Annotated in this window: 91 protein-coding genes, 2 tRNA genes and 1 riboswitch (2 of these 94 cut by a window edge); of the genes, 34 read left to right on the forward strand and 59 right to left on the reverse strand. The window is 40.3% G+C overall.

Annotation, left to right across the window (positions count from 1 at the left end; genetic code table 11):
* The 5 genes in view from BV902_RS26320 to BV902_RS26340 are tightly spaced (at most 54 nt apart) and all read right to left on the reverse strand, a layout consistent with a single transcriptional unit that may run on beyond the window.
* On the reverse strand, positions 1-83 hold the start of the coding sequence (locus BV902_RS26320; RefSeq protein WP_075994425.1) for an acyl-CoA dehydrogenase family protein. 1,696 nt of this gene lie to the left of the window's left edge; the window shows 83 of its 1,779 coding nt (coding positions 1-83); the start codon lies at positions 81-83; its stop codon lies beyond the left edge, outside the window.
* 54 nt (positions 84-137) lie between these two features.
* Positions 138-497 (reverse strand): four helix bundle protein, encoded by a 360-nt coding sequence (locus BV902_RS26325; protein ID WP_075994426.1) that lies wholly within the window; start codon positions 495-497, stop codon positions 138-140.
* A 35-nt stretch (positions 498-532) separates the two neighbouring features.
* Positions 533-1,705 carry an acetyl-CoA C-acyltransferase gene (locus tag BV902_RS26330; RefSeq protein ID WP_075994427.1) on the reverse strand — a complete coding sequence of 391 codons (1,173 nt, stop codon included), beginning with the start codon at positions 1,703-1,705 and terminating at the stop codon, positions 533-535.
* A 31-nt stretch (positions 1,706-1,736) separates the two neighbouring features.
* Positions 1,737-4,166, reverse strand: a complete 2,430-nt coding sequence (locus BV902_RS26335) for a 3-hydroxyacyl-CoA dehydrogenase/enoyl-CoA hydratase family protein (protein WP_075994428.1) — start codon at positions 4,164-4,166, stop codon at positions 1,737-1,739.
* Between the two features lie 40 nt (positions 4,167-4,206).
* Positions 4,207-4,647, reverse strand: a complete 441-nt coding sequence (locus tag BV902_RS26340) for a MarR family winged helix-turn-helix transcriptional regulator (RefSeq protein ID WP_075995002.1) — start codon at positions 4,645-4,647, stop codon at positions 4,207-4,209.
* Positions 4,648-4,923: 276 nt separating this feature from the next.
* On the opposite strand from BV902_RS26340, the gene BV902_RS26345 reads away from it, so the two are divergent.
* Positions 4,924-5,886: an isopenicillin N synthase family dioxygenase gene (locus BV902_RS26345; protein WP_075994429.1), complete on the forward strand. Its 963-nt coding sequence runs from the start codon at positions 4,924-4,926 to the stop codon at positions 5,884-5,886.
* Positions 5,887-5,975: 89 nt separating this feature from the next.
* Here BV902_RS26345 and BV902_RS26350 read toward each other — a convergent pair whose 3' ends face one another.
* The 6 genes from BV902_RS26350 to BV902_RS26370 all read right to left on the reverse strand — a co-directional run bounded on the left by BV902_RS26350 (position 5,976) and on the right by BV902_RS26370 (position 10,750).
* Positions 5,976-6,731 carry a porin family protein gene (locus tag BV902_RS26350; RefSeq protein WP_237241871.1) on the reverse strand — a complete coding sequence of 252 codons (756 nt, stop codon included), beginning with the start codon at positions 6,729-6,731 and terminating at the stop codon, positions 5,976-5,978.
* A 5-nt stretch (positions 6,732-6,736) separates the two neighbouring features.
* Positions 6,737-7,933: a PCMD domain-containing protein gene (locus BV902_RS26355; protein ID WP_075995003.1), complete on the reverse strand. Its 1,197-nt coding sequence runs from the start codon at positions 7,931-7,933 to the stop codon at positions 6,737-6,739.
* Between the two features lie 144 nt (positions 7,934-8,077).
* Positions 8,078-8,440, reverse strand: a complete 363-nt coding sequence (locus BV902_RS26360; RefSeq protein WP_075994431.1) for an MmcQ/YjbR family DNA-binding protein — start codon at positions 8,438-8,440, stop codon at positions 8,078-8,080.
* A gap of 495 nt (positions 8,441-8,935) precedes the next feature.
* Entirely contained in the window at positions 8,936-9,847 is a 912-nt protein-coding gene (locus BV902_RS26365; RefSeq protein WP_075993756.1) for an IS3 family transposase, read from the reverse strand.
* Entirely contained in the window at positions 9,844-9,987 is a 144-nt protein-coding gene (locus BV902_RS27505) for a hypothetical protein (RefSeq protein ID WP_157626251.1), read from the reverse strand. The genes BV902_RS26365 and BV902_RS27505 overlap by 4 nt, the downstream gene beginning before the upstream one ends.
* A 208-nt stretch (positions 9,988-10,195) precedes the next feature.
* Positions 10,196-10,750: a thioredoxin family protein gene (locus tag BV902_RS26370; RefSeq protein WP_075994432.1), complete on the reverse strand. Its 555-nt coding sequence runs from the start codon at positions 10,748-10,750 to the stop codon at positions 10,196-10,198.
* Between the two features lie 228 nt (positions 10,751-10,978).
* Here BV902_RS26370 and BV902_RS26380 point away from each other — a divergent pair, with 228 nt between their 5' ends.
* From BV902_RS26380 to dnaK, 3 genes are all read left to right on the forward strand, one after another.
* Positions 10,979-13,666: a TonB-dependent receptor gene (locus tag BV902_RS26380; RefSeq protein WP_075994434.1), complete on the forward strand. Its 2,688-nt coding sequence runs from the start codon at positions 10,979-10,981 to the stop codon at positions 13,664-13,666.
* The gene (locus tag BV902_RS26385; RefSeq protein WP_075994435.1) at positions 13,659-14,543 is read left to right on the forward strand and encodes a GLPGLI family protein; all 885 of its coding nucleotides are present in this window, start codon (positions 13,659-13,661) and stop codon (positions 14,541-14,543) included. Before BV902_RS26380 ends, BV902_RS26385 begins: the two co-directional genes overlap by 8 nt.
* A 132-nt stretch (positions 14,544-14,675) precedes the next feature.
* Positions 14,676-16,580, forward strand: a complete 1,905-nt coding sequence (gene dnaK / locus BV902_RS26390) for a molecular chaperone DnaK (RefSeq protein WP_075994436.1) — start codon at positions 14,676-14,678, stop codon at positions 16,578-16,580.
* Between the two features lie 112 nt (positions 16,581-16,692).
* Here dnaK and BV902_RS26395 read toward each other — a convergent pair whose 3' ends face one another.
* The 3 genes from BV902_RS26395 to BV902_RS26405 all read right to left on the reverse strand — a co-directional run bounded on the left by BV902_RS26395 (position 16,693) and on the right by BV902_RS26405 (position 20,062).
* Positions 16,693-17,376 (reverse strand): TIGR02117 family protein, encoded by a 684-nt coding sequence (locus BV902_RS26395; protein ID WP_075994437.1) that lies wholly within the window; start codon positions 17,374-17,376, stop codon positions 16,693-16,695.
* 98 nt (positions 17,377-17,474) lie between these two features.
* Positions 17,475-18,386, reverse strand: a complete 912-nt coding sequence (locus BV902_RS26400; protein ID WP_075994438.1) for a sugar phosphate nucleotidyltransferase — start codon at positions 18,384-18,386, stop codon at positions 17,475-17,477.
* Between the two features lie 134 nt (positions 18,387-18,520).
* Positions 18,521-20,062, reverse strand: coding sequence for a helicase HerA-like domain-containing protein (locus tag BV902_RS26405; RefSeq protein ID WP_075994439.1), 1,542 nt, complete (start codon positions 20,060-20,062; stop codon positions 18,521-18,523).
* Between the two features lie 168 nt (positions 20,063-20,230).
* On the opposite strand from BV902_RS26405, the gene BV902_RS26410 reads away from it, so the two are divergent.
* From BV902_RS26410 to BV902_RS26430, 5 genes are all read left to right on the forward strand, one after another.
* Positions 20,231-20,566 (forward strand): hypothetical protein, encoded by a 336-nt coding sequence (locus tag BV902_RS26410; protein WP_232475633.1) that lies wholly within the window; start codon positions 20,231-20,233, stop codon positions 20,564-20,566.
* Positions 20,567-20,806: 240 nt separating this feature from the next.
* Positions 20,807-22,351 (forward strand): SulP family inorganic anion transporter, encoded by a 1,545-nt coding sequence (locus BV902_RS26415; RefSeq protein ID WP_075994441.1) that lies wholly within the window; start codon positions 20,807-20,809, stop codon positions 22,349-22,351.
* Between the two features lie 208 nt (positions 22,352-22,559).
* Positions 22,560-23,207, forward strand: coding sequence for a carbonic anhydrase (locus BV902_RS26420; RefSeq protein ID WP_075994442.1), 648 nt, complete (start codon positions 22,560-22,562; stop codon positions 23,205-23,207).
* Positions 23,208-23,385: 178 nt separating this feature from the next.
* Positions 23,386-25,056 carry a glutamine--tRNA ligase/YqeY domain fusion protein gene (locus BV902_RS26425; protein WP_172840742.1) on the forward strand — a complete coding sequence of 557 codons (1,671 nt, stop codon included), beginning with the start codon at positions 23,386-23,388 and terminating at the stop codon, positions 25,054-25,056.
* 458 nt (positions 25,057-25,514) lie between these two features.
* The gene (locus BV902_RS26430; protein ID WP_075994444.1) at positions 25,515-26,180 is read left to right on the forward strand and encodes an OmpW/AlkL family protein; all 666 of its coding nucleotides are present in this window, start codon (positions 25,515-25,517) and stop codon (positions 26,178-26,180) included.
* A gap of 146 nt (positions 26,181-26,326) precedes the next feature.
* On the opposite strand, the gene BV902_RS26435 is transcribed toward BV902_RS26430, so the two are convergent.
* The 5 genes from BV902_RS26435 to BV902_RS26455 form a co-directional block, all read right to left on the reverse strand.
* On the reverse strand, positions 26,327-29,356 hold the full coding sequence (locus BV902_RS26435; RefSeq protein ID WP_075994445.1) for a glycosyltransferase family 117 protein: 3,030 nt from the start codon (positions 29,354-29,356) through the stop codon (positions 26,327-26,329).
* A 247-nt stretch (positions 29,357-29,603) separates the two neighbouring features.
* Positions 29,604-30,560: a methylenetetrahydrofolate reductase [NAD(P)H] gene (gene metF, locus BV902_RS26440; protein ID WP_075994446.1), complete on the reverse strand. Its 957-nt coding sequence runs from the start codon at positions 30,558-30,560 to the stop codon at positions 29,604-29,606.
* A 70-nt stretch (positions 30,561-30,630) separates the two neighbouring features.
* Positions 30,631-30,733, reverse strand: a riboswitch (SAM riboswitch).
* A gap of 219 nt (positions 30,734-30,952) precedes the next feature.
* Positions 30,953-31,804, reverse strand: coding sequence for a hypothetical protein (locus tag BV902_RS26445; protein WP_075994447.1), 852 nt, complete (start codon positions 31,802-31,804; stop codon positions 30,953-30,955).
* Between the two features lie 103 nt (positions 31,805-31,907).
* A complete protein-coding gene (gene rimM / locus BV902_RS26450) occupies positions 31,908-32,432 on the reverse strand; it encodes a ribosome maturation factor RimM (RefSeq protein WP_075994448.1) in 525 nt (174 codons plus the stop codon).
* A gap of 119 nt (positions 32,433-32,551) precedes the next feature.
* The gene (locus BV902_RS26455; protein ID WP_075994449.1) at positions 32,552-33,073 is read right to left on the reverse strand and encodes a 30S ribosomal protein S16; all 522 of its coding nucleotides are present in this window, start codon (positions 33,071-33,073) and stop codon (positions 32,552-32,554) included.
* Positions 33,074-33,433: 360 nt separating this feature from the next.
* Here BV902_RS26455 and BV902_RS26460 point away from each other — a divergent pair, with 360 nt between their 5' ends.
* Complete coding sequence (locus BV902_RS26460; protein ID WP_157626253.1) at positions 33,434-36,784, forward strand: UvrD-helicase domain-containing protein; 3,351 nt, start codon at positions 33,434-33,436, stop codon at positions 36,782-36,784.
* 7 nt (positions 36,785-36,791) lie between these two features.
* Positions 36,792-39,671 (forward strand): PD-(D/E)XK nuclease family protein, encoded by a 2,880-nt coding sequence (locus BV902_RS26465; RefSeq protein ID WP_075994451.1) that lies wholly within the window; start codon positions 36,792-36,794, stop codon positions 39,669-39,671.
* Between the two features lie 92 nt (positions 39,672-39,763).
* On the opposite strand, the gene BV902_RS26470 is transcribed toward BV902_RS26465, so the two are convergent.
* The 4 genes from BV902_RS26470 to BV902_RS26485 form a co-directional block, all read right to left on the reverse strand.
* Complete coding sequence (locus BV902_RS26470; protein ID WP_075994452.1) at positions 39,764-40,633, reverse strand: cupin-like domain-containing protein; 870 nt, start codon at positions 40,631-40,633, stop codon at positions 39,764-39,766.
* A gap of 431 nt (positions 40,634-41,064) precedes the next feature.
* A complete protein-coding gene (locus BV902_RS26475) occupies positions 41,065-41,835 on the reverse strand; it encodes a uroporphyrinogen-III synthase (RefSeq protein ID WP_075994453.1) in 771 nt (256 codons plus the stop codon).
* An 11-nt stretch (positions 41,836-41,846) separates the two neighbouring features.
* Entirely contained in the window at positions 41,847-42,038 is a 192-nt protein-coding gene (locus tag BV902_RS28810) for a DUF4271 domain-containing protein (RefSeq protein ID WP_443019248.1), read from the reverse strand.
* Positions 41,959-42,822, reverse strand: coding sequence for a DUF4271 domain-containing protein (locus tag BV902_RS26485; RefSeq protein ID WP_075994455.1), 864 nt, complete (start codon positions 42,820-42,822; stop codon positions 41,959-41,961). Before BV902_RS26485 ends, BV902_RS28810 begins: the two co-directional genes overlap by 80 nt.
* A 123-nt stretch (positions 42,823-42,945) precedes the next feature.
* On the opposite strand from BV902_RS26485, the gene BV902_RS26490 reads away from it, so the two are divergent.
* On the forward strand, positions 42,946-43,509 hold the full coding sequence (locus BV902_RS26490; RefSeq protein WP_075995004.1) for a DNA-3-methyladenine glycosylase I: 564 nt from the start codon (positions 42,946-42,948) through the stop codon (positions 43,507-43,509).
* A gap of 105 nt (positions 43,510-43,614) precedes the next feature.
* A complete protein-coding gene (locus BV902_RS26495; protein WP_075994456.1) occupies positions 43,615-44,112 on the forward strand; it encodes a hypothetical protein in 498 nt (165 codons plus the stop codon).
* 44 nt (positions 44,113-44,156) lie between these two features.
* On the opposite strand, the gene hpt is transcribed toward BV902_RS26495, so the two are convergent.
* Positions 44,157-44,696, reverse strand: a complete 540-nt coding sequence (gene hpt / locus BV902_RS26500; RefSeq protein ID WP_075994457.1) for a hypoxanthine phosphoribosyltransferase — start codon at positions 44,694-44,696, stop codon at positions 44,157-44,159.
* Positions 44,697-44,723: 27 nt separating this feature from the next.
* A complete protein-coding gene (locus tag BV902_RS26505; RefSeq protein ID WP_075994458.1) occupies positions 44,724-46,898 on the reverse strand; it encodes a transglycosylase domain-containing protein in 2,175 nt (724 codons plus the stop codon).
* 294 nt (positions 46,899-47,192) lie between these two features.
* Here BV902_RS26505 and BV902_RS26510 point away from each other — a divergent pair, with 294 nt between their 5' ends.
* The gene (locus BV902_RS26510) at positions 47,193-48,257 is read left to right on the forward strand and encodes an Mrp/NBP35 family ATP-binding protein (protein WP_075994459.1); all 1,065 of its coding nucleotides are present in this window, start codon (positions 47,193-47,195) and stop codon (positions 48,255-48,257) included.
* Positions 48,258-48,342: 85 nt separating this feature from the next.
* On the opposite strand, the gene BV902_RS26515 is transcribed toward BV902_RS26510, so the two are convergent.
* From BV902_RS26515 to BV902_RS26535, 5 genes are all read right to left on the reverse strand, one after another.
* Positions 48,343-49,110: an exodeoxyribonuclease III gene (locus BV902_RS26515; protein ID WP_075994460.1), complete on the reverse strand. Its 768-nt coding sequence runs from the start codon at positions 49,108-49,110 to the stop codon at positions 48,343-48,345.
* A gap of 73 nt (positions 49,111-49,183) precedes the next feature.
* Positions 49,184-49,942 (reverse strand): peptidylprolyl isomerase, encoded by a 759-nt coding sequence (locus BV902_RS26520; RefSeq protein ID WP_075994461.1) that lies wholly within the window; start codon positions 49,940-49,942, stop codon positions 49,184-49,186.
* A 58-nt stretch (positions 49,943-50,000) separates the two neighbouring features.
* Positions 50,001-50,348, reverse strand: a complete 348-nt coding sequence (locus BV902_RS26525; RefSeq protein WP_075994462.1) for a hypothetical protein — start codon at positions 50,346-50,348, stop codon at positions 50,001-50,003.
* Between the two features lie 71 nt (positions 50,349-50,419).
* On the reverse strand, positions 50,420-50,866 hold the full coding sequence (locus BV902_RS26530) for a low molecular weight protein-tyrosine-phosphatase (protein ID WP_075994463.1): 447 nt from the start codon (positions 50,864-50,866) through the stop codon (positions 50,420-50,422).
* Positions 50,867-51,377: 511 nt separating this feature from the next.
* Complete coding sequence (locus BV902_RS26535; protein ID WP_075994464.1) at positions 51,378-52,931, reverse strand: Do family serine endopeptidase; 1,554 nt, start codon at positions 52,929-52,931, stop codon at positions 51,378-51,380.
* Between the two features lie 230 nt (positions 52,932-53,161).
* On the opposite strand from BV902_RS26535, the gene dapF reads away from it, so the two are divergent.
* Both dapF and BV902_RS26545 read left to right on the forward strand, forming a co-directional pair.
* Positions 53,162-53,941 carry a diaminopimelate epimerase gene (gene dapF / locus BV902_RS26540; protein WP_075994465.1) on the forward strand — a complete coding sequence of 260 codons (780 nt, stop codon included), beginning with the start codon at positions 53,162-53,164 and terminating at the stop codon, positions 53,939-53,941.
* A gap of 252 nt (positions 53,942-54,193) precedes the next feature.
* Complete coding sequence (locus tag BV902_RS26545; protein ID WP_075994466.1) at positions 54,194-57,079, forward strand: DEAD/DEAH box helicase; 2,886 nt, start codon at positions 54,194-54,196, stop codon at positions 57,077-57,079.
* A gap of 9 nt (positions 57,080-57,088) precedes the next feature.
* On the opposite strand, the gene BV902_RS26550 is transcribed toward BV902_RS26545, so the two are convergent.
* Positions 57,089-57,898, reverse strand: a complete 810-nt coding sequence (locus BV902_RS26550; RefSeq protein ID WP_075994467.1) for an AraC family transcriptional regulator — start codon at positions 57,896-57,898, stop codon at positions 57,089-57,091.
* Positions 57,899-58,279: 381 nt separating this feature from the next.
* Between BV902_RS26550 and BV902_RS26555 the strand changes: the two genes are divergently transcribed.
* A complete protein-coding gene (locus BV902_RS26555) occupies positions 58,280-59,329 on the forward strand; it encodes an HlyD family secretion protein (RefSeq protein ID WP_075994468.1) in 1,050 nt (349 codons plus the stop codon).
* Between the two features lie 6 nt (positions 59,330-59,335).
* Positions 59,336-60,913 carry an MFS transporter gene (locus tag BV902_RS26560; protein WP_075994469.1) on the forward strand — a complete coding sequence of 526 codons (1,578 nt, stop codon included), beginning with the start codon at positions 59,336-59,338 and terminating at the stop codon, positions 60,911-60,913.
* Between the two features lie 223 nt (positions 60,914-61,136).
* On the opposite strand, the gene gltX is transcribed toward BV902_RS26560, so the two are convergent.
* A complete protein-coding gene (gene gltX, locus BV902_RS26565) occupies positions 61,137-62,657 on the reverse strand; it encodes a glutamate--tRNA ligase (protein WP_075994470.1) in 1,521 nt (506 codons plus the stop codon).
* A 121-nt stretch (positions 62,658-62,778) separates the two neighbouring features.
* On the opposite strand from gltX, the gene BV902_RS26570 reads away from it, so the two are divergent.
* From BV902_RS26570 to BV902_RS26590, 5 genes are all read left to right on the forward strand, one after another.
* Entirely contained in the window at positions 62,779-64,008 is a 1,230-nt protein-coding gene (locus tag BV902_RS26570) for a sensor histidine kinase (protein ID WP_075994471.1), read from the forward strand.
* A complete protein-coding gene (locus tag BV902_RS26575; RefSeq protein WP_075994472.1) occupies positions 63,989-64,537 on the forward strand; it encodes a DinB family protein in 549 nt (182 codons plus the stop codon). Before BV902_RS26570 ends, BV902_RS26575 begins: the two co-directional genes overlap by 20 nt.
* Positions 64,503-64,928, forward strand: coding sequence for a hotdog fold thioesterase (locus BV902_RS26580; RefSeq protein WP_075994473.1), 426 nt, complete (start codon positions 64,503-64,505; stop codon positions 64,926-64,928). The genes BV902_RS26575 and BV902_RS26580 overlap by 35 nt, the downstream gene beginning before the upstream one ends.
* A gap of 302 nt (positions 64,929-65,230) precedes the next feature.
* On the forward strand, positions 65,231-66,523 hold the full coding sequence (gene gluP, locus BV902_RS26585) for a glucose/galactose MFS transporter (RefSeq protein WP_075994474.1): 1,293 nt from the start codon (positions 65,231-65,233) through the stop codon (positions 66,521-66,523).
* A 238-nt stretch (positions 66,524-66,761) separates the two neighbouring features.
* A complete protein-coding gene (locus BV902_RS26590; RefSeq protein WP_075994475.1) occupies positions 66,762-67,607 on the forward strand; it encodes a DUF2911 domain-containing protein in 846 nt (281 codons plus the stop codon).
* A gap of 89 nt (positions 67,608-67,696) precedes the next feature.
* On the opposite strand, the gene cdaA is transcribed toward BV902_RS26590, so the two are convergent.
* Entirely contained in the window at positions 67,697-68,491 is a 795-nt protein-coding gene (cdaA, locus tag BV902_RS26595; RefSeq protein WP_046672648.1) for a diadenylate cyclase CdaA, read from the reverse strand.
* Positions 68,492-68,552: 61 nt separating this feature from the next.
* On the opposite strand from cdaA, the gene BV902_RS26600 reads away from it, so the two are divergent.
* Entirely contained in the window at positions 68,553-69,269 is a 717-nt protein-coding gene (locus tag BV902_RS26600; protein WP_075994476.1) for a pyridoxine 5'-phosphate synthase, read from the forward strand.
* A 152-nt stretch (positions 69,270-69,421) separates the two neighbouring features.
* Here BV902_RS26600 and lepB read toward each other — a convergent pair whose 3' ends face one another.
* From lepB to BV902_RS26625, 5 genes are all read right to left on the reverse strand, one after another.
* Complete coding sequence (gene lepB, locus BV902_RS26605) at positions 69,422-70,990, reverse strand: signal peptidase I (RefSeq protein ID WP_075994477.1); 1,569 nt, start codon at positions 70,988-70,990, stop codon at positions 69,422-69,424.
* 16 nt (positions 70,991-71,006) lie between these two features.
* Complete coding sequence (gene dapB / locus BV902_RS26610) at positions 71,007-71,750, reverse strand: 4-hydroxy-tetrahydrodipicolinate reductase (RefSeq protein WP_075994478.1); 744 nt, start codon at positions 71,748-71,750, stop codon at positions 71,007-71,009.
* A 186-nt stretch (positions 71,751-71,936) separates the two neighbouring features.
* Complete coding sequence (locus BV902_RS26615) at positions 71,937-72,659, reverse strand: DUF5683 domain-containing protein (protein ID WP_075994479.1); 723 nt, start codon at positions 72,657-72,659, stop codon at positions 71,937-71,939.
* Position 72,660: 1 nt separating this feature from the next.
* Positions 72,661-73,596 (reverse strand): ParB/RepB/Spo0J family partition protein, encoded by a 936-nt coding sequence (locus BV902_RS26620; RefSeq protein WP_075994480.1) that lies wholly within the window; start codon positions 73,594-73,596, stop codon positions 72,661-72,663.
* A gap of 1 nt (position 73,597) precedes the next feature.
* Positions 73,598-74,395, reverse strand: coding sequence for a ParA family protein (locus BV902_RS26625; RefSeq protein ID WP_070561294.1), 798 nt, complete (start codon positions 74,393-74,395; stop codon positions 73,598-73,600).
* 227 nt (positions 74,396-74,622) lie between these two features.
* Here BV902_RS26625 and BV902_RS26630 point away from each other — a divergent pair, with 227 nt between their 5' ends.
* Positions 74,623-75,144, forward strand: a complete 522-nt coding sequence (locus tag BV902_RS26630) for an NADPH-dependent FMN reductase (protein ID WP_075994481.1) — start codon at positions 74,623-74,625, stop codon at positions 75,142-75,144.
* A 205-nt stretch (positions 75,145-75,349) separates the two neighbouring features.
* Here BV902_RS26630 and BV902_RS26635 read toward each other — a convergent pair whose 3' ends face one another.
* Positions 75,350-78,295 carry a M16 family metallopeptidase gene (locus BV902_RS26635; RefSeq protein WP_075994482.1) on the reverse strand — a complete coding sequence of 982 codons (2,946 nt, stop codon included), beginning with the start codon at positions 78,293-78,295 and terminating at the stop codon, positions 75,350-75,352.
* Positions 78,296-78,553: 258 nt separating this feature from the next.
* Here BV902_RS26635 and BV902_RS26640 point away from each other — a divergent pair, with 258 nt between their 5' ends.
* The gene (locus tag BV902_RS26640) at positions 78,554-79,735 is read left to right on the forward strand and encodes an acyloxyacyl hydrolase (RefSeq protein WP_083663773.1); all 1,182 of its coding nucleotides are present in this window, start codon (positions 78,554-78,556) and stop codon (positions 79,733-79,735) included.
* A gap of 119 nt (positions 79,736-79,854) precedes the next feature.
* Here BV902_RS26640 and BV902_RS26645 read toward each other — a convergent pair.
* From BV902_RS26645 to BV902_RS26715, 17 genes are all read right to left on the reverse strand, one after another.
* Positions 79,855-79,929 (reverse strand) — tRNA-Val (locus BV902_RS26645).
* Positions 79,930-79,963: 34 nt separating this feature from the next.
* Positions 79,964-80,038: transfer RNA gene (locus BV902_RS26650), tRNA-Val, on the reverse strand.
* 130 nt (positions 80,039-80,168) lie between these two features.
* Complete coding sequence (locus tag BV902_RS26655) at positions 80,169-81,419, reverse strand: putative porin (protein WP_250637952.1); 1,251 nt, start codon at positions 81,417-81,419, stop codon at positions 80,169-80,171.
* Between the two features lie 23 nt (positions 81,420-81,442).
* The gene (locus tag BV902_RS28430; protein ID WP_250637953.1) at positions 81,443-82,237 is read right to left on the reverse strand and encodes a putative porin; all 795 of its coding nucleotides are present in this window, start codon (positions 82,235-82,237) and stop codon (positions 81,443-81,445) included.
* Positions 82,238-82,350: 113 nt separating this feature from the next.
* On the reverse strand, positions 82,351-83,166 hold the full coding sequence (locus BV902_RS26660) for a purine-nucleoside phosphorylase (RefSeq protein WP_075994483.1): 816 nt from the start codon (positions 83,164-83,166) through the stop codon (positions 82,351-82,353).
* A 119-nt stretch (positions 83,167-83,285) separates the two neighbouring features.
* Positions 83,286-84,776, reverse strand: a complete 1,491-nt coding sequence (locus BV902_RS26665; protein WP_075994484.1) for a sodium:solute symporter — start codon at positions 84,774-84,776, stop codon at positions 83,286-83,288.
* A gap of 39 nt (positions 84,777-84,815) precedes the next feature.
* Positions 84,816-85,628, reverse strand: coding sequence for an N-acetylmuramic acid 6-phosphate etherase (gene murQ / locus BV902_RS26670; protein WP_075994485.1), 813 nt, complete (start codon positions 85,626-85,628; stop codon positions 84,816-84,818).
* Positions 85,629-85,650: 22 nt separating this feature from the next.
* Positions 85,651-86,286, reverse strand: coding sequence for a polysaccharide deacetylase family protein (locus tag BV902_RS28325; RefSeq protein WP_075994486.1), 636 nt, complete (start codon positions 86,284-86,286; stop codon positions 85,651-85,653).
* A 59-nt stretch (positions 86,287-86,345) separates the two neighbouring features.
* A complete protein-coding gene (locus BV902_RS26680; protein WP_237241873.1) occupies positions 86,346-88,172 on the reverse strand; it encodes a glycoside hydrolase family 9 protein in 1,827 nt (608 codons plus the stop codon).
* A 42-nt stretch (positions 88,173-88,214) separates the two neighbouring features.
* The gene (locus tag BV902_RS26685) at positions 88,215-90,074 is read right to left on the reverse strand and encodes an outer membrane protein assembly factor BamB family protein (protein ID WP_075995007.1); all 1,860 of its coding nucleotides are present in this window, start codon (positions 90,072-90,074) and stop codon (positions 88,215-88,217) included.
* 175 nt (positions 90,075-90,249) lie between these two features.
* Entirely contained in the window at positions 90,250-92,094 is a 1,845-nt protein-coding gene (locus tag BV902_RS26690; RefSeq protein ID WP_075994487.1) for a RagB/SusD family nutrient uptake outer membrane protein, read from the reverse strand.
* Positions 92,095-92,105: 11 nt separating this feature from the next.
* Positions 92,106-95,561: a SusC/RagA family TonB-linked outer membrane protein gene (locus BV902_RS26695; protein ID WP_075994488.1), complete on the reverse strand. Its 3,456-nt coding sequence runs from the start codon at positions 95,559-95,561 to the stop codon at positions 92,106-92,108.
* Positions 95,562-95,612: 51 nt separating this feature from the next.
* Entirely contained in the window at positions 95,613-96,857 is a 1,245-nt protein-coding gene (locus BV902_RS26700; RefSeq protein ID WP_216640416.1) for an exo-beta-N-acetylmuramidase NamZ family protein, read from the reverse strand.
* Between the two features lie 445 nt (positions 96,858-97,302).
* Positions 97,303-97,959: an N-acetylmuramoyl-L-alanine amidase gene (locus BV902_RS26705; protein ID WP_075994489.1), complete on the reverse strand. Its 657-nt coding sequence runs from the start codon at positions 97,957-97,959 to the stop codon at positions 97,303-97,305.
* 60 nt (positions 97,960-98,019) lie between these two features.
* Positions 98,020-99,792 (reverse strand): SusD/RagB family nutrient-binding outer membrane lipoprotein, encoded by a 1,773-nt coding sequence (locus BV902_RS26710; protein ID WP_075994490.1) that lies wholly within the window; start codon positions 99,790-99,792, stop codon positions 98,020-98,022.
* Positions 99,793-99,799: 7 nt separating this feature from the next.
* The gene (locus BV902_RS28330) at positions 99,800-100,453 is read right to left on the reverse strand and encodes a hypothetical protein (RefSeq protein WP_237241875.1); all 654 of its coding nucleotides are present in this window, start codon (positions 100,451-100,453) and stop codon (positions 99,800-99,802) included.
* Entirely contained in the window at positions 100,396-102,921 is a 2,526-nt protein-coding gene (locus BV902_RS26715; protein WP_237241877.1) for a SusC/RagA family TonB-linked outer membrane protein, read from the reverse strand. Before BV902_RS26715 ends, BV902_RS28330 begins: the two co-directional genes overlap by 58 nt.
* A gap of 498 nt (positions 102,922-103,419) precedes the next feature.
* Here BV902_RS26715 and BV902_RS26720 point away from each other — a divergent pair, with 498 nt between their 5' ends.
* From BV902_RS26720 to BV902_RS26730, 3 genes are all read left to right on the forward strand, one after another.
* A complete protein-coding gene (locus tag BV902_RS26720; protein WP_075993755.1) occupies positions 103,420-103,797 on the forward strand; it encodes a hypothetical protein in 378 nt (125 codons plus the stop codon).
* On the forward strand, positions 103,794-104,705 hold the full coding sequence (locus tag BV902_RS26725; protein WP_075993756.1) for an IS3 family transposase: 912 nt from the start codon (positions 103,794-103,796) through the stop codon (positions 104,703-104,705). Before BV902_RS26720 ends, BV902_RS26725 begins: the two co-directional genes overlap by 4 nt.
* A 365-nt stretch (positions 104,706-105,070) precedes the next feature.
* Positions 105,071-105,718, forward strand: a complete 648-nt coding sequence (locus BV902_RS26730) for a DUF6266 family protein (RefSeq protein WP_075994491.1) — start codon at positions 105,071-105,073, stop codon at positions 105,716-105,718.
* Positions 105,719-105,733: 15 nt separating this feature from the next.
* Here BV902_RS26730 and BV902_RS26735 read toward each other — a convergent pair whose 3' ends face one another.
* The 3 genes from BV902_RS26735 to nagA all read right to left on the reverse strand — a co-directional run bounded on the left by BV902_RS26735 (position 105,734) and on the right by nagA (position 109,215).
* Positions 105,734-106,309 (reverse strand): acyl-CoA thioesterase, encoded by a 576-nt coding sequence (locus tag BV902_RS26735; RefSeq protein WP_237241879.1) that lies wholly within the window; start codon positions 106,307-106,309, stop codon positions 105,734-105,736.
* A gap of 78 nt (positions 106,310-106,387) precedes the next feature.
* The gene (locus tag BV902_RS26740; protein ID WP_075994492.1) at positions 106,388-108,013 is read right to left on the reverse strand and encodes a glycoside hydrolase family 10 protein; all 1,626 of its coding nucleotides are present in this window, start codon (positions 108,011-108,013) and stop codon (positions 106,388-106,390) included.
* Between the two features lie 95 nt (positions 108,014-108,108).
* A complete protein-coding gene (gene nagA / locus BV902_RS26745; RefSeq protein ID WP_075994493.1) occupies positions 108,109-109,215 on the reverse strand; it encodes an N-acetylglucosamine-6-phosphate deacetylase in 1,107 nt (368 codons plus the stop codon).
* Positions 109,216-109,362: 147 nt separating this feature from the next.
* Here nagA and BV902_RS28630 point away from each other — a divergent pair, with 147 nt between their 5' ends.
* The 5 genes from BV902_RS28630 to BV902_RS26765 all read left to right on the forward strand — a co-directional run.
* Entirely contained in the window at positions 109,363-109,494 is a 132-nt protein-coding gene (locus BV902_RS28630; RefSeq protein ID WP_312459393.1) for a DUF6728 family protein, read from the forward strand.
* 12 nt (positions 109,495-109,506) lie between these two features.
* A complete protein-coding gene (locus tag BV902_RS26750; RefSeq protein WP_075994494.1) occupies positions 109,507-109,893 on the forward strand; it encodes a RidA family protein in 387 nt (128 codons plus the stop codon).
* Between the two features lie 3 nt (positions 109,894-109,896).
* On the forward strand, positions 109,897-110,829 hold the full coding sequence (locus BV902_RS26755; protein ID WP_075994495.1) for an EamA family transporter: 933 nt from the start codon (positions 109,897-109,899) through the stop codon (positions 110,827-110,829).
* 433 nt (positions 110,830-111,262) lie between these two features.
* Positions 111,263-114,322, forward strand: coding sequence for a SusC/RagA family TonB-linked outer membrane protein (locus BV902_RS26760; protein ID WP_083663774.1), 3,060 nt, complete (start codon positions 111,263-111,265; stop codon positions 114,320-114,322).
* A gap of 10 nt (positions 114,323-114,332) precedes the next feature.
* Positions 114,333-115,343: the 5' portion of a RagB/SusD family nutrient uptake outer membrane protein gene (locus BV902_RS26765; protein ID WP_075995010.1), read on the forward strand. 660 nt of this gene lie beyond the right edge of the window; only the first 1,011 of its 1,671 coding nucleotides appear in the window; its start codon is at positions 114,333-114,335; its stop codon lies off the right edge, out of view.

A 115,343-nucleotide genomic window follows, 5' to 3' on the forward strand; every position in this document is an offset into this window, starting at 1 on the left:
TCAAATTCTTCCGGAATAAAAACGGCTGTATAGGGAGTCTCTCTAATCACGAACTCTCCGCCTTTAATTGCTTTATTGTCCATTTTGTTTAAGATTAAGGAGCAAGGAATAAAGAGTAAAGATTGACTCTCAATACCCTATTGCTTTGCTTCTATTGTTTTTAAAAATGTTGTTATTCGTTTTTGCAGTGTAACCACTTGTTCAATTATTTTGACATTATGATCTGATGGAATGTATTCGAATCTCTCTGCAAGAACCAGTTGCGTTTCTATTTCAAAGCAGGATCCCAAAGATATTTTTAAGAAATGAGCAAATTCCTTATTTGAACTACGAGAAGATCCTTCCGCAATATTTGATGGAACGGAAACCGCACAACGTCGCAATTGACTGGTTAAACCAAATTTTTCATCAACAGGGAATAATCTGGTTGTTTCTAAAAGAATTTGAGCCAAATCCATTGCTCCTTTCCAAATTTCTAAATTCCTAAAATTATGCATCTTTTATCTTTGCTCCTTGTTCTTTACTCCTAAGATCAAAGTAACTCAAAAATACCAGCAGCTCCTTGACCAGTTCCGACACACATCGTCACCATGCCGTATTTTTTGCCTCTGCGTTTCAACTCGTTTAAGACTTGGACCGTCAATTTAGCTCCTGTACATCCAAGTGGATGCCCTAAAGCTATGGCACCGCCATTGACATTTACTTTCTCTTCGTCTAATCCAAGTTCACGAATTACGGCTAGCGATTGAGAGGCGAAAGCTTCATTCAGCTCAAAGAGATCAATATCTTCCTTTTTAAGACCGGCTCTTGCCAAAGCCTTGGGTATGGCATAGATAGGTCCGATACCCATAATGCGGGGTGGAACACCTGCTACAGCAAAACTAACGAGCTTTGCTATAGGTTTTACACCAAGCTCTTTCACTTTTGCTTCAGACATCACCAAGACAAATGCTGCCCCATCAGAAGTTTGTGAGGAATTCCCTGCTGTCACGGAACCATTCGCTGCAAAAACTGGTTTTAATTTCCCTAAAGCCTCCAGGGAAGTATCAGCTCGAGGACCTTCATCCGTATCAACGACATATTCACGCGTTGCAATCTTGCCGTCCTTCAAATAATTTTCTTTTACGGTGATAGGTACGATACCATCTTTCAAATGACCATTTTGAATAGCTGCAACTGCCTTTTGATTTGATTTAAGTGCAAAAGCATCCTGATCTTCACGTGAGACATTGTAATCTTTGGCTACAGCTTCGGCAGTCAATCCCATACCCCAATACCAATCGGGATGCTCTTTTGCTACGACAGGATTAGGCACAATTTTCCAACCTCCAAAGGGCATTCCGGACATCACCTCTACCCCACCGGCGATAATAACATCTGCCATGCCAGTCTTGATCTTTGCGACCGCTGTTGCAATAGTCTCCAAACCTGAAGCGCAGTACCGATTAACGGTTACTCCCGGGACCTTATCCGTATCCAATCCCATCAGTGAAATGAAACGAGCCATATTGAGTCCCTGCTCCGCTTCCGGCATCGCATTCCCAACGATGACATCGTCTATATCTTCTTTATTTAAATTTGGCACAGTGGATACAAGATGTTTAATAACATCCGTGGCTAAATCATCCGCCCGCATGAAGCGAAATACTCCCCGCGGCGCTTTGCCTACTGCTGTACGAAATCCTGCTACTATGTATGCTTCCATTATTTTTATTTTTTTTCGTGAGTAGTGATTTTTAGTTCCGTAAAGGCTTACCCTTGGTCAGCATAAATTGAATCCTTTCAAGCGTTTTGCGTTCGGCACAAAGCTCGAGGAAAGTTTTACGTTCAAGATCCAGTAGATACTGTTCCGACACTTCGGTCGGTGACGATAAATTTCCACCACACATCACCCAGCCCAGTTTTTCTGAGATCTTTCGATCATAATCAGAAATATAATTACCTTCACGCATTGATGAAGCCCCCACATACACGATCCCTAATCCTTGGTTTCCTAAAACCTTGATATCATTGCGTGGAGCAGGCTGAACATAACCCTCATCAGCCAATTCCAGTGCCTTTGCTTTGGCATCTGCCAAAAGGCGGGCACGGTTCATTGTAATTGCAAATTTATCTTTCTGCAAATAGCCGAGTTCATAGGCTTCATAAGCAGAAGTCGAAACTTTCGCCTGCCCAATGGTCAGGAATTTATCTTTCAAGGTGTTCTGAACAATCTGATCCTCCTTAAATTCCTCCGAGGCACGTAGTGTAAACTCTTTGGTTCCACCGCCGCCGGGAATAACACCGACGCCAAGTTCAACCAAGCCCATATAGGTTTCGGCGTGAGCCTGCACAAAATCAGCATGCATGGAGAATTCACAGCCCCCACCGAGGGTCATTTGAAATGGCGCAACGACTACAGGTATTGACGAATAGCGTAAGCGCATGGATGTATTTTGAAAGGCACGGACTGCCATATTCAATTCATCAAAATCCTGTTCTACGGCCATCATGAAAATCATTCCAATGTTGGCTCCAGCAGAAAAGTTTTTCCCATCATTGGACACCACTAAACCGCGATATTCCTTTTCAGCGAGATCAATAGCTTTATTCAAGCCCTGGATAACATCTCCGCCGATGGTATTCATCTTGGTATGAAATTCACAGTTAATGATACCATCACCAAGATCAATAATAGAAACCCCCGTATTTTTCCAGATTGTTTTACTTTCCCGAATATGATCCAATACGATCAGATCTTCCGTTCCGGGAATAGCTTTATAAGATTTGGTCGCAATATCATAATAGTGACGTACACCATTTTCAATTTTATAGAATGATTCACATCCCGCTTCCAACATCTCGTGTACCCAGGAAGCAACCTCCCCATCCTGACCTGGAAGTCGTTTTTCTTCGGCCTTAATTTTAGCTAAGGTCTCTCGGACACCTAGCGCATCCCACACTTCAAATGGTCCTAACTCCCAACCAAATCCAGCACGCATGGCATCATCAATGCGGAAGAAATCATCTGTAATTTCGGGAACACGACGGGACACATATTCAAACAACGGATAATGCATGGCACGGAAAAGTTCAGCGGCTTTATCGCTCCCTTGTTCATATACTTTCATCCGCTTGCGGATATCCTCCACAGGCTTGGTGGCTTCCAAAGTTGCTGATTTCACTTTTTGCTGTGAACCAAATTCCAGTGTTTTTAGATTTAGAGACAAAATCTCCGAATTACCATCGGCAGCTTTTACTTTTTCATAAAACCCTTTCTTGGTTTTCTCACCCAACCATTTATTCTCTACCATCTTACTGATGAATGTTGGAAGTTGAAAGACACCCTTGGCTTCATCTTCAGGCGCATTCTGTGCCAGCCCATTGGCAACATTCACCAGGGTATCAAGCCCTACAACATCAGCCGTACGAAAAGTTGCCGATTTGGGATGCCCCATTGCGGGACCGGTATATTTGTCGACCTCTTCCACTGTCAACCCAAGAGGTTCCACCAAATGAGTAACCGCCAACATCGAATAAACACCGATACGATTACCAATAAATGCAGGTGTATCTTTACATAATACAACCGATTTTCCAAGCATCTTATCGCCAAAATGAAGAATAAAGTCAACGACCTCGGGCTTCGTGTGCGGTGTAGGAATAACCTCCAATAAAGGAAGATAGCGTGGCGGATTGAAGAAGTGTGTACCGCAGAAATGATCTTTAAAATCTTCACTTCTGTCCGCTGTCATTAAATGAATAGGAATACCAGAAGTATTGGAAGTAATCAATGTTCCAGGTTTACGAAATTGCTCAACACGCTCAAAAACAGACTTTTTAACATCAAGTCGCTCAACAACAACCTCTATGATCCAGTCCACATGAGCAATGTCTTTTAGATTATCATCAAAATTACCTGTTTTGATACGTCTGACAAATGACTTGCTATAAATTGGCGAAGGGTTTGTTTTTAAAGCCGTTTCTAGGGAGCTGTTGACAATTCGGTCCCGAACAACCTTACTCTCCAGCGTGAGACCTTTGGCTTGTTCCGCCGGCAGCAGTTCACGTGGAACGATATCCAACAATAAAACCTCAACACCAATGTTAGCAAAATGACAAGCAATTCGCGAGCCCATAACACCCGAACCGAGAACCGCCACTTTTCTAATATTTCTGTTCATCATAACATATTTATTATGCACTTCTGTACATTTGGTTTAACTTCTAAACGATTACTTCTTCCTTGTAACTGGTTGCAAGCTCATTGAGTTTCGCTAAAGAAGCAATCAATTGATCACGTTCATTTTCTGAAAAATTATCCGCTAAGTATTGATTGAAATTACGCACCACATCCTTGGCAATTCTTCTTTTCTCCCGACCCAATTCAGTCAAGTATACTTTTACAGATCTCTTGTCGGTCTCACTCGTCTCACGGTATATAAATCCCAATGACTCCAAATTATTCAACACCCGAGACAAACTAGTTGTTTTAACTCCTGTCAAATTTGCAATCTGAGAAACAGGTGTACCCTCTTTATGAATGTTAATCAAAATATAACCTGCGGCCTGGGTAAAACCGTACTGCGAAGCAATTTGATTATATTTATTGGCAATTGTCTGCCAGCCTGTTTTTAAAAAATAGTCGATTGTCTGATTTTGGTTCATAAGCGTACTCACAAGCTATTTATTATGCTTGCATAACAAATATACCAGTTAGTAATCAGAATAACAAGATCCAAAATATAAATTTTGTCATATATTCGTCAGCATGACTGCGCTTCATATTTCTTAGCTGAATTTGCCAATAATAGAAAATGTGGAAAACTTTTAAGCACTGAAATACAACTAAATAAAACAAAACATAAAACTTTTATTAACAGCCCCTGTTTAATAATCAAAATTAATTCCGTTAACTTTGTCCTGAACAAACATCAACACCGTATGGCTTTAGTAAACATACCTCGCTTGGACTTGCTACATTATACTCAAGGAACCCAAGAACAACGAAATCAATTCATCCAAGATATTGGCAAGGCTTTTAACGAAACGGGCTTTGTAACGATTGCAAATCATGGCTTATCAAAAGAGCTGATTGAAGAATTATATCAGGTAGTTCCTGAGTTTTTTGGTTTGCCGACCGAGACGAAGGAAAAATATGAATTTCCAGAACTTGCAGGTCAACGTGGCTATACAGCAAAAGGAAGAGAAAAAGCGAAAGATGCGAAGACTCCTGATTTAAAGGAATTTTGGCAACGCGGTCAAACGATCGTTGGTGAAGAATACTCCAAAGCTGATTTTCCGGACAATCCTGAAGTGGCTGAAATACCTCGTTTTAATGGTGTGACAGCGGAGGTCTATAAAAAATTGGAAGATACAGGCCGGGACTTATTAAAAGCGATTGCTACCTACCTTGATCTGGAAGAAGATTACTTTGAAAAATATGTTATCAATGGTAATTCTATTCTACGTGCAATACACTATTTTCCAATCAGCGATCCTGACGCTTTAGCTCCTGATGCAGTACGTGCAGGAGCACACGAAGATATTAACCTCATCACCTTATTGATTGGTGCCAGTGCAGATGGACTTGAAGTATTGACAAAAGACGGAGAATGGTTCCCTATCAAAGCCAAAGGTGAAGATATTGTCATCAATGTGGGGGATATGCTGCAACGGTTAACAAACAATAAGTTGAAATCGACTACGCATCGTGTTGTAAACCCGCCGCGTGAAAAAATGGGCACTTCCCGTTTTTCTATTCCATTCTTTTTACATCCAAAATCCACCATGAGTCTGGCTTCATTGGATTCCTGCATCGATGCGGAACACCCAAAGGTCTACGAAGATTATACCGCTGGTCAGTACCTGGATGAACGTTTGAGAGAAATCGGATTAAAAATGTAAAACTCCGCATCATTTAAATGAACATAACAACATATAAAAAAGAAATGGCCGATCCTGAGATCGGCCATTTCTTTTTATAGCTCGCTAAACTATTTCAATTTATATCCTATACCGACATTCATAAAGATATTATGCAGTCCAAAACTAATACTTTCAAATCCGGTTTTCATAATATTATTGAAGCCATAATCCAACTGTGCCAACGCAAAAAATCTTTTGTCGATAGCATAATGGGCTCCCAAACTCATACCAACATCAATACTCCTAACACTTTCCGAGAAATCATAATCGGCATTATCCACAACAATTTTATTTCCAGTAGGTTCTTCATGTCTAAGATAGCCATTGTAAGCCTCGCCATAGAATTCCTTTTTTACCGCAAAAGAAATATAAGGTCCTGCCTGCACATTCCAACGATTTGAAAGCTGATAAGTCGCTTGAATCGGCACAGACAGATACAGATTATGCACTTTGGTTGTAATATCACCCGTATAATAACCTCTCAGCTCCTCTTTTGCATCATTCACAGCATTGAATGTCGTCTTGTATCCTTTAACAGTCGCTTTCGTATCCATTCCCTTTCCTTCGAAGACGAGACCCAAAGATACTCCCCATTTGGGATCAATACGATAGTTTGCCCTTGCTCCGACAAAAAAGGGAACATTCGGATTATAGCTTTTAATTTTTCGGATTTCACGTGGCAGTGAAAGCGGTGCGGCTCCGCCGATCTTACCGCCAACCATCACATCAAAACCTAATTTACTTTCACCCGATGTATTTTCCTGCGCATTTGCAACAGACCCTATCAAAACCATCGCAGCCACTGCGATTGTATATTTTATCATTTTCATTATTTCTTCGTTACAATTTTGAGATCATCCACCGTTAACTTACTACCGACAGCACCAATAAAATTATCACCATATTTACTCGAAGACATCACAATAGCAATGCTATAATCCAAATTGGCAACGTCAGCATCATTTACTTTCGCCGTGTACTTAAATGGCAATGTAAACTTGACAAAACCATTGGTCGCTGTTGCGCCACCATTTTCCAGCCTGGCTATAGCCACTATACTTGGATCTTTCAAAATATTATGTCCGGTCAAATAGGAAACTTTCTTCTTCGGATCAGGCTCCGAATCCATCAGCTGCTTGCGATTATAAAAAACCGCATAGATATCACAGGAATCTTTGGTATTGACCGGCTTCATGTTTTCGTCCGTCACCGTCGCGCCAGGACTATATTTATAGTAACCTTCCAAAACCAACGGTATCTGATTGAAAGGAAGACCAAACTGCGTTGCCGAAAGTGGATCTGTCAATACAGGTCCCGTATCAAACGCTCCTATAAAAAGATTTCCCGCAGCAATAGGTTTCTTGAACATCGCCCCAAAAGCACCGGTCAACTTCGTTTCCAATAAAGCCGCTTTCGATCCTGAATGTGCATCCGAACTCGTTTTAGTAGGATATGACTCGGGCTCCTTTGTACCTCCTCCCAAGCTCAATGTCAAGGAGAAACTTGGATTTCCGGAAGCCCAATTATAGAAATCCTGGCCATCAATTTTATTGTAAAATATGGTGTATTTATCATCTTTATCGATCGCCGTATCTTCAAAGCCATATTCTGTTGGAACAAATCCACCATCTGTTTTCACAATTTTAATCAGGTAGTTCTTTGTAAACTGATGATCTTCGGACGTAACTTTATAATATACGCCGTTTTTTAGCAATTCATCAACAATTACTTTATTCATATCCTGAGTTCCGACCGGCATTTTCAAAGAATCCTTCAAAAGCTCAATCGAGGCACCAGGAGTCAGGTCAAAAGTCATATTCAACTTGGTAAGATCATGAATATTGGGCTGAAGATAAAGTGTAACTTGCGTATTTGAGATGACCGGGTTCAGCAAGAAGACATCTTCATCGGCATGAACACCGACAATATCCGCTTCCATATTTAGCGCTTCTTCCTTTATACAACTTCCCAAACTGAAAAGAAGCATAAAACAGATTACCCACGAGTAATTTCGTGTTCGTTTCATAAAAATAATATTTAGTGTAAATTTAATGATCGATGTTATTGAGCGATACATCGAGTTAGCAAAGCTACCATTCCTCGCTCCAAAAACAGCCCTTTTAATACCTTTTATGCACCAAGCAACTAATTCTTTACACGTAAACCACACTTAGCGCCCACTTATTTCTTGTCTAATCTTCACAGGCAGGCTTTCGACAATAAGTTGATAGCTATGCAAAATTAACTCTTCAAGCTTTCTATCATCAAGTTCCCGATTAGCAATAATGGTATTCCAATGCTTTTTATTCATATGATACCCCGGAAGCACTGTGTGTTCATGCCTTTCACGCAGTTCGATTGCCCACTCCGGATTACACTTCACATTAAACCGAAGCTCATCAACCTGATCCAGTCCCACCAATAAAAAAATCTTGCCACCTACCTTAAATACCAGTGTATCCGGACCAAATGGCGTCTCCTCCATAACTGGCCCAATAGACAAACAATATTCTCTCAGATCTTCAATGTTCATATTTTTTTGTTTTAGTTATCCTTTAAGTTAATCTGAATGCCCTTCATAAAATGGACAATAATTCATATAAAGCTAACAAAAACAGCGGATCGTTTTCCTTAAAATCTTTTAATCTTTAGCAAAGACGATATTAAACCTATTGGCAATAAAGCGATATGGATACTGAGAAAAACAAATGCGGAACAAACTGGACTTAGACAATGAAAAGTATAGGACAACTTCGGTCTTTATAGGAATTATCGACGGATATGAAGCGGTACTCATTCGGAGCTTCTTCGGTTACAAGCCGAAGAAGCTCCGAATGAGTACCGAACAAGTACCGAGGAAGCACCGAACAAACAGCGTTAAAAGGCAGAATGTCTTATACTGAAATAGGTTTACATTTACCGAACAGATTACTATATAGATTTTACATCCTATTTTTTCTACTGGATTTGGTTGTCATTGTCCGTTTTCTGACTGTTATCGGTTGTCCTTTCCCTAACCACAGTTTCCCTAGTTTTGCTGCGGAACTTTTTTTGACTCAGCGTTACGTCTTTGAAACATTTTGGGAACTTTTTGGTTCTGCAATTGCTGATGTGCCTGCTGGGGAGACATCATATTGCAGGACATATGTGGCCTAAAATGATTGTATATATTGACTGCCTTGACCAGCTGTGCAAGTGCCGTTTTGTAGTCTGGAAAGGTCTCAGCCATGCGATATTCGCTTTTTAGGATGCCATTTAGCCTTTCTGCCACGGCATTGTCGTACGGGCTTCCGGATTGTGTCATGCTTATTGTAATCCTATTTTCCTGCAATATAGTGACATAATTTGTACTGCAATACTGGATGCCGCGATCGGAGTGGTGGGTCAGATCGCTCTGTGGATACATTCTATGTGATATTGCCATCCTGAGCGCTGATATACAGGCCTGTGCTGTTGGCCTGTGCGTAAGTTTGTAGCCCACGATCTTTCGGGAATAGGCATCTGTGACCAGGCACAGGTAGATCCATTTGTCCCGGATGCGGATGTAGGTGATGTCACTTACCCATATCTGCTCGGGACGCAGGGCCTGCCTGCGCTGCACAAGGTCGGGCCACTTTTTGAAACGGTGGTCGGACTGGGTGGTGATGGCATACCTGCGTTTGCATTTGACCAAAAGGTCATTTTCGCGCAACAGTCTGAAGAAAGCGTCCCTTCCCAGTCCAACCATCGCACTACCCATTTCTTTGACCAATATGCTGCGGAGTTTAAGGGTACCCATGCGATGGGAGTCCTTCCGAATTTCACGTACCCGCGCCAGCACAAGCCCGCTGCGAACGGAGTATTCCTGTTCTCTGCCCATATATTTATAGTAGGATTGCCTTGTTCTGCCAAATAGTCCACAAAGTCTGGAGACCGAAACATTCTGGTAACACGACTTCATTTCTTGGACGATTTGGCCCCAGACTTTTTTACAAAATCAGCCCCATGGAGCTCCTCCGCTTTTTTGATCAACATCTCCAGGGCAGTAATTTTGAGGTTCGCCTGGAAGAGTTCATCCCTGAGATCCTGCTCATTTTTCACCCCAGTGTCTTCTGGCTCAACAGTCTGGGAAACTTCCAGCTCTATATTATACTGAAATAGGCTTACATATACCGAAGTTAAACGCGGATTGTTACAGCGAATTCTTTCACTTTTTCAAACCATGCTCAGGAAAGACCAGGTCTACACCTGAGATGATTATCCGGTTAAACTTAAAAATTGCCAGTCTTTTATAAAGATGAATTTTTTCTTATTTGTCTAGCAAGGCCTGGATTTCCTTTTGGATTTCGGTTCCTTTATCGGCATTGTACCACTTTTGAATCTCCTCTTTGATTTCGGAGAAATCTGCCCCTTGCGCTTTCATATTCAAAAACAGCTCCTGGCAGGCTTGAGGTCTTGGGCCCCAGACAACCAAATCCTGCCCCTGTTCATTACGTATCACTAGAATTGGAATAGATTTACCTCCGTTGGTTAAATAAGAATCGATCAGAAACGGAGCGCTGTCACGCAGTTGGATATCCACCGTGATATTGGAATTTTTTGAGGCCATCTTCGCCAACATAGGCACCGAATGCGCTGCATCCCCGCACCAAGGTTCAGTAATAATGATCCATTGTTGCTTTTCAGTAATTGACTCCACAAATTGTTCAAAAGTCGACGTTGGTTCAAAGCGTTTTAACCAACGGCCCATTCTTGTCCAGTTCATTTTTGTGTACTGATAATATTCATCATCTTGATAGGTAGGGTGATTCTCAGGATGATTTAAGATATCTTCGAATTGTTGTAAGTAATTTTCAAACGTCATAATACCAATTTTGTGCAAAGGTAAATTTTACTTCCAACTTTCTCAAACAACCTTCCGCCAACAATCTGTATTGAATGCAATAAAAAAAAATGATGCTCAAAAAGTACATGTATAGCAAGAAAAAATATGATTTCCTCTACATTATATACCAAAGATTTTACATTCAGAAGAGATGTTTTACATTTATTAACGATTAAGTAAATTATCTTTGAAAGATACAACCCGTACATGAAAAGATTAGTTCAATTAATACTTTTACTATTTATCGTCATCAACAGTGCTTACTCCCAAATAAACATCAAGGGGAGGATTCTAGACAAGGCGGATGACAAGCCCCTGACCAATGCTTCCATTATTTTACTGAACCGAGATTCAGTCCTCCGTTATTTTAACCGAGCCAATGAAGAGGGAAAATTCCAGGTCAAAAATATCAAACCCGGGAGCTATATTATTTTGGCCACGTACCCCAAGTTTGAACTATATAGTGATACGATCCAAATTGCAGACAAAGATCTCGATCTGCATGATATCAAAATAAATTCCCAAAGAAATGTTTTGCAGGAGGTGATTGTCACCCGACGTCTTCCAATTACACTGAAAGGCGACACCATCGAATATGATGCGGCGAGTTTTGCAACAGAAAAAAATGCGAAATTAGAAGATTTACTACGCCGTCTACCCGGTTTTACGGTTACGGGAGATGGAAGTATCACTGCTCAAGGGAAATCAGTACAGAAGGTTTTTATTGATGGGGAAGAATTTTTTGGTTATGATCCTAAAATAGCCATTCGAAATGTACGGGCAGATGCCGTTGACAAGGTACAGCTCTATGAGAAAAAATCGGAGGAGGCGGAGCTGTCGGGCATCGATGACGGAGTAAGGATCCAAACTGTTAACGTAGTACTGAAGGAAAAAGCAAGAAAGGGTGTCTTTGGAAACATGGAAGCATTGGCTGGATCAAAAGAATTGTATGCGGGAAATCTCTTTGCGGCCAAATTTAATAAGACCGAGCGGATTGGCATCACCGCGAGTCACAACAACATGGGCAGTTCAAGCGGTCGTGAAGGCTCTCTACGCATGAACAACCAAATTACGGGCGCACCACTGAACACCAACCTTGGTGCCAATTATGAAAATCAGTTCTTCAAAAAAGCCCTAAAAGTCAATGCCAACTATGGTTACGACAACAACAGCAACAGGAATCACTCGGAGACTTACAATAAGAATGTACTGCCAGACGAGTCCATTCAGGAAAAAAACAGCAAAAACGATAATGAAAGGCATAGTCGAAGCCATGGTTTAAGGTCAAACCTTAACATGCGACTGGATTCCACGCAAACTATGGAACTTCAATCCAATGCCAATTGGGCCAACAACGCTAATCTAACCTATACAGACAGCAAAACGGGCGACGGATCAGGTAATCCGATCAGCGACTTTAGGGAGAACAATCAATCCAATTCTTCAAGCTCCAGCAATAATTTTCGGTTAAATTATAGAAAACGGTTAAAAGCGGGTCGTTCTGTCAACCTGATGGTCGGGAATAACCACAAAGAGTCAAATTCAGACAGCAAAGTCTATTCGCGAACCTATTTCTACAAAACAGGAGATAGCACAATTATTGACCAAGACCGGCACGGACGGAATAGCGGAAATGACTTCAACTCGTCAATTAACTTCAATAACCGAATCAGTGACTATATCAATCTAGCTTTAGGTTATAGCTTCAATCATTCGAAGAATACAAATACCCAAAATTCGATAGACAATATTACCCAAAAGTTTGATTCCCTTTATTCCCAAAACCAGATTGACAATAACACCAATCAGGGCGTTAATGTGAATTTTTCCTATCGCAGGGAAAAGTTGGAGATCAATTTTTCAAACCGTACGTTCTATAAGAATCAGAAGTTAAATGATAGTTATAGGTCAATCGATCTCGCCCGGAATTTTTGGGACAACAATTTAAATGTTGATGCGAATTATCGTCTTTCAAATAGCAAAAATATACGTTTAGCTTATCAAAGTTCGAATATCATTCCATCCTTTGATCAGTTACAACCGCTGCAACCTCAGACCAACCCTTTGTTTCAACAAGTTGGTAATCCTGACCTAAAACGTGCGGTGAACAATAATATTTCGGCCAATTATAATGCTTTCAGTTTATTGAAAGGAACCAATATTAATATCAACGGAAACTTATCTTTCGTAAATAATCCGATTGTCAACAAAACAACCATACTGGACAACTCTGCCCAGATCAGTACTTATGAAAATCTATCTGGCAAATCCAACTGGAATGGCGGTCTGAATATCAACCATATGCAACCTTTGGCCAATCGACGTATCAATTTTAACAAAAGTGCAAATGTTAGATTTAACAACAGCTATAGCTACACCAAATTTGAAGGCGGACAATCCGGCGGCGAGTTTCTGCTGAACAATGCAAAGAATACCAACTTTAGCCTAGGTTCAAGCTTAAATGAACAAGACTCAGAAGGGTTCGATTTCGACCTATCTGCAAACGCCGGCTTTAATATCCAGCAAAACTCGATCAACACACAATACAACGCAACAAGTTTTCAAGGTGGGACCTCGGCCTATGTCAAATACTTTCTACCGAAGAAGTTTAATATCATGGCCAACATTTTCTATAGCTACACAGGACCTACGAAACTCTATAAGAAATCAATCAATCAATTTTATACCAATATCGAATTGGAGAAAAAAGTACTGAAAGATGAGAGCATGACACTCAGCGTAAAGGCCTTTGACCTTTTCAACACCTTCAACAACACACGCCGTAATGCGAGTGACACCAACTATTCCGAATCTGTTCAACAGGTATTGACGCAGTATTTTTTGGTCGGTGTAAAATGGGATTTCAACAAATATCTGGGGAAAGGAAATGATTAAAAAGATATATTTAACACTAATCATCTGCTGCTTGTATGGTTTAACCCTTCAGGCACAATACGCCTATTTTGGAAGTAGGGGTACCATTAGTTTTGACAAAGTTACCTACACAAAAGCACGCATACGGCAGATGTCCAACGACATGAACTCGAAAGGAATGGACAGGGGTATGGGAATGATGGAATATCTCGACAAGGTACCGGATTCACATACAGAAAAATTAAACTTCTACTTTGATGAGAATTCTACCCTGTTGATGCCCGAGGAAAGCGAGGGTACCGAAAAGCAACGTGCTGAAGTAAAAATGGCTGCACCTACGATAAGTTCGGCAAATGGCAGAAGGGGCAGATCTCAGGGTGCGGCCCGAAGCGGAGGAAACCAAAGGGGGCAGTTTAGAGCTGGCGCCAACAAGAATGGCAAGGTCCTCTACCAGGATCTGAAAGCTGGTACAGCAGACATCCAGCTTGATATCGACGAAAAATACATTCTTTCGGAAACATTGGACAGCATTACTTGGCGTTTCACCGAAGAGTTCCGCAATATTGCCGGTGTAAATTGCCGCAGAGTCAACGGTGCCACCAAAGACTCACTTTATCTGATTGCCTACTATTCGGAAGAAATCCCAGTATCGGCAGGACCAGCCTTGAGCCATGGCCTTCCGGGAATGATATTGGGTCTTGTCATCCCAGAAATGCACATTCAATATTGGGCTACAAATATCGCCTATACCAATAAACTTGTTCCTCCTGATTGGCGGGATAAGAAATCAAAAAAAATGAAACTTGCCGAATTCTCGGAAATCTTTGGCAGATATATGCCACGTAATCGTCAAAACGAGTCAGCAAAAAAAAGGATATTAGAGCAACTGGTGTATTGAAAATGTCAGTTTGGCAGTGCCTAAAGACAAATTGATGACAAATAGTGTTTTTTTTACAAAACTTTTGGATTGGCATAAGGGTTGATAATAGACTGATAGAATTTATTTAAGTAAAAAATTAAAACACAAGATATGTCTAAAATTATAGGAATTGACTTAGGTACTACAAACTCATGTGTTGCCGTAATGGAAGGTAACGAGCCTGTAGTAATTACGAACAACGAAGGTAAACGTACAACTCCTTCGATCGTAGCTTTCGTAGAAGGTGGCGAGCGCAAAGTTGGGGATCCAGCAAAGCGTCAAGCAATTACTAACCCGCATAAAACTATTTATTCCATCAAACGTTTTATGGGTCTTTCATACGATGAAGCTGTGAAAGAAGCTGAACACGTACCTTATAAAATCGTTAAAGGTGACAACAATACACCTCGTGTAGAAATTGATGACCGCAAATATACACCACAAGAGATCTCTGCCATGATTCTTCAAAAAATGAAGAAAACAGCTGAGGATTTCTTAGGTCAAGAAGTAACTGAAGCTGTTATTACAGTTCCTGCATATTTCAACGACGCACAACGTCAAGCAACAAAAGAAGCTGGTGAAATCGCTGGTTTATCTGTAAAACGTATCATCAACGAACCTACAGCTGCAGCTTTAGCTTACGGTTTAGACAAAGCACACAAAGACATGAAAATTGTTGTGTTTGACTGTGGTGGTGGTACACATGACGTTTCGGTATTAGAATTAGGTGACGGAGTATTTGAAGTTAAATCTACTGACGGTGATACACACTTAGGTGGTGATGACTTTGATAACGTAATCATCAACTGGTTGAACGAAGAATTCAAAAGTGAAAACAATGGCTTTGACTTGAAAAAAGACCCAATGGCATTGCAACGTTTGAAAGAAGCAGCTGAGAAAGCGAAAATTGAATTATCAAGCGCAACTTCTACTGAAATCAACTTGCCATATATCACTGCTGATGCAACTGGTCCAAAACACTTAGTTCGTTCATTATCACGCGCTAAATTTGAAGCTTTGGCTGCTGACTTGATCAAGAGAACAATTGCTCCTTGTGAGTCTGCATTGAAAAATGCTGGTTTCAGCAAATCTGATATTGATGAAATTATCTTAGTAGGTGGTTCTACTCGTATCCCTGCAATCGTTGATGCTGTAAAAGCATTCTTCGGAAAAGAGCCTTCTAAAGGTGTAAACCCGGATGAAGTTGTAGCTTTAGGTGCTGCTATCCAAGGTGGTGTATTGACAGGTGAAGTAAAAGACGTTTTATTATTGGATGTTACTCCACTTTCATTAGGTATTGAGACAATGGGTGGTGTGATGACTAAATTGATCGAAGCAAATACAACAATTCCAACTAAAAAATCGGAAACATTCTCTACTGCTTCAGACAATCAGCCATCTGTAGAAATTCACATCTTACAAGGTGAACGTCCTATGGCAAACCAAAACCGTACAATCGGCCGTTTCCATTTGAATGACATTCCACCAGCTCCTCGTGGCGTTCCTCAAATCGAAGTTACTTTTGATATTGATGCGAATGGTATCATCAAAGTATCTGCAAAAGATAAAGCTACTGGAAAAGAACAAAATATCCGTATCGAAGCATCTTCAGGTTTGTCTGACGACGAAATCAAACGCATGAAAGAAGAAGCTGAAGCAAATGCTGATGCTGACAAAAAAATGAAAGAAGAAGCTGACAAAGTAAATGCAGCTGACGCTTTAATCTTCTCAACTGAAAAACAATTGAAAGAATATGGCGATAAAATTTCAGCAGATAAAAAAGCGCCAATTGAAGCTGGCTTAACAAAATTAAAAGCTGCTTACGAAGCGAAAAACTTTGCTGATATCGACGCTGCTTCTGAAGAATTGCAAAATGCTTGGAATGCTGCCTCTGAAGAAATGTATGCTGCTTCTCAAGGTGGTGCACAACAACCTCAAGGTGATGCAGGTCAAGCTCAAGGTGGAAACCAAGGTGGTGATGATGTAACTGACGTAGATTACGAAGAAGTGAAGTAATCACTCCTCCTCATAAAAAAAGCTCCGGGATTAATCCTGGAGCTTTTTTTTATGGCTATCATTTTCACTATCTCACTTCACATTCAACGAGATCCTGCTTATGTATTTCTAACTACTTCTTATTTTTATAGTGACTTAATATTCCTTTGTCCAATGTCGCCCATATACCTGCTGGCATAGCTGCCTTCTTTAAGGCATTATTTGTCCAGGTATTGCAGGAGTAAAACATGCTATAGGCTCCCTTTGCTTCATAAAAAGCGTCTGAGTCACCATACTGTGCATCTGTTTTCACCAAAATAGTTTCCGCTTGATTTCGATCCAACGAATCTTCTATATATTTTATCAGATCCCGGTATTGGGATCTACTGATCTGATAAGCAAAACATAACTCATCCTGCTGAACCGAATTGTAATAGGTCACATGCATGGCAGACTCCCCCAATCCAAAGGCAGCAACAAAGGCCGTCGATGCTTTTAAATCCTTCCATTCTGGTGTGTCCAAATAGAATCCTTTATCACCCCAACCGATACCCACATACCGATATCCGCTATGTTTCCCAACTGTATTCCCATAGGGAAATAGTTGCGACCAATCCATCTCTTCGTTAACGACAGGCAATACAATATCGGTATGAATACCATTGGACTGAACAAAAACCTGAATCGTCTTCTCTTCGTCTATATTCTTCTTTGGAGCCGAAATTCTTGACAGACTGTATTCAGCAACAATATAGAGCACACAAAAAGACAACAATCCTAAAATAATATAACCAAACACCTTAAGAATTTTTTTCATCTAAGATCTATTTCCGCTCAATTAATCTAGCGCACAGGTAAAAAAAAACCTGTATTGCTTGACAATACAGGTGAAAGATAAGCTATTTCTTTTAGCTCTTAAAATAACTTTTCAGGATATATTCCATCAGCTACTAATTTCGAAATCGATTCTTGTACGATAGGTTTATCTTCTTTATAAGTTACGCCAAACCATTTCGAAGAAGTTGGGATCACTTTAAAATCAGCCAACTTATGTTTCACCATATAATCCGGTACGGAAGGAATGAAAAATTCTGCTTTTAAATTCGCCTTATTTTCCTCAACAAATGCAGGGAACATCGCCTGCGCCACTTCGAAAATCTTTGGTGTAAAGCCCCAAAAGTTCATCGAAACGCGGGTTTTTGGATCTAGGTCTGTTTCAACACCATTCTCTTCATAAACGATTTTGCGATCGTCACCTTCACCTTTGTAGTATATATTTGTACGTTCAGTTACACTTTCCATGTGTCCAGAAGGGGTAACCTCACATACTCCGCGTGAAACATAACCATAATCAGACATGGTATTTCCAACCTGGAAGCCCATCAATGACATTTGCTCATCAGAAACTTCGGTTGTTAAGAATTCGGCCATTTTTTGAAAAGAATCCGAGCCATAGAAATCGTCTGCATTGATTACACAAAAAGGTTCATGCACTTTATCCTTAGCGCTCATCACCGCATGGGCAGTACCCCAAGGTTTAGTTCTTTCGATAACGTGGTTAACGCCAAATTTCGTTAGGTCAAAATCTTGAAAAGCGTAATCTACTTCTATTTTACCTTTCAATTTTTCATCAAAAACTTCTTTCATTTTATCTAGGAACTCCTCCCTAATAATGAATACAACTTTTCCAAATCCTGCGCAAATGGCATCGTAAATTGAATAGTCAATAATTGTCTCGCCGTGTGGGCCAAAACTGTCGACTTGTTTTAAAGAACCATACCGGCTAGCCATTCCTGCTGCCAAAATCAAAAGGGTTGGTTTACTCATATTTAAATTGCGTTAATAGAATTTTCTTTTCGTCCGCAAACTTAGCTAAATTTGCCCTTAAAAGCAAATTTAGCTAAGTTCAGCTCCACCTTCAAAGGTATAGTATTGAAACGAAAAGAATCAAAAAATTATTGTTATTTCTTTTTTAAAAATGCGTTTAATAAACCCGTCGCTAATTTGCCCAACAACTTAACTCCTTCCCGTGCTAGCGTCGTTGTCGCAGTTCGTTGTGCAGCCTCCAAAGGCGTCTGTCTCCTGGAAGAAGGCCGACTTGCCTTCTCTGCTTCTTTTTCCTGCGCCGCACGTTGTTGTTCCTGCTCAGCGGCCTGCATTCGCTCATCTATGATTTCAGCTGCAGAACGATTTTCTTGTCGCTCCTGGTATTTAGCTTTCAAATCAGACTGATTGATAATCTGGTTGATTGTTGCATCAGCTGCAGGCCCCATCACGGCACGTGCTGGTACCAAATGCGTAGCAACAACCTCTGTAGGAATACCTTTGTCGTTCAATACGGTAATCAATGCCTGTCCCGTCCCCAAAGCGGTCAACATCTGATCAATTTCATAAAAATCAGATTTTGGATACGTTTTGACTGTCTTCTTTAAGTTTTCAGCATCGTTGGGTGTAAAGGCACGCAATGCATGCTGCACCCGATTTCCCAATTGCGCCAATACGGACTCCGGTACATCGGTTGGAGACTGTGTACAGAAGAAAACACCTATCCCCTTCGAACGGATAAGACGAATAATCTGATCCACCTGTGTCAAAAAGGCTTTAGGAGCTCCGTTGAACAGCAGATGGGCTTCATCAAAGAAAAAGACCAGCTTCGGTTTATCCAGGTCGCCAACTTCGGGCATATTTTTAAACAATTGTGCCAATAAACTCAATAAGAATGTAGAATACAGTACGGGTTGATCTTGCACATCGGAAATATTCAACAGGCTAATCACCCCCCTACCATCTACTTTTTGAAACAAATCGTTGATATCAAACTCTTTCTCGCCAAAGATATGAGCCAAACCTTGCTGCTCCAAGGCGACGATCTTACGCAGGATAGTTCCCGAGCTGGCGGAACTAATCTTACCATAATCGCTTTTGATTTCTTCGCTACCAGGTCCTTCTGAAAGGTAGCTTAGCAGTTTTTTGGTATCTGAAAAATCGATCAATGGCATTTGATGATCTTGCGCATATTTAAACATTGCGGCCAATACCCCTGTTTGTGTTTCATTGAGCTCCAGGATCCGGCCCAGCAAGACCGGTCCGAAATCTTCTACTGTAATCCGCATGGGAATCCCCTTATTGCCAGAAAGTGAATACAGTTCAACGGGAAATGACGACGGCTCAAACGGCACGCCCACAGCGTTTCCCCGATCAATAAGGGCCTGATTGGTGACACCTGGTTCTGCTAAGCCCGATAAATCGCCTTTGACATCCAGCATAAATACAGGTACAGAGGCATCCGACAACTGTTCGGCGATCAATTGTAGCGTACGCGTTTTACCGGTTCCGGTCGCCCCGGCAATAAGTCCGTGACGGTTCATCATTTTCAAGGCCAAATCCACTTTTGCCTCTGCCAAAATTTCACCATTGAGCATTCCCGCTCCCAGATAGATAAATGCTCCTTTGGGATTATAGGAGGCCTGGACCTTCTCAATAAATTGTTCTTTATTTGCCATATGAAAGGCTTAATATTTATAAATCAAAAAAAATTGAAAACTTTTCAAAAAATAATCTCTTCGTCACAATTTCGTGCCAAATTTTATTTTTAGTGCACTATTCATTTGAATTTAACATAGAATTACTATTTTTACGATGTAAAACAGTAAGATTAAAGGTAATAAAAAATGTTAAATAAGCGGTTTAGATTTGTGGCAGCATTCCTTTGCGCTATCATCTTTTTCACAAAGATGGCCATCTCTATTTCGCCTATTTTTTCCAACAGCTTAGATCAAAGCACCATCTTACAGGTCGTTTTACAACTTGAAATCGAAAACAATAACGGTGCAAGTAACGATACACTTGAAACCGCCTCAAAATTTTTCAATACAAAAACAGAAGAACCTATTGTATTTGAAACCATTATCGTTGAGAACCAAGGAAAACAGAAGAATTATCTTAAAAATGAGAAAAGCATTTTAGCTTTCCATCCTACGGTTCCAACACCGCCTCCTAACTGTTAATAAAGGCATCCCTCGGGGATGTAATTCCATCGACCCGCATGCAAAAGATAATGCATGTGCGGTATCCTTGATTTTTCTGAAGTAATCGATCTGCTTTAGTTCGGTTGAATATTATCGTTGAGCTTTCTCAGCAAGACACTTTGTCAATGCTATTGAAGGACATACGATATAACGATACAAAGCTACAGCTCACTAAAGGTTGCCTGATGAAAACTTTATTTATAGATAAACACAAATTTTATGTTTGGAACTCGTACGTCGGCTTTTCTGAAACTATCGAAAAGAGACTTAAAATATGACTTCCCTGCTAGTGTTGTGGTGTTTTTGGTGGCACTTCCATTATGTTTGGGAATTGCAATGGCCTCTGGTGCGCCATTGTTTGCAGGATTATTGACTGGTGTAATTGGTGGAATCGTTGTCGCTTCAATCAGTAAATCACCACTCAGTGTAAGTGGGCCAGCTGCTGGTCTTACCGTTATTGTCCTAGGTGCTATTCAGAGCCTGGGCGCATATGAAACCTTCCTACTTGCCGTCGTGATCGCAGGTGTAGTGCAGGTCATTCTTGGTATATTAAAAGCCGGGATGATCGGCAATTATTTCCCCTCAGCGGTCATTGTAGGTATGCTTGCCGCGATCGGCATCACAATTATCATGAAGCAGATTCCTTTGGCATTGGGCTTAGTGGAAACACATGCCTTCGAAATGGACAATGGACATGGTATTGGCGCCTATTTTGATACGATCGCCTCCGCGATCAACTTCGGTGCATTGATCATCTGTGCACTATCATTGGCAATCCTCATCTTCTGGCCATCTATTCCAAAGCTTAATAAGGTTCCGGCCCCATTGGTTGTCGTGATTCTGGGCGTAAGCTTAGCTTATTTTTTCAACGGCTCAGCGCTTCAATTGTATGATAAACAATTTGTTTTGGTCCCTATTGTCGGTTCTTTTGCTGAATTCACAGGATTATTTACCCAACCGGACTTCACACAGATTGTCAACAAAGATGTATGGATAGCTGCATTTACGATTGCAATTATTGCAAGCCTAGAAACCTTATTGAGCATCGAGGCGGTCGATAAAATAGACCCTTACAAAAGAAATACGCCAACCAACCGTGAACTCGTTGCACAAGGAATCGGTAATATGACCAGTGGACTTCTAGGCGGTCTACCCTTAACATCCGTTATCGTACGCTCATCAGCAAACGTCAATGCAGGTGGAAAAACGAGACAGTCTGCTATCATGCATGGTATGTGGCTATTGGTTGCTATGCTCGCTATCCCAACAATGCTGAATATGATTCCTTTGGCCTGCCTAGCGGCTATTCTTCTCCATACAGGGTATAAATTGGCTAAACCAAGTCTATTCACCTCAATGTACAAAAAAGGCTTAGATCAATTTATTCCATTTTTTGTCACCATTGTAGCGATCGTGTTTACCGACCTTCTTATGGGTGTAGGAATAGGCATTGTCGTGGCGACATTCTATATTTTGAGAGCAAATATGAAAAATGCTTTCAAATATAATATTGAAAAAGACAATGAAGAAGATAAGGCTGTCATTACATTAGCGGAGGAAGTATCCTTTTTGAACAAGGTTCCTATCCAACAGAAATTATACAGCTTACCAAAATCGATCAGTAAGATCCGCATCGATGGAACATTCAGTAAATTTATAGACAAGGATGTCATCGAAGTCATAAAAGATTTTGAGCAGAACGCGAGAAGTAAGGGAAAAGATATCGAGCTTTTGCAGGTTGTCTATAAAAAACCCTCCTCATAAGGGAAAGGCTTTCGACGTATCGCGTAAGCCATTACCTTCCATCGTTCTACCAGCAATCCTTGGTTGAAACAAGAGGAAGGATTATTGAACATCAAGAACAGATTTCAATAAAAAATAAGTTGTTTGAAGTAAACAATGAATTTAGACATTTGTATTATTATAATAAAATCGAAACGATGCCTTTGGGCAAGAGTGAAATAAGAAGAATATGGAAAATAAAGATTTAAAAATAGGATTTGACAATATCATAAAAGGAAATAAAGAGTGGATGGAATTCGTAAAGAATGACGCTACGGGACGCTTCCAACAACTTGCTAAAGGTCAAAATCCGGAAATTCTTTGGATCGGTTGTGCAGATAGCCGTGTGCCCGCAAATGAATTGACAGGTACAAAGCCGGGGGAGGTTTTCGTTCACCGTAATATTGCCAACATGGTCATTCACTCGGATATGAGTATGCTTTCCGTATTAGACTATGCCGTGAATGTGCTGAAAGTAAAACATGTGATTATCGCTGGTCACTATGGCTGCGGTGGTGTTGCGGCATCTTTAAGCCGTAAGCAGTATGGTATTATCGACAACTGGTTGGGCCATATCAAGGATGTCTATCGCTTACATAGCGCAGAGATCGATGCGATCCAAGAACATGATAAAAAAGTAAATCGCTTAATCGAGCTCAACGTACAAGAACAGGTTTTCAATCTTTGTGCGACGTCGATTATCCAAAACGCATGGAAAGAGCGTAATGATCTTGCGGTACATGGAATGATTATCAATATCGGCACGGGAGAATTGATCGATCAACACTGTACCTTTACCAATAATGATGAGCTAGGTGAAGTCTTCGCTTATAAATAGAGTAGTAACAAAAATCGGTAAAAAGGGACGAAATTTCGTCCCTTTTTTATTTCATATCCCAACGTTATTAAGTCTCTCCATTCCAACAGATACAGCTGCAATATTCAACCGCTCATGCTAAGCCGAATATCTACGATCTCCTAGCTAATATTTCACGGCGAATAATTAACTTTGTATTATGAGTGAAGAAAAATCATTAAATTTTATCGAGGAAATTGTCGAAGAGGATCTTCGTACAGGGAAGCATGGCGGACGTGTATTGACACGTTTTCCTCCTGAGCCAAATGGTTACCTCCACATTGGTCACGCCAAATCCATCTGCTTGAATTTTGGATTAGCACAGCAGTATAATGGCAAGACTAATCTACGTTTTGATGACACTAACCCTGTCACTGAGGACACTGAGTATGTTGAAAGTATCAAGAAAGATATTCAATGGCTTGGATTCCAGTGGGCAGCGGAATTATATACTTCAGATTATTTCGAGACACTATATAGTTATGCCGTTGATCTAATTAAAAAAGGTCTAGCTTATGTCGACGACAGTACTGCTGAAGAAATTGCAGCAGCAAAAGGTACCCCAACAGAACCGGGTGTTCCCACTCCCTATCGCGATAGGTCTATTGAGGAAAATCTAACCTTATTCGCGGCTATGCGTGCCGGTAAATACCAAGATGGTGAAAAAGTGCTACGTGCAAAGATTGATTTAGCTAGCCCCAATATGCATTTGCGTGATCCTTTGTTATACCGCATCAAACATGCGCATCACCACAGAACAGGGGATCAATGGTGTATCTACCCAATGTATGATTTTGCGCATGGACAATCAGATTCCATTGAGAAAATTACACATTCGATCTGTACGCTGGAATTTATTCCACACCGTCCACTTTATGATTGGTGTATTGATAAATTGGAGATTTTCCCTTCCAAACAATACGAATTTGCACGTTTGAATATGACTTATACCGTCATGAGTAAACGTAAATTGCTGCAGTTGGTCAATGAGAAGTTTGTTGAAAGCTGGGACGACCCGCGTATGCCTACGATCTCAGGATTGCGCAGAAGAGGGTACACACCTGCGAGTATCCGCAACTTCTGTGAAAAAATCGGCGTTCAAAAACGTGAAAACATGATCGATGTCAGTCTTTTGGAATTTTGTATCCGTGAGGATCTCAACAAAACGGCATGGCGCAGAATGGCTGTTCTTGATCCGATCAAATTGGTGATCACCAACTATCCTGATGGTCAGGTAGAGGATCTTGTTGGCGAGAACAATCCAGAAGTCGAAGGTGGTGAAGGTTCACGCTCCATTCCATTTTCAAAGGAGCTCTGGATAGAGCGCGATGATTTTATGGAAGATGCACCAAAAAAATTCTTCCGTTTAGGCCCTGGACTTTCTGTACGTTTGAAACATGCTTACATTGTCACCTGTCATGATTTTGTGAAAGATGAAAATGGCCATGTAACGGAAGTTCATTGTACGTATGTTCCAAACTCAAAATCGGGAGAAGACACTTCGGGATTAAAAGTAAAAGGAACAATCCACTGGATCTCTGTTCCACATGCAAAAGAAGCCGAAGTGAGACTGTACGACAGATTGTTCAATGATGAAAATCCTGCCGCTGCAGAAGATTTTAAAGCATCGATAAATCCTGAAAGCCTACATATCATTGAACGTGCTTACATTGAACCGGATCTTGCAAATGCAACCCCGGGGAAAGGATATCAATTTATACGATTGGGGTATTTTACCTTAGATACACATTCAACTCCAGCTCATTTAGTCTTTAACCGTACGGTTACATTAAAAGATTCTTGGGGTAAGGAAGTAAAGAAAAACGCGTAAAATCGTAACCTATAAAAAGAAGAGGTTGGAAGTGATTCCAACCTCTTCTTTTTATAGTGTATTCTTATCCCCAATATTCTCCAACATGCCGGATTTATATCCCCATTAATCTGGCTAAACTACAGCTCTGTCAACCTCTTGGAACATCAGCTCTCATAGATAAAGCTTCCCAAAGAATCCACTCCTGCTCGAAAATGACCACCTTTTATCAGGTTAGCTCGTTCTCAATCCAGATAACTGCTTGAAAACTGCCTGCCCGTTTACTTTCTTCGAACTGAAAAACTACAAGAGAAGATTTATGCTTTCCCGTACTTCTCTTTTTTTACAGCAGTAATTTATAAAGGTACATCATCTGCAATAAGAAAAACATTGTATCATTCATTTTTCAACCTGATTATCGTCACTCTTTTGCCGTGATTTTAGCAATAGTTTTACAGCAAACAAATACCCTTAATGATATGAAAAAGCTACTTTTAATTGCACTGACCTTCACCCTAGGCGCACTAAGTTTACAGGCACAAACAATCCCTAATCAACGCTGGCAAATGAGACTCAGAGGTGTGACAGTCATGCCAAACGAATCGGCCAATATTAATACCATAGGCGGAGACGTCGACATCAATACGAAATTTATCCCTGAACTGGACTTCACCTATTTCTTCACAAAAAACATTGCTGCGGAATTGATCCTTGGGACTACAAAACATAAAGTTAATACAACCGGTTCAAATTTAACTGCCATTGGTGGCAGTTCATCCAGCAATGTCGATCTTGGCAGTGTATGGCTCCTTCCACCTACACTGACAGCTCAGTATCATTTCTTCCCCGATGGTGCCATTAAACCTTATGTAGGTGCAGGAATAAATTATACCATATTCTATAGCGTCAACGCGGGAAAAACGGTAAAAAATGTAAAATACGATAATGCTTTCGGTTTTGCGACTCAGCTGGGAATTGATTTTAAGCTATCTGAAAAATATTTCGTGAATTTGGATGCGAAGTACATTCTTTTAAAAACAGATGTCAATGTTGATGCATCAAATCTTGCACCTAACTTATCCATACCGGCAAAAGTTGACATCAATCCCTTCTTGCTCGGCTTTGGAGTCGGCATGAAATTCTAATCATTTGGCTCATTCCCTATCCTATATGTATCGAGGCCTCTTCCAATATTTTAGAAGAGGCCTCATCTGTTTTTTTTACCTCAAGTATAGCAGTCAATTTACCGTTTAGGCAGACCGCGTAAATTTGGTTCAGTGTGTCATCAAAATTATTCTACTCCGTACCAATTTTGATATTGCTGTCTCAAGCGCTCAACACGTGCCAATCGCTTGGTATCTTTTGCTTCCAATAAAATAGCCTGGTACCGGTCTACAGAATCCAAACCGGTCTGAATATCATTCCACTCGAAGCTCAGGTTTTTCTTATCCGTCACCAACTGATGTAGATACTCCATATTTTCAGCCACATAATCAAGGTTTCGGTCCATCATCCTGTTGGCTAGCTGCGGTTGTCCCGAACGATATAGACTATCGATAATATCGGCATAATTGATGGCATCTGACATCGCATATACGCGATCGGGTAATTGATCGTATGCTTTTTTCGCTACTTCCCCAGCTTGTTTGACCTGACCATTGGCCAAGAGCATCCGGGCGGCTTTTCCAAATATATCACGGGCGTACATACTTGTAAAGCGAAACGAATCGGTATCCAAATACTGTGCATTTTTAACATTGCCCCATTGATACGTATGCATAATATTGTTATATAATGCTTCCATATTAACTAGGCCGGCCTGCTCATTTCGTTTTCCTGTCGACTGATCTGTAGCAGCGACAGGCATCAATCGGGAAGTAAAGCCCTCATTGACCAGGTATTTATCCAGGCCCAATTTAATGTCACTTGGCAGCATGTTCGAAAAATATATCGGTCTGTCCCAATGGTTATTTTCAAGCACCGATAACAGGGTTAAATCCGCCCTGGTCAGATGATCATTCGGAATTTCCCATTCCATTGCAGAAACAATAGCATCCTGAAAATAAGCCGGAACCGCATTTTTCTTAACCACCTCCTCTTTATCAACGCGCAATTGGACTTTCTTGGAAGGGAAATAGTTTTCCATATCACCTGAATTCAGCTGAACTTTATACTCCGGATCATCCGATGTGACAAACTGCAATAATTGCTGTATATCCACCGCATTATCAAGCTGTCTATCCACAAAAGGGATATAATCACGAACGCCTTTTTTTGTCTTTTCAGCTGGGATCGTCACGGGAAGACCTGCCGCTTGATACGTCGGCTGCTTCGCCTGCTGCATATACCAATCGCCAGTCAGATAACTTAATACCACAACCCGAACATCCGGGCGTACTCCTTCCACTTCTTGCAAATACCATACAGGAAATGTATCATGATCTCCATAGGTAAATAGAATAGCATTTGGAGCGCAGGATTCTAAATAATTACGTGCCATATCCCTTGCCAGCGATTTTTCAGAACGATTATGATCATCCCAATTTTGATGGGCCAAAATAATGGGACCGCCCAATAAAGCGAAAGAAATACCTGTCGCTAACGCATACCGTGTTTGTACAAAACGATTGAGAAACCGAACAAATGCTATTGCTCCCAGTCCGATCCAGATCGCAAACGCATAAAAAGATCCTACGTAAGCATAATCTCGTTCCCGAGGTTGCATAGGAGTTTGGTTAAGATAAACAACGATCGCTATTCCCGTAAACACAAACAGTAAGGTCAAGACCAAGGTATAAGGTTTATTGTTTCGATACAACCAGATCGCTCCGGCTATTCCCAGTAGCAATGGAAGGAAAAAATAGGTATTCCGGCTCGGGTCATGCTCCTGTGATTGGGATATTTTATCTTGCCCTCCCAAACGCCAATTATCCAATGGTTTAATCCCCGACAACCAGTTGCCGTCACTATAGGTCCCATACCCCTGCCTGTCATTCTGTCTACCGACAAAATTCCACAAGAAATATCGGGTGTACATATCACCCAGTTGAAAATTAAAAAAGAACTTAAAATTATCCGAGAACTGTGGCTGCTGCCCCTCCTTCAAATTGAGGTAACTCCTATAATAAGCCTGATGGGCTCCATCTTGACTATATATGCGGGGAAAGAAAGTTTCCTTATCAAACTTATACTTATCGACCTGACTAAAAGGAATATACCCTGATTCATCTTTGCGATAACCGGTTTTACTCTCTACACCAACGACTTGTGAATCATAATTGGGCCCTTTGAGTAAAGGTTCCCGGATATATTGCTCCCGGCTCAGATAACCCAAAAAAGAAAACACATTGTCCGGCGCATTATTGTTTAACGACGGATTGGCTTTTCCACGGATTAAAACCATAGTATAGGAGCTATAACCAAATAGAATAAAACAAAAGACCAGTAACCCGGTATGCAGTGTGTATTGCCGCTTTTTATAAGAATAATATAGCCCATAAATGAGGAAGCACCCCAACAGCAGACAAAAGAAGAAGATACCTGAGCCAAAGGCTAAACCTAATGAATTTACAAATAAGAGGTCTACCTTAGCTGCGAGAACGACCAACCATTGAATAATTCCCCACAAAACAGCCCCCAAGATCAGCACTCCTACCAAGAAAGCTTTTATTGTACCTTTCGCATTAACCTGTCCTGCTCTTCTGAAATAGACAACCATCGCTATAGCCGGAATTGCCAACAGATTTAATAGGTGCACTCCGATCGAAAGGCCCATAACAAAAGCAATAAAAACCAGCCAACGATCGCTACCTTCCTCATCTGCACGGACTTCCCACTTTAAAATTGCCCAAAAAACAATCGCAGTACACAATGAAGACATCGCATATACCTCGGATTCAACAGCCGAATACCAAAATGAATCACTGAAGCAGAAAGCCATTGCACCAACTAAGCCCGCAGCAAAAATTTGGAAATAATTCGATAATTGAACTTTCTCTTGCCTGTTGAGTATCTTTTTGGCAATTGCTGTTATTGTCCAGAATAAAAATGTAACAGTAAGCCCACTGCAGATTGCGGATCCAATATTCATCCAATAGGCGATTTTACCTGCATTACCCAAAGCCAGGTTGGAAAATATATTCTGAATAAGAAGAAATAATGGTGCTCCCGGTTGGTGTGCCACTTCCAGCTTGTAGGCACAGGCAATAAATTCACCACAATCCCACCAGCTTACCGTCTTTTCAACGGTGGAGATATATACACATGTAGCAATTAGTCCGCAAGCAAAGCCGAGTAGAGAATTTAATCTAGTGTACGTCATAAGGTCAATTTGGTCTATTGTTAAAATCTTTTTTAGCACTTTAAGTTAAAAAGTTATCCTGACTCCAATAAGTTAATTAACACTATTTAACACAAGTATCTGACTATAAACAGGCTATTAAACCCTAAATATAGCGATCGACCTAAACCACACGATCAAAATTCTGGACATATTTTAGGCTTTCACAACGAATACTACCATAAAAAAAGGGAGCTTATGCGCTCCCTTTTCGTTTTATTTTTATGAGTTAGGCTAGTTTTTCAACAATCTTCTTTGTTGGACCAGGATTACTCATCGTATAGAAATGTAAAACCGGAGCGCCAAATTTAATTAGCTCCTGACATTGCTGCACCAACCACTCTTCACCTACTTGTCTGACGTCGGCATTCGTTTTACATGCTGAAACAGCATCGCTCAGTTCCTCCGGAATATCTAAATGAAATATCCTTGGTAAGGTCACCAACTGTTTTTTCGTTGTCAGTGGTTTTAACCCTGGAATAATAGGGACATGGATTCCGTTGTCCCTACATTTTGTTACAAACTCCTTGTATTTTTCAACATTAAAGAACATCTGAGTCACAATAAACTCTGCTCCCATATCGACTTTTTGTTTCAGGTATTTAAAATCAGTATTGAAATTTGGCGATTCAAAATGCTTTTCGGGATAACCCGCTACACCGATGCAAAAATCAGTCTTTTCCGATGTGATAATGTCTTCATGCAGATACTTTCCTTTATTCATATCAGTTACCTGTTCCAATAGATCTGTTGCAAAGGCATGTCCACCTTCGGTCGGTATAAAATCGGCATCGCCCTTACGTGCATCGCCCCGTAATACCAAGACGTTATCTATCCCCAGGAAGTTCAAATCGATCAATGCATTTTCAGTTTCCTCTTTTGTAAAACCACCACATATCAAATGGGGCACCGCATCTACTTTATATTTATTCATGATTGCAGCACATATCGCCACTGTCCCAGGACGTTTACGATAGGAAACGCGTTCCAGTAATCCACTCGCATGCTCTTTATAGATATAATCTTCCCGATGGTAGGTTACGTCGATAAAAGGAGGTTTAAACTCCATCAGTTCATCCATGGTTTTAAAAATACTTTGGATGCCCTGCCCTTTCGCCGGTGGCAATAGCTCAAAAGAAAACAATGTTTTTCCTTTGGCATTCTGGATATGATCGATAATCTTCATTAAAAAACTGTTTTTAGTTTGGTTGGCTTACATCGAAACGCACACGTCGAGGAATCGTTTATCTACATGTAACTTATCTTTCCCACATGGAGTAGGGTAGAATTTAGCACCTTGAACAATACAGGTTGCTAAGGCTTCAACGGGTCTAGTCCCTCGGCCTTTCTCTATAAGCGTTGCTAATATCGTTTTAAAAAATCAAACGACAAAAATATTTTTTCGAAAAGGCAAAAATAGCGACAAAAAGACTGCAATAAATACGGCTTCGGATTCATTCCCAGGCAACAACAGGAATTTAGGCTCCACCAAATATAAAAGGCTCTAAAAAAACAGATAAAATTAACGATCGAGGATCATCGACCGCGAAGAGACTGACTACGCCACAACAGGATTGGCTAAAGATTCGTTGCTAGGGAATTCCGCAGATTTTTGAGATAAAACGTGATCAATAAGAGTCCCCTAACATGGTACTCCTCTTTCGATCCATATTTAAAACCATCAAATAAATATTGGTAGGCGACTAATGCATTTTTTTCGTTGTAAAATAATTCCTTCCAAGAATCGGGTACATCTGCCCATGCCTTGAGCACAATGCCATTCTCAGCATACATAATGGGTGATTCAACACCATCCATTCGATAATCGTGATGTGTGCCTGAACTTGATATGTGTTGGAAATAAGCGATAGAATAATCTACAAAATTCAATGCCCTGGCTTTTATCTCCTCTTCACTTTCTGATTTTACAGGGGCATTTCGCCATAGATTTACCTGGCTATCAAATTTGCTCGGAGTCTCCCGGATAGGGGTTTTATCTAACACAAAGTTGATATAAAGTTTTTCGCTAGTGGGTACACGTGCTGAGCTAAACTGTGAAAAATCACCTCTCAGCTGAACAAAATCGTTTTTTACCTTAACAATATCCAAAGCGAGACTACCCTTTTTCTCATCGGTCAATTCTAATCGATCGCCGTTAAATCTATACTTACCGTAGAGTAAGATATCATCGATCGCCATCACAAACTTATCTTTATCACGGAGGGAGAGAAAGGACCGATATATCGTCGGGTCATTACCATAGACATCTGCCTCCACATTTTGGGGTGATTCTCTTTTTACTTTATGATACTCCTCATTTGAATAGCCCAATATCATTTGGTAATTGCCTTCAGGAAAGTCCTTTTTCTTCCCAAAGAAAGCACAAGAAGACAACGAGAATAGGAATAGCAGCAGTAATAACGGTTTCAAAATAAATCAATAATTATGGCCAGTAATAATATACAGACCAAGATAAGAAATTACTGCAATAGTTCGTATACCGCTATTTATTTGAATAAGCTTGGGGATATGCTTATTCTTTATAAAGATCCACCAAGCCCTCTGGCAATTCAACTTCAATGATCTCCTCTTCGCCATCGATTCCTAAGATTAAATCATCGGACAATGGGAACATCAGTTCTTTACCGTCCATATTTACCGAAGCGACAAATTGCTGTGGGAATTCCTGAACATCTGTTATTTGCCCCAATTCACCATGGTTTTCATCAATCACTAAAAAACCGATTAAATCAGTATATCTAAAATCATCTGGATCGCGCTCGGGCATCTTATCATTGGAAAGATATAGCTTTTTACGTACAAGTACTTGAGCCTTATCGATATGATCCACATCCTCAAATGTCACATACGCTGTACTATTTTTTTGAAATTTAATGGTATCAACAAAATAAGGAACAAGCTTTTTGTTCACTTCCACAAAGACAACATCGATATTCAAACTCTCGTATTCCTCGAATTCAAAAAATAGTTGTACTTCTCCTTTAAGACCTCTTGTTTTACTGATGTAACCGATGTAAAAGCTTTGATCAATAGTCATATATTTCGTATTTAGCGATTAGCTGTGAGACATGATTTGGCAAACCATTAGCCTATTGGCTGTTTCAAAAAAAGCCGGCTCAAGATTGAGTCGGCTTTCTCGAATACTTTATGAAAGAATTAACCTTCAGTTTCTTCTGATGCAGGAGCTTCAGTCTCTTCAGCAGCAGTTTCTTCCGCTACAGGAGCATTTTTAGCAGCTACAGCAGCAGCTTTTTCTTCTTTTTTCTTAGCTTCAGCCACTAAAGCAGCTTTTTTAGCTTCAGCTTTAGTTTGTGCTAAACCATCTTTTTTACCAGAGATTCTTGCATCATTAGCTTCAGTCCAAGCTGTAAATTTAGCTTCAGCAGCAGCTTCATCAAAAGCACCTTTTTTCACACCACCTTGCAAGTGTTTTTTGTAAAGAACACCTTTGTAAGAAAGGATAGCGCGAGCAGTGTCAGTTGGTTGAGCACCTTTATTCATCCAATCCAAAGCTTTTTCAAAATCCAAAACGATAGTTGCTGGATTTGTGTTTGGGTTGTAAGAACCAATACGTTCGATGAATTTACCGTCACGTGGAGCGCGAGAATCCGCTACGACTACGTGGTAAAAAGGACGTCCTTTTTTACCGTGTCTTTGCAATCTGATTTTAGTTGCCATTTTTTAATTTTATTTTATGTATTCAACATATCCCCCGAGCTTCATACTAGAGGGGATGCAAAGATAGTTATTTTTTTCTAATCATCATTATAATTTAATAAAACTTCACTGAAAACGACAGGGTTAGCTCTTTCAACAAGCTCTTTCAACCGTAATACCTGCCCCTTAGACCTTCATCTTTTCTTGCTTCCATACGGAAGCTACAACAAACTTTTCAAAAATCAAGACAAAAAACAGTTCCTTCCTTCAAAAGGACATCTTTACCAAATCGGTAAGCAGGATGAACCGTTTGGGTACAGTACCTTCGAAATAGTCATCGACATTTTTGCCAATTCACTTTTTACTTTCTACCTTCATTCTATGAAATCTGTTGCGCCATTAAAAATACTAAAAGCTTCGGCCGGTTCGGGAAAAACCTTTAGCTTGACTTTACACTATCTCACACTCCTACTCTCCAACGAGAATAGCTATAAGGAGATTTTGGCGGTGACATTCACCAATAAGGCAACCGCCGAGATGAAAGAACGTATCCTCTCGGTACTCCATGGCTTGGCAACAGGCGATCCTAACCCTAAAATTGAAGATTTCAGAAAGCTTTTACTCCAGCAGCAGCCAGACTGGAATCCGCATCTGGTACAAGAGAAAGCTTTTCGGGTGTATCGACGTATCCTACATGACTACAGTCATTTTACCATAAGTACAATTGATGGATTTTCCCAAAAAGTTATTCGCGCATTTACGTATGAACTCAATCTTGATGCTGCTTATAAGATTGAAATGAATGTCAATAAAGTGAAAAATGACCTGACAGTCATGCTTAATCAATTGCTGGATGAACGACCCGACCTACTGGATTGGATTATCGCTTATGCGGAAAAGAAAATAGCAAAAAATGAAAATTGGAACTACCGTCAACAACTAATGGGTTTGGCAAGTCTTATTTTCTCTGAAAATTTTCAGGAATTTGATGGCTACATCAATTCTGCCAATCCAAAGGAGGTTTTTAATCTCCTCAATCAGGAAGTTGAACAGAAGATAAACTCCTTCACGGAAGCACTCTCCATGACAATTGAAGCCTTTAGTGAAACATTCAGGAATTTTAATATCTCCGAAAGTGACCTGAAAGGTAAATCGCGCAATAAAATAATCTCCGCTAGCAAAACCAATAAAAAAACGGAAAAGCTGAGCGCTTCCGAAATTGCCAAGGTACTGGAAAAGTATCTCCAGTTGATCGACAATGAAGATGCTTTTACAGATAGTGACAAAAATATACGGCATGATCTTATCGCCGCACTCAGCCCCATTCTGGCATCGTTCCAAAAGCTACACGATAATCTATCGGCTTACATTGCTTATCAAGCGGTACAAAGTAATCTCTATTACCTACGCCTGCTTAAGGAAATGAGCGACTTACTGACGCAATGGCGGCGGGACAATGGCGCTCAATTAATTTCCGACTCGCAGATTTTATTAAACAAACTCGGACTTGATGAAAATAGCGACCCAACATTTATCTGGGAGAAAATCGGCAATCGTTTTAACTACTTTTTGTTTGACGAATTTCAGGATACCTCGCGTATTCAGTGGAAAAATTATAGCCCACTACTGATCAATGCATTGGCAGATGCCAAAGGCACAATCAGCGAACACCTGATCGTTGGGGACGTCAAACAGAGTATTTATCGCTGGCGAAATGGGGATTGGCGTATACTCCTGCAACAGGTAGAACAACAGGTTGGTCACACCTTTCACTTAGACGAGGATAGCAAAACCACCTTTATCGAAAACGGAAGCCTTGACACCAATTTTAGAAGTCTTCCAAATATCATCCATTTAAACAATTACCTCTTTAGCAGTATTCCCCAGCATCTGCAACAGGTATTGAATGAAAAAGTATTCGAAAGCCTTGATGAAGAAGGTAAACAGTGGTGGATTTCTACTGGCAATGACACGATGCTGGTCAAAGCTTATGAAAACAGCCAACAGGAAATACCTGAACATAAAAAAGGGAAACTTGAGCAATTAGGATCTATCGAAATCTCCTACATTCCTGTCACTGATGGACGCTACAGAAGAAATCAGGTTATTGAAGAATCGCTACTACAACTATGTCAAAAAATAGGCGACTGGCTCGGTAGTGGACGATATCAGGCGCAGCAGATCGGTATCCTGGTACGGAGTAATGTGCAGGCTAAATTGGTCATCCAAAAGCTCATGGACTTCAAAAAAGAGCAGCAGCTTACATTTGAAGTGATATCTGGTGATGCATTATCCTTAGCAAGCAATGATTCTGTACTATTGTTGATCGAAACGTTGAAGGCTTTAGTCTATAATTCGGATAAACATACCATCCATAAAGCAAAGATGGTCTATCTATACCAGCATATTCAAAACAAGACAATCGATCAGAATGCATGGTTAAAATTTGCCGGCAATGACATCCGCGCACTTAAAGATTATCTCCCCGAGGCGCTGATTGACTCCTGGGAAATGGCGCAGAAACAGCCTTTAGTTCATTTAATTGAAAAACTCATTGAAATCTACGGTTTCACAACCACAGACAATATCCACCTCCCTTACCTCCTGGCGTTCAAAGATATGATCTCAGCTTTCTCCACCAATGGCGAACGTGGCATTATACAGTTCCTGGAGTTTTGGGAAGAAGATGGCAACCGGGCGGTGCTCCCTTCCAACGGAGAAATTAATGCGATCGAGGTAACAACAATCCACAAATCAAAAGGTCTGGCCTATGACGTTGTGATGATTCCATTCTGTTCCTGGGATCTCGATGGCATGATCAATGGCGATTTTTGGATAGAGACCTCGGATACTCCTTTTGCCCAATTGGGAAAAATTCCAATAAAATATACATCTACAGTCGGCAAATCTGTATTTTTCAAGCAATATTTTGAAGAGATGCTGTTCAACTACATGGACGCCCTCAACACATTCTATGTAGCAACAACACGTGCTGTTGAACACCTCTATATTACGGCTCCTTCCTTTAAAGAATCTGTTGACAAAAAAACGGGTGAAATTACAGGATATGATATTAAAGACGAATATATCAGCGATGTGCTCTATCAAGTCTTGGATAGCCCCATAGCTCCGTTTGCACTGGAAGAAAAAGGTGTACACATCGATCAAACGATCGAACAAAAAAAACATCAGGCTCAGAAAGACAATATTATTTCCCTTCGCCATTACCCCATTTCCAAAGAATTGGAAATGGCCTTAGAAAAATCGAGTACGCGTAACATCAATGATATTATGATGCTGGAAAAAGCCGCGCAGTACGGCATATTGGCCCACGATATTATGGCTCAAATTTCAAAGGAAGAAGACATCCATAAACTGGTACGCCAACTGATCCAGGAAGGAATCCTTTCCAAAGAGGAAGAGCCTTTTCTCATGCAGGAGATCAATCAGATCTGGAAGCACCCCCTAATCAATAAATGGCTCACCGGGAACTATAAAATCTGGAATGAAGCAAGCATTATTACCGCCAAGGGTGAGACCATTCGTCCAGATAAGGTCTTCACCTCCGTGGAAGAAACAATCGTTCTGGATTTTAAATTCACACAGACAGACTATATTGGGCACAAGTACCAAGTCGACAACTATAAAAAGAATTTGGAGAACCTTGGTTATAACAACGTTAAAGCCTATCTCTATTATGCGAAATCAAATCAATTAACTGAAGTAAAATAATAGCACGATGCAGACAGCCTTTCTAAAATTAGTAGCAGCAGACATTCAAAAACGTTTTGGAAACGATCTGAGTGAAATTGCCATCGTGTTTAATAATAAACGGCCGATTACCTACCTCAAAAAACATCTCTCTGAAGTGTATGGCCAGGCGATCTGGTCGCCGCAGTTTTTTACGATTCAGGAATTTTTCAGACTTTCGACCGATGATACCGAAGCCAGTCCTTTAACCCAATTTTTTCATCTGTTTAATATTCATAATGAGTTATTGGTAGCTGAGGGCAGGCAACCAGAAACGCTGGAAGAGTTCTATCCCATTGCCGAAATTATATTGAGTGACTTCGGTCAACTGGATTATGATCTCGTTCCCATCGAGCAGATCTATTTAGAACTTTATGACAATACCAAAATCGACATTGCTTTCCAACATCTCACGCAAGAACAGCAAGGGTTTATCCGTCAATTTTGGCAGTCTTTTTCTATTGCGGGGCATAGTGGAGTACAAGAGCGCTTTCTTCAACTTTGGAAAAGACTGCCGGTATTATATGATCGATTCAAAGAAAAGCTTAAAACAGAAGGCCAAACCAACTATCCAACAATCTACCGTGATCTGGTTGAAGGCAAGGCTACAAATCAGCAGTTTGCATCTTCCTTTCAGCATATCCTTTTTGTCGGTTTCAATGCTTTAAATAAAGTTGAGGCAAAATTATTTAGACAATGGCAGGACAAAGGCAGCGCACTATTCTATTTTGATGCCGATGCCTATTACCTGGAGGACACTATGCAGGAGGCGGGACTTTTTATCCGTCGAAATATTTTTCAAACAGGTTTGGTCAATGCGCTTGGCGATAGCCCGAACATTATAGGCAATAGAACCTCAACCGTAAATCTATATGCCAGCACCGGAAAAATCAGCCAAACAAAATTGCTCTATGATATCCTCGAACAGCACCATAAAGCGGAACAGACCTCTGCCATTCTTCTAGCAGATGAAAACCTACTGGTTCCTTTGCTACAGAGTCTACCCGATGTCAACCCCAACATCACAACGGGATATCCACTGACGCAGTCTCCCATTTTCGGTATCCTGGACCTATGGATGGATGTACATTTGGAGATATCACAGTTCAAGAGGCGGAAGATTCCTTATCAGGTCATAGAGACCTTTATCAACCATCCGCTCAGCATGGTTTCTTTAGCAGATAAACTTCAGATCCAAAAAGAGATTGCCGACAAACAGCTCTTTGAGATCGCATTGGAGGAACTTCATCTCAAAAGCTCCCTGCCTCAGTTTTTTGTGCCAATCGAAAATTCGGCACATTTGATCCCTGCGCTCATTCTGATCGTCGATGACCTATTGCATAGCATCTCTTCTCAGGAGCGCATCCGCCAAATTGACAACAACCTTTTGATCGAAACAAAGAAAACGTTAAATCAGCTGCTACTGGGCTTTGAAACAGTTGCGCCCTTAAGCATCAGCTTCCAGATTGGCCTGATTAAAAAAGCAATCGCTCCAATAAATTCAGCGATAGAAGGAGATCCGCTAGAAGGAATTCAGATTATGGGACTCTTGGAGAGCCGTTGTTTAAATTTTGACAACGTATATATTTTAGGCGCAAATGAAGGCATTCTACCCAAAACGTCCAATTCACCGACCTTTATACCTAATAGCCTGAGAAGCGCTTATGGCCTTCCCATATTGGAGAATCAGGATGCACTGTCAGCTTATTTATTCTATCGCCATTTTCAATACAGTGAAGGAATACATATTTTCTACAATGGCTTAGTAGACGAAAGCTCTACCGGCGAAGAAAGTCGCTTTATCAAACAGCTGGAGTTTGAAAGTAAATTTCAGTTTGACCGAAAAATTCAACAACAGACCATCCAATTTGCGGATAAGGCGCAAGAGATTGTCATCGAGAAACGTGGTCAAGTCTGGGAAAAGATATATCAGGATTTTATCGTCAACCAGAAAAGGATATCTGCAACGGCACTAACAACTTACCTGCAATCCCCGCTACAGTTTTTTTTAAAACATATTGCCGGTATCAAAGAACCACCTTCAATCTCTCAGGAATTTGAGATGAATAAACTGGGAACTGTCATCCATAATGTCATGGAGAAGATATTCCTACCTTTCAAGGGGCAGCAGGACTTTACACCGACAACTGTCTTACGGCACGAGATCGACAAAATAGAAGCACAGGTGATTCGTGAAATAGGCCTGCAATATCAGATCGAATTAAAGACAACACATGACTTAAACAGCCTGCAGCGGATCATGCTGAAGATTGCCTGCGAGTATGTCAAGATGTATCTTGAATATGACATCAACAACTACAAAGCATTTCGGATTATTGAACTCGAGAATGACAACGATTATGTACTGCCCTTTCCTATTGAGATCAATGGAGAAGAACAACAGGTCACACTTTACGGCATCATTGACCGTGTAGATGAGGTCGTAACACACGACGATCGTATTATCAGTAGAATTGTTGATTACAAGACTGGTGGAGACTCGATCATATTCAAAGAAATCGACCAGGTATTTGCGCCAAATACCGAAAATAAAGCCATGGTGCAGACGCTATTCTATGCCTATGTATTCGAACAAAAGACAGGAAGGAAACAACTCGAACCTCATCTCTATGTCGCCCGTAAAATGCGGGAAGAAGGGACATTATTCAGTGGTAAATCGGGAATATTGACTGATGAATTCCTTGCTTTCCAGAAAGAAAATTTTGTCAGATTCCTGCGAGATATTCTTCAGGAAATCTTTAACCCAGATGTTCCATTTCGGCATAACCCGGACGCAATGATTTACCCAAGCGACCCTTATACACTATTCTACCGGGAAGCTAGCAAATGGGACGATACAGAAGAATAAAAAAGCCTTATTGCAGTGTGAGGGTAAGCTAGGTTTGATACATAAAATACGCTAAAAAACAAAAGGGGACATTTTACTGTCCCCTTTCTATATTAACGTTTGTTTCTTTTAATTGCTTTATTGGCTCGACGCTTTGCTGTATTAATTTTATAATGGAACCAATGGTCTTTGAAGATCTTTCGCATCGTATTGTCAAAATGCCTTGTGATAAACAGATTACGCGCCCCCTGCAATTTCTCACTGATCGAATTTGCTAACGCCCTAACAGAAATCGAATAGCCCTCTGTCTCATACTGAATATAGTGCCACCAGCCTGCTGGCATATATAAGGTCTCTCCAGGATGAATGACAGCTTCATAACCATCTAGGTACTTTATCCCGGGATATTCCTCTTCACTACTATATTTGGGGTTTGCAATACTATGAAAATTGTATGGCAATTTGTACATCAAATCAGATTGATCATTTGGAAAAAGCCAAATACGTTTTAATCCTTGGAATTGAGAAATAAACACGTGTGACATATCAATATCGAAATGATTACGGGTACTTGACCCCTCTCCACCAAAGAACATAAACGGCAACCATTGCAATACCTTACCGCCTGTAACATCGTTATAAATAACATCGTGTTTCAGTTCAGGACGTATCTTGAGTAGATTGAACAAAAACAACCGTAACTCTGTAGGCTCTTTTGTGATCAGATCCAAATATTCTGCAAATGTCATATGGCCAACAGGAGCACTGGCAGCACGGTCCATTGATTCTTCCTCTTTTCCATAGACATCTATCTTTATATCTCCTGCGATTTCCTTAAAGTAATCATAACTCCATTTCTTCCACGCTGGACTTTCTGCACTGATAAAATCTGATATGATTACAGGAAAACCTGGTTTCAGATAATTCTTTAAAAAGTCCTCTGATTGAATGCCCGAAATTTTATCAACTTGCTTTAACTTCACGACTGACTAATTTTGCTTAATTACAAACATAAAAAAAATATTTCTATCAAATTTTAAAAATACTGCCTATGCTTTATTTTTAATTGGAATAAATTACTCCAAGCAATTTAATAGAAATATACTTAAAATCTCAATGACCATCGTCACTTTTATTACATTTTAACATCATCGATTCGACTCGCCACCATTTCTATACCCCTACAGATAAAAATACGATTCATCTATCTTTCATACAAGATGAACATACCCCACAAATTGATCATCCGGCCAATTCGTAAAATTGTCATCGTACCATTCCCGATTCGGAATGATAAAACTCAACAGCAACGCCCGTAAAAGTCTTTACAGATCCTTGCCGATCTTAAACTGCACACATAACAAAAAAAGGGTCTTAAGAACCCTTTTTTTGTTATTTACCTTATGTTAGGCTATTACTTATTTACCTTTTTGATATATTCTTCAACAGCCATCGTCATACTAGGCGCTTTTGGTGTTGGAGCAGGGATATCTAAAATCAATCCGTGATCTAAAAGAGCCTGTTGAGTAGAAGCACCAAATGCTGCAATCCTTGTATTATTCTGCTTAAAGTCAGGGAAGTTATCATATAAGGACTGTACACTTGAAGGACTAAAGAACACGATAACATCGTAGAAAACATCTTTCAAATCAGTCAAATCGCTTACAACAGTTCTAAAAAGCACAGCCGGTGTAAATTTATAGCCGTTTTGTTGTAACCAATTACTTGTTTCCTCATTGGCCACATCCGAACAAGGGAACAAGAAATTCTCCCCTTTGTGTTTTTTCAATACCTCTTCAAGGTCTTTCGCGGTCTGTTTACCAAAGAAAATCTTCCGTTTTCTATATTGGATATACTTTTGAAGATAGAGGGCAATCGTCTCTGAAATACAGAAATATTTCATTTCTGCAGACACTTCAAATCGCATCTCTTCACAAATTCTAAAATAATGATCTACAGCATTTCTGCTCGTAAATATTACGGCAGAATAATCTGCTAAATTAACCTTATCCCTACGCACATCTTTGGCAGGAACTCCTTCTACGTGTATAAAACCTCGAAAGTCTAATTTTAACCCGTATTTCTTTGCTAAATCATAATAAGGGGACTTATCGTTTTCAGGTTTTGGTAAAGTCACCAGTACACTTTTTACCTTCTTTGCTCTTTCTACGTCTGAAGTTTGCATATTAACCAGTTTTAGCTCAATAATCTTAACAGTATTAATATTGGTGCTATTTCTAGGCAACAAAGGTACAAAATTAAATAGGAAATTGAAAATTTATACATAGACATAATATGAGTCGCTGTCTTAAGAAACCGATAGAAAAAGAGTAAGGCCACTCCAACAATAGCCAAATGCAGTACAACTCCTACCGATGTCAAAGGCACAAGACTCAAAATTAATAGTACAGGAAGCATTAAAAAAAAGTGTATTGAAATAAATCAGATACAGCACGGTCACATATTCCTTTACCAACTTTCTAATTTGAAAAACAAAGGATAGGAATCGGATAAATCCGATTTTTAACGCAAACAAAGCACCAACCATTCCCGCAGTCTTCATATAATTGGGAAAAGTAATAAAATCGAATCTATTTAATTCATATGCATAAAATAGACTTACAAATAAGCCTATTGCCCCAGAAAATAATATAAATAGAAAAATAAATGGCCAAGATGTCAGGATCGTATCCTCTTTGCTTACAGACAATAAGACCCTATCATCCCAGTACCCCTGAAAAACCAATTTAATATCAGAAGGGAAAAATACCCGAATCAACCCAACACCAAAAATTAATGCGAGAACTGTAAATAAAATCCAGTTTTCACGATGAGCCTTGAGCGTTCCATATTGCCGATCCAAATTGCTACTTCTTAATTTGCTCTGAAAATACTGCTGAACATCAAAATTATAAATGTTATGAATCCTTAAACCTTCCCCGTTCACTGTTACGATCCGATATTGATTCTGTAACGCAGGATTCAAGGATGCCAAAACTTTCTGGTTTGGCGATTCAACAGAATCCTTTACGATATTTAGACTATCAGTACTAACTGTACTGCTGTCCTGTACAACCGTCCGAAAAGTCCGCCGCTGCGCATTCAATCCCGTAATTGAAAACAGCAGTAGTACTACAAATAGAATATGATATTTGAAGATAGTTACGCTCATTAAAATGAATTGTCTCTTAACGGTAATGAAATGCTCATGAACCGTCTATATTCGAAACTCTTTAATTGTGGTCGTAAAGTTAGGATAAAAAGTTATATTGCATTCAAAAAATCTTCAGAGAACATGTACAAAGAAATCATACGTTGTCAATGGTGCGGATCTGATCCGCAATATGTCGATTATCACGATAAAGAATGGGGACGACAAGTCCACGATGACAAAACTTTATTTGAATTTTTGATCTTAGAGTCTGCACAAGCCGGCTTAAGCTGGATTACGATTCTTCGGCGAAGAAAGGCATACCAAGAAGCTTTTGCCAATTTTGATGTTGATCAAGTCGCTGCTTATACCAACGAACATGTTGCTAGACTTTTGGTCGATTCGGGAATTATCAAACACAGGAATAAAATTGAATCCACCATTACCAATGCACAGCATTTTAAGAAAATCCAAGCAGAATATGGTAGCTTCTACGACTATTTATACACCTTTTTGCCTGAAAAAAAACCAATTGTCAACCACTGGACCAGTCTGCAACAGGTACCTGCAACTACAGCGATTTCTGATAAAATAGCAAAAGACATGAAGAAAAGGGGATTCAAATTTTTCGGTTCTACCATCTGTTATGCTTATATGCAGGCCGTTGGAATGGTGAACGACCATATCGAAACCTGTTCGTTTAAATAAGTTAACCATTAAAATGCGCATAGGTTTCGCAAACACCAATTTATAGGAATCAAAACCGGTTCTCTACACCATAAAAACAGACCGATAAGAACAGCAATACAACATATGAATCAAATCGACCTAAAACAAAACCAATTGGTATTAAAAGAAAAAAGGGGGCCTCTAATTGCCAGACTATTCATCTATTTACTTACCATATTTTCTATAATTCTACCCCTTGGTGGCGTCACTGTCAATGTATCCAATAGCGGGCTGACAATTGTGAGTGTTATCATGCTTGGCTTATTTGGATTAATAGCATACTATATGCTCCGTGTTTCATTATGGAATACCTATGGCGCTGAAATTATTGAATTTCAAAAAAACAAAATCAACTACACCGCCGACTACCAATGGTTTAAAGGGGGTCAAAAAGAATTTGATTTTGAAAAGATAGACTTTACAATACAAAAATCGGGCTATGAGGAAGATAACAAAGGTGTTTTAGTCATTAAATTTGATGAAAAGGAAATACTTGAAACTGTCTCCAAACTACCGTTATCAGATTTAGAAATTTTACGCATAAATCTGAAAGAATTATACAACGATCAAACACCTGAATAGATCAAAATTCTATAGTTAAAATCTAATGATCACTTGTTAGTACATTAGACTGCTACGTTTTTATAAATATCAGGGAGATTCCGACAAAGACCATTAAAATCCATACCATACCCAACTACAAATTCTTTACTTATTTCAAAGCCAACATAGGTCAATTCCTCGAAATGATACTGCAGCGCCTCAGGTTTCACCAAAAGTGCACAGGCAATCACACTCGCTGGATTTAATTTTTTTACGGCATCCAAGGTATACTTCAGGGAATGCCCGGAGTCGACAATATCTTCTACAATAATCACATCACGGCCTTCAAGATCGATACCAAGTCCTAAAAGCTCGTTTAATTCAGATTGCCCGGTTCCAATATAAGAAGCCAACTTAATAAACGACATCTCACAAGGAACATCAATTTGCTTAAGCAAATCTGCCATAAACATAAAACATCCATTCAAGACGCCTATAAAAACAGGCTGTTTGTGTTCATAACGCAGGCTTATATCAATCCCCATCAAGCGCACTCGTTTCTGAATTTGCTCCTCTTCAAATAAAGGTTCGAAAAGCAGTCCGTCAATTTCTATCTTTTTCATGCTAATATTCTTCTTTCAGCACAGGCACTATTTGTGTGTGTCGTTTTCTTTTTCCTCTTTTTTACGCCCTAATATCTTGTCAAATAGCGATCGTTTTGGTTTCTCCTGCTCACTAGCCTCCTCCTCTTTCTTTTCTGTTAGATCCATTTGTTTTAGCTTCTTCGGAACAGATACATGCTCAAGATTGTCGGTAGGAGAACTACTTTCGAGACGATCGAACAACAATGGATCATCCCCCATATCTAATACATCAACAGAATCTACCACAGCTGGTCTTGCTGCCCGCAGATGCGGCTGCAGAACAACTTCATAAAAACCATAATTTGAAGTTGTTGAATCCACACTAATCTGCCCTGTTTTGGTCATAATATGACCATAGGTATTAAAATAGCGCAACATATTCCCTTTCAGGTGCCCTGTCCAGTCAAAAAAGTTGAGTCCCTTTTTAGGACGCGGAACAATGCTCGACAAAAATATACTTTCTCCAAGCCCTAATTGCGCTGGTGTTTTCCCAAAATAATAGCGTGCAGCTTCGGTAATACCATATACATTATTTCCCCACTCGATGACATTCAGGTAAACCTCGTACATGCGTTTTTTACTCACTTGCTGCGAGCGTTCCATCAGCCATACCAGCAAAATTTCCTCCAGCTTCCGTACAACCGTCTTATTGCGATTTAGAAAAACATTTTTCACCAGTTGCATTGATATCGTACTCGCCCCGCGCTTAAATCCTTTTTCCTTAATGTTTGTAGCAATAGAGAGTTTAAAAGCTTTCTCCTCAAAGCCCTTGTGCTTAAAGAAAAATGGATCTTCGGTATTGATCAAACTAATCTGCATATAACGGGATATTTGATCTATAGGTGTAAAATTAGGATTTTGAGGTCCGACAACAATTTCCCGCATCGGCTTACCATCTTCATAGGCTGTATACGTGAATGGTGTATTTAACATCGCAATATCGGCCTCCCCCCATTTGACAACTTTTAAATCCCTATCATCCATTTTGGAAGAGAAAAGAAGCTTTTCGGGCTTTTTGATTTCGAGAGCAAAGTTCAGATCGTATTGAATATGCCCCTCCACCTGAATACCGTCTAAGCCAGGAAATAATCCAACTGGCATGGCATCAAAAAAGTGCTGAGCCTCTATCCTATCGGTATGAATGGCGAGGAAGAGTTCTTTTTCCGGCTTGTGCACATATTTGATATAAGGAGAAAACACGAAATCTTTGACCTGAACGGTACTTTCTTTGCTCACTTCAATCGATGATGCTCCAATATTCAATGCCCCCTGCATGATGGCCTCAGGAAAAATAACATCTTTACTAGAAATACGCCAGTGATTTACTTTCAGATTTTTAAATCCCCATTGCCCATGCAACTCCAGCAACTCCTTATTTCTTCGATGAGCCTTGTCCAATCGGAAGGATATTTCATCAAAACTTACCGCGAGACCAAATTTGCGCTGTAATAGTGGAAGATTTACCTCTTTTTTATCGGAAAAAAGACGAAGGTCACATTCTTGATTATCTGAATCAATCGTTCCGGTCAGATTCCAGGCTGCCTCATGGTCATTTAACAGAAACTTGGTTTCCATATCTCCGCCGTCTATCACAGCAGAAGGAATTGCAATGCGTTGTGAAGTACTGTCGTCACGATAGGAAAACTCAAGGTTCTTGAGATCGAGGTCATTTGGAATCTTAAAAAATACATTTTTCAACAATCGATCTGCCAAGGCCGCCAGATTCTGCTTTGGGTTATCATTTTCAATAGTATCCTTTTTCTGCTTCTTGAACAGGAAATCGTAGTTACTGATCGAATCCTTTTTAACAAGAGAAACCTTCCCATTATCTAAAAGAACTTGTCCTAACTTCACATCCCCAAATAACAAAGGCCACAATTTTACAGACACTGTCAAATCATTGATTTGAGCCAGTTGATCCCTATTTTTGGGCAATAGCTGTATATTCTTAAACTGTACGGCATTAATCCCCTGGAAAGCATAATATTGAATCTTCAATTCCATATCATACTTTTCAAGCAACTTCGCTTTCGCTTTGTTGATTGCTCCCATGAGCATGGCATCTCTTTTCTGATAAGCATAGGTGCCTACTGCGATCGCCAAAACCAAAATAGCAGCTAAAGCAATATAAAGCCATCGCCATTTGCGGGACTTAAAAGATGTTATAAATCGATTGGACATAATTATTACTTAATGCAAATTCGTGCATATCAACAGTCAAACTTAGATAAATTTGGCTGCATATACAATTATAATTCACTGAAACCAGGATGGCCTTTATCCCTTTCTACAGTCCGACAAAATTATTTAGAAAACAGGTTGGTTACCCGAAAACGAAAATGGACTGGATAACGGATCTTTCCTAAAGATTAGGAGTACGATACAGTAATCTTAATCCCATTAAAAACAAAGAAATGACATGAAATTGATCCGCAATGAGTAGTTTTGTAATCCATGATTACAAATGAATATTAGATGGTTACCAAAGAACAAATATTAAATGCATTATCCTATGTTGAAGAGCCTGATTTAAAAAAGGATCTTGTAACATTGAATATGATTCAAAATATCGAGATCGAAGGTGAAAAAATTTCTTTCGATGTCATTTTAACTACACCAGCTTGCCCGCTTAAGGACCATATTGAGCATGCCTGCCGAAACGCCATAGCCCATTTCATAGACAAAAACCTAGAAGTCAACATCAATATGACTTCCAATGTGATCGGGAAACAAGGCGCGCAAGTATCAGGTATTAAAAACATCATCCTGGTATCTTCAGGCAAAGGTGGAGTTGGTAAATCTACTGTCGCTGCAAATCTTGCACTTGCACTCCATGCTAAAGGAGCTAAAACAGGTCTTTTAGACGCCGACATCTATGGGCCATCGCTTCCGATTATGTTTGGCCTAGAAGGTGCCAAACCGGGTTCGATAGAAATGCCAAACGGCCAGGTTAAAATTGAACCGCTTGAAAAATTTGGACTGAAGCTACTTTCAATAGGATTTTTCACTGATCCAAACCAGCCTATTCCATGGCGTGGACCGATGACAACCTCGGCCATCAAGCAGCTTTTTAACGATGCACATTGGGGTGAACTGGATTATTTGGTTGTTGATATGCCTCCGGGCACTGGTGACATCCATATCACCGTATCACAGACATTCCCGATTGCCGGTGCTGTGATTGTCACAACCCCACAGCACGTTGCCCTGGCTGACGCTGTCAAAGGAATTGGAATGTTCTTAATGGATAGCATCAATATTCCATTATTGGGTGTCGTGGAAAATATGGCCTATTTTACACCAGCTGAACTGCCAGAGAATAAATATTATATTTTTGGTAAAGATGGTGGAAAACGTCTTGCAGAAGAATATAAAGTTCCTTTCCTTGGTGAAATCCCTTTGTTAAAAGGCATTTCTGACGCAGGAGATAATGGTTTCCCTGTTGCCATAGATACCGAAGATCCTGTAACGAAATCATTTTTAACGATCGCAGAGAAAGTTGCCCAGCAACTTTCCATTATCCATAGCCAAGGGAGATAGTTAGTTAATAGTACGCTCTTGCGCTTCACCATAAAAAAGGGCTTTCATACGTATGAAAGCTTTTTTATGAAATGTCATCTAATGATTAGATAGCAAGCTCCAGCAATACCGGGCAATGATCGGAATGTACCGCATCCGGCATTATACTGGACGATTTGATTTGTTCCGCCAAAGGTTTTGAAACCATATTATAATCAATACGCCAGCCCAAATTCTTTGCACGAGCCCCTGCGCGATAGCTCCACCAACTGTAGTGGTGTGGATCAGGATTTAAATGGCGGAAAGAGTCAATATAACCCGAATTAATAAAATTCTCCATCCATTCGCGCTCTTCCGGAAGAAATCCCGAAGAATTTGCATTTGATTTTGGATTGTGAATATCGATGGCACGGTGACAAATATTATAATCACCACAAACGACCAAATTCGGTTTTTCGATCAAAAGCTTATCGCTATATGACTGAAAATCCTCCAAAAAACGGTATTTAAAATCCTGTCTCACATCTCCTGTTGTACCTGATGGGAAATAGGTACTCATCACGGAGACCTGATCAAAATCAGCACGGATAATACGTCCTTCAAAATCATAATCTTCATGGCCGCAACCATACTCAATATGCTTAGGTGTGATCCGCGTAAACAAGGCGACTCCGCTATAGCCCTTTTTTTGAGCTGGATACCAGTAATGCTCATAGCCCATCTGCTCCAACAAAGCAATTTCGGGAATCTGATCCGGTGTAGCTTTAATCTCCTGAAGACATATGACATCCGCATTTACAGTTTTCAACCAGCCTAACCAATCTTTCTTCAAGGCTGCACGTAAACCATTCACATTATAGGTTACTATTTTCATTTTTTGAGTATTGAGATTCTAAATAATAGGAAAAAAAGCGCTTCAATCCCTGATTTGCGACTTCATAAAAACATTAATAATCCTTAGAAGAGAACAGATCACCGATTTTAGAAAAGATACCAGTCTGAGGTTTTAGACCTTTCAGTTCCCGCTCTAAGTTTAACGCTTCTCGCCTCGTTAGCACATGCATGTTCATCTTTTGGCCGACTTCTGGTCTATCGTGCTTATCTGTTTTCACAGCTGCAATCTGATCGATAACATCCACTCCCTTGACCAACTCACCAAATACAGTATAATTCCAATCCAAATGAGGTGCGCCACCAATAGTTGTATAAGCCTGACGCTGTGCTTCCGAAAATTTCTTACCATTCATCCGTGTTTGCTCCAAACGATTAAGATCTTCAGGTGTGAATACCTTTCCCTGAACAAGATAAAACTGAGAGCCCGAAGAAGCTTTTGCAGGGTTGTTATCCCTAGCCGCTCCAATGGTCCCTTTTTTATGGAATAAACCGTCCTGAATCTCTGCAGGAATGGTATACCCTGGTCCTCCATTACCCAGCTGTGCTCCTCCAACAGCATTTCTTGAGTCAGGATCGCCTCCCTGGATCATAAAATTCTGGATGACGCGATGGAACAAGGTTCCGTCGTAGTATTTACTTTTTGCTAATTTCACGAAGTTATCCCGATGTTTTGGTGTCTCATTATACAACCGCAGCACACAGGTCCCCTTGTCAGTAACGATCTGTACGTATTTAAACTCGGGTTTAGCCGCAAATGCTAAAACCTGCAAAAAGCAGAATACTGCTATTAAACTAGCCTTTAAAAATCTCATCTGTTAATAATTATATGTTCCCATTTAGAACTTCCTCTTTTTTCAATTGTGTTATCTTTTAGATAACGTTTAACTCTTCAAAATAATTTATGATCAAGGACTTCATAATCAGTTCTTGCTCCAAAAGAGTATAGTTAGGAATAGGTTTTACCAATTCCCAATGTGGCCACCCTTCTTCATCCAGACCTTTCAGATTATAAAATCCCATAGCACTGAAAAGACGACACGTCGCAATGTGCATCAACTCTTCTTTTTCTCGTTTTGAGAATTTTTGGGCACCTTTGCCCAATTCCTGAACACCAATAAGGAATAAACAGACCTTGATGTCAGGCTTTTCCATATCGAATAGCGAAGCAATTTCATCCTGTAGGATGTTCCACTTCTTATTTACTTCTGCTGCCTTCATTTTTTTGTTTTAAACAAACTAAGATAAATTTACGATGATTTGCAAGCATATTAACGCACAGATAAATATAGTTATGCTGTTGGATTCCCTCCTTTGGCAATAACCTCTGCACAACGTTGATCAATCATCTGAAACACGGGATCGAACAAATTATCATCAAAATACGGATCAGGAACAACATCATCTCCCAAAAACAATTTAACTTTGTGCAGATCTTCCTTATCAATCACCTGAGCGCATACATCTGCATAGTTTTGTCTATCCATTACAAATATAAGATCGTATTCGGAAAAAAATTGCGGTTTGAAATGCCGAGCCCGCTGACCGGAAATATCGACACCATATTTCTTTGCAATTGCTATAGCTCTACGATCGGGGGCTTCACCAATATGCCAGTCGCCTGTACCCGCCGATTCAACGACCCAGTTTAATTGATTATCTGCTGCTTTTTGTTTCAATATACCATGTGCAAGGGGAGAACGACAGATATTTCCCAAACAAACCATTAAAATCTTCATCTCTATAATTTTTAAAAGCTATCAAAGAGTAGCAATACCACGCTATGATCCAACTAAACGGTGCAAAGAACGCGATTAGCCGACATAATCAGGTTTTCATGCTTGTCAATAGCAAAATATGTAATAAATCACAAGGCCATAAAGGCCCAGCATAAAAAGTGCTGGAGCTCTATCGGCACTTCATTCCGCAAAATAGCTAAACTAAAATGATTAAGGAAACAACCGGCTTAAAATTGACTTACTTCTTACCAAGTGTCCTAGCTTTCCCATAAAGTCCTTCTGATTCCGGATCCACCGCCAGCAATGAAAACAGACTGGAGAACTTTGCTGTCCAATACCCCAATTCAATGAAGCCAATGAGACTAAACACTTTTCATTAAACCAAGTGTAGCGAGCTGAATGATATCGTCATAAAAAATACGATCAATAACACAAAGCATAAAAAAGGTGGCCTAACCTTACGGTTAGAACCACCTAAACTATATTAATCAACCAATTCTTAATTCAATGCTTAATATTCTACAGGGAAGCTCAATTGAACAGCGCCACCTTGCGGAGATACACCTTTCAATCGTACAATATTGCGTTGTGTTGCGCCGAGAGCAGCTTCAACATCATCTACTGTATTTACAGCTTTTCCATTCACCTCTGTAATGACCAGTCCACGCTCTACACCGAAATAATCAAAGATACCACCACGGTTCACTTGGGTTACAACAACTCCAGAGTTTACACCCAGTTCCTTTTTCTTCTGAGCAGAAGCAGGAATAAAGCTTGCTCCTAATTTATTGTAAATCTCCGTTGCACTTTTAGAAGCTTTTCCGCTAGCGCTTGCAGTCTTTAAGGATTCTTCGCCTTTTAACGTCAACGACACTTGTTTTTCCTTACCATCACGTTTGTAGGTGATATTCACTTTATCACCAGGACGCAGACGACCTATTGTCTCTCCTAAAACTGGCGATCCTGTAATTACTTTGCCATTAATTTTAGTCAAGATATCTCCTTTTTTGATACCGGCAGCTTCTGCTGCACCACCAGCTACAACATCTTCGACAAATAACCCGTTCACGTCCGTAATACCTCTTTCTTTAGCTAACTCAGACGTGACTGGTTGGTAATTAATACCAATATAACCTCGTTTTACATTCCCAAATTCCACAAAGTCATCAGCAATTTTTTTCACTAAGTTCACAGGAATTGCAAAACCATACCCCGCATACACACCTGTTGGAGAAGCAATAGCAGAGTTAATACCAATCAATTCACCAGCAGCATTTGTCAATGCTCCACCGCTATTCCCCTTATTAATAACTGCATCAGTTTGGATAAAGGATTCAATAGCCGAACTTGCTAGAGGCTGATTCGTATTTCCTCCAAAAGGATTACCGCGTTGTTGCTGACCTTCTCTTAAGATACCAATATCACGGCCAGTAGCACTAACGATACCTGCTGTTACAGTAGATTGCAATCCAAGTGGATAACCAAAAGCCAATACCCATTCACCAACATTAACATTATCTGAATTACCTAATTTAACAACAGGAAGGCCTTTTCCAGCAACCTTTAACAGAGCAATATCTGTATTTGGATCCCGGCCAATTAATTTAGCTTCAAACGTACGCTTGTCTGTTAGTACCACTTCAATTTTATCTGCATCTTCCACCACGTGATTGTTGGTTACAATATAACCATCATCTGAAATAATTACACCTGATCCGGATGCTTGTATAGGCTGGGACTGCATCTGACGACGTCCGCCACCCTGTGGCATGCCAAAAAACTCCTCAAACATATCGAATGGAGAACCCTGTGATTCCTGAGATCCCTTACGCGTGTACGTTGTTTTGATATGTACTACGCCCGGAGAAACGGCAGCAGCAGCCTGGGTAAAATCAGGATTACCTGTCGAAGACATGGCTCCTACTGGGTTGTTCGCAAAATAAACTTTTTGTTTGTCTTCGAAAGACTTACCATCAAACTTCTTATTCTCAATAAGCTTGTAACCACCTAATGCTACCGCTCCACCGAAAACAGCCGTTAATAGCGTTAAACCGACCTTATTCATAAACTTATTTTTATTTTAAAATGTCTTAATATAAGCTGATAATTTTTGCTCTTAAAATTACCGATTTTATTCGGATATGTTCAAATGTAATACCATTTCGAAGCCTTCGGAAAATCCGACACGTTAAAAAATGTTAATTACTAGACAAATGCAACCATTTTAACAAATCTTAACTTTTCTCCGTTTTTTTGTAACAAAAAAACGTACTTTTGTTACTACAAATCAACGTAATGGCATCAAAAGTAAGATTTTCAAAATATCAGGGAGCAGGCAATGACTTCATTTTAGTAGACAATCGCAACAAAGCATTTGACCGCGCAGATGAAGCATTGGTAGAAAAGCTCTGTAACCGCCGGTTTGGCATTGGTGCCGATGGTCTAATGCTCTTACAAACCACAGAAAATTACGATTTTGAGATGATTTATTATAATGCCGACGGTAGAGAAGGCAGCATGTGTGGTAATGGGGGGCGTTGTATCGTCGCTTTTGCACGCGACTTAGGCATTATTACTGACAAAACTGTCTTTTTGGCAGTAGACGGCATACACCATGCCTCTTTATCAGCAGACCTTGTCAATCTCCAGATGATCGATGTAACCGATTTTACCCGTGATGGAGAAGCCTATCTGTTACAAACAGGTTCTCCACATTATGTTGAGTTTGTAAAAAATCTGCAAGATAAGAATGTCTTTCAAGATGGCTACGCCATTCGCAATAACGCTACTTATGGAAAAGAAGGCATCAATGTAAATTTCATTGAAGCTGAAGGAGATGGTTATTTCCTCCGTACATTTGAGCGCGGTGTTGAAGATGAAACCTATGCCTGCGGCACTGGAGCAACTGCCGCGGCCATGGCTGTCGCCTTGCAGCAAAATTTAGAAGGTGATATCAATATTCCTATCCGAGTATTAGGAGGACAGCTGTATATCTCCTTCCATAAGAAAGGCTCCCATTTCTCAGAGGTGTTCTTAAAAGGGCCGGCACAGTTTGTCTTTGAAGGGAACTATTAGATTTTTACTCCTATAGCGATCAAGGCTAATTGCAACCCAAATTTTCAATCCAAGCAAATCAAGCCGTGAAATAGGGCCTACGCCCCTTGATATTTAACGGCACCCGTGCACAACCTCATAATGAAGGTTAGTACGAGATCTTAACTAGCTATTCCTTAGAATCGATTTTTAAAATTTCAACGCGCAAATTGCGATTAATGGTATATTTTATTGTATATTAGAAACCTTTATTTATAAGGTCCGCTATTTTTAATGCAACAGTCAAAGTCATTTCCAGTATATAAAATCGTTTATTCTATATGTGAGCACCCCTATCTTGGCTATCTCATTGAGCCACACATGGTCAAACTCAATCCCAATGGGACTTACTCACTACGCTATCAACGTATATTTAGCAATACTGTAGATGCTTACGCCGCTGAATTGGATGAATTAGATTATAAACTAATTCGATTGCTCGATGAAATCGAACAAACGCATCTCATCAAAAAATACTACAAAAAAGCAATTAGACCTGTCGATTTCTTTTCCAAAGTTTTCGATAAAAAGCTACATGAGCTTCTTCGTCCTAAAATTGATGAAAAAATGATCCAATTTTTTGAAGCTGTTGGAGACAAACCGCTTTTCATGATGAGCAAAGATGGTTATCCAGCAGATCAAGAAATTAAATTGGCAACCTCCGCGGCATCAATTTTATTTCATTTTCGACGAAACGAAGAAGAAACACGTTATTTCCCAACAATCAAATACGAAAATCAGCGTCTGGAGTTTATGTTCAAAAATGCCATTGTCTTGACCAATGTACAAGCATGGTTGCTTCTAAACAATACCCTATATTATTTCGATCAGGCACTTGAGGGCAAGAAACTCAGCCCTTTCCTAAATAAACGTTACATTTCTGTCGGTAGAAGTACCGAAAAAAAATATTTCGAAACCTTTGTATGTGGACTGATTGAACGCTATCATGTCTATGCCGAAGGATTTGAAATTCAAACCCACCAACACCAAGCAATTCCACTCCTCCATTTGATTTATATTGAAGACGGGGCATCGCAATTACAACTGCAATTCAAGTACGGGCCGCACACCTTTACCGCAGGAGCCGAGAATAAAGTTACTGTTCGTATGGAATATAATGAGAAAGATGATCAGTATATATTCCACCGTGTAAAACGATCTTTGCAATGGGAAGAACAACAACATGAAAGCTTAAAAAAATTGGGGCTACAGGATGTCGACCTCCAACTCGGTTTATTAACGCCAACTACCCATAATGGAAAACGGCTTTCAGTATTTGACTGGATGAACAACCATCAAGAACAACTTGAGACTCTAGGATTCCACATTATACAAAATAGTGAAGAAAAACGCTTCTTCATAGGGCACACCTCCTTAGATATCTCCATTGATGAAGACAATGATTGGTTTGATATCAGCGCTATCGCAAAATTTGGTCCCTATGAGATCCCATTTATCCAGCTGCGCAATCATATTCTTAATAACATTAAGGAATTTACCTTACCGAATGGAGAAATTGCCATGATTCCGGAAGAATGGTTTGCAAAATACAATCATCTCTTCCAGTTTTCTGCAGATCGGCATGAGCTCAAACTAAATAAGGTACATATTGGTCTACTCTTTGAAATTAGTGAGCATACACAGCTGGTATTTACACGAAAACTACAGAATCTAGCCAATTTTGAAGAGATTGCTGATATTCCCGAACCAAAACATTTCAAGGGAAATCTTCGCCCATACCAAAAAGCAGGATATAATTGGTTTAATTTTTTGAAGCAGTATAAATTTGGCGGCTGTCTTGCAGATGATATGGGTTTGGGTAAAACCATACAGACTTTAGCCCTATTGCAACAGCAGAAAGAACAACTCCAAGACGAACAGGATATCCGTACCTCACTTTTGGTGTTGCCAACATCATTGGTATACAACTGGCAGAAAGAAGCACAGCAATTTGCCCCACAGCTTAATATCCACCTTCATACCGGAAACAACCGCATCAAAGATGCTACTCTTTTCGCCAAATATGATTTGGTAATTACCACCTACGGAATTGCGCGTATTGACGAAGAAACCTTGAGTGGCTTTTATTTTAATTACATTATCCTCGATGAGAGCCAGAATATCAAAAACCCAACTTCCAAATCGTTTAAAGCCATCAAAAGCCTAAAAAGCAAAAACAAATTGGCTTTGAGTGGAACTCCTGTAGAAAATTCCGTTTCGGATCTTTGGGCACAGATGCACTTCACCAATCCAGGACTACTAGGCAGCTATACTTATTTTCAAAAGGAATTTGTACAGCCCATAGAAAAGAAAAAAGATGAAGAAAAAGCACAGCGTCTTCAAGCGATTGTCAAACCATTTATATTAAGACGTACAAAAGATCAGGTGGCAACAGAATTACCGCCAAAAACTGAACAGATCCTTTATTGTGAAATGACTGAAAAACAATCCGAGTTGTACGAAAAAGTCAAATCTGAATATCGCAATGCAATTCTTGACGGACAATTGGACAGCAAGCCTAAATCTACGCAAATTGCGCTGCTGCAAGGCCTGACAAAGCTCCGACAATTAGCCAACCATCCCAGAATGGTGGATGAGAAATTCTCGGGTGATTCCGGCAAGTTTGAAGCTGTCATTGAAACGCTTGAGATGGTCATGCGAAGAGGCAACAAAGTGCTGATTTTCTCCCAATTCGTAAAACAGCTCAATATTTTCCGTCAGTATTTCGATCATAAAGGAACAAATTATGCCTACCTGGATGGCGGCACAAAGAATCGGGATGAAGCCGTCAGCCAATTTCGTAAAAACAACGATACCAAGTTATTCCTTATATCGATAAAAGCAGGTGGGGTGGGACTCAATCTGATTGAAGCTGACTATGTTTTTATTCTGGATCCGTGGTGGAATCCAGCTGTGGAACAACAGGCTGTAGACCGTTCACACCGCATCGGTCAAACGCGCAACGTGTTTATCTATAAATTTATCAGTAAAGATACCGTCGAAGAAAAGATATTAGCTTTACAGAATAAAAAGAAGTCGATTGCACAAAGCCTGATCACGACAGAAGAAAGCTTCATCAAGTCACTATCACAGGAAGATCTGCAGGAACTTTTGGCCTAAATAAAAACATTACTGTTTATATTCATTAATCTTCGCCATATATATCGATGGACGGATACCCGTTACACGTGTAAAGATATTGCTAAAAGAAGACAGTTCATTGTACCCTACGCGCATCGCTATTTCTAGAATGGAGTAGCTATTCTCAGACATCAGTTCCAGGGCTTTCGCAATTCGTATGGCTCTTAAAAAACGGATATAACTAATCCCCATATCTTCTTTAAACAACCGTGACAACGAGCGGCTGCTCATACCAAAGCGCACAGCAACCTGTTCAATGGTAAATGCTTGATCAATATTGCTATTCAGATATCTCGCTACGCTCCTGAGTTTTTCACTTTTAGGATAAGGATGCTGCATCGGAAAAGCATCTATTGGTGAACTCGTATCCGGAATAATCGCCATCATCGCACGCAAGAGACAGTACTTTGAATAATCAGCCGTTTTGCTGATCCCTCCGCTCCAATCCTGAGCAAATAAAAACATTTCACGCACCAGATCATTGCTTAGAAATATATTTGGCGTTGAAAGTACGGACGGCATATGCTGCTTCTCCTTGAAATAAAAACTATATAGCGGAATACGAGAGCTTGTACTTTCCAGATGATAAGTTGTATTTGCCGGAATCCACATATAAAACCTTGCTGGCAAATACCAGTGCTTTGTTGTTGTAAACACATGAATAATACCACCGTCAGCATAGAGCAGCCGCGCCTTTTTATGTTTGTACTCACGAGAATCGATACGATCGACATACATATGGTCTACATAAAAATCATATTGGTCAGCATCAATAGCTACAAGTTTTTCCTCTTCCATAACTTAAAATTACACTTTTCCTACAACATGGCGCAAATGAACATATATCCGTCCGACTATACAAAACAAAACGTTTCTATTCCACAGTATCTTTGTACAGCCATATGCTCATGCTCTCAGAGGAAGTTTGCTCGTATTCCGGGTAACCCTGATTAAGTAACATACAAAAACAGAAAAATTGCTACTCCGAGTACATCATAAGCGGAACTGAATACTGGCACAACGGACTTTAATTAAATTTTTAAAAGTCTCCTACAACATCGGATCAAATAAAAAGGCTCAACTGTAAATTTAGATGATGCTAAAAGTACACAGTTCGCCTGTGTTGACACACTATAAACACATAAAGCAGACTATTAAAATTACGCAATCAAAATAACAATGAATAAAGAAGATAAAGAAGACAAAACAAAAGGATTTAATAAAATGCTCGTCATATTTGCCAGCCTATTATTATTGACCGGTATCGGCGTCTTAGTCAGACACCTTATTTTTACCAATCAATATGTAACAACAAATGACGCACAAATTGATCAATACTTGACACCTATTGCCAGTAGGGTTTCTGGTTTTATCAAGGAAGTACGATTTGAGGAAAACCAATATGTACATCGGGGCGATACCTTATTAATTATAGATGCCAGTGAGTATCAAACAAAGGTTGATATGGCGAATGCCGAGCTCCAAAGTAGCCAGAGCAATGCTGAGGTAATCAGCAAAACAGCCAATGCAACAGCCAATAGCATTTCTGTTCAAAAGGCAAGATTAGAAGCTGCAAAAGTAAGTGTATGGCAGACCGAACAGGATTACAAGCGATTCAAGAATTTATTTGAAGCAGAGGCTGCGACCAAACAACAGTACGATAATGCCAAAGCAGCATATGATATAGCATTGGCACAACTGCACACTATAATCGAAGAATATAATTCAGCTCAACTAAACACCAATAAAGAAAAAGCAAGCGAACTACCGGCAAGAGCCAATATCAATATTAAAAAGGCCGCAAAAACAAATGCACAGCTTTTTCTTTCGTATACCGTAGTTACAGCACCTTATGATGGCTTTGTTGGAAAACGAACCATCCAAGCAGGACAATATGTAAAGGAAGGTCAGACACTTGCCAATGTCATTAGTGAAGAGAAATGGATCAACGCTAACTTTAGGGAAACTCAACTCGAAAATCTTGCAGAAGGCACTATCGTTACTATACAGGTCGACGCTTTTCCCAAACTCAGTTTTAAAGGAAGAATCCACTCATTTTCTCCGGCATCAGGTTCCAAATTTGCCCTGATACCACAAGACAATGCAACCGGAAATTTCGTAAAGATTGAGCAACGGATTCCCATTAAAATTGTATTTGATCCAAAACAGGACCTCAAGAAATTACGCGCAGGTATGAATGTCGTTGTCCATGCCGCCCATCAATCCTAATCGCCCATGAGTACAAACAAATCTTTATACTACAGCTGGGTACCCGAATGGATAAAACTCCCGCTAATGATCGTAGCGATGTTCCCACACCTCATGCTAATGTCGCTCTTCCATTCCAATACGGCATTTACCGCTTCGGCACTGGATATTGAAGCTGAGGATATTCAGTATTTTCTATCCTTGATGTATGGCGCCATTGTCGTTACCTTACTCATATTTCAACGGCTGTTTTCGTTTTTTAGAGTAAGGACATACATACTCTTGACTTGTAGCCTCTCCATCCTGATTCTACTCGGTATTTCACTTACAAGAGACCCCTTCCTTATTGGCATTCTCCGCGTAATCGAAGGTATTTTCTGTGTACTGGAAGGTGCATGCTTTCTTCCACTGCTTATGATGCAGATTAAGCATACCAAAAGCCGAACGATCGCCTATTTTTTCCTATATACCTTTATGCTTACAGGATCAACTTTGACGACATCCTTACTCAAAGAAAGCATAATGGACTATGGATGGCAAGATATGATCCATGTCGTACTCTATTGGCATTTGATAGTGATTGCAATAGCCTTGCTGTTACTCAACAATAATCGCTTGGGTAAAAAGTTCCCACTCTATCAACTGGATCTGGCCAGCTGTCTATTTTTATTGATATCATTGAGCTGCGGGGCCTACGTTTTAATTTATGGTCGCAAATACTATTGGTTTGCATGCTCCACGATCACCATCAACTTCGCACTTTTCCTTATTTTCGGAGCATTTTTCATCATTAAACAGCGGATTGTCAAAAGACCGCTGTTTCATTTTGAGATCCTCAGATACAAAAATGTGATCTTTGGTGTTATCCTATTTTTTCTCTTTTATATTATTCGCAGCTGTCTCAATAATGTATACACAGTGATGGCTACCGTATGGAAGTGGCCCTGGCATTATATTGTTGATGTACAGTACATCAATGTCCTTGGTACAATACTGGGTGTTGGCAGTTCAGGATTCTTACTCCTCCGCGATGTATCTCCTAAATATATCTTTGGTTTTGGCTTTTTGATATTGGCGACTTCATGTTTTTTATTTGTACCTATATTTTACCCTGATACCACAATCTGGGCAATCGGTCTTCCTTTGTTTATTCAAGGAATCGGACAAGGATGGCTTTTTACACCACTGGTTATTTATATTTTGACAGGTGTAGAATCCCATCATGCTGGCAATGCAGGCCTCATGGGCACAACCGTTCGGTTTTGGGGTACGAATGTCGGATTTGCACTTATTCAAAATGCTAGCTATACACTAAATCAAAAGCATTATATTCAACTCGAACAGACACTGAATACAAGCAACCCACTGACAATAAACTATTGGAATACATTAATGGACAAATATACCGGAATATATGGCGATCACATAGCAGGGCGTATTGCAAGCAAAAGTATTTCGGGAACCCTAAGTCAGCAAGCATCTCTAATCAGTAACATGGAGATATTTACTTATCTGGGAATCCTGGGAATGCTGGTAACAGGGCTAATATTTTTATTCGGCCCAGCCAAAACACTTTTCATGCGCCTAAGGATGCCATACTTGTAAATGAGGCAGCTAAATCTCCTATATACAACTTTCATGCTTTCGCAAGCAGCAACAGCAATGAAAGCGAACCGGAGATTCCTTCTGCCTAATAAACCGAGTATCACGAGCTCATTGATGCCTTAATAAAAACAATATGAATCAACTAAACAGGTTCTTTCAAAAAAAGGGGCTGTTTGCAAATCAATGCAGACAACCCCTTTTTGGTATCTCATACTTAATCTATTTAAGCATCAAATTCTTTAAGTGCTTTTTTCACACGTGCTATTACCTCGTTTTTGCCGAGCAGTTCAACAATCTGAAAGACATCTGGTCCAAATTTACCGCCTACCAACATAATCCGGAATGGCATCATCAGCTCGCCCATTTTCATTCCCGATGCCTGAATCGCATCTTTAAAGAAAGGCTCCAATTCAGCAGCTTTCCACGTATCAAATCCTTCGAATGACTGGTTTATATCCTCAAAAAATGCTGTTTTCTCAGCAGACCACTTAGGCTTCACAGCATTCAAATCATATTCCGCAGGTTGCAAAAAGAAGAAAGACGCCTGACTCCAAAAGTCCTCAACAAAAGTTAAACGCTCTTTCACAGCATCCAATACCCTGCTCACGTAAGCTTCATCGGCATCTACTTGATGATGTTCCAATACCGTTTTGATCTTTGGCAACAGGGATTCTGTCGACGTGCGTTTAATCCATTCATGGTTGAACCATTTTGCTTTTTCAAAATCAAATTTCGCACCGGCTTTACTGATACGGTCAACACCAAATTTCTGAATCAATTCATCTAAGGAGAAAAGTTCCTGTTCAGTACCATCATTCCAACCTAACACGCCAAGCATATTGACAAAAGCCTCGGGTAAGAAGCCCATCTCACGGAATCCTTTTGTTGTATCGCCAGATTTAGCATCGGTCCAGTTCATAGCATAAACAGGGAATCCCAAACGATCACCGTCACGCTTGCTTAGTTTACCGTTTCCATCCGGTTTAAGGATCAATGGAAGGTGCGCCCAGCCTGGCATACTATCCCCCCAACCAAGGTATTCCCACAATAAGATGTGGATAGGTGCCGAAGGCAACCACTCTTCACCACGGAATACATGTGATATTTCCATGGCCTTATCATCTACAACAACAGCGAGGTGATAAGTCGGCATGCCATCTGCCTTAAGCAATACCTTATCATCGACAAGATTTGTATCAAAAGCAACCTTTCCACGGATCATATCAGTGAACGATACCGTTTCATCTGTCGGAATCTTTATACGGATGGTGTGCGGCGTGCCCGCATCCAATAATTGTTGAGTTTCAGCGGCAGACAAACTCAATGAATTACGTAATTGAAGTCTGTTCTCGTGGCTATATCGAAAATTAGGCTGCAACTTACGCTGCTCATCCAGCTCCTCTGCTGTGTCAAAAGCATAGTAAGCATAACCATTCTCGATCAGCTGTTCAGCATATTTCCGGTAAGATGGTTTTCGCTCACTTTGACGGTAAGGTCCGTACTCGCCTCCTTTTAATGGGCTTTCATCTGGAGTCAAACCACACCATGCTAAGCATTCGTTGATATATTCCTCAGCACCTGGGACAAAACGAGTTTGGTCCGTATCCTCGACACGTAAAATAAAATCTCCCTGATGCTGACGCGCATAGAGAAAATTAAACAAAGCTGTACGTACCCCACCAAGGTGAAGACCACCTGTCGGGCTTGGTGCAAAACGCACTCTTACTTTTCTTTCTGAACTCATGTCGCAAAATTACCACAAAATTTTTGATTTGGGCGGTACGATAACTTCTTCAATGAAATAAAAGTGCAGAAAACAGACATTTATTCAGTAATTTGCAAATGAAGGACACGAATACGGAATCATGAAACCCTATCAGATTAGCCAGCAACGCTGGAAATTTATCTTGCTTATCTTTGCAGCAGTCATTGCTGTCGCCTCCCTGGTTTATACCAATTACCTCGTTCGAAATCTTGCACATGCCGAGCGTTCGAAGGCTGAGGTATGGGCCATGAGCACCAAAAATATTATGACCATGCCCGACGTTGATGATGAATTCATTACATTTATTTACGCCGTAAGAGACAGTCTAAATTTACCCGCAATTATTACTGACGACAAAGAAGACATTATTTTTTGGCGTAACCTCGATTCAACAAAGACAAATATTAAACCCGGACACAACGACAGTGTTACAAAGCATCTCGATTATGATCCCGTTTATTTTCAAAAACAGCTTGCGTTTATGAAGAAAAGCCATCCGCCTATTACGTTGGAATTGGAAAATGGGCAAAAATGGCATGTGTATTATAAAGATTCATGGTTTTTGCAACAGTTAAGGGTGTTTCCTTATGTACAATTATCGCTGATTGCCCTCTTTCTCATTATTGCTTATACCGTTTTCAATTCTATCCGGAAATCCGAACAAAATCTCGTTTGGGTAGGACTAACAAAAGAAGCCGCACATCAATTGGGTACCCCTATTTCGTCGTTGATGGGTTGGTTAGAATTGATTCGCATAAAATTTGATGCCGAAGAAGATGACACCCTAAATGAAATGGAAAATGACATTAAGCGACTTGAAATCGTTGCTGATCGCTTTTCGAAAATAGGATCTACTCCCGTGCTGACTAACCATAACCTGTATGATGTCATCAAAAATTACATGGATTATTTTCGCATACGAACCAGTAATAAAATTGCTTTCGAATTAAAAGGGGACACACATCTTGAAGCACAGCTTAATATTCCACTCTTTGATTGGATTATCGAAAATTTATTGAAAAACGGAGTAAATGCCATTGGTACAGAAGGAAAGATAACTGTTAATATTTCAGAAAATATTGCGAAAGAAGAAATTTTTATAGACATTAGTGATACGGGCAAAGGAATTCCGAGATCTAATTTTGAATCTGTTTTCCAGCCGGGGTTCACAACGCGGAAAAGAGGTTGGGGGCTTGGCCTTAGTCTGACAAAAAGAATGGTGCGGTACCACCAGGGGCAAATTTTTGTAAAAGAATCTGAAGTAGGTAAAGGAACAACATTTCGAATAATCTTAAAAAGCAACTTAAAATATGAAGCCACTCAAATCTGACGAATATCCAGCGGTCTACGCGCCTTATATTGAGACTGTCGTCGATAACGTGTTCGATGCACTAGAAGAACAAACGCTCTCCTTTCCAGCATTTCTGGACACGATACCAGAGGAAAGAGGTAATTTTAAATACGCTGAAGATAAGTGGACAATCAAAGAAGTTGTTGGCCACGTCATCGATAACGAGCGTATCATGGCTTATCGGGCATTGCGTTTTTCACGTAATGACCTTAAAGAGCTCGCTGGATACGACCAAGACTACTTCATTCAGTATTCCCGTTACAACGATCGCACTTTAGAAAGCCTGAGTAAAGAATTTACTTTTCTTCGCAAAGCGAACATGATGCTTTTCAATAGTTTTAATGAGGTTGAATTGGAACGTAAAGGGATGGCATCTGAACGGCTAATAAGTGTAAAAGCACTCTTGTATGTCATTGCTGGTCACCTCAATCATCATCGCATCATTATCCAAGAACGTTATTTAAACTCAGACGATGTCAAAAATTTGGTTTCAGCATTACAGCATTGAGGAAATAAACGTATTTTTCAACAAATACCTATCGGGTCTACTCGAGATTCAAGCGACAGAAATTGATGGCAACTCCATCACGGCGACCATGCCGGTGACAGATAAAGTCAAACAACCACATGGTATTTTACATGGCGGCGCTTCTGTCGTTCTAGCGGAGTCTTTGGGAAGTATCGCATCTAATCTCGTGGTTGATCCAGAAAAATACCGCGGAGTTGGACTTGAAGTAAATGCCAATCATATACGCCCGGTAAGTAGCGGCGTAATAACAGCAAAATGTAGCCCAATACACATTGGTCGATCCACACATATTTGGGAAATAAAAATGTACGATCGCTTCAACAAATTAAATTGTATCTCAAGACTTACAGTAGCTATCGTTCCAAAATAACGATAACTATACGACTCTTGCTAACTCGATTTATCACCTCGCTCCAATTACAATTCGACAATATTTATACGCAAAGAAGGATAAATTTCACAATTTATCCTTCTTTTTTTTGTCAATTAATTATCAAAATCCCCCAAAAATATGCCTTTATTTATTTCCGATATTCAAGAAATTTAAGTAGTCTTGTAGGATGGATACTTTAAAAATCAGTAATTATGAAGCGCAATCGTTTGTTCATTCCTTATTCCTACTGATTTACCAATCCTCGAACGATAACTTAACTAAATATAATAAAACAAAACATGACCACTAATCCTAACGTTGGTAAAACAGCTTTTCGCCCTATGGCCATCTGCTGTGGTTTATTTTTTATCCTCGGTTTTATTACCTGGGCAAACGGAACTCTAATTCCATTCTTAAAAATTGCTTGTAACCTCGAAACAGATTTGCAAGCTTTCTTCGTAACCTTTGCTTCCTATATTGCTTATTTTTTCCTAGCACTTCCCAGCTCAGTCATCATTAAAAAAATTGGTTTCCAAAATGGTTTAGTTGTCAGTCTTATTATATTAGGTTTAGGATCTTTGATCTTTATTCCTGCGGCAGATAATAGAAGCTACGGCCTATTTTTAACAGGAATCTTCATCCAAGGTTCAGGAATGGCATTATTACAAACAGCCGTTAACCCTTACTTAAGTATTATTGGTCCCATTGATAGCGCTGCACAACGTATTTCAATAGCTGGATTTTTCAATAAATCGGCTGGTATCATTGTACCTATCCTTTTTGGAACACTCTTTTTAAAAGATGCTCAAAAAGTAACAGCAAAATTAGAAGCAACAACGGATCTTGTCCAAAAGAATGCGATATTAGATGATCTTCTTCAACGCGTGCACACTCCATACATCTCTCTTGCAATTATATTCGTTGCCTTCGCAATATTCTTAAAGTTCACACACCTGCCTGAGGTCGATGTGGATGCCGAAGAAGAAACCAGCGCAGAAAGCGGAACTGTGGCAGCAAAGAAAACATCGATATTTCAATATCCACATTTGTTCTTGGGGGCTTTGGCAATTTTCTTCTGTGTGGCCGTCGAAGTTATGGCAGGCGATATCATTGGCGTCTATGCACGCGAACTGAAAGTTGATCCCTTCTTTACAACCTATGCAACAGCATTTACACTCGCTTGTATGTTGATCGGTTATATTATTGGTATTATTTCTATTCCAAGATTTGTATCACAACAAATGGCCCTGCGTATTTGCACAATCATTGGCATCACATTCACCATTATTTCTGTTTTTACGACTGGTACAACTTCATTTATATTCGTTGCCTTGTTAGGAATCGCTAACTCCCTCATGTGGCCAGCTATCTTCCCGCTAGGAATTAAAGGTCTGGGAAAATTCACAAAAACAGGATCAGCAATCATGATTATGGGGATTGCTGGTGGTGCTATATGGCCTTTGATCTACGGGCTGTTAAAAGATCATTTGCATATTGATTTTCAACACGCCTTCTTATATGCAATGATTCCGGGCTATCTATACATTATGTTTTTCTCTATAGTAGGTCATAAAGTTGGCAAAACGAATTGATGTAAATCCATCTTATATTTTAAGAAAAAAAGGCATCTAAAAATAGATGCCTTTTTTTCTTAAAATTCTTCCTATTTTTAGGAGATAGATGCTGTAAGAGCCATTAAATATTACAGCCATACTATAATTAGATTTTCTGTTTTTTCAACAGGAGAAATGGAAAGCATGATCAAATGCATATCAAGAGCATATTGAGCCACAAGATTAAGCATACAACAACAAACAAACAATAATACAGATGAAAAAGAATCTTTTTGCAATTGCCATTGCCGCAACAATGATGTTTACGGCCAACGAATCTTTTGCGCAGTTAAAACTACCTGCAGCAAGTAGCTCACAGACAGTTACACAAGGATTAGGTATTGAAAACGTAACCCTTAACTACAGCAGACCTAGCATGAACGGTCGTAAGATTTTTGGTGATCTTGTCCCTTACAACGAAGTATGGCGCACAGGTGCAAATACAAATACCACATTAACCTTTGAAGGGGATGTTGAGCTGAATGGACATAAGCTCTCCGCCGGAACCTATGCTCTTTTCACGATCCCGAACAAATCAGAGTGGACCATCATCATCAGTAAAAACACAAAACAATGGGGCGCCTATGCCTATAAACAAAGTGAAGATGCTTTACGCTTCAATGTGAAACCTCATACCCTGGCAAATCCAGTAGAAACTTTCAGCATTTCTTTCGACAATGTTACGCCTACAGGTGCTGTATTGAGTTTGGCTTGGGAAAAAACGTCAGTAAAGGTTGATCTCAAAGTCAATCAACAGGCTAAAATATTAGCTTCCATCGACGAAGCTATGAAGGGCGAGAAAAAACCTTATTTTGCCGCAGCCCAATATTACTTCAGTAATAACTTAGATCTAAATAAAGCGCTAAACTGGTATGACGAAGCCGCCAAAGCTCAACCCAAAGCTGCCCACGTCCTTTATTGGAAAGCAAAAGCTCAATTAAAAGCTGGAGATAAAAAAGGTGCAATAGAAACTGCAACGAAAGGTCTTGAAGTTGCCACAGCAGATAAAAATAGTGAATACATCAAATTGAACACACAAGTTATCAACGCTGCAAAGAAATAGGTATTTATAGCTAAAAAATGCCCCCAGAAAGTATCTCACTTTTTGGGGGCATTGCATTTAAAGCCTTTTTTATAAATCGGCCTTTAGTTTTATAGCTCGTCTTTTAGCAATTGCTCAAGTTCTTCTGGTGAAACGTTCATATTGACATTTCCGTCTTTCGCAAAAGAGATCTCTCCGGTCTCTTCAGAGACAATAACAGCAATCGCATCCGAGATTTCCGTCACCCCAATAGCAGCGCGATGGCGTAGTCCGAATTGCAGCGGCAAATCCTCACTATCCGACAATGGTAGCACACAAGATGCTGTCATAATCTTAAAATCAACAATAACGACTGCTCCATCATGCAAAGGACTATTTTTATGAAAGATACTTTCAATCAGGCGCTTCGATATATGGGCATCGATATACTCACCACTGCTCTGATAATACTCCTCATCAAAATATTTTGAAAAAACCAATAAAGCACCTGTCCGTGTACGCGACATGCTTCTACAAGCTTCAATAACCGGTTTTAAGTCTTCCGTCAAATCCTTTTGTATAGCTTTCTTATTCCCGATAAATGACCAAAAAACTTTTTTCCGTTTCATGGATATGTTCTTCCCAACGTGCAGTAAGAACCGTCTGATTTCCTGTTGGAACACGACAATCAATGCAATGGACCCTACAGATATAAAACCGCCGAATATCTCGGTCAGTAAACGCATGTGCATCTGCTTAACGACTATATAAACACCATAAAACAGTGCTACACCAATCAGGATATTAACAGCAATGGTCCCTCTAATCAAACTATAGATATAGTAGATAATAATCGCTACCAATATGATATCAATAACGTCCAATAGGCGAAAGCCGCTAAACAGGCTATAGTCGATTCCATCCATATATGCAAGTTAAAAAAAAAATAGATATTATTTGTATTTTTACAACATAACATACAGGAAAATGACTAGACTTTCAGTAAATATCAATAAAATCGCAACGCTCAGAAATTCCAGAGGTGGCAATAATCCTAATCTAGTATCTGCAGCATTAGCCTGTGAACGTTTTGGAGCACAGGGTATCACTGTCCACCCGAGGCCTGATGAAAGACATATTCGCTATCAGGATGTCTTTGACTTAAAAGCAGCAATCCAGACCGAACTCAATATTGAAGGAAATTGCCAGGAACAGAAATTTATTGACCTTGTATTGGCCAATAAACCAGCACAAGTAACCTTAGTGCCAGATACCGAAGGACAATTGACCTCGAATCATGGCTGGGATACCATTAAGAACAAAGCCTACCTACAAGATATGTGCAAATTGTTCAAAGATGCAGGTATACGTGTTTCTATTTTTGTTGATCCGGTTGAAGAAATGGTAGAGGCTGCGGCAGAAACAGGAACAGATCGCATTGAACTTTACACAGAAGGTTTTGCCACGGAATATGGCTTTGACAAGGAACTCGCTATAAAACCGTATTTCAAAGCTGCATTAAAAGCACGTGAAGTCGGTTTAGGTCTAAATGCGGGCCATGACTTAGATCTCAACAATTTGCAATATTTCAACCAACATATCCCCGAACTCCTGGAAGTAAGTATTGGCCATGCCCTCATCTCTGATGCATTATACCTAGGACTAGAAGAAACCATCAAACGTTATCTGGCTTGTTTGAAATAATAGCATGTTCTGCGAAGAGCGCTAACTTTATAAATGAGCTTCTTGTGATCTAGCGAATTGCACAAAAATGCATAAATAGAAAAGGGCTTTCTTACACGAAAGCCCTTTTTATTCCCCCCTAAATAGCGGTACTATTGCTGACCTTGCAATTATTAATGAATTCCTTTAAAGATACGGTTCCAACGAATTTTCGAAAGTCCGGTACCAATGTCATCCCAGCTCATCCAAGTAAATAAAGCCTTTCCGACAACATGATCTTCGGGAACAAATCCCCAGCCCCTTGAATCCAAAGAATTATGGCGATTATCACCCATCATCCAAAAGTAATCCATTTTAAACGTATAATGGTCTGCTTTCACATCATTGATATAGATCCCATCCGAACGTTTTTCTAACTTGTTATTCTCGTAAACACGGATAGCTCTTTCATAAATGGGCAGAGTCTGTGCATTTAATGCCACTGTCCATCCTTTCTTCGGGATTAAAATCGGTCCAAAATTATCAAAATTCCATTTGTATTGTGGATCATACGGATAAGCTCCTTCTCCAACAGGATTTCTTCTGATTTCTTTGACATTCGACCAAGATTTTACAATGGCCAGTTCATCTTTTGTCATGAACAACTGATAAACACCAGGCTGCTGATCGCTACCGACCGCTTCTATTCTCAACTCCCGTAACCTATCCATATTTAATGGGGTACCATCCGTTAATACGAGATAGTCCAATTGGCTTTCTGGAGGATCAAATCCTGGTTGATCGTTCACAAAGAGTTTGGCATCTTTCATGAAAATTTTATCGCCAGGCAATCCAACACAGCGTTTAATATAGTTCTCCCTCTTATCGATAGGTCTTGCCTGGATTGTAAACTGAGAATTGATAGTCTGCCAACCATAAACTCGAACAAGATCATAATAACTTGAATTTTGGTTTTCAAGCGCAACAGTGTCACCCGCAGGAAAATTGAAAACAACGACATCATTACGTTCAATTTTTTGAAATCCTGGCAAACGTTTATAAGGAAGCTCAATCAATTCAGAATACGCTTTTCCGCCAGTGATGGGCATCGTATGATGCGCAAAAGGAAAGGCAATCGGCGTATTAGGAACACGGGGGCCATAATTTAACTTGCTCACAAATAAGAAATCCCCGATCAACAAGGTACGCTCCATAGATCCTGTTGGAATCATATAAGCTTCGATCAGGAAGCCACGAATAAGCGATGCCGCTACGGTTGCAAATACAATGGCATCTGCCCATTCGCGTACCATCGATTTCTTGTACGGATATTTAATTTTATATTCTTTATAAGATTCAAGTGCAATTTCGGCACGCTTCTCTTCAGTCAATTCAAGACCTTCTTGGCTTGCAGCCTTTAAATTCTTAGCATATAAGCCATTCAAAAAACGTACGTTATTGTCCTTTGCCCACATTGGCAAAACAATAAAAGGCACTAAAACTGCAGCAGCATTCTCCCAAAAACGGCGTTTTCCAAAACAATGGATAAAGTCAAGGTAAAGATTATAGAAAACAAAGACATTGACAATCGGTACGAGCAATAAAACTACCCACCATGTAGGTCTTCCTGTCAATTTCGCCTGAATATACTGGCTATAAAAAGGTACGATTGCTTCCCAGCCATTTCTGCCCGCTTTAACAAACAATTGCCACAGTCCATATCCCGATATTGCTGTTAAAACCGCAAATATAATTAAGCCCATAATCTACTTATTAATACTATTTATTAAAATCAAAAATTTCAGTAACCTGATAGAAACCTTTTTTGCCATTCAACCATTCAGCAGCAACTACAGCTCCTAAGGCAAATCCATCGCGGCTATGTGCGGTATGCTTAAACTCTATTTGGTCAACCTCAGAACTATAAAGTACCGTATGTGTTCCCGGAACCTCTTCGATACGATGACTTTCAATTAAAAGCTCCTGTGGTTTTGGAATAATTTCATCCTGATCACCAATAACAGTATTCACCCAGTTGGTTTTCACATCGCTATTATCCAATATCCCCTCAGCAATCGTAATTGCTGTACCACTCGGTGCATCCAGTTTGTGAATGTGATGTATCTCCTCTACCTGGACATCATATTGTTTGTACGGCTGTAGGGCCTTCGCCAACATTCTATTGATATGGAAGAATACATTCACTCCGATGGAAAAGTTAGATCCATACAAAATGGAACCATCAGCCTCCAAACACTTCGCCTTAACTTCCTCCAGTTGATCATACCAACCGGTTGTTCCGACGACAATAGGTACACCTGCCTCAAGGCAAAGATTCATATTATCCAGTGCCGCGAAAGGTACACTAAAGTCTATTGCGACATCAGCCCCTTTGATATCATCAGCAGTCAGGTTAGGACGATTATGTTCATCGACAACTAAAAAAATTTGATGGCCTCTTTTCAGTGCGTATCTTTCGATAATCTGCCCCATTTTGCCATATCCCAAGAGAATGATGTTCATATATTTAGAAAAAAAAGTATAGTTTATTTTTAAAATTAAAAAATTCCAATGAAATACCCATGTTTAAAAACCACAAACATCAATCTGAACGAGCAGTGTATATGCAATATTCACTAAAAGACAAATTAGATAACCCCTGATCAACAATCATTTCCAATCGAAATATCCACCTTAGGAATACGGAAGTTAATTGAATTTCATGGTCAATTTAAGTCCTACAGTAGGTTTCAATGAATAAGTTCCCGACGCGAGACTCGCATCCATTAAAGTAGGTCCAATTAAGAAAGCAGTCTTTTTGGGTTTATCGTCGCCAATGCTCCAGCGATATTTAAGCATCGAGTCAATATAAGCCTCTGCGACATTCAGGCCATAAACACCTAACGTAAGCAGCACCATGAGGTCTCGATTTCGCCGCGCATTATCTTTTGCTCGGATGATAGATTGGTCTGAGATTCCGATGTAATAAGGATCAATAGGCTTACCAAGAGCTTTGTCCTGTAACACCCCCAGTAATTCCTTATAATAACGGTTATTAAAATCAAAAACAAGTACGGTTGTTATTAAGCCGCCATAGATTGCAGGCACTTTTATCCACCAAACGCCACCGTTGGTATATTGTCCCCAGCCTGGAAGGACCAAAGAACGTTTCCAAGCCTGTTTATTTTTTGCTTCAATAGCCAAGCGTGTCGAATCCTTGAATACAACCTTCTCTTTCGCCTTAGCCTCCTCCTTCTCCCGTTTTTTACGTTCCTTCCGAGATTCCTTCTTTACGGTATCCTGTACCGATTTTTGCTTTATGCTATCTATTTTGACGGGTGTTATTTGTTTCTTAGGAATTGTATCCACAGTCTGTCCATGTACCACCGACAGTGTAAACACCGCAAATATCAAGCTTATTAACTTGGCCATATTACCAATCTAACAATTCAAGAATGCGACTTAAATCATCTTCCGATTCAAAAGGGATCTCAATTGCTCCTTTTCCTTTTGTGCTCTTCAGATTCAATTTGACGCGAGAAGAAAATTTCGAAGCCAGATCATCTTCAATCTTCTGCAATTGAAAAGACATCGGAGCTTTATCTTTCCCGGCTTTTTTCTTACCGCCTTTTTGTAACTCACGAACCAACTCCTCCGCCTTACGAACGGATAAACCTTGATCAATAATCAACTTAAAGATATAAAGCTGTTTATCAACCTCAGGAATATTAATCAAGGCACGAGCATGTCCCATGGTCAATGCTCCATCACGTATTGCCGCTTGAATGACAGGTGGGAGTTTTAATAAACGGAGATAATTTGTAACAGTAGAACGGTTTTTACTGACTCGCTCCCCCAATTCTTCCTGTTTTAGATTACATTCCTCAATCATGCGCTGAAAGCTCAAGGCTACTTCAATCGCATTTAGGTTCTCCCGCTGAATATTCTCAATCAGGGCCATTTCCAGCATCTGCTGGTCGTTGGCGGTACGGATATACGCTGGGATTTCGGTAATACCGGCCAAGCGAGAAGCGCGGAGACGTCGCTCCCCGGAGATCAACTGATAATTACCGTCCGAAATTTTACGTACGGTAATCGGCTGAATTAATCCTTGTAAAATAATTGATTCCGATAACTCCTGTAAGGCAACCGGATCAAATTCCGTACGCGGCTGAAAAGGGTTGACAGATATTTCTTCTACACGAACATGGCTGATACTGCCATTCTCTTTTGTTGTTTTTACAGCAGTTGATGTAACTAGAGGAGCCTCTTCCACTTGCTGATTACTTTTAGCAGGAACTTCTACACTATCGTTTAATAGCGCACCTAAACCTCTTCCCAGTCCTGTTTTACGCTGATGTGCTGCCATATTATGCGGTTACTGTTTTATTCATTTCATTAAGATGCCCGTTTTTCTGTAAAATCTCGCGTGCCAAATTCAAATAATTAATTGCCCCTTTGCAGGACGCATCATGCATGATAACAGAAATTCCAAAGCTTGGAGCTTCGCTCAAACGGGTATTTCGCTGAATAATCGTATCAAAAACTAAATCTGTGAAATGTGTTTTTACTTCCTCGACCACCTGATTTGACAATCTTAAACGAACATCATACATGGTCAACAAAATTCCTTCGATCTCCAAACTTGTATTTAAACGGTTTTGAACGATTTTAATTGTGTTCAACAACTTACCAAGTCCTTCTAGCGCAAAGTATTCGCACTGTACCGGAATGATGACTGAGTCTGAAGCAGATAGTGCATTGATTGTAATTAAGCCTAAGGAAGGCGAACAATCGATGATAATAAAATCATAATCCTGTTTCACCTGATCCAAGATCTTTTTCATCTTGTACTCCCTTTCGTGCATATTGATCATCTCAATTTCTGCCCCAACCAAATCAATATGAGCGGGTAAAAGATCCAAATTTGGTGTTTCTGTTGATTGAATCGCCTCACGAGGATCCAAATCATTTACCAAACATTCGTATACACTTGCGCTGATTGTACGAGGGTCAAAGCCAATCCCAGAAGTAGAGTTTGCTTGGGGATCTGCATCGACCAACAATGTTTTATATTCTAAAACCGCCAAACTAGCCGCCAAATTAATTGACGTTGTGGTTTTTCCGACCCCACCCTTTTGATTTGCGATTGCAATTACTTTTCCCATCTTGAATGAAAACCTTTCTTAATTAAAATGTCTTTTTATACTACATTTCACTTTTTTGAAGATCAATTTGCCAAATTTTTTATCCGTAATTCAAATTAACAAAACAAATTCAGCATATTTCGTACTTTTGATTGATCGAAAGCACATATCCTCAGGATGCTAAGATACAAAAAATCAAGATATGTATCCACTTTGAAACTGCGCTTTTTATAAGTATCAACAACACAATGATTTTAATAATATCCGGAACAAACCGTCCCAATAGTAAGACGTTAAAAATAGCAAAGTGCTACCAGCAATTACTTGACCGTAAGTCAATTGAAAGTGACATCTTTTCGTTGGAAGATCTACCAGCAAACATTTTAGAAACAGATCTTTATGGCAAAAGAAGTACAGCATTTGAACCTATCCAAGAAAAGATCAGTAAAGCGGAGCTGTTTATTTTTATCGCACCAGAATACAACGGAAGTATACCAGGAGCACTCAAGCTTTTTATCGATTGCTGCACTTTTCCGATCAGCTTTTATCACAAGAAAGTTGCATTGGTCGGACTATCTTCGGGACGCTATGGCAACCTCCGCGGCATCGATCATCTGACCGGCATATGCCACTACTTAAGAATGCACGTGCTTCCCCTCAAGATCTTTCTACCCAATGTTCAGAACGAACTGAATGATGAAGGGCAGTTATTCAAAGAAGATACGCTGCAATTTATCAACGAACAGATTGAGGAGATTATCCGGTTTTAATATGCTAGTTTTAGTAGCCATGATAGCGAATTCACCCTAAAACTAATCCTACTCACGAACAGTGAAACAAGGATTCCGTAGCGTGAACAAGCATAAAAAAAACAAAGGGCATCACAAAACCTGATACAAAAAAAGCCTCCGGCAAACACCGGAGGCTTCTTAATTTCATACGCTAATCTAATTCTTAAGACAAGCAATCCGATATCTAGTAGCCGAAGATCTCTTTAAGATCCAGCTTTTTAACCTCGCCCAGTTTCGCAAGATCTTCTGGCTTAAGACTTTCTTCCTTCGCTACAATACAGTAAACGTACGGCTTTTGACTCATTTCTTTCTTGTGGAAAGTATTTAGGTCGCCATAGGTTAATTTTGGCGCTTGCTCATAGACAACTTTACGAATATCAGTTGCATTTCCCAAACGCTGTGCAGCCAGATAACTACCTAAGATAGAAGCATTCAACACACGTTCACTGGCAATTGATTTTTGCAGACTTACTTTCGCAATATCCAGCCCCTTAGCACTTTCAGGCAGCACATCCAGCAACTCATTCATGCCTTTAATCGCGTCGTTAAATTTATCAGCCTGCGTTCCTACATAGGCTCCGACCGTATAGTGATTTTCCTTTTTATAAGGCTGTCCGTAATAAGCATAAGTTGAATAAGCCAATGCTTTTGATTCACGGATAGTCTGGAAGACAATACTTCCCATTCCGCCACCAAAGTAATTATTGAACAATGAAACAGTCGGTGTTAAGGCACTGTTGTATACTCCTGAACTTCTATACCAAAACACTTCAGCCTGCTTCATATCGAAATTAGCAAAAAGGACCTGGTTCTTGCTTGTTGGCAATTCTGCAAATACGACCGCCTTTTTTGCCTGAACATATTCTCCAGCACCTTGTTTCAACGGCTTCGCTTTCGCTACAAATTCCGAGGCAGTTAACGGTCCAAAATAAAGCATCGTATGTTTCATATTAGCCAAATCGTGCAATGCCTTCACCAAATCCTCCGCTTTTAAAGCATCCAATTCCGCATCTGTAAACACATTATTAAACGGATTTTTAGCGCCGTATTTAGCATAAGATTTTAGGCCTTCCATGATCGCGCCCTTGTTTTCTTTCGCATTTGCTCTCGCTTTTTTAAGACGGGCAATATACATTTTGAAAGCCTCCTGATCAGCAACACAATTACGCAACAAATCCTGAATCAAGTTCAATGTAGCCGTAAAGTTGGAATTCAAACCTGAAATTGACACCATGGTTTCCTCATTTCCTGCAGACACCGAAAAATCAGAAGCCAATTGATAGAAATCCTTGCTGAATTGCTCACTGGATTTGTCTTTTGTACCCAAAAACTCAAGATAGCCCGCAGCCAATGAAAGTAACTTATTGCTCCATTTTCCACCATCAAAACGATAAGACAGCGAAAACAGCTCATTATCTGAGTTCTTTACAGCAAGTACTGGTAAACCGTTCGCTGTAGCTTTCTGAATATCTTTATTATAATCGACCCATACCGGTTGGATTTTATCCTCTGGCATTGCTTCAACCTGCTTCAAGAACTCAGACTGATCGTCGCGATTGACCGTTACAGGAGTAATCTCAGGTTTAACAACTTTAACAACATTATTATCAACGCCCTTACGCTTATAAACAACGACGTAATTATTATCGTTCAAATATTTGTTAGCAAAATCCACCACATCTTGCTTGGTGATTTTATTCAATTCATCCGAATATCCCACAACAGACGCCCAATCCTGACCCGAAGTAAAGGCATCCATCAATGATTCAGCCCGGTCACCATAACTTTCGTTCTGTTTAATTTCGTCTTTCTTCGCGTTGTTGACAATGGCTGTTATCAAATCATCCGAGAATTCACCTTTTCTCAATTTTGCCAATTCTTGCAACAGCAGCTGTTGCACCTCTTCCAAGCTCTGTCCCTGACCAGGATTACCCTGCAACAGGAGCAAAGAGTAGTCTTTTAACACATAAGGAAAAGCACCTGCACCTAATAATTTTTGATTCTTCACCAAATCCAGATCAATCAGACCAGCAGAACCATTTGTCAAGATCTGACTCATCAAATTGAGCATACGGGCATCCTTTGTCGCAGCGCCAGGAAAACGGAATCCCATTAACATAAATTCAGCATCCGGACCTTTCACCTCGCGGACAACAGGAGTTAAAATTGGTTTCTCCGCATCAAAAGTATAGGCCGGAACTTCTTTCGCCTGCATAAAAGCAAAAGTCTTATCCACCTTTTTCACCACCTCGGTAGGATCAAAATCCCCCGACATAATAACCCCCATATTATTAGGGACATAATAGGTATGAAAATATTCACGAATCGCTTTCAAAGACGGATTTTTAAGGTGCTCTACCGTACCAATTGTCGTCTGCTTTCCGTAATTATTATTGGGAAACGCTGCTGAAAACATCGACTCTACAGCCTTACGATTATCTTTATCCAAGCTGATATTTTTCTCTTCATACACAGCTTCCAGCTCAGTATGGAACAGACGCAATACCGGATATCTAAATCGTTCTGCCTGTACAGCAAGGTACTTATCCATTACATTACTAGGAATTTGCTCCTGATAAACAGTCTGCTCAAACGAAGTGAAAGCATTGGTACCTTCCGCTCCCATTGATGCCATCAATTTATCATACTCATTCGCAATGGCATATTTCGCAGCTTCTCCAGATACTTTATCGATTTCCTTATAGATTGCTTTCCGTTCGGTTTCGTCTGTTGTACCATTGTATTTCTCATAGAGCGCATCAATCTGATCTAACAAAGGTTTCTCCTTTGCCCAGTCTTTAGAGCCAAATTTATCCGTTCCTTTGAACAACATATGCTCGAGGTAATGGGCCAAACCGGTGTGATCTTTCGGATCTGTTTTACTCCCCGCTTTTGTTGCAATGTAAGTTTGAATACGTGGTTCTTTTTTGGTCGGGCTCAAAATCACAGTTAAGCCATTTTTTAGCTTATAAAACCGTGAATGTGTAGGATCGTTGGTTACGTACTTGTAGGTGTACCCCCCCTCAGATGCTTCTTTCCAATCAAATTTGGTGTTTTGGGCAAACAAAGCACACCCTGCTGTTGTTAGTGCAAACGTAACAGCAGTAATTCTAAATAGGTTTTTAATCATATTTCCTTTTTCTTTTCACCTCAAACTTAGATAAATTGCTTTTTATATGCAATACAATTAAAGACATAAACAATAATTATTTACCCATTTGACATCCTGATGGTTAAGCCGCCCAATTTCTCTCACCACCAACCGACAAGATGTGGCTGAAAAATGGCATTTTTTACGACTAGATTTCGCTACTGTTTAAATACTATTGTTACAATGATATATCATTCTTATTTTGCAAAATTTTAAAAAACGCTAACGTTTTATTTCATGAGATCAAGAATACTTGCTTTTGTGACCCTGGCACTACTCTCCTTTCGTGCCACAGCACAGGTCACACCCCGAATAGAGAATCCGAAAGACACTTTACAAAGCCGTACCCCAGCCAAGACGAGACTTATATTTCAACTTGAACATGAAAGCGGGGGCGAACTCAAATTCAATGAGCGCTCCAAAGAAACCCTTGCTGACTCATACTATAGTGGACTAAATTTCAGAGTCGGTTTTCAAACTCAGTTTCAAGACTCATTAAAGAGCATTTACAATGAAATATACAACTATCCGATATACGGCATCGGAATCTACAGTAGTACTTTTGGTCAGGAACACCTCGGACGACCTTTCGCGGCCTATGGCTTTGTCGCCATTCCCATTAGACCAAAAGTAAACTCGAGATGGAATTTCAACTATCGGATTGCACTCGGTCTCTCTGGCAGATTCAACCCCTATAATGAAGAAGACAATCCTTTCAACCTACTTATTGGCAGCAAAAACAATGTATTTATTGATCTTGGACTTCAGGCCAACTACCGTCTAAATAAAAACTTCCAGGTAGGGGCCGGCGCAGCCTTTCATCACTTCAGCAATGGAGCCCTGGCATTACCGAACACCGGGATAAACCTCGTCCCCTTGAGCCTATCTGTTTCGTATACACCAACAAACAAACCTTTTGATTACAGAAAAACAAGTATTCCACAACTGGAGAAAACAGAGGAACTCCATTTCAACTATGCCTTTGGCTTCAAACAGATTGACCGCGAACACGATGGCCAATATTTTAAATCTACATTAGGCGCATACTACAGCAGGCATTTCGGCTACAAATGGCGGCTTGGCGCTGGCTTCGATGCATTTTATTCAGCTAGCGGAAACGATGAGAAGGTTGCCGGCGATAAAGCCGGGAAATTCTCCGCCCTATTTTCTTACGGCCCAGCATTCTACATTGATCATGTGTTAAATTCACGTCTATACATCAACGGAAATGTAGGAGTCTACCTTCATCGCAACGAATTCAATGGCGAAAGCATGCCCGTGTATTTAAGAGCAGGTGTACGTTATAAAGTATACAAAGATTTCTTTGCCGGTGTTTCCATTAAAGCCCATGGCGGTAAAGCTGATTTTATTGAATGGACGACAGGTTACGGAATTAAACTAGGTAAGAAACGGAAATAGTAAGAAAATAAACACGAGAGATTCCCGAGACAGATTGAATACCGGATCGGGGACTTTCAAATTTACAGCGCATTCAGCCCATAAAAAAAAGCGTTCATGAAGAACGCTTTTTTTTATCGTGGGGATTACTGGGTTCGAACCAGTGACCCCTACCTTGTCGAGGTAGTGCTCTAAACCAGCTGAGCTAAACCCCCTAACGAAAAAAAAGCACCATTTGATGATGCTTTGTGGAGGCTACAGGATTCGAACCTGTGACCCTCTGCTTGTAAGGCAGATGCTCTGAACCAGCTGAGCTAAGCCTCCATACTTTTTTAAAGAACGCCGTTCCCTAATTGCGTGTGCAAATATAGCTTAAAAATTCTATTCTCAAAATTATTTTATAAGATTTTATGCCTTTAATATCACAACAAGCTAAGAAACACCGAAATAATTTTTAATCATAGAACTTCCAAGAAATACCAAACCTAAAATTAGCACTATTCATCGGATAACGTCTGACCGTATAGTAACCATGCGGATAAAAGTTCTGATTTAAAAAATTATAACTCAAAAACATATTTACCCGTTGTATATTCGCTGTAATCCATAAATCCATGATCGGATATGTCGAAAACTCAATCTGTTTGTAAGCATTGTAAAACTGTCCTGTCCCAATCGAATAATTCGGATTGGCATAGGGTGTGTTGAACTTTGCGTCCAGACCGATACTATAATCAATAACTTTATAAAACAGGTTACTGTAATACAAACTATGCCAGGTATACAGCTCCGGAACAGCCAGTGTGTTCTGTTGATCTGTCTTTTGATAGACCACAAGATTATCGAAGGTAAAATGGTTTAATTTAAATTTTTGTCCAACGGTTACCTTTAACAAATTAGCTTTATCCAATTGTGCAGGAACAATCCATTTATCTTTCTTCGGATCGTTCTGTGGATTCGACAACTCTTCGAAATAGGTATAATTGTTCATCAGAAAATACTCCACCTTGCCATGGAATCCAAGCATCGGATTGGCATATTGAAAACCCAGATTCTGAATTTTCGTCTTTTTAAGATCTAAATCATTCCATTTTCCGTAGGTATAATTCAAATTCTCGAAAACCATCTCCGGGGATTTGTTCTGTGAATAAGCTGACAACGTCACCTTTCCGATTTTATCCCCCATCGAGATATCCGCTTTAGCCTCATACAAGAAATCTCCAAAGTTGTGGCCAAATAAGATTTGATTCGCTTTTAAACTAAAATCAAGTCGATCTGAAAACTTATACCCTAATTCACCTTTCACGATCCCGTTCTGATAAAAACGATCAAATGTCGTGCTATCCGGTAGTTTCTTTAGCGGCTGTGGATAAGCTGAAGTATTGTTATAATACCGCATGGAGTCCAACTGATTCTGCTCCACCCAGTTCATGTCGTGCTGAAAAGCCAAATTCAACTTTGCCTCATTCTTAAAGACCGACTTCCCTCTGAGAAAAAAGTTATATTCAAATTCATTTGAAACATTCGTGATCAGCGTCTTATCATTGTTTAGCGCCAATGCCCTATTATTGTATGGCAAAGCTGCATTTTGGTCATCCATGTTCTTGAAGAAACTATAAGTCTGCCTTCGGATGCGGGTATTATGTGCCATGCTATTCGTTGGACGAATCTCCATCGTAGGCTTACCTTTATCGATCGTATCCAATCGCCCCAAATAAAGTGACTGTCTCAGGAAAAATGAATTATCCCACCATTTAGACCGAGGTATATTTGTATTACTCGCATCATAGAATTTTGGTATAAACCGGTCCGGCGATTGTCTATTTCCAGGCGCAAATGGAAGATCTTCGTAATAGAACCATTCTCCATGGCATCCAAACGATTAAATACCGCATTGATCAACAAATTATACCGGTTATTTTTCGATTCATACCAAGAAGCAACTGAAGCCTTTAAATCTGAATAATTCTGCCCAAGGTAAAATCCATCCGTTTTGGTGGAATGAAAATCGACATTCATATTCCATTGGGAATTGATATTCTGGGCCACCCGAGCCCTAAAAACCTGATCATTAAAAAAGAATCCTACCGCAGACAATTCGGAGTACCTCGCACGGGCCCTAAAATATTGGACCGAATCGGGGTTCAATAAATAACGTTCCAGTGCTGTAAAACCAGACTGAAAGCCAATGGTCTTTTTAGGCTGGAACAATAGATCCCGTGTGGCAAGCCCATAGGCTCCAAGGTTCACACTGGGATTCCAGGGTAAATTCTGCGGATTATAATATTGATAATTATGATGTGACGTATCAATCTGCCGTGTATAAGTGCCTTTTTTTAGCATATCCAATGTTGCATATCGGATATACTTTGCAGACAGGATAACAGAATCCTTCTTTCCATCCTCCTTGGCTCTCGCCGAATCCAATGCACTGCTCCAATCCTCTTTGCTCTGCGCAATGACATCCACGGAATAAATAAATAAAACACACCATGCGGCAAGTATGCGTACGATCAACTTCATCTAAAATTATATAAAAACCAAAAAAGCTAAATTCACCTGAATGAACCAATTACACTTCACCCCACACAAATCCAACAACCTTCTCCCTCACCGGTGTTACATGAAGATGCAATTTATTGCAAAGCTATTAATTCTTTCAAAATTAATGTCATTTTAGGTTCCGCTTTCTCCGCAACAGTGACAATTTCCTGCAACGACACAGGTTTAAGTTGTTCATGAAAGCCCTCATCCGTAACAACAGAAATAGCAAATACCGGAAGAGCCATATGATTAGCGACAATAACCTCAGGAACGGTACTCATGCCCACTACATCGCCACCAATAAGCCGCATATAGCGATACTCAGCTTTTGTCTCCAAATTTGGACCTGCAGAAGAAACATAAACAACTTTTCGCGCAGCAATAGCATGTTTGGCTGCAATTTCAAGAGCCTGCTCGATCATCTTTCGGTTATAAGGCTCACTCATATCCGGAAATCGTGGTCCAAACTCAGCCAAATTTTGTCCACGAAGCGGATTATCCGGCAATAAATTGATATGATCTTCAATAATTCCAAGGTCACCTTTTTTCACATCAGGATTCAGGGATCCCGCAGCGTTGGAAACAAACAATTTCTGCACCCCCAAAACCTTCATGATCCGGATCGGAAATGTAATCTGCTGCATATCATAACCTTCATAGTAATGCAACCTTCCCTGCATAGCGACCACATTGCGTCCGCTCAACTTTCCAAAAATAAGCTTACCAGAATGAAATTCAACAGTTGAAATAGGGAAATTAGGTATATTGGAATACATCAGCTGATACTCGACTTCAATTTCATCAACCAACTTACCTAAACCAGTACCTAGGATGATACCGAATTCTGGAGCAAAATCTCCAATTTTTCTACGGATAAATTCCGTAGTCTCATTTATGCTATGATACATACGTACAGAAAAACTAAGTATATCAAACTTAACTTAATTTTTCTGTACGTACAAATCAAAATCAATACTTGTATTTACATCTTCTCACCAATGGAGAAACTTTTTATAACTGAAATGCATTAATTGTGGGCCAATGCTTTTTCACTTGCTTTACCTGGAGAACTGATCAAAAGCATTACAAACGTGATAAAACCATTTATAATGATCAAATCCAATCCGATAACATACGGTGTATACACCTCAATAACATAGGTTTTAAGCAAAAATAATACGGTAGGCGAAAGCACACAGATATAAGGCACAGCATTATCCCGCACGGCATATTTTGTGAATATCCCAAAAACAAATAAACCCAGTAAAGGTCCGTACGTATAACTCGCTGCCGTAAAGATTGCATTGACGACCGAATCATCGTTGATCAGCTTAAAGACCAGAATAACCAACAACATCACAATGGAAAAGCCAAAATGGACATAGTTACGCTGTTTGATCAAAGCTGGATCGTTGGGGTTTTCTTTTTTATTGAAGTTTAAAAAGTCTACGCAGAAAGATGTCGTCAGGGCAGTTAGCGCACTATCTGTCGTTGCAAAAGTAGCCGCCGTAAGTCCCATCATAAAGATGATTGCAGGAACAATAGCCAAGTGGTTTAATGCAATTTCTGGATACAAATAGTCGCGTGTTGCCAGTTGAGTGACATCAATCCCGTTTTTAGCCGCATAGATATACAGCAAAGCACCGACAGCTAAAAAGAAAATATTAATGACCACAAAAACACTTGTAAACGTAATCATGTTCTTTTGGGCTTCTTTAATGGTCCCCATCGATAAGTTCTTTTGCATCAGATCCTGATCAAGCCCCGTCATTGCAATGGTCACAAAAATCCCTCCCAAGAATTGTTTCCAAAAATTTGCTTTACTGCCAACAAAATCATCCCAGAAAAAGATCTTGGAGTAACTACTTTCTTTCACAGCTTCGAAAGTATCCACAATACCAAAATCTAATCCTTTTGCCATAAAATAAATGGAAAGAATGACTGCAGTCACTAAAAAGGTAGTCTGTAGGGTATCTGTCACAATGATCGTCTTTAAACCGCCCTTATTTGTATACATCCAGATCAATACCAAACATATAACGACCGTAATCGCGAAAGGCACATTCCAGGCATCAAAAATAAAATGCTGCAATACGATTGCCACCAAATAAAGACGAAATGCCGAACCGATCGTACGGGAAACCAAAAAAATAGCAGCACCTGTTTTGTACGTGGTGTGCCCAAAACGTTCTTCCAAATAGGTATAGATGGAAGTCAAGTTCATTCTATAATAGAGCGGAAGCAATACATAGGCAATAATGACAAAACCAACGGCATTCCCAAGAACAAATTGAAAATAGCTAAATTCAGACGCACCTACTGCGCCGGGAACCGAAATAAAAGTCACGCCGGAGAGCGCGGTACCGATCATCCCAAAGGCGACCATATACCATTTAGAGTTCCGGTTTGCGACAAAAAAAGTAGAGTTATCGGAAGCCCCCTTCGAGGTGAAGTGAGCTACAGCAAGCAGAACTGCAAAATAGATTATTATAAAAGATAATAATATTACTGGTGACATAGTTTGTTTTTAAAATAGGTGATTTTTAGTAGGTTATACTCAATGGGCAGCCTGATAAGCTTCAATTGCCTGTCTTACATTACCAAATTGTTCAAGTAAAGCCGCAGCCTCTTCTTCCAGCGCCCCGGTTTGATCCATAATGATACGTACACCACGACCGACCAGCTTATGGTTTGACAATTGCATATCGACCATCTTATTCCCTTTTACCCTGCCCAATTGGATCATCACTGCAGTACTGAACATATTTAACACAAGTTTCTGTGCTGTACCTGACTTCATCCGCGTAGACCCCGTAACGAATTCCGGTCCAACAATAACTTCAACCGGATACTGCGCTACTTCAGCAATCGGAGAACCGCCATTACAGACAATACATCCCGTAACAAGTCCCTTCTCATTTGCGGTTTTTAATCCGCCAATAACATAAGGTGTGGTTCCAGAGGCCGCAATACCGATAACAACATCGTTTTCATCAATATCATAGGCTTCCATATCTTTCCAGGCTTGCTCCAGATCATCTTCTGCAAATTCAACTGCTTTTCGAATTGCAGTATCACCACCAGCAATCAACCCAATGATCCATTCAAATGGCACACCGTAAGTCGGAGGTAATTCTGACGCATCCAACACGCCCAAACGACCACTTGTACCAGCGCCGATATAAAAAGTTCGACCACCAGCCTTCATTTTCTCCACAGTCACTTTGACCAATGCTTCAATCTGAGGGATAGCCTGCTCTACAGCAAGTGGCACAGATTTATCCTCATTATTGATATTTGTCAATAACTCATGCACAGACATCTTGTCTAAATCCTGATAATTCGAATCTTTCTCCGTTGTATTTACCATTATTAGTATATATTGTATTTCTTTATTTCAATAAATCGGGCACATCCACAAGTTGATACCCTTTTCCCTTTAATATGCTAATGATATCATCCAAATGATGATACAGTTTATCTTTCCGCCGATCATCGGTTCCCATATGAATCAATATCAGAAATCCATTGAGCCCATACCGAGCTTCGTAAGACCAGAGATTGTCGAGAATCGCTGTCGACGATACATAACGAGTCCCCATTTCAGGATAGGTATAATCAGCCGCAGTCCGTATTCCCGGCGTATAATTAACCGAATGTAGACCTACTGCTTTTGCCCAATCGACCGTTTCACTATTATACCACTCGTATGAAGGAATATAATAGGACAAATTCCCGATGTCAATACCCCCACTTTCCAATGCTTTCAGATTTGCCTTTAGATCCGCGACAAAAGAGTCACGTTTCACCAAAAGCAGGTCCCTACTCCCCCAGTCACTCACCAGAAGATGTTTATCCGAATGCCCCGAAATCCAATGACCATCGTTTATCATCTGATGGACATAGGATTTAAAACCCGGTGTTCTGAGATAATCTCCTGTCAGGAAAAAAGAACCTTTAACGCCGTTACGTTTTAGACTTGCCAACACCTCTCCTGTACCTTCAGATAAATCATGACCTGTAAACATCAAAGCTACCTGCCGTTTTGTCGAGTCGCCCCGGACAATAGCCCCAAAAACATCCCGTGTTACTTTTTTCCGGCCGGCTCCTCCAAGGCCTTACCTTCTTTTGAAGCCAGCAGATAAATCAACGAAGCGGTACCATCCATTGTCGGCTCATTGGTACTATAATCTCCATAGTCGTCATGATAGACCGCCAAATCACTTTGAAACTCCGCATAGCTATCTGGATTATTCAACTTGATACCGATCAGATTGCGGTACGTAGATGCCATAATGGGCCCATCAACCAAACCGCCATCGATCGGATGTTTACCCAGAAAGGTAAAAGCCGAATGCGGATCAACAGGTGTATCGCCCCACGACGGAAGACCATATACCATACTCGTGCCCCAAGGGTTCGTTCCAAACAACCAGTCAAAATTAGCCTGAGCAAGTTCATCGAAATGCGCATCTCCCGTCAATTCTTTATACCAGAGACATTGAATCGCGAAGGATACCGTTAAGTTGTTGCTACACCAAATAAAGGGAACTCCACGAAAAAATGCATTTTTTTCGGCTCTCCGATTGACTTCCTCAATCCCCTGTTTATAATAAGAAACAATCTCCTCGCGATCTTGTCCTTTTAATCCTTTTGCCAATTCATAATGCCCAAGATTAATAAAAGGGTACCACTGATAATGTGCAGCAGTATCGCTTACCATCCAAGGTGTAATCTTTTCTTGCCGTGCGTAGCCTAAGGCTTCTCGAGCAAACTTTTCTTTTTTTGTCACCGAAAACCCCATTGCAGCGGCCAACTGCATATCGTCCACCCAATTATCTTCGGCATAAATATAAGGCGATTTCACAGAAACTGTCTGTGTCACGCCTGGTTTTATATTGGCATAAGCATAGGCCGTTTCCGATTTCTTCGAAAGCAGCTTTGCATATTTACCATCCTCTTTGTCAAACAACATCGCCCCCAGGCGAAAAGCACTACTAAATTTACCAGCAGTAGAGCTCGTCCCCGTCGTATTATTCATAAACTTACCACGCTGTTGTGGTTCGCCATCGATAAAATACACCGGTCTTTCAAATCCACGACCATAATAGGGATCTTCCTTTGGCATCCGCATGCTTGCATGGTCCCGGTCATCACCAATCTGGTTGTACATCTGATTGGCTTTAGGATGCATTTTCAACAACCAATCCAGGCCCCATTTTGCTTCATCCAGTACATCGGCACGACCGTTTTTTCCGTCAAGACCATTTGCTTGCTTTAGATCACCAAATACCTTTGGAAAATCGCGGTAAGCCGCTAGCAGATGAAATGTCGCATTTGCCGACGTAGTCGCATATTGCAAATAATCAGAAGCATCATGCCAACCTCCGCCAGCATCGATGCGGGAGCTATCGGGAATACCAACCTTTCCTGCATAAAGCGCAAACCCATCGTGTGTGTGGCAGCTATCTTTCAGAAAAGGGTTGAACAATGTCCGTTGTTGCCGCATATAACGCAGTACAAAATCGGCCGCTCCTTTGTAAACGTCCCGAGCAATTCGGAATGTTGGAGACTTCACATCTCCAGCCTGAATAAAAAAGCGTCCTGTATCCTGCATAGAAGAGAAATCCAAACGAAAGCTCTGAACAAAAGGACCATAAGCCCCATAATCTTTTCCGACAGGATGCACATACACTGTTTTACCCGTTTGTGCGTTTTTAATTTCAAAAGAACGAAGCTGCCTGATTGATTTCCCGCCCCATACCGCGACCTTCTTGCCCGCCGGGGTATAGCCCAATTGGTTTATTCTAATCCAAGCATTTTGCTGTGCTTTCGCAAAGTTACAAACAAAACATGCAAAAACAAGCAAAAAAGCTTGACGTAAATTTAAGAAGTTTAGACATTTTTTTATCATATCAAGGCATTTATTTTCAAAAAGATCAATTCAATCGATTGCTTAAAACTCTAATGAAACTATTTTGCCATCCATCGTACTCGCTATCACCTTGTTTCGGCCGTTTAGCGCAACAGGATTAACCATTCCATTGGATATTTTATATTGCCATACTACCGCGCCTGTTTTTGCGTCAACCCCGGATAGCAAACCCGAATGACTCGGCACAAATACCAATTTGCCATTGGAGGTAATTGCAGAAGGCGTCAATTCGTAGGGCAATTTAAGCTTGGACTTCCAGGCAACATCCATGCTGTTCCCAGCAACTGAAATACCTAAAAGATCGCCGTCCATCGTCTTCACATAAACCAATTTATGATCTGCAGCCAGCCCCATCGACTCGCGCACCCGAATGGTATCTTTCTTTTCCCGCCAAATGACCGCCCCCGTTTTCGCATCCAGTGCTGTCATAAAACGATCCGGTGCAACTACAAAAACACGATTATTTACCCCCACCGGATTACATGCCGCCGCTGAAAACATCCGATTAGCCTGTCCGTTATTCCATTCCCACGCCAGCTTACCTGTATTGACATTCAAAGCATAGAATCCATTACTCCAGGAGCCAAAAATTACATTCCCCAAATAATACGTTGGCAGGGTCGATACAAATCCTTTGACCTGATCAAAACTCCATTTTACAACCCCCGTCTTGATGTCCAGCGCTCTAAACTTACCATCCGAACCACCGATAAAAGCCACGCCATCATGTAACAGAGGCGAACCCAAAACCGCCTTTTCAGTCTGTACCTTCCACAACAACTTGCCATTACGGGCATCTACCGCATAAATTGCATGATCCGATGATCCCGCCACGACAATCCCCTTCCACACAGCTGGCGTAGAATAAACTTTACCACCGGTGCGGAATGCCCATAGCTTTTTACCCGTTTTTAAATCAAGCGCAAAGATATCGCCCGCGGTATTTGATGTAATCACGCTATTTTTGTAAACAGCTAGTCCCGCCCCAATATCACTAGCATCTTCAAACGTCCAATTGACTTTAACCTGATCTGCATATTTGGTATTCACAGCATAACTTGGTCTCGGGTAGCTTACCGTTTCATTTTCATAATGATGATTAAATAGAGGGACAACAACCCAAGATTTCTCCTGCATCCCTACACCGGGATTACGCTCCTGATAACTCGCTTTACCATCGGCGATGGTCACAATATTATAGCCGCCAACCGCTTTATTCGCACGCAGGTTTGACCGCCCCATTACCCCCGGAATTCCTTCCCAATCGTATAATTTATTGGCATGACCATGTCCGCAAAGCGCCAATTGAACATTCCGCGTTTTAACTCTTTTTAAAGCGTCAAACCAGTTATTTAGCGAAGAATCCTGTGGATAATGATTAATATAGATCAATGGCAACTGATTATCCGGATTCGCTGCAAAAATGGAATCCATCCAGACCAGGTTCTCACGAGGAATCTGACCAGGGCTCATACGCATATTTGGTCCTGAATTGGTTCCAATGAATGCGTAACCTTTATGCTTAAAGAAAAAGGTTTCACCACCAAAAACGGTGCGAAATGTATTGGCTCCATTTTCAGACCAATTTCCATCGTGATTTCCCGGAATCACATACCAGGGCAGCTGCAAACTATCTAAGATGCGCTTTGCAAGCTTCAACTCATGATCAGCGCCAAACTCGGTGATATCCCCAGAAAGTATAACGAAATCAATATCTTTCAATGTATTCAGGTCCTTTACAGTACGTCGCAAATCCTCCTCTCCTGTTGCACCACCGACATGCGTGTCTGTTACGTGGGCAAATTTGAAGGACTGCTGCGCCATCACAACGTTAAAAACGCAGGATAATGCAATAAAAAAGGTGATAATTGGAAACCTCATGCGTAATGTTTTCTTAAAAATAGCGTTTTTATGCATAATAATAAAATAAAAATGCGTTTTTATGCAAAGTATTTTAGATATAGATTTAGGTTTGTTTTCGACAGCCTCGGCTATCATGGACACAAAAAAGCCTTGTCTAAAAACATAGACAAGGCCTCATAATATGTGGATTAAATTACCACCCTTTAGTTTGTGTTAATTTATACCCTCTTTGCTCATAGTCAACAATTTGCGCTTTACCCACTGGAGCTAAATAAAATTTATCATCCACGGCATTTCTATTTGCTGCATTTTGAACCACTATAAAACCAACCATATCGGCAGCATTAGAACCATTATAAGTCACTACGGTTCCATCCGCTTTCCTCACTTTGGTGACGCCAACATAGTTAGATTTTAAGAAATCCGGGGCCTGCTTTGCTACATCAACCCAAATTCCCGTGAAATAATCCGTACTTTTCGAAAAGTCCATATAACCCAGCTTTTTCCATCTCTTTAAATCCAGCAATCGCGAGTATTCAAACACGAATTCCATCCGGCGCTCACGACGTATTTCCCACATTAGCGGTGTTACATCTGCATCTCTAGCTGGATCATTAGCAATTGAACCAATCTGTAACGGCGCAGTCTTTGTCACTCCTTTAGCTATAGCAACCTCGTCAAGCGGCCTATTTCTTACTGCATTGATTGACTTATCGAGATCTGTTTGTGTAACAGCTGCACCACCAAAGTTTTCGGCTAAAATTTGCTTTGCTTCAATCCAGTTTAACACAACTTCTCCATAACGTATAACAGGAGCGTCTGATGTATTGGTATTTGAATTCCACTTAGCATAATCAGGATTTGCACTTGTTATCTTATAACCATTGCGAGCGACATACTTTGTTCCATAGACAAATGTTGAAGCCTTGGAGTTCAAATCCGTATCAAAGGAAGCCTCAAAACGTGGGTCACGAGAGGTCGCCAACTTGCTTAACGAAAAATCCGTCGCACTAGCGAGTGATGATGAAGAATAAGGCTTACCATCAACACAGATAAATTCCTTGATCAATTTTAAATTTGGAGCTGTGGCCTGTGCCTCAACGCCATTTTGATAAGATCCGATTGCATGCAGCACACTAACGGATGCATCGTATTTACGATACATAATCACTTCTTTGTTGGTCGCTAAATCCTGGGAAGAAAACAAACTTTTGAAATCAGCAGTAAATGAATACTTACCTGAACTCATAACAACCTCCGCTGCACTTTGGGCAAGCTCCAAATATTTCTTTGCTCTTGCCTGATCAAGACCGTGGTATTTCTGCCAAGAACCTTCAAACAACATCAAACGTGATATAAAAGACGCTGCAATATACTTATTCAACACATTTGCACCATCATCGGCTTTCATATTCTGTAATACATATACAAAGTCATCGTACACATGATCCATCACGACACCACGATTATCACGATCTTTATATTGCGTATCAAAATCAGAAGCAGCTACTTCAGATTCAAAATATGGAACATCCCCGAAAACAGAGACCAACCTCGAATACTCAAAAGCTTTAAAGAATTTCGCAACAGCAGTCCAGTGATTATATTGAGCCGTGGTTAAGTTCGGCTTAGCAATAGTCTCTATTCTATTCAAGAAAATATTGGATTTGCGAACCCACGAATAATTCCATGTGGGACCAGCATACGTATCAAGCCATGCCGCAACTTCAGATGTGGATGAACGCGTATCAGGTATAGCATTTTCAAAATTAGCTTGTTGACCACTAAAAGTCAAATCGTCTGAAAAGGTATACCCCCTTACTGGCGTATAATCCGTCGTAAAGGAACTATTGTAGCCGTTGAAATATTGCGTATAAAAACCGTTCGCAAATAACCTCAGGTCATTTTCATCCCTCCAATAAAGCCCCGAACCATCTGTAATCTGATCCAAAGACGGGCGATCTAACAAGCTGTTACAGCTTGACAACACCATTGAGGAACCTAATAATATATATAAGAATTTTGTTTTAATTTTCATGATAATTTCAATTAAAATGTCAATTGAACGCCAAAAGAAGCAGATTTGAACGTTGGCGTTCCAACACCAATACGGCCACTATTGTAATTATTCAAGCTCTGATCAACAAACATATTCACCCCAACAACAGCTTCAGGGTCGATAGGCAAGCCATTAAGTTTATCCCATGTAAAGAAGTTTTCCAAAGCAGTGTATATACGTAAATTGCTTACTCCGATTCGACTCAACGTTCCCTTCGGAAGAGTGTAACCCAAGGTTAAGTTCTTAATACGCAAATAGGACATATCCAACAAATAGCGACTTTGTATCTGCATATTATTAATATTGTCTGTTCCACCGTTGCTGTATGCTGCTGGATAAAATGCGCCCGTATTATTTTCAGTCCAATAATCTGAAGACATAACTGCAGGCATTGCTCCATCTGATGCATTAAAGCCGGCCTGTGCCAAGAACCCTTTTCCCCAAACTTGACGGCTACCTACACCTTGGAAGAACGCAGAGAAGTCAAAACCCTTGAAATCAGCCCCTAAACGAAATCCATATTCATACCTCGGCGTCGAATTACCGATCACAGAAAGGTCACCATGATCTGAAATTGTCCCCTTTCCGTTATCTATAGCACCATCTCCGTTTAAATCCTTAAACTTAACATCACCGGGACCATAAAGGAAGGTAGATGAATTTTGAACCCAAGATTGGTAAGCTCCATTTGGATCAGACAACTTGTTCATTGTCTTACCATTGACGGTTGTCGTAACTAGTTTTCCATTTTCATAAACGAAATCACTTTTTTGATACAGACGATCCGTTTCATAACCCCAAATTTCACCGAATGTCTTACCGTTATAGTATCCATCCACTAAAGTTGTTGTACCGTATTCTGTGATGACAGATTTTGCATCCGATACGTTTGCACGTAGATTAATCCCCAAACCATTTTCGAAACGGTGGTTAAAATCAACTGCTAGCTCCCAACCTCTCGTACGTAAAGCGCCAAAATTACCTTTAGGAGCCTCAGCACCAAAAGTCGCAGCAACACCTTCCATCGGCACTAGCATATTTTTAGTATCGCGTTGATACCAATCGAATACAAGCCCCAGTTTATTCTTGAGGAATCTTGCGTCAAGTCCAAAATCCAAGGTCTGGATATCTTGCCAGCCCACCTGAGATAAAACGGCGGCAGGAGATCCTACATACCAATCCTTATTTCCTGAGCTGTTAATCCAGTTAGATTGGGCATTCGTCATATAACTTGTATACAAATTGTTCGGAACAGCCTGATCTCCAATCGAGCCCCATGAACCGCGGATTTTAAATTGATTTACGAACTCACGTGACCAGTCCATAAAAGATTCTTGCGATACCACCCAACCTGCAGAGAACGACGGATACCATTTCCAGCGCAAGCTTGTCGGAAATTTAGACGATCCATCACGACGTAAATTTGCTTCAAACAAATATTTATCCTTATAAGCATAGTTCACCCGGCCAAAAAAACCAATCTGAGATTCCCATTTTTTATAACCGGAACCAGTCACTGTTCCCGATCCAAACGTTAATTGTGGATTCTTGATATCCAGCAGGTTTGTAATTTGTGTCCAAGAATTTTCAGTTTGTTCCGCGACACGGTTTAAACCTGCCATAAATTTAAACTCATGCCCACCATCCAAGCTCAAATTGTAAGTAGAGAAGGCATTGATCGTATGGCGCAAGAAATTCTCATCTTCCTTACGGTAATGGTCAGGATTAGAGCCTGCAGCTGTATATTGGAAATAATCTAGATCATATGCAGCCATCGCTCCCGCAGCAGATGCGTCCACATAGCTTCCATTTGCATCGACATACATCTGGTTTCCATTTGCATCCTTTTTCGCTACTGGATTTCCCCAGGAATTGCCTGCCGTAAAACGTGTACCCGGCTTATTCCAGATCATCTCCTGATTGGTCAATGTGTAATCAAAATCCAATTTCCAATTCTTCGTGAAATTTACAGTAGCACCACCATTGAAATTCATATAGTTTTTTAACTGGCTCGCCACGTTTGCCGCACCAGTCTCATAAGCTGGACTACGAATTGGGTCCCCGTCTCCATCATTTCCAAACGGATACAGCGAGCTCCAACGGTACATATATAACCATGGATCTGCTGTTGTCGAATTCGTTGCATACGGATATTGTTTATTCGTACGGGAATAAATAGCTCCTGCCCTCGCTGTAATGTATTTGTTAATCTCATGAGAAACCCGTACTGAAGCATTATATCTCGAGAACTTGTCCGTATTAGTCTTCAACATACCAGACTGATCAAGCAACCCTAATCCTACATTATAAGAAGTTTTACCTGACTTACCCGATAGCGATAAATTATGTTGTTGTGTAGGAGCCCATTCACGAACCATATAGTCATAAGGATCATACGTACGTACGCCATATTTATAACCTGTTGCAGGATCATAATACCAGTCACGTCCATACAACGTTGGATCATCTTTACCGACCGAGCTACCATATTTATCCTGCCATTCAACCGATTTTTGATAACTTTCTTCATTTATTTTATAGAAAGCTCCAGTAAAATTGCTACCAACGCGCAAAGCTGCATCCAACGAATATCTCAACGCATCAACCGTCCCCATTTCGTATTTCTTGAATGGGTTTTGAAAGGAGAAATTATTAGAATAATTTACTGACACCTGATCAGTTTTAGCTCCCTGTTTTGTTGTAATTAAAATAACACCATACGCGGCTTTAGCTCCGTAAATAGATGATGCTGCGGCATCCTTTAAAACTGAAATAGATTCAATATCATCGGGATTCACAATATTGATACTCGGAATCTCCACATTATCCAGTAATATCAATGGATTATTGGATCCAGTTATTGAACCTATTTGACCGCGAATTTTGATCGTTGGATCAGATCCCACCTCTCCACTCGGGATAACGATACTCAATCCTGGTGTCGTACCCTGCATGGCACGTCCTGCATCAGCAATAGGACGTCCTTGCATTGTCTCTTTGATATTAACTGACGCAACAGCACCTGTTAAGTTACTCTTTTTCTGCGTACCGTATCCAACAACAACGACTTCATTCAACGTTTGATTATCATCGACCAAAGTTACATTTAGCGAATTCGAAGTCACAGGAACCTCTCGTGTAATATAACCTACGGATGAAAAACGCAACTTGCTCCCCACGGCAGCTGTAATTTTAAAATGCCCCTGCGCATCGGTCTTCGTTGATGCATTACCACCAATTACAGACACGCTTACTTCAGAGACTGGACCTTTTCCATCCGTTACAGTACCTTGCACTGTATTTTGAACCGCACTTTTTGCAGAAGAACTTAAAAGAACGCTTGTTGAATTAACGTTCTTCAAAGAGCCTTCCTTTTTTGCAAAAGAATAGGATTCAGAAGGAAAACTCAATCCAAGAGCAACAGAAAATAGTACAAATTTTCTCATTGATTATAGAGTTTTAAAATAAATGATTCTAGTTAATATTGTTAGTTATTGCTATTCAAAATCAGTATACAACAAATACTTCTTACGCATTTGTTTATAGTTTTTCAAGTCATCCGACCAGGAAGCGCGAATCTGTGCCTCGGATTTACCTGCAAGAATCTGCTTACGCAACTGATCAGTGCCTGCGAGCTTGTCAAAAAATTCAGGCCTCGCAAAGAAAGTCGATTTATCAGGCGTCTTTTGATAAAAATCCAGGACATATTTTAGTGTGAATTTTTGCTTTTCAGGATCCAGGGCACGTAGATCTATACCATAATTCGTCGCACCTTTCCCCTCCACATGCTTGGACATACCATGACGTTCACCCGGAGTAAACGTAAAGGAGCCGTACACCGGATTTGTATACCCCAAAACTTGGAATGGCCAATCCGTCCCACGCCCTACCGAAATATCAGTTCCTTCGAAAAGGCATAATGAAAGATACAATCGTACAGAAAGCTGATTGGGTAGACTTGGTGAGGGAATTACCGGCAAATCGTACATCGTTTTGTGATCCCAGTTTTGTACTTTTACAACCTGCACATCTGCCTGACGACCATTTTCCAACCAGTGTTCCCCATTGATCATCTGTGCCAGCTCACCAATTGTCAAACCGTGGATCATTGCTATTTTATGCCAAGAAACATCGGATTTAAACTTATCGTCATGCCTTACTGGACCGTCGACCTGATCTCCATTTGGATTTGGGCGATCTAATACAATTAATTTTTTGTTATGCTTTGCACAAAGCTCCATCACACGATGTAAAGAAGTGATATAAGTGTAAAAACGCGCTCCGACATCCTGTAGATCGAAAATCATAACATCGATGGAATTGACAATCGAATCCTGTTTCTTATTTCCACCATATAATGTAAATAGTGGTAAACCTGTTTTCTGATCAATATCATTTCCAAACTTCTCGCCACGCTCCACATTACCACGGAAGCCATGCTCAGGAGCAAAGGCAAATTTTAAGTCAACTTTATTATCCATTAAAACATCAACGAGATGTTTTTTATCGGAACCAACAATCGATGTCTGATTTCCCATAACACCTACTTTCTTACCTTTTAATTGCGGCAGATATAAGGTTAACTGATCTGCCCCTGGCACAATAGCTTTGTTCGTTACATTACCAGAAATGCTGTTTCCGGCTTTTTCATTAGTCTGAGCAGACTTCAACGAACTTCCACAAGAAATACAGGTGACAATCGCAACCAAAAAGGTCAAATTTAGTAAGGTAGTTTTCATCATAAATAGACTTTTAGCTCGTGCATAAATGCAGTTTTATGCATGAATAATTGAAAATCAGAATAAAAGTAAGTAGAACTTTTCGTTTTTAAAACTAAAAACTACACAAAAACGCAAAAGAAAGTAAGTGTTCACTTATATAATAAGCAGACAGAACTAGCAAAATTGATTAATAAACAATAAACAATTTGTTTTAAAAAAAAATATGAAAAGCTAGTTATCAGAACTTTACTGTAAAACAAAACAAAGGATAAAGAAATAGAAAGTGTACAAATAACAATACATTGTAACATATAAGATACAATTAACACATCATTAACAACACAGCAAAATACAGCAAATCAGCAGGATCAATACGATTACCTTCCAATAAACAATAGCTATGAAATACATTCGCTCAACATCAGCTGTTAATCCGACAGGCATCAAAAAAAAATATCACACCTTCCTAAGGGAGCGGATTCAATTTTAAGTCAGTCAAATTTTTTCTCAAGTTATTCATAAATCTATCTCCCGGGTCATCTTTACCCGTGATATAATTGGGATCCGTTTCTTTCCACCAACTTGTTTTCTTAAATCGTTGGTACTCATGATGACCCAATACAAATTCGATGGGATATTTTTTACTGAGATAGCGGATCAGTTCTTCATTGGCTTTTAGCTGCGCATCGGTCAGTGGATTCTGGCGGCTACCTATATTCTCAATACCGATTGCGCAATAATTGAGACCAATCGTATGCCGTGCAAAAATAGAATCGGGCAGAAACTGGTAAATAGTCCCATCCCGATCAATGACAAATTGCGAAGACACGTTCAATGGACTGGCCTTGGTCAGTTCCGGACGCCCCGGAAGTCGTACGGGATTAAAGGTGTTAAAAGTCGCCTTTACACTGTTATTGGCCGTCCAATGTACCACCACCATTTTAGGATGGATAATCGGTGTTGACTGCGTCAGACCATGTCTATTTTTCAAATAATCCAAAGACAGCTGAATACGTTCTTGATTCCAGGTGATCGGTTTTTGAACAATCTTGGGTGATTGTGCAAATCCTACAGATGCCAACAGCAACGCAACAGCTGTCGTTAAATAATTAGTGAATTTCATACGTTAAAATTACAAAAACAAAGCCGTTAAAAAACGGCTTTGTACAATACATATTTTATATTATTCGGCAATATCCCACCATACTGGATAAGACCAAATATCATCACTTAAAGCATTAGGATGTGATGCCATTAGGCTTTGCGCATTGTAGTTGATCTCATGCGACACTTGTCTAACACGTCTAAATTGTTTACCATCGGGTATTTTAGTTTTCGCGGCCGCTGTAACCGTGTACTCATAGGGAACGCTCCAGCCAGGATATACATTAGCACTAAAATCATAACGCCGCATATCATTCCAGTTCTGTTGCGTAAAAGACATCGCTATAAACTTTTGTGTCATAATTTTCGGCAGTGTAATATCTGCAGCAGTTCCAATACCTTTATTGATAAATTCATCAATTTTACTTTGAGCCATTGGAGATTTGCTCTGATTGACGTTGCCATAAGTAGCCAACTTAAGATTCATTAAGTCAATATGCCCTTGTATAGCAGTTTTATAAGCAGCAAAAGCACCTGCCTTATCACCTTTTTTAAATAACACCTCCGCTTTAATAAAATTCATTTCAACAGATGTTAAGAGATGAGTCGGTGCATCGGGTCGCGAATAAAAAGTTCCACTTGCAGCAACAACACCGTCGTCCCATTTATAAATATCCGGTGTTTTCTCGGCCTTTGCATTCGAGGTGCTCCTAAACGAAACATATACGGTGTCACCCCAGCGGGCAGTGTTCGCTGAATTGATATACCAACTATGCGGAGCCACCGAACGATTATTACTTTCAATAGCAACATCTTTCGCGTTATATGAAGCCACAATAGGACCAGATTTCATACGGATATCAGACTGCATATCAACCCCTTTAGAACGTACCATTTTCTTCGGAATACCATATTCCGCCCATGGAATCAACTTATCTGCCCTCGGATCTTCGACATTTTTGTTATCAAAATTGGTCAATAAATTCTCATACCATTTGGTCACCAAAATATTGGAATTCATCCCCACATTATCATAAATAATGGAAGTCTTAACTGGATCTGCAAACAAAATATCGCCAAGATTATCCCCCTGTACGTCAACATGATTTACAATTGTACTTTCATTAATGGCTAATGGCGCATTATTTAATGCAGCCAAAATATCATCAGGCTTGTACAAACTTGATTTTTTCGATAAGTTATTTAACCAGCGCGCTTTTACTCCATAACACATCTTTATCCATTTCGAAACATCCCCACCGTTCCAGCTATCTCCCGCAGACAAAGCCGTCGCTGTGGCAGGTTGCTCCATCTTGAGATAAGCAATAGCTTCATCAATTTCCTTTAGGCAACCTTCAAAAATAGTTTTTCCATCATCAAATTTGGGGGTGATAACATCTCCCAATGCCTCTGTATAAGGCATTTCCCCATACCAATCTGTCATCAGCATAAAACCCATGGCACGAATTGCCTTCATCGCACCAATATAATGATAGGCATTTTCTGCTTTGGCTTTTGCCTCTAAATCAGAGAAATTGGCCCCTGCTCCTACAAAAAAGAACTGATAAGGTGTCGTCGACATCCCTGCAATGGGGTTCCAACCAGCAATCATACTGTTGGAAGCGGTACCATTCGTAAAACTCAACTGTTGTGTCACATAACCCGCACGCGCCCCAGCAGTACCTTGCGCATATAAATAATAATGCTGAATCCATGCCAATCGACTATCAACCGATGCTACCGTACTAGAAGGTGTATTGGGATCCACATTGATATCCAACCAACCCTTGCTACAGGAAGAAAGACTAGCCACCCCTATCAACAAAGCCAATAAATATTTTGATTTTTTCATAATGTGCTTAGAATTTTAAATTAACACCAAAAGTTACACCTGCAGTGCTCGGCACTCCATTATAATCAATACCAACAGAACTCGAACCTGTCACTCCCGATCCTGCTGCACTAGCTTCTGGATCCAATCCTTTATAATTAGTCAAAAGCCATAAATTCGTACCTGTCAGCGTCGCGGTCAACCCTTTAATAACTTTGGAAACATTAGATTTTTTAAGCAAAGAATTTCCGAAATCATAAGAAACGGAAACAGTGCGTAATCTCAGCCAATTGGTTTTCGTCATAAAATTGGCACTTTCTTTTATATAATGTACCCCCCAATAGTCTTGAATGATCTTTTTACCACTTGTTTGCGCCCCACTCACCAGATAAGATTCATTTGCATTGAATGTAAATGTTTTATCCTCATAAACTGGAGCTGCAGCTGTCCCAGTATTCACAACACCAGACAATGTCAATTCATCACGTTCCAATGTACGCATGCTCAACCCATTAAGTGTCATCGCATAATCTGTTCCGTTATAAATATCACCGCCAATACGATAGTCCAACAAAAATGAGAGGTTGAAATTTTTGTAGGTCAAACTATTATTTAAACCGCCAATTAATTTCGGCTCCCGATTACCGATATTATACGTCGTCGCATTATCACTAGTTGGCATACCTGTATTGGCATCAAGATCAACTTACCATCCGGAGTGCGCGCATATTTTGATCCAGAAATACCCATAAAGCTTCCACCATTGAATGACGCAGCCTTAGCATTACCAACTTGCACATCCGTTACATAAAGAATGTCCACGCCAGAAATCAGGTTATCTACTGTCCCCTTATTCCGAGACATATTTAAGGTAACATCCCATTCAAAATTTTCTCTTTTTATAGGTTTACCCGTTAATGAGAGCTCCATACCTTTGTTGTAAATATCGCCCGCATTGACCGAGACAAAAATATAACCCACAGACTGCCCTAAACGTGGTGAAAGGATCTGATTATACGAATTATTGGTGTAATACGCGTAATCTACGCCCAATCGACCGTTTAAGAAACGTAGTTCAGCCCCAACTTCAAAAGATCCTGTAGTTTCTGGTTTAAGATTTGGATTCCCTTTTGTCCAGCTATTTCCTGTTCCAATAATTCCGCCTAGAGATTCTCTAGGTGTCCACAGATAGGTATTAGTAGCATATGGTGTAGCGTCCTTACCTACACGGGCCCAAGAGGCACGCAACTTACCAAAGCTCAGCCAATCTAGCCCTTTATCTTTCAACAGCTCCGTAAAAACAAAACTTCCTCCCACAGATGGATAAAAATAGGACTGATTTGCAACCGGAAGCGTGGATGTCCAGTCATTTCGACCGGTTACATTTAAGAAAAGGAAATTTTTATAGGAAGCCCGTAATTCACCATATAGGCCATATAACCTCTTCTTGGAGGTAACTTCATCAAAAAGCTTATTTGCTTTATCAATATTTCCAAAACTATAGAAGTTATTAACGACAAAATCATATCCCATCCTTCTATTTGTATTCACCTTGGTCTCTTCAGCAAAATAACCGACCATGGCCCCTAAATCAAAATCACCGATTTTCTTATTAAAGTTGGACATTAAATTGGAAGACCAATAGTTGAATTTCAAATCATTCTCAGACATCATACCGTTTTGCCAAAGTTGTTTAACAGCTCCATTTTCGGCAATTAATGTAGAGTTTTTAGTTAAATAACTATCCATCCCAACACGATAAGATACATTCCACCAATCGAAAATATTCATATTGGCATTAATACTTCCTGTGATCCTTTCTGTATTATCGGTTAATTTATTTCTATTTATCGTCCAATAAGGGTTTTCAACATCATCCTGAAGTTCCTGCAAACCTTCGAACATCCGATATTTGGTTCCATCATCATTCAGATATTTCTTCATATCATCACTTCTCGACCAGCCGTAAACTGAAGAAATTGCTCCAGCTCCCCCAGAACCATACAGCCCCGCCGAAGTTAAAGTCTTATCGGTATTGGCTAAAGTATAGGCCACATTGGCTCCTACACTTAATTTCCCGAATTTTTGATCACCATTAAAGCGAAAAGCCGTTTTTCCATAACCAGTTTCTGGGATAATACCCTGCTGATCAAAACGAGATCCTGACAAATAAAAAGATCCATTCTTATTTCCCCCGGTAACATTGACTGTATTGTCAAAAACGGTAGCCGTCCGAAAAAAGTCCCCAACATTATCATAAACTTCTTCCCCTGGCTTGAAAGCTTCTCCCCAAGATTGTGTTGTATAGTTATCTAAAGTCCCAGCGCTGTTATAGTACCCACGCTTGTACTTACCTTGTTGTTCAGGCAAACGATTAGCCCAATTTGCAGAAAAACGACTCGAAAAGCCTATTTCAACACGCCCTTCACTACCACGTTTCGTCGTAATAACAACCGCTCCAGCCGCTGCACGTGAGCCATATAACGCCGCTGCTGCAGGGCCTTTTAACACAGAAACATTTTCAATATCTTCCGGATTAATATCCATGACACGGTTGCTATTGGAAGTTGACGTAGCCTGCATTCCATCAAATCCACTATTCCCTCCAATGGGTGTTGAATTATCGTAGATAATACCGTCGACAACAAATAAAGGTTGGTTATCCCGCTCTAGCGAAGTACCACCGCGAAGGATAATCTGCGCACCTGCACCTGCTGCTCCCGAAGATTGTGTTACGTTTACCCCCGCAATCTTACCGGCCAATGAATTGACCACGTTGGCGGTCTTATTCTTCATCAACTCATCCGATTTAATATCCTGAACGGCATAACCGAGTGCTTTTTTTTCCTTCTTAATTCCCATTGCCGTCACAACCACCTCTTCAAGCGCCTCCTCACTGCCAGAAAGCGCAACATTGATCGTTGCATTTGTCCCGACTAATTGTTGTCTTTCTTGAGAGCCCACGGCTCTAAAAATCAAAATATCACCTGGCTCTGCATTGATGGTAAAACTTCCATCGGGCTTGGTTTGTGTACTGACAGATTTACCTTTGATGCTCACGGTTACATTAGGCATTGTACCACCATCAGAGGCATTCGTCACTTTACCCGTTACAGTTTTGGTCTGTGCCCATAAACTGGTTGACAGCATCACCCCTGAACAGAATAAGAGAAATTTTTTTATTCATGGTTTTTAGTTAGTTGTTAATAATTTTCCATAACGGGCGGTTCCAACCCTAGGTTTATATCAATTACTACACAATAGTATGAAAAGCTTCCTATTTTTGCAAGCTTATGCGTAATTATTTGAAAAAGAAATAACAATAAACACATTAACGCACAATCTGACAACAAAAAAGCCATCAATCCACATGAAAACAGATGCAAAAACGCACAGCACAGCAAAATAAAAACAAAAACATCTTATAAAAGCATTTAGCAAGACCTTTTCACCGCATTTAAGAGCAAAAAACAAACATTAGCACAACAAAACCACCAACAGCATGCATCATCCAACACACAACAGCGTGCTTATGCAAGGAATTATTCGATTTACACCACCACTTTAAACTAATTAATAGCTATTGTATTTGTCCATTCCTGAAAAAGGTTTACAAAAACCGAATATTAAAATCTTAAATTTAATATTATGAAAAAGCGTATGACAAAACGTAAATCAGGGGGACAGCAAGTTTACAGTGATAGCTTCAAGATCCTCGTTTCCAGAGAATACCTTGCGGGCAAGCTGAGTTATTCGCAACTTGCCCAGAAGTACAATCTTCCGGGGGAAGCCACTCCGCGGTATTTTATGAAATGGTACCAGCAGTGGGAAAACAATCTGGAGCTGGAAGTTTCCCAGACTGTTGAGCCAGAAGACACTGGGGTGAAAAATGAGCAGGATCTCAGGGATGAACTCTTCCAGGCGAACCTCAAAATTACTGCCCTGGAGATGTTGATCAAAAAAGCGGAGGAGCTCCATGGGGCTGATTTTGTAAAAAAGTCTGGGGCCAAATCGTCCAAGAAATGAAGTCGTGTTACCAGAATGTTTCGGTCTCCAGACTTTGTGGACTATTTGGCAGAACAAGGCAATCCTACTATAAATATATGGGCAGAGAACAGGAATACTCCGTTCGCAGCGGGCTTGTGCTGGCGCGGGTACGTGAAATTCGGAAGGACTCCCATCGCATGGGTACCCTTAAACTCCGCAGCATATTGGTCAAAGAAATGGGTAGTGCGATGGTTGGACTGGGAAGGGACGCTTTCTTCAGACTGTTGCGCGAAAATGACCTTTTGGTCAAATGCAAACGCAGGTATGCCATCACCACCCAGTCCGACCACCGTTTCAAAAAGTGGCCCGACCTTGTGCAGCGCAGGCAGGCCCTGCGTCCCGAGCAGATATGGGTAAGTGACATCACCTACATCCGCATCCGGGACAAATGGATCTACCTGTGCCTGGTCACAGATGCCTATTCCCGAAAGATCGTGGGCTACAAACTTACGCACAGGCCAACAGCACAGGCCTGTATATCAGCGCTCAGGATGGCAATATCACATAGAATGTATCCACAGAGCGATCTGACCCACCACTCCGATCGCGGCATCCAGTATTGCAGTACAAATTATGTCACTATATTGCAGGAAAATAGGATTACAATAAGCATGACACAATCCGGAAGCCCGTACGACAATGCCGTGGCAGAAAGGCTAAATGGCATCCTAAAAAGCGAATATCGCATGGCTGAGACCTTTCCAGACTACAAAACGGCACTTGCACAGCTGGTCAAGGCAGTCAATATATACAATCATTTTAGGCCACATATGTCCTGCAATATGATGTCTCCCCAGCAGGCACATCAGCAATTGCAGAACCAAAAAGTTCCCAAAATGTTTCAAAGACGTAACGCTGAGTCAAAAAAAGTTCCGCAGCAAAACTAGGGAAACTGTGGTTAGGGAAAGGACAACCGATAACAGTCAGAAAACGGACAATGACAACCAAATCCAGTAGAAAAAATAGGATGTAAAATCTATATAGTAATCTGTTCGGTAAATGTAAACCTATTTCAGTATAAGACATAGCGATTATATTCGGGTCTTCTTCGGTCTTTCTTCGGTGCTTATTCGGTGCTTATTCGGTACTCCTTCGGTGCTTCTTCGGTGCTTCTTCGGTTTCTACCGAATAAACTCCGACTAAGTTCCGTTTAAGATTCGTTGTAATTCCGAAAAAAAATCGAACCTAATATTGACCAATACCTATTTATTTTGTAACTTAAAGAAAAATCAATAGCAATTAACTTAATATTATGGCAGTCATTAAAAACGGTGCCAATGGCACGCTTTCGGGCAAAGCAGGATCAGTCGTGTTTGTTACCAATGGAAATACAACCTATGCAAGGAGCCTACCAAAGAAAACCAGAAAAAAACCTTCTGCAGATCAAATTCAATCAAGGTCGCGTTTTTCCCTCATCCAGAAATTCATCTCTCCAATGCTAGGCTTATTAAGGATCGGATTTAAAAACTATAACCCCGATAAAAAGGCCTATAGTAACGCCATGTCCTACAATCTCAATCATGCGATAGAAAAAACCGCAACTGGCCATGCCATCAATTATGAAAACTTTCGCGTGAGTAAAGGGACCCCCAATCCCATTTCCACCTACACCTTTCAGGTAGATAAAGAGACAAAAACATTTACACTCACCTGGGAATATGACGCAAATACCGCATCGCAATATGACATTAGCTCAAGTAATTGTCGTTTGCTGTTATACAATCCCGATGAGTGCGCTTTCACAAATGAAAGCATGAATCCCCTGACGCATAAAACACAGACAGCCACCCTAACCCGACAGCAGACCGTCGGCAACTACCATGTCTATGTATTTTTCTACAAAACAGACGGAAGCGATGAATGCACAGACAGTAAATATCTAGGAACATTTGAATGGTAAGAAAGGGAAGAAGACCTAAGAGCTCAGACTGATCTTCACATCAAAATGCGCTGTGATATAGGCTTGCTGCTCGGCAGAGTCCGTTTCCAGATCGTGAATAGCACGATCTCTTTCTTTGTCGACCTCCATCTTTACCACACAGCGGTAGAAACGAAATACATCTTTTTCGGTCTCCAATATTAACCTTGGCACCCGGGCAGGCTTGCCTGTTTCATCTTTTGCCACCATCGTAAAATAAGAGGAATTACAATGCTTGGTTTCACCCGTCTGAATATTCATGGCTTCGACCCGAATACCGACCTCCATAGAAGAGTTACCTACATAATTTACCGAAGCGATCAATGTCACCAATTCCCCCACCTCAATAGGTTTCAAAAAATCAACTTTGCCAACAGATGCCGTTACACAATAATGTGCAGAAAATTTAGACGCGACAGCAAATGCGATCTGATCCATCAAAGATAAAATATAACCGCCGTGAATTTTACCGCCAAAATTAGCATTCGAGGGCAACATCAGCTGTGACATCCGAATCACAGAATCGCTTACCGTTTTATAGCTTTCTTCCATACCTATAAATTTACCTTGCATAGATTACAAATCAAAACAAAAAAGGGATATCTAAAATTCAGATATCCCTTTTTTAAGTGTTGATGATACAACAACTCGTTATTTTATCTTCTCAGCGACATAAGGCCCTTCGTTGCTCAGGCGGTCAACAGCTTTTACCGCAACATACTGCAGTTTTTTGTTGTTCAATGTCGTTGGAATGTCCTTACTTGTAACCCCCGGATCCAGAATCTCATATTGCCATACCCCACCGTAGTTGAGATATAGTACCCATTTTGAAACCTGATCAATTTGCTGGTGTTGCCATTTTGCAAAGATATTGCCCCCTTGAGGAGTCAGTAGCAAAGTCGGTTTCAACAAAGGATTTGCATTCAACCAAGGACTTGTTGGCACCAATGCTTTCACCTGATAAGGACCATTCACCAAAGCTTGTGTCATGGCCGGGTTTTTGGTCAGTCCCGCCAAACTCCAGTGGATTACACCTTCCCGGTTATCAGGCAATAGTGTACGTGCTGCCTCCACTTGATTCACAATTTCCTGAACATACTCCGGACCACGTCTGCCAACCGTATTGATGCCCGGCCAAAGGTGGCGCCCCAATGTATTCTCACTTTCCCACCATTTTAACAAAGCCGTATAACTCTGTTTGGCTGGCTGTATAGGCCAATACAACTGCGGAGCAAAATAGTCTATCCAGCCTTTGTTCAACCATAATTTAGCATCGGCATAAAGCATATCATACTGGCTAGACCCCTGAATTCCTGACGGATAACCAGGTTTCCAGATACCAAAGGGACTGATACCGAATTTCACAAAATTCTTCTCTTTCTTAATATCCATATAAATACGTTCGATAAAGGTATTTACACTATTTCTACGGAAGTCTCCGCGTGATAGATCCCCACCATTACGTTTGTATTCATTATAACTATCTGAATCCGGAAAATCCTGGCCACCATTATATTCCGCGTAAGGATAGAAATAATCGTCGAAATGCACACCATCGATATCATAACGCTTGACAATATCCATAACCACGCGCGCTGCGTGATCCTGTGTAGATTTTTTGGATGGATCAAACCAATAATAGCCCTGTTTCAATTTGACAACCGACTCGGGCATTTTGCGCGCCATGGAAGCTGAAGTAACGGCGCCGCCAGCGGTATGGTGGGCACGGTAGGGGTTCAACCAAACATGAAGTTCAATCCCTCTTTTATGCGCCTGCTCAACCCAAAAATCAAGCGGATCGTAATAAGGAGAAGGTGCTTGCCCCTCTGTACCGGTCAAAAAGTACGACCAAGGCTCAAGATCACTTTTATAAAATGCATCTGCTGATGGGCGTACCTGAAAAACAACCGCATTAAAATTATTATTTTTCAAAAAATCCAAAATACCGATCGCTTCCTGTTGCTGTTCAGCTGTACTCAGGTTATTTTTGCTCGGCCAATTGATATTTGCAACAGAGGCCACCCAAGCTGCGCGAAACTCGCGCGGTAACACCGGAAGATCGACAACGATTTCCTTCTTCTTCTCTACAACTGGCTGTTCTTTTGTTTCAATTGTATTTTTCACCCGTTCGCGCTTGGGTAGTGAGGGCGGATCTTTTTTTACAATTTCGACAGTTGTAGTTGTGGTGTTGACAGGCTCCTGTTTCTTATTTTTCTTGGATGAACAAGAAGATAAAACAAAAAGTGCTGTCGCTAAAAATAATAGGGAACGTTTCATCAATCTATAGAATAGTGTTTTTTCAAAAATAACTAACGAAGATACGGATAATATTAGTCAATCTCGGCCTGTCGGTCAATCTTCTCCGAAATGGATCAGCGCTTTAACTCTCCTTTGAAGATCACCTGCTCCAGCTTAAAGTCGTCATTAAAGACAATAACATTCGCCATACTTCCATGATTGAGATTTCCGATATCTCCTCTATTTAAAAGATTTGCGGGATACAGCGTAGCCATTCGGATCGCTTCATCGCGTGGTATCCCCACCTTTTGCACGGCATTTTTCACCCCTTCGAGCAAGGAGATTGCAGCCCCTGAAATGGTACCATCAGGTAAAGCATAATATCCATCGTTCAACACATGCTGATAAATATCTTTATCGCAACTGGCAACAGCATCAGTAATCATAAACAGCCGCTCACCCATCTGACGTTTCGCAATTTTTACCGCTTCAAAGCTTACATGATGTCCGTCGACAATAATACTTGCCTGTGCAGTCGGATGATTAAAAATTGCACCGACCAACCCAACTTCGCGATGATGTAAAGGCGACATTGCATTAAACAGGTGGGTGCTTGTTGGAATCCCCAAATCATAGCCGTGCGTACCTTCCTCAAAAGTTGCATCACTATGTCCAGCACTGAGCAGCAAATTATAGCCCTGCAAATACTTTAAGACATCGTCCGTTATACATTCAGGCGCTATCGTCATCATCTTGACAACCTGATTTCCGGCCAAAAGATCGTCAATCTTTTCCTTCGTAGGCTCGATAATTAATTCCGCAGGATGCGCACCCCGTTTTTTAGGATTTAAGAAAGGACCTTCCAAATGTAGCCCTAAAAATGCATCATGCCGGAAGCCTTCTGCCACGCGAATGGCATCCTTAAATACAGGGATGGTATTGGTCGCCAGGGTCATCATAAAAGAAGTCGTGCCTTTATTGACCAAGCCCTCGGCGATACGTTCCAAAGAGGCTACACTACGCTCGGCGGAATACAAGTCCGATCCGTCACCATACAATTGAAGGTCAATCAGCCCAGCACAAACAGTAGACCCGTTAACTGGATAACTGGTATAAGCTGCAGGCACCTCCTGATCATTGACAATCGCTACAATTTTACCTTCGCTGATCAGCAATGCTTTTTGTTCCAAAATCGACTCACCAGTGTATATTCTGCCACCAATTAATGCTATCTTATTCATATAAATTCTATTTCATTACCAAGTTACCAAAATTCAAAAAAAACCTGTCACTTGTACAAGATTTTGTTTTATCGTCTACCGGGAGTTCCTTCAAAGTTTTTGATCTTTTCATTTTCACTTTCTAATTTACTGTTGTAACTTAGTTCCATGTACTTTTTTAGAAAGCGTAACGCAGATCGCCCGACGAATGGAAATATAAAAGCCATGCATATTATTAATGCAACGGCCATAATTGTCTTTTTATTGGGCCTGATCTACAAAATATTTTTTACATCCTAAACACTGTTATCCATGTCAAAAAAAGAAATCTTAAATACCGACAAAGCTCCTGCTGCAATTGGCCCCTATAATCAGGCTATCAAAGCCGGTAATACATTATATGTCTCTGGACAAATTCCATTGATTCCCGAAACAATGGAGTTAATTTCATCGGGTGTGAAAGACGAAGCGCACCAGGTGCTGAAAAATGTAGAAGCTATCCTGACACATGCGGGATATACTTTTGAAGATGTTGTCAAAGCTTCGATTTTCTTAAGTGATATGGGCAATTTTGCATTAGTCAATGAAGTATATGCGGAATATTTTAAAGAAGCGCAGCCTGCACGCGAGTGTGTTGCGGTCAAAACTCTTCCCAAGAACGTCAATGTCGAAATTTCAGTCATTGCCTGGAAAGATTAATCCGTGGAAAATAGCAACGAAACAACAAGCCGCGGAAAATATCTTTTCGCGGCTTTTTTGGCCCCTTTTATCTGGGGGTTTATGTCTATCCCTGTACGCTGGATACGTGGCTATCCGGCCGAGGATATTCTGTATTTTAGAATAATAACGGCGCTCCTGATCCTCTGGATATACCTGCTGTTGTTTCGAAGAAAAACTATGCAAGCTGATATTCGGAAGTTCCAACTTCTACCTCGGGTGGGCAAGCTTCGCCAGACCTGCCTTACCCTGCTCGCGTCGGCGTTCATCTTTGGAAACTGGTTTACCTATATCTATGCGGTCAACCACATCAGCATTCAGTCTGCGGCATTGGCCTACCTGACCTGTCCCTTGATCACTGCGGCGGGAGCCTATCTCATACTCAAGGAGAAGCTAACGAACTGGCAAAAAACAGCACTTTTTATTGCTTTTGGCAGCGTTTGCCTTCTTGCAAAAGGTTCGTTACATGATGTCCTCTGGGCTATTACTATTGCCACCTGCTACGCTTTTTATCTGATCGTACAACGGGTATCTACGGGTTTCGATAAACTCAATCAATTGGTGATCCAGCTCAGTATATGTGCATTGTTTGTGATTCCCAAACTGATCTACAATCATCATGCAATTCCGGCAGAACCCCTATTTTGGGGCACCATAGTTCTTATCGCATCGCTATTCACGATTATCCCCCTTTTCCTGAGCATGTATGCACTCATTGGCATTTCATCAACAACGACTGGCGTTCTGCTCTATATTAATCCGCTGATCGCATTTACTTTGGCTGCAACCTATTTCCGAGAACCCGTTTCTCCAATAAAATATATCGCTTACGGAATCATACTTGTTGCAATTATCCTTTTTAATATCAAAAACATCAAGGAGACTGTTTCCACACCGAAGACGCATGAAAGACAATAGATCATTCGTTATTTCCAAATAGCACTTAAATCAAGTACACTGTCTGAAATTAAACAGATTACAACTTTCTGATGATGAAAGACAGTACTACAACCTCTGCTCAAAAAAATGACAAAACATATAACAAAATAATTATCAATGATTTAAAGACAAAAAACACCTTATATGTATCATATTTGTTTCATAAAATTTTTGATTTTTGCTCAACTATAGTAAATTAGATCTTTATTAAGGAAAATCACACCGCTTTTTCTTCCTATAACTAGGTATTGAATAGCATACACACTATTACAAATAATCACTTATTTTGCCCCCCGATTATTCAATATCTTCTCTTCTAACCAAAATGCTAAATGGAATTAGCCCATTTCATTAAAAATTTCACCGTTATGAAAATATGTATATAAAAAACTGAATATAACACATATACTATATGAATAACAAATTATACTCTACATTAAGGGTGTTAGGTATTGTTCCAACAATGCTTTTTTCAGCATCTTTATTGCACGCGCAAACCAACCAGGTAAAGGGAACGGTTGTAGACGCTAAAACCAAAGCCCCTATTCCAGGTGCCACAATCAAAGTATTGGGCACATCCAACGCAAGTTCTACGGATGGTAAAGGTGCATTTCAGATCAATGTCGACGATAAAAACCGCATACTGAACATCAGTACGGTCGGTTACGAAAATAAAACAGTCACATTGGGCCCTGGAGAAACGACAGTAACAGTGAGTTTGGAAGAACAAACCCAACAACTGGAAAGTGTGGTTGTTACTGCTTTGGGTATTAGCCGTGCACAAAAATCATTAACATACTCTACGCAACAGGTCAGTGGTGACGAATTAAACAAAGTTAAAAGCACCAACTTGGCAAATAATTTAAACGGTAAAGTCGCCGGTGTTAACATTGCTTCCAGCTCTTCTGGACCAGGTGGTTCCGCAAAAGTTATTTTGCGTGGTAACAAATCGGCTTCCGGCAACAACCAGGTACTTTATGTTGTCGATGGGGTTCCAATCAATAACCAGACATTGGCAAGCCAGCCAGACAACGTTTTCGGTGGACAGCGCGATGGTGGTGACCCTATTTCATTGATCAACCCAGAAGATATTGAAAACATCTCTGTATTAAAAGGAGCATCTGCAGCAGCATTATATGGTAGCCAAGCTGCCAACGGCGTTATCTTGGTGACAACAAAATCAGGTAAACAAGGCCGCACAACGATCAACTTCTCGTCAAGTGCACAGATCGAACAAGCTGTATCTACACCTAAATTCCAAAACCAATATGGCCAAGGTTCGGGTGGTAAAAACAGTAACACCAGTGTATTTAGCTGGGGCGACAAAACCGATGGCGCCAACTATGATAATGTAGGCGAATTTTTCCGCACAGGTAGCAACTTCACCAATTCATTGACATTGTCTGGAGGTAACGAAAAAAATCAAACGTACTTCTCTTATGCAAATACGCTTGCAAAAGGTATTCTTCCAGAAAATGACCTGATGCGTCACAATTTCAACCTTAAGGAGAGTGCTTCATTTTTTGATAATAAGTTAACGGTTGAAGGTAGTGCCAATTACATTACCCAAAAATTGGATAATGCGCCTAGTTCGGGCTTTTATTACAATCCATTGGTTGGAACTTATCTATTACCTCGAAGCTTAAATATCGCAGACTACAAAAATTACGAAACCTTTAATACAAGTCGTAATCTGAATGAACAAAACTGGTTCAGCCTAAGCGATAGCCCTACAACACAACAAAATCCATGGTGGATCGTCAATAGAAATCCTACTCAATCAACCCGAAACCGTTTGCTTTTAAATGGTAGCGCAAAATATAAGGTTGCCCCATGGATCAGCATTCAAGCCAGAGGAAGTGTCGATCGTACTTCAGAGGTTTGGGACCGCAAAGTCTACGCGAGCACACCAAATCCTTTAGGAAAAACAAATGGTAACTATAATTACACAAATACGACCATTACACAGCAATATGGTGATGTGGTTGCCAATATGAACTTTAATGTCAGCGATAAATTTCAGATTACTGGATTGGTCGGAACAAGTATCACAGACTGGAAAACCGAAGGTGTAGACTTTAATACAGGTATTGATGGATTAAAAATCCCAAATCAGTTCTTTATTCAGAACACAACAACTCCCGTGACTTCTACATTGTCGGCTAATCGGAGACAATTACAATCGGTATTTGCATCAGCCAACTTAGCTTATGACAACTGGATCTATTTAGATCTGACGGCGAGAAATGACTGGTCGAGCACATTAGCATTCACAGGAACAAAATCTTTCTTTTACCCTTCTGCGGGATTGGGCGTCGTATTGAACGACAAGTTAAACTTGCCTGAATTTGTCAATATGGCCAAAGTTCGTGGTTCATATGCGGTAGTGGGCAACGACTTGCCTCCATATACCAGTTTATTAACAAACACGGTGAATCCATATGCAGTATTGACAGTCAATGACATTGCTTTCTTAAAAACATTAAAGCCTGAAAAAACCAAATCTTTTGAGATCGGTACAGAATGGCGTATGTGGAACAACCGTTTGAATGTGGATGTTACGTATTACAAAACAAACACGACGAATCAATTCTTCAAGGTTGCTGCTAGCCAAGCTTCATTAAACAAGCAATATGCGATTAATGCGGGCGATATCCAAAACCAAGGTGTTGAAGCATTGGTATCATTGGATGCTATTAGAAATGACAATTTCAAATGGACAACAAGCGTCAACTTCACCTACAATAAAAACAAAATAAAGAAACTAGCTGATGCTGTTCCTGAATTTAATCTAACTGGTGAAAATCAAAACAACTTTGCTTCCAAACTTGAAGTGGGTGGGTCTTTTGGAGACATTTACGGGCAAGATTTTGTTCGCGATGGTGAAGGAAGGATTATTATTTCTGAAGATGGTATTCCTCAAAAAACCAATGCCTATACGAAGCTAGGAAACTCGAATCCGATTTGGCAAATGGGCTGGAACAATAGTTTCAATTATAAAAATTTCAACTTAAGTTTCTTGATTGACGGCAAGTTTAATTATGATGTCATGTCAGTTACACAGTCGGTAATGGATGGTTATGGCGTATCTGAGGCAACTGGAGCAGCCCGAGCAAATGGTGGTGTTGCTGTAAACGGTGTTACACCAAATGGAACTCCTGTTTCTGTCGTCGATGCTGAGAAATGGTATACATCAACTGGAGGTATAGGTCCTGTCAGCAGCCAATATATCTATGACGGAACAGTCGTGAGACTTCGTGAGTTGACCTTTGGTTATGACTTCAATATCAAAGATAGCTTTTTCAAAAAACTGCGTGTAAATGCTGTAGGAAGAAACCTATTCTACATTTCGAAAAAAGCGCCTTTTGACCCGGAAGTAACGATGTCAACAGGCAATTCGTTGAGCGGTGTGGATATCTTTATGATGCCTGCTACGCGTAATTACGGTCTTACATTAAATGCAACTTTCTAAACGATCAACAATGAAATTTAATATCAAACATATATCTAAATTCTCGCTTGCCCTGTTACTTCTCGGAGGAACATTGACCAGCTGTACAAAGAATTTCGAAGAATACAATAAAAACAATATTGGGCTTACCGACGAAGATTTAAAAGGTGATGGACAGGATCTTGTGCTTTTTCTCAGAAATGCACAAATGTCTATCTATAATTTTTCCGGCGCTGGAGACCCTAACTCCTACCAGGTACAACAAAACCTGAATGCAGACGTTTTTTCAGGCTTTTTCATGTCACCTACGCCTTTCAATAGCGGACAAAACAACCTGAATTATGCGATGGTTAATGGATGGAATGGCGAACCGTTCCAGGTCTTATATCTTAACGTTATCAAATCCATTGAAAAATTAAAAAGCAATGGACTTGCAGAAACCTATCCTGCATTATGGGGTTCGGCTTTGGTGATCAAAGTAGAAGCTGCCAGCCGGGTGACAGATATCTATGGTCCTATTCCATATAGTAAAGTAGGTACTTCCAATACTGTTCCATACGACAAACAATCTGATGTATATGCTGCTTTCTTCAAAGAGCTTGATGAGGCTGTAACAGCATTGAAATCGTACAAAGCAGATAGTCCAATGGCTGCTAAAATTGACGAGATCGATCTTGTATATCCGAATACAGATAATCAGGTCAGATTTAAAAATTGGTTGAAAATTGCCAATTCATTGCGCCTTCGTTTAGCGATGCGTTTGGTTAAAATCGATGCAACACTAGCGAAAACACAGGCTGAAAAAGCATTGGATCCTGCAAATGGTGGTGTATTGGAAAGCAATAGCGAAAATTTCAAGATTACCATACCGGCAGATGGAACCTACAGCAACCCGCTTTGGTTTATTTCCAAAAACTGGGCTGACACACGTATCAATGCGACGCTTTCGTCTTATATGACAGGATTGAATGACCCGCGTATCTCTAAATACATGGCACCTGTCATTAAAGATGCAACAACAACGGCCTTCGCTGGTAAATAC

The organism is Sphingobacterium sp. B29 (assembly GCF_001952815.1).
GTDB classification, from domain to species: Bacteria; Bacteroidota; Bacteroidia; order Sphingobacteriales; family Sphingobacteriaceae; genus Sphingobacterium; species Sphingobacterium siyangense.

Excerpts from the sequence above, each read along its gene's own strand:
- BV902_RS26345 (WP_075994429.1), top strand. The coding sequence starts at position 4,924 with ATGGCTTTAGTAAACATACCTCGCTTGGACTTGCTACATTATACTCAA.
- BV902_RS26350 (WP_237241871.1), bottom strand. The coding sequence starts at position 6,731 with ATGATAAAATATACAATCGCAGTGGCTGCGATGGTTTTGATAGGGTCT.
- BV902_RS26600 (WP_075994476.1), top strand. The coding sequence starts at position 68,553 with ATGACTAGACTTTCAGTAAATATCAATAAAATCGCAACGCTCAGAAAT.
- BV902_RS26570 (WP_075994471.1), top strand. The coding sequence starts at position 62,779 with ATGAAACCCTATCAGATTAGCCAGCAACGCTGGAAATTTATCTTGCTT.
- lepB (WP_075994477.1), bottom strand. The coding sequence starts at position 70,990 with ATGGGCTTAATTATATTTGCGGTTTTAACAGCAATATCGGGATATGGA.
- BV902_RS26550 (WP_075994467.1), bottom strand. The coding sequence starts at position 57,898 with ATGGAAGAGGAAAAACTTGTAGCTATTGATGCTGACCAATATGATTTT.
- BV902_RS26415 (WP_075994441.1), top strand. The coding sequence starts at position 20,807 with ATGTTTGGAACTCGTACGTCGGCTTTTCTGAAACTATCGAAAAGAGAC.
- BV902_RS26435 (WP_075994445.1), bottom strand. The coding sequence starts at position 29,356 with ATGACGTACACTAGATTAAATTCTCTACTCGGCTTTGCTTGCGGACTA.
- BV902_RS26485 (WP_075994455.1), bottom strand. The coding sequence starts at position 42,822 with ATGAGCGTAACTATCTTCAAATATCATATTCTATTTGTAGTACTACTG.
- cdaA (WP_046672648.1), bottom strand. The coding sequence starts at position 68,491 with ATGGATGGAATCGACTATAGCCTGTTTAGCGGCTTTCGCCTATTGGAC.
- BV902_RS26575 (WP_075994472.1), top strand. The coding sequence starts at position 63,989 with ATGAAGCCACTCAAATCTGACGAATATCCAGCGGTCTACGCGCCTTAT.
- BV902_RS26725 (WP_075993756.1), top strand. The coding sequence starts at position 103,794 with ATGAAGTCGTGTTACCAGAATGTTTCGGTCTCCAGACTTTGTGGACTA.
- BV902_RS26635 (WP_075994482.1), bottom strand. The coding sequence starts at position 78,295 with ATGATTAAAAACCTATTTAGAATTACTGCTGTTACGTTTGCACTAACA.
- BV902_RS26325 (WP_075994426.1), bottom strand. The coding sequence starts at position 497 with ATGCATAATTTTAGGAATTTAGAAATTTGGAAAGGAGCAATGGATTTG.
- BV902_RS26760 (WP_083663774.1), top strand. The coding sequence starts at position 111,263 with ATGAATAACAAATTATACTCTACATTAAGGGTGTTAGGTATTGTTCCA.
- BV902_RS26365 (WP_075993756.1), bottom strand. The coding sequence starts at position 9,847 with ATGAAGTCGTGTTACCAGAATGTTTCGGTCTCCAGACTTTGTGGACTA.
- BV902_RS26615 (WP_075994479.1), bottom strand. The coding sequence starts at position 72,659 with ATGGCCAAGTTAATAAGCTTGATATTTGCGGTGTTTACACTGTCGGTG.
- BV902_RS26400 (WP_075994438.1), bottom strand. The coding sequence starts at position 18,386 with ATGAGTAAACCAACCCTTTTGATTTTGGCAGCAGGAATGGCTAGCCGG.
- BV902_RS28630 (WP_312459393.1), top strand. The coding sequence starts at position 109,363 with ATGTACTTTTTTAGAAAGCGTAACGCAGATCGCCCGACGAATGGAAAT.
- BV902_RS26355 (WP_075995003.1), bottom strand. The coding sequence starts at position 7,933 with ATGAAACGAACACGAAATTACTCGTGGGTAATCTGTTTTATGCTTCTT.
- BV902_RS26735 (WP_237241879.1), bottom strand. The coding sequence starts at position 106,309 with ATGCAAGGTAAATTTATAGGTATGGAAGAAAGCTATAAAACGGTAAGC.
- BV902_RS26515 (WP_075994460.1), bottom strand. The coding sequence starts at position 49,110 with ATGAAAATAGTAACCTATAATGTGAATGGTTTACGTGCAGCCTTGAAG.
- BV902_RS26535 (WP_075994464.1), bottom strand. The coding sequence starts at position 52,931 with ATGAATAAGGTCGGTTTAACGCTATTAACGGCTGTTTTCGGTGGAGCG.
- BV902_RS26555 (WP_075994468.1), top strand. The coding sequence starts at position 58,280 with ATGAATAAAGAAGATAAAGAAGACAAAACAAAAGGATTTAATAAAATG.
- BV902_RS26690 (WP_075994487.1), bottom strand. The coding sequence starts at position 92,094 with ATGAAAATTAAAACAAAATTCTTATATATATTATTAGGTTCCTCAATG.
- BV902_RS26580 (WP_075994473.1), top strand. The coding sequence starts at position 64,503 with ATGTCAAAAATTTGGTTTCAGCATTACAGCATTGAGGAAATAAACGTA.
- BV902_RS26490 (WP_075995004.1), top strand. The coding sequence starts at position 42,946 with ATGTACAAAGAAATCATACGTTGTCAATGGTGCGGATCTGATCCGCAA.
- metF (WP_075994446.1), bottom strand. The coding sequence starts at position 30,560 with ATGAAGATTATCGATCATATCCAGAATGCCAAAGGAAAAACATTGTTT.
- dapF (WP_075994465.1), top strand. The coding sequence starts at position 53,162 with ATGGCATCAAAAGTAAGATTTTCAAAATATCAGGGAGCAGGCAATGAC.
- BV902_RS26475 (WP_075994453.1), bottom strand. The coding sequence starts at position 41,835 with ATGCAAACTTCAGACGTAGAAAGAGCAAAGAAGGTAAAAAGTGTACTG.
- BV902_RS26715 (WP_237241877.1), bottom strand. The coding sequence starts at position 102,921 with ATGCTGTCAACCAGTTTATGGGCACAGACCAAAACTGTAACGGGTAAA.
- BV902_RS26665 (WP_075994484.1), bottom strand. The coding sequence starts at position 84,776 with ATGTCACCAGTAATATTATTATCTTTTATAATAATCTATTTTGCAGTT.
- hpt (WP_075994457.1), bottom strand. The coding sequence starts at position 44,696 with ATGAAAAAGATAGAAATTGACGGACTGCTTTTCGAACCTTTATTTGAA.
- gltX (WP_075994470.1), bottom strand. The coding sequence starts at position 62,657 with ATGAGTTCAGAAAGAAAAGTAAGAGTGCGTTTTGCACCAAGCCCGACA.
- BV902_RS26750 (WP_075994494.1), top strand. The coding sequence starts at position 109,507 with ATGTCAAAAAAAGAAATCTTAAATACCGACAAAGCTCCTGCTGCAATT.
- BV902_RS26505 (WP_075994458.1), bottom strand. The coding sequence starts at position 46,898 with ATGTCCAATCGATTTATAACATCTTTTAAGTCCCGCAAATGGCGATGG.
- BV902_RS26695 (WP_075994488.1), bottom strand. The coding sequence starts at position 95,561 with ATGAGAAAATTTGTACTATTTTCTGTTGCTCTTGGATTGAGTTTTCCT.
- dnaK (WP_075994436.1), top strand. The coding sequence starts at position 14,676 with ATGTCTAAAATTATAGGAATTGACTTAGGTACTACAAACTCATGTGTT.
- BV902_RS26455 (WP_075994449.1), bottom strand. The coding sequence starts at position 33,073 with ATGGCAACTAAAATCAGATTGCAAAGACACGGTAAAAAAGGACGTCCT.
- BV902_RS26705 (WP_075994489.1), bottom strand. The coding sequence starts at position 97,959 with ATGAAATTCACTAATTATTTAACGACAGCTGTTGCGTTGCTGTTGGCA.
- BV902_RS26530 (WP_075994463.1), bottom strand. The coding sequence starts at position 50,866 with ATGAAGATTTTAATGGTTTGTTTGGGAAATATCTGTCGTTCTCCCCTT.
- BV902_RS26430 (WP_075994444.1), top strand. The coding sequence starts at position 25,515 with ATGAAAAAGCTACTTTTAATTGCACTGACCTTCACCCTAGGCGCACTA.
- BV902_RS26625 (WP_070561294.1), bottom strand. The coding sequence starts at position 74,395 with ATGGGAAAAGTAATTGCAATCGCAAATCAAAAGGGTGGGGTCGGAAAA.
- BV902_RS26730 (WP_075994491.1), top strand. The coding sequence starts at position 105,071 with ATGGCAGTCATTAAAAACGGTGCCAATGGCACGCTTTCGGGCAAAGCA.
- BV902_RS26425 (WP_172840742.1), top strand. The coding sequence starts at position 23,386 with ATGAGTGAAGAAAAATCATTAAATTTTATCGAGGAAATTGTCGAAGAG.
- BV902_RS28430 (WP_250637953.1), bottom strand. The coding sequence starts at position 82,237 with ATGAAGTTGATCGTACGCATACTTGCCGCATGGTGTGTTTTATTTATT.
- BV902_RS26340 (WP_075995002.1), bottom strand. The coding sequence starts at position 4,647 with ATGAACCAAAATCAGACAATCGACTATTTTTTAAAAACAGGCTGGCAG.
- BV902_RS26520 (WP_075994461.1), bottom strand. The coding sequence starts at position 49,942 with ATGAGATTTTTAAAGGCTAGTTTAATAGCAGTATTCTGCTTTTTGCAG.
- BV902_RS28325 (WP_075994486.1), bottom strand. The coding sequence starts at position 86,286 with ATGTTTACAGGTCATGATTTATCTGAAGGTACAGGAGAGGTGTTGGCA.
- BV902_RS26590 (WP_075994475.1), top strand. The coding sequence starts at position 66,762 with ATGAAAAAGAATCTTTTTGCAATTGCCATTGCCGCAACAATGATGTTT.
- BV902_RS26620 (WP_075994480.1), bottom strand. The coding sequence starts at position 73,596 with ATGGCAGCACATCAGCGTAAAACAGGACTGGGAAGAGGTTTAGGTGCG.
- rimM (WP_075994448.1), bottom strand. The coding sequence starts at position 32,432 with ATGACTATTGATCAAAGCTTTTACATCGGTTACATCAGTAAAACAAGA.
- BV902_RS26495 (WP_075994456.1), top strand. The coding sequence starts at position 43,615 with ATGAATCAAATCGACCTAAAACAAAACCAATTGGTATTAAAAGAAAAA.
- BV902_RS26680 (WP_237241873.1), bottom strand. The coding sequence starts at position 88,172 with ATGATAAAAAAATGTCTAAACTTCTTAAATTTACGTCAAGCTTTTTTG.
- BV902_RS26700 (WP_216640416.1), bottom strand. The coding sequence starts at position 96,857 with ATGATGAAAACTACCTTACTAAATTTGACCTTTTTGGTTGCGATTGTC.
- BV902_RS26335 (WP_075994428.1), bottom strand. The coding sequence starts at position 4,166 with ATGATGAACAGAAATATTAGAAAAGTGGCGGTTCTCGGTTCGGGTGTT.
- BV902_RS26385 (WP_075994435.1), top strand. The coding sequence starts at position 13,659 with ATGATTAAAAAGATATATTTAACACTAATCATCTGCTGCTTGTATGGT.
- BV902_RS26380 (WP_075994434.1), top strand. The coding sequence starts at position 10,979 with ATGAAAAGATTAGTTCAATTAATACTTTTACTATTTATCGTCATCAAC.
- BV902_RS26410 (WP_232475633.1), top strand. The coding sequence starts at position 20,231 with ATGTTAAATAAGCGGTTTAGATTTGTGGCAGCATTCCTTTGCGCTATC.
- murQ (WP_075994485.1), bottom strand. The coding sequence starts at position 85,628 with ATGGTAAATACAACGGAGAAAGATTCGAATTATCAGGATTTAGACAAG.
- BV902_RS26660 (WP_075994483.1), bottom strand. The coding sequence starts at position 83,166 with ATGTATCATAGCATAAATGAGACTACGGAATTTATCCGTAGAAAAATT.
- BV902_RS26360 (WP_075994431.1), bottom strand. The coding sequence starts at position 8,440 with ATGAACATTGAAGATCTGAGAGAATATTGTTTGTCTATTGGGCCAGTT.
- BV902_RS26545 (WP_075994466.1), top strand. The coding sequence starts at position 54,194 with ATGCAACAGTCAAAGTCATTTCCAGTATATAAAATCGTTTATTCTATA.
- BV902_RS26420 (WP_075994442.1), top strand. The coding sequence starts at position 22,560 with ATGGAAAATAAAGATTTAAAAATAGGATTTGACAATATCATAAAAGGA.
- nagA (WP_075994493.1), bottom strand. The coding sequence starts at position 109,215 with ATGAATAAGATAGCATTAATTGGTGGCAGAATATACACTGGTGAGTCG.
- BV902_RS26330 (WP_075994427.1), bottom strand. The coding sequence starts at position 1,705 with ATGGAAGCATACATAGTAGCAGGATTTCGTACAGCAGTAGGCAAAGCG.
- dapB (WP_075994478.1), bottom strand. The coding sequence starts at position 71,750 with ATGAACATCATTCTCTTGGGATATGGCAAAATGGGGCAGATTATCGAA.
- BV902_RS26460 (WP_157626253.1), top strand. The coding sequence starts at position 33,434 with ATGAAATCTGTTGCGCCATTAAAAATACTAAAAGCTTCGGCCGGTTCG.
- BV902_RS26640 (WP_083663773.1), top strand. The coding sequence starts at position 78,554 with ATGAGATCAAGAATACTTGCTTTTGTGACCCTGGCACTACTCTCCTTT.
- BV902_RS26685 (WP_075995007.1), bottom strand. The coding sequence starts at position 90,074 with ATGAGGTTTCCAATTATCACCTTTTTTATTGCATTATCCTGCGTTTTT.
- BV902_RS28330 (WP_237241875.1), bottom strand. The coding sequence starts at position 100,453 with ATGCCAACTAGTGATAATGCGACGACGTATAATATCGGTAATCGGGAG.
- BV902_RS26630 (WP_075994481.1), top strand. The coding sequence starts at position 74,623 with ATGATTTTAATAATATCCGGAACAAACCGTCCCAATAGTAAGACGTTA.
- BV902_RS26710 (WP_075994490.1), bottom strand. The coding sequence starts at position 99,792 with ATGAAAAAATCAAAATATTTATTGGCTTTGTTGATAGGGGTGGCTAGT.
- BV902_RS26405 (WP_075994439.1), bottom strand. The coding sequence starts at position 20,062 with ATGGCAAATAAAGAACAATTTATTGAGAAGGTCCAGGCCTCCTATAAT.
- BV902_RS26525 (WP_075994462.1), bottom strand. The coding sequence starts at position 50,348 with ATGAAGGCAGCAGAAGTAAATAAGAAGTGGAACATCCTACAGGATGAA.
- gluP (WP_075994474.1), top strand. The coding sequence starts at position 65,231 with ATGACCACTAATCCTAACGTTGGTAAAACAGCTTTTCGCCCTATGGCC.
- BV902_RS26720 (WP_075993755.1), top strand. The coding sequence starts at position 103,420 with ATGAAAAAGCGTATGACAAAACGTAAATCAGGGGGACAGCAAGTTTAC.
- BV902_RS26510 (WP_075994459.1), top strand. The coding sequence starts at position 47,193 with ATGGTTACCAAAGAACAAATATTAAATGCATTATCCTATGTTGAAGAG.
- BV902_RS26465 (WP_075994451.1), top strand. The coding sequence starts at position 36,792 with ATGCAGACAGCCTTTCTAAAATTAGTAGCAGCAGACATTCAAAAACGT.
- BV902_RS26740 (WP_075994492.1), bottom strand. The coding sequence starts at position 108,013 with ATGAAACGTTCCCTATTATTTTTAGCGACAGCACTTTTTGTTTTATCT.
- BV902_RS26395 (WP_075994437.1), bottom strand. The coding sequence starts at position 17,376 with ATGAAAAAAATTCTTAAGGTGTTTGGTTATATTATTTTAGGATTGTTG.
- BV902_RS26370 (WP_075994432.1), bottom strand. The coding sequence starts at position 10,750 with ATGACGTTTGAAAATTACTTACAACAATTCGAAGATATCTTAAATCAT.
- BV902_RS26560 (WP_075994469.1), top strand. The coding sequence starts at position 59,336 with ATGAGTACAAACAAATCTTTATACTACAGCTGGGTACCCGAATGGATA.